The sequence below is a fragment of the Pseudomonas caricapapayae genome, assembly GCF_001400735.1.
Taxonomy (GTDB): Bacteria; Pseudomonadota; Gammaproteobacteria; order Pseudomonadales; family Pseudomonadaceae; genus Aquipseudomonas; species Aquipseudomonas caricapapayae.
On record NZ_LJPW01000156.1, the window covers coordinates 1 to 115,343 of the forward strand.

Annotated in this window: 107 protein-coding genes and 2 tRNA genes (1 of these 109 running past the window's edge); 37 read left to right on the forward strand and 72 right to left on the reverse strand. The window is 58.2% G+C overall.

Annotated features, from left to right (window positions below):
* From tolB to ALO80_RS22995, 12 genes are all read right to left on the reverse strand, one after another.
* Positions 1–1,154, reverse strand: a 1,154-nt coding sequence (gene tolB / locus ALO80_RS22940) for a Tol-Pal system beta propeller repeat protein TolB (protein ID WP_217997882.1), incomplete at its 3' end; no start/stop codon positions are given.
* A gap of 47 nt (positions 1,155–1,201) precedes the next feature.
* Entirely contained in the window at positions 1,202–2,272 is a 1,071-nt protein-coding gene (gene tolA / locus ALO80_RS22945; protein WP_054984756.1) for a cell envelope integrity protein TolA, read from the reverse strand.
* Positions 2,272–2,736: a protein TolR gene (gene tolR, locus ALO80_RS22950; RefSeq protein ID WP_002554654.1), complete on the reverse strand. Its 465-nt coding sequence runs from the start codon at positions 2,734–2,736 to the stop codon at positions 2,272–2,274. The genes tolA and tolR overlap by 1 nt, the downstream gene beginning before the upstream one ends.
* 14 nt (positions 2,737–2,750) lie before the next feature.
* Complete coding sequence (tolQ, locus tag ALO80_RS22955) at positions 2,751–3,446, reverse strand: protein TolQ (protein ID WP_002554655.1); 696 nt, start codon at positions 3,444–3,446, stop codon at positions 2,751–2,753.
* A complete protein-coding gene (gene ybgC, locus ALO80_RS22960; protein ID WP_055006868.1) occupies positions 3,436–3,903 on the reverse strand; it encodes a tol-pal system-associated acyl-CoA thioesterase in 468 nt (155 codons plus the stop codon). Before ybgC ends, tolQ begins: the two co-directional genes overlap by 11 nt.
* Before the next feature lie 133 nt (positions 3,904–4,036).
* Positions 4,037–5,098 (reverse strand): Holliday junction branch migration DNA helicase RuvB, encoded by a 1,062-nt coding sequence (gene ruvB, locus ALO80_RS22965; RefSeq protein ID WP_054984754.1) that lies wholly within the window; start codon positions 5,096–5,098, stop codon positions 4,037–4,039.
* Positions 5,099–5,707, reverse strand: a complete 609-nt coding sequence (gene ruvA, locus ALO80_RS22970) for a Holliday junction branch migration protein RuvA (protein WP_004657901.1) — start codon at positions 5,705–5,707, stop codon at positions 5,099–5,101.
* A gap of 84 nt (positions 5,708–5,791) precedes the next feature.
* Positions 5,792–6,316, reverse strand: coding sequence for a crossover junction endodeoxyribonuclease RuvC (ruvC, locus tag ALO80_RS22975; RefSeq protein ID WP_003364732.1), 525 nt, complete (start codon positions 6,314–6,316; stop codon positions 5,792–5,794).
* 130 nt (positions 6,317–6,446) lie between these two features.
* A complete protein-coding gene (locus ALO80_RS22980; RefSeq protein WP_054984753.1) occupies positions 6,447–7,193 on the reverse strand; it encodes a YebC/PmpR family DNA-binding transcriptional regulator in 747 nt (248 codons plus the stop codon).
* A 115-nt stretch (positions 7,194–7,308) separates the two neighbouring features.
* Positions 7,309–9,084: an aspartate--tRNA ligase gene (aspS, locus tag ALO80_RS22985; protein ID WP_032656435.1), complete on the reverse strand. Its 1,776-nt coding sequence runs from the start codon at positions 9,082–9,084 to the stop codon at positions 7,309–7,311.
* Between the two features lie 296 nt (positions 9,085–9,380).
* Positions 9,381–9,725, reverse strand: a complete 345-nt coding sequence (locus ALO80_RS30005; protein WP_082427589.1) for a ribbon-helix-helix domain-containing protein — start codon at positions 9,723–9,725, stop codon at positions 9,381–9,383.
* Between the two features lie 341 nt (positions 9,726–10,066).
* A complete protein-coding gene (locus ALO80_RS22995) occupies positions 10,067–10,540 on the reverse strand; it encodes a Dps family protein (protein WP_055010659.1) in 474 nt (157 codons plus the stop codon).
* Positions 10,541–10,997: 457 nt separating this feature from the next.
* On the opposite strand from ALO80_RS22995, the gene ALO80_RS32370 reads away from it, so the two are divergent.
* Positions 10,998–11,606: a cold-shock protein gene (locus ALO80_RS32370; protein WP_055006867.1), complete on the forward strand. Its 609-nt coding sequence runs from the start codon at positions 10,998–11,000 to the stop codon at positions 11,604–11,606.
* A gap of 63 nt (positions 11,607–11,669) precedes the next feature.
* On the opposite strand, the gene ALO80_RS23005 is transcribed toward ALO80_RS32370, so the two are convergent.
* Both ALO80_RS23005 and ALO80_RS23010 read right to left on the reverse strand, forming a co-directional pair.
* Complete coding sequence (locus ALO80_RS23005) at positions 11,670–11,876, reverse strand: SlyX family protein (RefSeq protein ID WP_055010660.1); 207 nt, start codon at positions 11,874–11,876, stop codon at positions 11,670–11,672.
* A complete protein-coding gene (locus ALO80_RS23010) occupies positions 11,873–12,304 on the reverse strand; it encodes an HIT family protein (RefSeq protein WP_055010661.1) in 432 nt (143 codons plus the stop codon). The genes ALO80_RS23005 and ALO80_RS23010 overlap by 4 nt, the downstream gene beginning before the upstream one ends.
* 865 nt (positions 12,305–13,169) lie before the next feature.
* On the opposite strand from ALO80_RS23010, the gene ALO80_RS23015 reads away from it, so the two are divergent.
* The 3 genes from ALO80_RS23015 to ALO80_RS23025 all read left to right on the forward strand — a co-directional run bounded on the left by ALO80_RS23015 (position 13,170) and on the right by ALO80_RS23025 (position 17,403).
* Positions 13,170–14,492 carry an OprD family porin gene (locus ALO80_RS23015; RefSeq protein WP_055010662.1) on the forward strand — a complete coding sequence of 441 codons (1,323 nt, stop codon included), beginning with the start codon at positions 13,170–13,172 and terminating at the stop codon, positions 14,490–14,492.
* Between the two features lie 169 nt (positions 14,493–14,661).
* Complete coding sequence (locus ALO80_RS23020; RefSeq protein ID WP_055010663.1) at positions 14,662–16,377, forward strand: proline--tRNA ligase; 1,716 nt, start codon at positions 14,662–14,664, stop codon at positions 16,375–16,377.
* 69 nt (positions 16,378–16,446) lie between these two features.
* Positions 16,447–17,403 carry a hypothetical protein gene (locus tag ALO80_RS23025; RefSeq protein WP_055010664.1) on the forward strand — a complete coding sequence of 319 codons (957 nt, stop codon included), beginning with the start codon at positions 16,447–16,449 and terminating at the stop codon, positions 17,401–17,403.
* Positions 17,404–17,438: 35 nt separating this feature from the next.
* Here the strand turns inward: ALO80_RS23025 and dinB are convergent, their stop codons facing one another.
* Positions 17,439–18,500 (reverse strand): DNA polymerase IV, encoded by a 1,062-nt coding sequence (dinB, locus tag ALO80_RS23030; protein WP_054984766.1) that lies wholly within the window; start codon positions 18,498–18,500, stop codon positions 17,439–17,441.
* 260 nt (positions 18,501–18,760) lie between these two features.
* On the opposite strand from dinB, the gene ALO80_RS23035 reads away from it, so the two are divergent.
* From ALO80_RS23035 to ALO80_RS23050, 4 genes are all read left to right on the forward strand, one after another.
* Positions 18,761–18,837, forward strand: a tRNA-Met gene (locus ALO80_RS23035).
* A gap of 355 nt (positions 18,838–19,192) precedes the next feature.
* A tRNA-Met gene (locus ALO80_RS23040) sits at positions 19,193–19,269 on the forward strand.
* A gap of 350 nt (positions 19,270–19,619) precedes the next feature.
* Positions 19,620–22,262: a bifunctional lysylphosphatidylglycerol flippase/synthetase MprF gene (gene mprF, locus ALO80_RS23045; RefSeq protein WP_055010665.1), complete on the forward strand. Its 2,643-nt coding sequence runs from the start codon at positions 19,620–19,622 to the stop codon at positions 22,260–22,262.
* Entirely contained in the window at positions 22,262–23,596 is a 1,335-nt protein-coding gene (locus ALO80_RS23050) for a virulence factor family protein (RefSeq protein ID WP_055010666.1), read from the forward strand. Before mprF ends, ALO80_RS23050 begins: the two co-directional genes overlap by 1 nt.
* Before the next feature lie 84 nt (positions 23,597–23,680).
* Here the strand turns inward: ALO80_RS23050 and ALO80_RS23055 are convergent, their stop codons facing one another.
* Positions 23,681–25,576: a potassium transporter Kup gene (locus ALO80_RS23055; protein ID WP_055010667.1), complete on the reverse strand. Its 1,896-nt coding sequence runs from the start codon at positions 25,574–25,576 to the stop codon at positions 23,681–23,683.
* A gap of 319 nt (positions 25,577–25,895) precedes the next feature.
* On the opposite strand from ALO80_RS23055, the gene ALO80_RS23060 reads away from it, so the two are divergent.
* The 6 genes from ALO80_RS23060 (at position 25,896) to tsaA (ending at position 31,262) form a co-directional block, all read left to right on the forward strand.
* Positions 25,896–26,987, forward strand: coding sequence for a catalase family protein (locus tag ALO80_RS23060; protein WP_055010668.1), 1,092 nt, complete (start codon positions 25,896–25,898; stop codon positions 26,985–26,987).
* Between the two features lie 340 nt (positions 26,988–27,327).
* On the forward strand, positions 27,328–28,671 hold the full coding sequence (gene rimO, locus ALO80_RS23070; protein WP_055010670.1) for a 30S ribosomal protein S12 methylthiotransferase RimO: 1,344 nt from the start codon (positions 27,328–27,330) through the stop codon (positions 28,669–28,671).
* 102 nt (positions 28,672–28,773) lie between these two features.
* Positions 28,774–29,214, forward strand: coding sequence for a GNAT family N-acetyltransferase (locus ALO80_RS23075; protein ID WP_055010671.1), 441 nt, complete (start codon positions 28,774–28,776; stop codon positions 29,212–29,214).
* A gap of 92 nt (positions 29,215–29,306) precedes the next feature.
* Positions 29,307–30,017 carry an rRNA pseudouridine synthase gene (locus tag ALO80_RS23080; protein WP_054984536.1) on the forward strand — a complete coding sequence of 237 codons (711 nt, stop codon included), beginning with the start codon at positions 29,307–29,309 and terminating at the stop codon, positions 30,015–30,017.
* Positions 30,018–30,095: 78 nt separating this feature from the next.
* Complete coding sequence (locus tag ALO80_RS23085; protein ID WP_003433332.1) at positions 30,096–30,557, forward strand: YehS family protein; 462 nt, start codon at positions 30,096–30,098, stop codon at positions 30,555–30,557.
* Positions 30,558–30,569: 12 nt separating this feature from the next.
* Positions 30,570–31,262 carry a tRNA (N6-threonylcarbamoyladenosine(37)-N6)-methyltransferase TrmO gene (gene tsaA / locus ALO80_RS23090; RefSeq protein ID WP_054984538.1) on the forward strand — a complete coding sequence of 231 codons (693 nt, stop codon included), beginning with the start codon at positions 30,570–30,572 and terminating at the stop codon, positions 31,260–31,262.
* Positions 31,263–31,341: 79 nt separating this feature from the next.
* Here the strand turns inward: tsaA and fpr are convergent, their stop codons facing one another.
* Positions 31,342–32,121 carry a ferredoxin-NADP reductase gene (fpr, locus tag ALO80_RS23095; protein WP_002554680.1) on the reverse strand — a complete coding sequence of 260 codons (780 nt, stop codon included), beginning with the start codon at positions 32,119–32,121 and terminating at the stop codon, positions 31,342–31,344.
* Positions 32,122–32,244: 123 nt separating this feature from the next.
* Here fpr and ALO80_RS23100 point away from each other — a divergent pair, with 123 nt between their 5' ends.
* Positions 32,245–33,171 (forward strand): LysR family transcriptional regulator, encoded by a 927-nt coding sequence (locus ALO80_RS23100; RefSeq protein WP_055010672.1) that lies wholly within the window; start codon positions 32,245–32,247, stop codon positions 33,169–33,171.
* Between the two features lie 6 nt (positions 33,172–33,177).
* Here ALO80_RS23100 and ALO80_RS23105 read toward each other — a convergent pair whose 3' ends face one another.
* From ALO80_RS23105 to ALO80_RS23115, 3 genes are all read right to left on the reverse strand, one after another.
* Positions 33,178–33,543: a diacylglycerol kinase gene (locus ALO80_RS23105; RefSeq protein ID WP_055010673.1), complete on the reverse strand. Its 366-nt coding sequence runs from the start codon at positions 33,541–33,543 to the stop codon at positions 33,178–33,180.
* Positions 33,544–33,626: 83 nt separating this feature from the next.
* Positions 33,627–34,274 (reverse strand): response regulator transcription factor ErdR, encoded by a 648-nt coding sequence (gene erdR / locus ALO80_RS23110; protein WP_054986349.1) that lies wholly within the window; start codon positions 34,272–34,274, stop codon positions 33,627–33,629.
* Between the two features lie 247 nt (positions 34,275–34,521).
* Positions 34,522–35,232, reverse strand: coding sequence for a tRNA-uridine aminocarboxypropyltransferase (locus ALO80_RS23115; RefSeq protein ID WP_055010674.1), 711 nt, complete (start codon positions 35,230–35,232; stop codon positions 34,522–34,524).
* Between the two features lie 278 nt (positions 35,233–35,510).
* Here ALO80_RS23115 and ALO80_RS23120 point away from each other — a divergent pair, with 278 nt between their 5' ends.
* Complete coding sequence (locus ALO80_RS23120) at positions 35,511–35,927, forward strand: quorum-sensing-regulated virulence factor family protein (protein ID WP_002554685.1); 417 nt, start codon at positions 35,511–35,513, stop codon at positions 35,925–35,927.
* Between the two features lie 192 nt (positions 35,928–36,119).
* Positions 36,120–37,241: an LOG family protein gene (locus ALO80_RS23125; RefSeq protein WP_055010675.1), complete on the forward strand. Its 1,122-nt coding sequence runs from the start codon at positions 36,120–36,122 to the stop codon at positions 37,239–37,241.
* Positions 37,242–37,245: 4 nt separating this feature from the next.
* On the opposite strand, the gene recX is transcribed toward ALO80_RS23125, so the two are convergent.
* From recX to ALO80_RS23140, 3 genes are all read right to left on the reverse strand, one after another.
* Positions 37,246–37,713 carry a recombination regulator RecX gene (gene recX, locus ALO80_RS23130; RefSeq protein WP_055010676.1) on the reverse strand — a complete coding sequence of 156 codons (468 nt, stop codon included), beginning with the start codon at positions 37,711–37,713 and terminating at the stop codon, positions 37,246–37,248.
* Positions 37,714–37,718: 5 nt separating this feature from the next.
* Complete coding sequence (gene recA, locus ALO80_RS23135) at positions 37,719–38,783, reverse strand: recombinase RecA (RefSeq protein ID WP_024644417.1); 1,065 nt, start codon at positions 38,781–38,783, stop codon at positions 37,719–37,721.
* 93 nt (positions 38,784–38,876) lie between these two features.
* Positions 38,877–39,377, reverse strand: coding sequence for a CinA family protein (locus tag ALO80_RS23140; RefSeq protein WP_083493388.1), 501 nt, complete (start codon positions 39,375–39,377; stop codon positions 38,877–38,879).
* A gap of 484 nt (positions 39,378–39,861) precedes the next feature.
* Between ALO80_RS23140 and mutS the strand changes: the two genes are divergently transcribed.
* Positions 39,862–42,429 (forward strand): DNA mismatch repair protein MutS, encoded by a 2,568-nt coding sequence (mutS, locus tag ALO80_RS23145; RefSeq protein WP_162838982.1) that lies wholly within the window; start codon positions 39,862–39,864, stop codon positions 42,427–42,429.
* Between the two features lie 249 nt (positions 42,430–42,678).
* Entirely contained in the window at positions 42,679–43,002 is a 324-nt protein-coding gene (gene fdxA, locus ALO80_RS23150) for a ferredoxin FdxA (protein ID WP_004657930.1), read from the forward strand.
* Positions 43,003–43,516: 514 nt separating this feature from the next.
* On the opposite strand, the gene rpoS is transcribed toward fdxA, so the two are convergent.
* From rpoS to ALO80_RS23190, 8 genes are all read right to left on the reverse strand, one after another.
* Positions 43,517–44,524, reverse strand: coding sequence for an RNA polymerase sigma factor RpoS (gene rpoS, locus ALO80_RS23155; protein WP_054986414.1), 1,008 nt, complete (start codon positions 44,522–44,524; stop codon positions 43,517–43,519).
* Between the two features lie 103 nt (positions 44,525–44,627).
* A complete protein-coding gene (locus ALO80_RS30035) occupies positions 44,628–45,494 on the reverse strand; it encodes a peptidoglycan DD-metalloendopeptidase family protein (RefSeq protein ID WP_083493384.1) in 867 nt (288 codons plus the stop codon).
* 208 nt (positions 45,495–45,702) lie between these two features.
* Positions 45,703–46,338 carry a protein-L-isoaspartate(D-aspartate) O-methyltransferase gene (locus ALO80_RS23165; protein ID WP_002554702.1) on the reverse strand — a complete coding sequence of 212 codons (636 nt, stop codon included), beginning with the start codon at positions 46,336–46,338 and terminating at the stop codon, positions 45,703–45,705.
* Positions 46,339–46,379: 41 nt separating this feature from the next.
* Positions 46,380–47,129 carry a 5'/3'-nucleotidase SurE gene (surE, locus tag ALO80_RS23170; protein WP_054986416.1) on the reverse strand — a complete coding sequence of 250 codons (750 nt, stop codon included), beginning with the start codon at positions 47,127–47,129 and terminating at the stop codon, positions 46,380–46,382.
* A complete protein-coding gene (gene truD / locus ALO80_RS23175) occupies positions 47,117–48,175 on the reverse strand; it encodes a tRNA pseudouridine(13) synthase TruD (RefSeq protein ID WP_054986417.1) in 1,059 nt (352 codons plus the stop codon). Before truD ends, surE begins: the two co-directional genes overlap by 13 nt.
* Positions 48,172–48,645 carry a 2-C-methyl-D-erythritol 2,4-cyclodiphosphate synthase gene (ispF, locus tag ALO80_RS23180; RefSeq protein WP_055010679.1) on the reverse strand — a complete coding sequence of 158 codons (474 nt, stop codon included), beginning with the start codon at positions 48,643–48,645 and terminating at the stop codon, positions 48,172–48,174. Before ispF ends, truD begins: the two co-directional genes overlap by 4 nt.
* Positions 48,646–48,698: 53 nt before the next feature.
* Positions 48,699–49,544 carry an S-formylglutathione hydrolase gene (fghA, locus tag ALO80_RS23185; protein WP_055010680.1) on the reverse strand — a complete coding sequence of 282 codons (846 nt, stop codon included), beginning with the start codon at positions 49,542–49,544 and terminating at the stop codon, positions 48,699–48,701.
* An 85-nt stretch (positions 49,545–49,629) separates the two neighbouring features.
* On the reverse strand, positions 49,630–50,742 hold the full coding sequence (locus ALO80_RS23190; protein WP_054986420.1) for an S-(hydroxymethyl)glutathione dehydrogenase/class III alcohol dehydrogenase: 1,113 nt from the start codon (positions 50,740–50,742) through the stop codon (positions 49,630–49,632).
* A gap of 104 nt (positions 50,743–50,846) precedes the next feature.
* Between ALO80_RS23190 and ALO80_RS23195 the strand changes: the two genes are divergently transcribed.
* On the forward strand, positions 50,847–51,743 hold the full coding sequence (locus tag ALO80_RS23195) for a LysR family transcriptional regulator (protein WP_054986421.1): 897 nt from the start codon (positions 50,847–50,849) through the stop codon (positions 51,741–51,743).
* 1 nt (position 51,744) lies between these two features.
* On the opposite strand, the gene ispD is transcribed toward ALO80_RS23195, so the two are convergent.
* The 23 genes from ispD to rpsB form a co-directional block, all read right to left on the reverse strand.
* Positions 51,745–52,455 carry a 2-C-methyl-D-erythritol 4-phosphate cytidylyltransferase gene (gene ispD / locus ALO80_RS23200; RefSeq protein WP_055010681.1) on the reverse strand — a complete coding sequence of 237 codons (711 nt, stop codon included), beginning with the start codon at positions 52,453–52,455 and terminating at the stop codon, positions 51,745–51,747.
* A gap of 13 nt (positions 52,456–52,468) precedes the next feature.
* Positions 52,469–52,747 carry a cell division protein FtsB gene (gene ftsB, locus ALO80_RS23205; RefSeq protein WP_003314315.1) on the reverse strand — a complete coding sequence of 93 codons (279 nt, stop codon included), beginning with the start codon at positions 52,745–52,747 and terminating at the stop codon, positions 52,469–52,471.
* 190 nt (positions 52,748–52,937) lie between these two features.
* Positions 52,938–54,224 carry a phosphopyruvate hydratase gene (gene eno / locus ALO80_RS23210; protein WP_055010682.1) on the reverse strand — a complete coding sequence of 429 codons (1,287 nt, stop codon included), beginning with the start codon at positions 54,222–54,224 and terminating at the stop codon, positions 52,938–52,940.
* A 139-nt stretch (positions 54,225–54,363) separates the two neighbouring features.
* Positions 54,364–55,209, reverse strand: coding sequence for a 3-deoxy-8-phosphooctulonate synthase (gene kdsA, locus ALO80_RS23215; protein ID WP_055010683.1), 846 nt, complete (start codon positions 55,207–55,209; stop codon positions 54,364–54,366).
* Positions 55,210–55,223: 14 nt separating this feature from the next.
* On the reverse strand, positions 55,224–56,855 hold the full coding sequence (locus ALO80_RS23220; protein ID WP_032616036.1) for a CTP synthase: 1,632 nt from the start codon (positions 56,853–56,855) through the stop codon (positions 55,224–55,226).
* 264 nt (positions 56,856–57,119) lie between these two features.
* The gene (gene tilS / locus ALO80_RS23225) at positions 57,120–58,457 is read right to left on the reverse strand and encodes a tRNA lysidine(34) synthetase TilS (protein WP_055010684.1); all 1,338 of its coding nucleotides are present in this window, start codon (positions 58,455–58,457) and stop codon (positions 57,120–57,122) included.
* Between the two features lie 136 nt (positions 58,458–58,593).
* Positions 58,594–59,541 carry an acetyl-CoA carboxylase carboxyl transferase subunit alpha gene (gene accA, locus ALO80_RS23230; protein WP_054986426.1) on the reverse strand — a complete coding sequence of 316 codons (948 nt, stop codon included), beginning with the start codon at positions 59,539–59,541 and terminating at the stop codon, positions 58,594–58,596.
* 128 nt (positions 59,542–59,669) lie between these two features.
* Complete coding sequence (gene dnaE, locus ALO80_RS23235; protein WP_055010685.1) at positions 59,670–63,191, reverse strand: DNA polymerase III subunit alpha; 3,522 nt, start codon at positions 63,189–63,191, stop codon at positions 59,670–59,672.
* A gap of 68 nt (positions 63,192–63,259) precedes the next feature.
* A complete protein-coding gene (rnhB, locus tag ALO80_RS23240; RefSeq protein ID WP_054986428.1) occupies positions 63,260–63,913 on the reverse strand; it encodes a ribonuclease HII in 654 nt (217 codons plus the stop codon).
* An 11-nt stretch (positions 63,914–63,924) separates the two neighbouring features.
* Positions 63,925–65,067, reverse strand: a complete 1,143-nt coding sequence (gene lpxB / locus ALO80_RS23245) for a lipid-A-disaccharide synthase (protein ID WP_055010686.1) — start codon at positions 65,065–65,067, stop codon at positions 63,925–63,927.
* A gap of 2 nt (positions 65,068–65,069) precedes the next feature.
* Positions 65,070–65,846, reverse strand: coding sequence for an acyl-ACP--UDP-N-acetylglucosamine O-acyltransferase (gene lpxA, locus ALO80_RS23250; RefSeq protein WP_054986430.1), 777 nt, complete (start codon positions 65,844–65,846; stop codon positions 65,070–65,072).
* Positions 65,843–66,283, reverse strand: a complete 441-nt coding sequence (gene fabZ, locus ALO80_RS23255; protein ID WP_054986431.1) for a 3-hydroxyacyl-ACP dehydratase FabZ — start codon at positions 66,281–66,283, stop codon at positions 65,843–65,845. The genes lpxA and fabZ overlap by 4 nt, the downstream gene beginning before the upstream one ends.
* Before the next feature lie 109 nt (positions 66,284–66,392).
* Positions 66,393–67,448 (reverse strand): UDP-3-O-(3-hydroxymyristoyl)glucosamine N-acyltransferase, encoded by a 1,056-nt coding sequence (lpxD, locus tag ALO80_RS23260; protein ID WP_054986432.1) that lies wholly within the window; start codon positions 67,446–67,448, stop codon positions 66,393–66,395.
* Positions 67,449–67,450: 2 nt separating this feature from the next.
* Positions 67,451–67,954, reverse strand: a complete 504-nt coding sequence (locus tag ALO80_RS23265) for an OmpH family outer membrane protein (protein ID WP_055010687.1) — start codon at positions 67,952–67,954, stop codon at positions 67,451–67,453.
* 45 nt (positions 67,955–67,999) lie between these two features.
* The gene (gene bamA, locus ALO80_RS23270) at positions 68,000–70,375 is read right to left on the reverse strand and encodes an outer membrane protein assembly factor BamA (RefSeq protein WP_055010688.1); all 2,376 of its coding nucleotides are present in this window, start codon (positions 70,373–70,375) and stop codon (positions 68,000–68,002) included.
* A 74-nt stretch (positions 70,376–70,449) separates the two neighbouring features.
* The gene (rseP, locus tag ALO80_RS23275) at positions 70,450–71,802 is read right to left on the reverse strand and encodes a sigma E protease regulator RseP (RefSeq protein ID WP_055006843.1); all 1,353 of its coding nucleotides are present in this window, start codon (positions 71,800–71,802) and stop codon (positions 70,450–70,452) included.
* A gap of 113 nt (positions 71,803–71,915) precedes the next feature.
* Entirely contained in the window at positions 71,916–73,106 is a 1,191-nt protein-coding gene (ispC, locus tag ALO80_RS23280) for a 1-deoxy-D-xylulose-5-phosphate reductoisomerase (RefSeq protein WP_055010689.1), read from the reverse strand.
* Positions 73,103–73,918, reverse strand: coding sequence for a phosphatidate cytidylyltransferase (locus ALO80_RS23285; RefSeq protein WP_055010690.1), 816 nt, complete (start codon positions 73,916–73,918; stop codon positions 73,103–73,105). The genes ispC and ALO80_RS23285 overlap by 4 nt, the downstream gene beginning before the upstream one ends.
* Positions 73,918–74,673, reverse strand: a complete 756-nt coding sequence (uppS, locus tag ALO80_RS23290) for a polyprenyl diphosphate synthase (RefSeq protein WP_054986437.1) — start codon at positions 74,671–74,673, stop codon at positions 73,918–73,920. The genes ALO80_RS23285 and uppS overlap by 1 nt, the downstream gene beginning before the upstream one ends.
* A gap of 16 nt (positions 74,674–74,689) precedes the next feature.
* Complete coding sequence (gene frr / locus ALO80_RS23295) at positions 74,690–75,247, reverse strand: ribosome recycling factor (RefSeq protein WP_054986438.1); 558 nt, start codon at positions 75,245–75,247, stop codon at positions 74,690–74,692.
* The gene (gene pyrH / locus ALO80_RS23300) at positions 75,244–75,987 is read right to left on the reverse strand and encodes a UMP kinase (protein ID WP_055010691.1); all 744 of its coding nucleotides are present in this window, start codon (positions 75,985–75,987) and stop codon (positions 75,244–75,246) included. Before pyrH ends, frr begins: the two co-directional genes overlap by 4 nt.
* Before the next feature lie 205 nt (positions 75,988–76,192).
* The gene (gene tsf, locus ALO80_RS23305; RefSeq protein ID WP_055010692.1) at positions 76,193–77,056 is read right to left on the reverse strand and encodes a translation elongation factor Ts; all 864 of its coding nucleotides are present in this window, start codon (positions 77,054–77,056) and stop codon (positions 76,193–76,195) included.
* 190 nt (positions 77,057–77,246) lie between these two features.
* Positions 77,247–77,990: a 30S ribosomal protein S2 gene (rpsB, locus tag ALO80_RS23310; protein WP_055010693.1), complete on the reverse strand. Its 744-nt coding sequence runs from the start codon at positions 77,988–77,990 to the stop codon at positions 77,247–77,249.
* Between the two features lie 312 nt (positions 77,991–78,302).
* Here rpsB and map point away from each other — a divergent pair, with 312 nt between their 5' ends.
* The 4 genes from map to ALO80_RS23330 all read left to right on the forward strand — a co-directional run bounded on the left by map (position 78,303) and on the right by ALO80_RS23330 (position 84,069).
* Positions 78,303–79,085, forward strand: coding sequence for a type I methionyl aminopeptidase (gene map, locus ALO80_RS23315; protein WP_054986440.1), 783 nt, complete (start codon positions 78,303–78,305; stop codon positions 79,083–79,085).
* Between the two features lie 62 nt (positions 79,086–79,147).
* A complete protein-coding gene (locus ALO80_RS23320; RefSeq protein WP_055010694.1) occupies positions 79,148–81,844 on the forward strand; it encodes a [protein-PII] uridylyltransferase in 2,697 nt (898 codons plus the stop codon).
* A 51-nt stretch (positions 81,845–81,895) separates the two neighbouring features.
* A complete protein-coding gene (gene dapC, locus ALO80_RS23325) occupies positions 81,896–83,089 on the forward strand; it encodes a succinyldiaminopimelate transaminase (RefSeq protein ID WP_055010695.1) in 1,194 nt (397 codons plus the stop codon).
* 131 nt (positions 83,090–83,220) lie between these two features.
* Positions 83,221–84,069: a matrixin family metalloprotease gene (locus tag ALO80_RS23330; RefSeq protein WP_055010696.1), complete on the forward strand. Its 849-nt coding sequence runs from the start codon at positions 83,221–83,223 to the stop codon at positions 84,067–84,069.
* Between the two features lie 157 nt (positions 84,070–84,226).
* On the opposite strand, the gene ALO80_RS31440 is transcribed toward ALO80_RS23330, so the two are convergent.
* A complete protein-coding gene (locus tag ALO80_RS31440; RefSeq protein WP_054986444.1) occupies positions 84,227–84,457 on the reverse strand; it encodes a hypothetical protein in 231 nt (76 codons plus the stop codon).
* A 233-nt stretch (positions 84,458–84,690) separates the two neighbouring features.
* Between ALO80_RS31440 and ALO80_RS23340 the strand changes: the two genes are divergently transcribed.
* Genes ALO80_RS23340 through ALO80_RS23355 form a run of 4 tightly spaced genes read left to right on the forward strand, consistent with a single transcriptional unit; the run spans position 84,691 to position 87,789 of the window.
* Positions 84,691–85,038, forward strand: a complete 348-nt coding sequence (locus tag ALO80_RS23340) for an ArsC family reductase (RefSeq protein ID WP_055010741.1) — start codon at positions 84,691–84,693, stop codon at positions 85,036–85,038.
* Positions 85,039–85,085: 47 nt separating this feature from the next.
* Positions 85,086–86,120 carry a 2,3,4,5-tetrahydropyridine-2,6-dicarboxylate N-succinyltransferase gene (gene dapD / locus ALO80_RS23345; RefSeq protein ID WP_055010697.1) on the forward strand — a complete coding sequence of 345 codons (1,035 nt, stop codon included), beginning with the start codon at positions 85,086–85,088 and terminating at the stop codon, positions 86,118–86,120.
* Between the two features lie 59 nt (positions 86,121–86,179).
* Positions 86,180–87,385: an aminotransferase class V-fold PLP-dependent enzyme gene (locus tag ALO80_RS23350; RefSeq protein ID WP_055010698.1), complete on the forward strand. Its 1,206-nt coding sequence runs from the start codon at positions 86,180–86,182 to the stop codon at positions 87,383–87,385.
* A complete protein-coding gene (locus ALO80_RS23355) occupies positions 87,382–87,789 on the forward strand; it encodes a SufE family protein (protein WP_055010699.1) in 408 nt (135 codons plus the stop codon). Before ALO80_RS23350 ends, ALO80_RS23355 begins: the two co-directional genes overlap by 4 nt.
* Here ALO80_RS23355 and tcdA read toward each other — a convergent pair.
* Positions 87,780–88,610 (reverse strand): tRNA cyclic N6-threonylcarbamoyladenosine(37) synthase TcdA, encoded by an 831-nt coding sequence (gene tcdA / locus ALO80_RS23360; RefSeq protein WP_055010700.1) that lies wholly within the window; start codon positions 88,608–88,610, stop codon positions 87,780–87,782. The genes ALO80_RS23355 and tcdA overlap by 10 nt on opposite strands.
* A gap of 211 nt (positions 88,611–88,821) precedes the next feature.
* Here tcdA and dapE point away from each other — a divergent pair, with 211 nt between their 5' ends.
* The 6 genes from dapE (at position 88,822) to ALO80_RS23390 (ending at position 95,199) form a co-directional block, all read left to right on the forward strand.
* The gene (dapE, locus tag ALO80_RS23365) at positions 88,822–89,973 is read left to right on the forward strand and encodes a succinyl-diaminopimelate desuccinylase (protein ID WP_055010701.1); all 1,152 of its coding nucleotides are present in this window, start codon (positions 88,822–88,824) and stop codon (positions 89,971–89,973) included.
* On the forward strand, positions 89,973–90,782 hold the full coding sequence (locus tag ALO80_RS23370; RefSeq protein ID WP_055010702.1) for a putative RNA methyltransferase: 810 nt from the start codon (positions 89,973–89,975) through the stop codon (positions 90,780–90,782). The genes dapE and ALO80_RS23370 overlap by 1 nt, the downstream gene beginning before the upstream one ends.
* 19 nt (positions 90,783–90,801) lie before the next feature.
* Positions 90,802–91,179 carry a hypothetical protein gene (locus ALO80_RS23375; RefSeq protein ID WP_054986710.1) on the forward strand — a complete coding sequence of 126 codons (378 nt, stop codon included), beginning with the start codon at positions 90,802–90,804 and terminating at the stop codon, positions 91,177–91,179.
* A 171-nt stretch (positions 91,180–91,350) separates the two neighbouring features.
* Positions 91,351–93,852 carry a glycerol-3-phosphate 1-O-acyltransferase PlsB gene (gene plsB / locus ALO80_RS23380; RefSeq protein ID WP_055010703.1) on the forward strand — a complete coding sequence of 834 codons (2,502 nt, stop codon included), beginning with the start codon at positions 91,351–91,353 and terminating at the stop codon, positions 93,850–93,852.
* 113 nt (positions 93,853–93,965) lie between these two features.
* Positions 93,966–94,316, forward strand: coding sequence for a YbaY family lipoprotein (locus ALO80_RS23385; protein WP_055010704.1), 351 nt, complete (start codon positions 93,966–93,968; stop codon positions 94,314–94,316).
* A gap of 193 nt (positions 94,317–94,509) precedes the next feature.
* The gene (locus ALO80_RS23390; RefSeq protein ID WP_054986707.1) at positions 94,510–95,199 is read left to right on the forward strand and encodes a DUF4197 domain-containing protein; all 690 of its coding nucleotides are present in this window, start codon (positions 94,510–94,512) and stop codon (positions 95,197–95,199) included.
* Between the two features lie 73 nt (positions 95,200–95,272).
* Here the strand turns inward: ALO80_RS23390 and ALO80_RS23395 are convergent, their stop codons facing one another.
* Positions 95,273–96,082, reverse strand: coding sequence for a class I SAM-dependent methyltransferase (locus ALO80_RS23395; RefSeq protein ID WP_055010705.1), 810 nt, complete (start codon positions 96,080–96,082; stop codon positions 95,273–95,275).
* Between the two features lie 96 nt (positions 96,083–96,178).
* Here ALO80_RS23395 and ALO80_RS23400 point away from each other — a divergent pair, with 96 nt between their 5' ends.
* Positions 96,179–96,802, forward strand: coding sequence for a hypothetical protein (locus ALO80_RS23400; RefSeq protein WP_055010706.1), 624 nt, complete (start codon positions 96,179–96,181; stop codon positions 96,800–96,802).
* Positions 96,803–96,853: 51 nt separating this feature from the next.
* Here the strand turns inward: ALO80_RS23400 and ALO80_RS23405 are convergent, their stop codons facing one another.
* The 6 genes from ALO80_RS23405 to ppc form a co-directional block, all read right to left on the reverse strand.
* Positions 96,854–97,543, reverse strand: a complete 690-nt coding sequence (locus ALO80_RS23405) for an extensin-like domain-containing protein (RefSeq protein WP_055010707.1) — start codon at positions 97,541–97,543, stop codon at positions 96,854–96,856.
* A gap of 141 nt (positions 97,544–97,684) precedes the next feature.
* Complete coding sequence (locus tag ALO80_RS23410; RefSeq protein WP_055010708.1) at positions 97,685–98,554, reverse strand: DUF72 domain-containing protein; 870 nt, start codon at positions 98,552–98,554, stop codon at positions 97,685–97,687.
* Complete coding sequence (locus ALO80_RS23415; protein WP_054986703.1) at positions 98,551–98,862, reverse strand: hypothetical protein; 312 nt, start codon at positions 98,860–98,862, stop codon at positions 98,551–98,553. Before ALO80_RS23415 ends, ALO80_RS23410 begins: the two co-directional genes overlap by 4 nt.
* A gap of 234 nt (positions 98,863–99,096) precedes the next feature.
* On the reverse strand, positions 99,097–99,771 hold the full coding sequence (tsaB, locus tag ALO80_RS23420; RefSeq protein ID WP_055010709.1) for a tRNA (adenosine(37)-N6)-threonylcarbamoyltransferase complex dimerization subunit type 1 TsaB: 675 nt from the start codon (positions 99,769–99,771) through the stop codon (positions 99,097–99,099).
* 92 nt (positions 99,772–99,863) lie between these two features.
* Positions 99,864–100,511, reverse strand: a complete 648-nt coding sequence (adk, locus tag ALO80_RS23425) for an adenylate kinase (protein WP_054986701.1) — start codon at positions 100,509–100,511, stop codon at positions 99,864–99,866.
* 282 nt (positions 100,512–100,793) lie between these two features.
* Positions 100,794–103,430: a phosphoenolpyruvate carboxylase gene (gene ppc / locus ALO80_RS23430; protein ID WP_055010710.1), complete on the reverse strand. Its 2,637-nt coding sequence runs from the start codon at positions 103,428–103,430 to the stop codon at positions 100,794–100,796.
* Positions 103,431–103,810: 380 nt separating this feature from the next.
* On the opposite strand from ppc, the gene ALO80_RS23435 reads away from it, so the two are divergent.
* Both ALO80_RS23435 and ALO80_RS23440 read left to right on the forward strand, forming a co-directional pair.
* The gene (locus ALO80_RS23435) at positions 103,811–104,224 is read left to right on the forward strand and encodes a DUF4398 domain-containing protein (protein WP_054986699.1); all 414 of its coding nucleotides are present in this window, start codon (positions 103,811–103,813) and stop codon (positions 104,222–104,224) included.
* Positions 104,225–104,282: 58 nt separating this feature from the next.
* Positions 104,283–105,065, forward strand: a complete 783-nt coding sequence (locus tag ALO80_RS23440; RefSeq protein WP_054986698.1) for an OmpA family protein — start codon at positions 104,283–104,285, stop codon at positions 105,063–105,065.
* Positions 105,066–105,117: 52 nt separating this feature from the next.
* On the opposite strand, the gene ALO80_RS23445 is transcribed toward ALO80_RS23440, so the two are convergent.
* The 9 genes from ALO80_RS23445 to ALO80_RS23485 form a co-directional block, all read right to left on the reverse strand.
* Positions 105,118–105,465 (reverse strand): hypothetical protein, encoded by a 348-nt coding sequence (locus tag ALO80_RS23445; RefSeq protein ID WP_055010711.1) that lies wholly within the window; start codon positions 105,463–105,465, stop codon positions 105,118–105,120.
* A complete protein-coding gene (locus ALO80_RS23450; protein WP_055010712.1) occupies positions 105,462–106,358 on the reverse strand; it encodes an alpha/beta hydrolase in 897 nt (298 codons plus the stop codon). Before ALO80_RS23450 ends, ALO80_RS23445 begins: the two co-directional genes overlap by 4 nt.
* A 309-nt stretch (positions 106,359–106,667) precedes the next feature.
* Positions 106,668–107,945, reverse strand: coding sequence for a flavohemoglobin expression-modulating QEGLA motif protein (locus ALO80_RS23455; RefSeq protein ID WP_054986695.1), 1,278 nt, complete (start codon positions 107,943–107,945; stop codon positions 106,668–106,670).
* A 130-nt stretch (positions 107,946–108,075) separates the two neighbouring features.
* Positions 108,076–108,855 (reverse strand): TetR/AcrR family transcriptional regulator, encoded by a 780-nt coding sequence (locus tag ALO80_RS23460; RefSeq protein WP_054986694.1) that lies wholly within the window; start codon positions 108,853–108,855, stop codon positions 108,076–108,078.
* 24 nt (positions 108,856–108,879) lie between these two features.
* Positions 108,880–110,382, reverse strand: a complete 1,503-nt coding sequence (gene lysS, locus ALO80_RS23465) for a lysine--tRNA ligase (RefSeq protein WP_055010713.1) — start codon at positions 110,380–110,382, stop codon at positions 108,880–108,882.
* 69 nt (positions 110,383–110,451) lie between these two features.
* A protein-coding gene (gene prfB, locus ALO80_RS23470) for a peptide chain release factor 2 (protein ID WP_122239444.1) occupies positions 110,452–111,547 on the reverse strand; the annotation gives its coding sequence in 2 pieces (ribosomal slippage) (positions 110,452–111,474 and positions 111,476–111,547; 1,095 coding nt in all).
* Between the two features lie 126 nt (positions 111,548–111,673).
* Entirely contained in the window at positions 111,674–112,678 is a 1,005-nt protein-coding gene (locus tag ALO80_RS23475) for a response regulator (RefSeq protein WP_055010714.1), read from the reverse strand.
* Between the two features lie 45 nt (positions 112,679–112,723).
* The gene (gene cheB / locus ALO80_RS23480; protein WP_055010715.1) at positions 112,724–113,734 is read right to left on the reverse strand and encodes a chemotaxis response regulator protein-glutamate methylesterase; all 1,011 of its coding nucleotides are present in this window, start codon (positions 113,732–113,734) and stop codon (positions 112,724–112,726) included.
* A protein-coding gene (locus ALO80_RS23485; protein WP_055010716.1) for a hybrid sensor histidine kinase/response regulator crosses the window boundary here: on the reverse strand, positions 113,731–115,343 show its 3' portion. The gene runs 763 nt beyond the window's last position; the window shows 1,613 of its 2,376 coding nt (coding positions 764–2,376); the start codon falls outside the window, past its right edge; the stop codon is at positions 113,731–113,733. The genes cheB and ALO80_RS23485 overlap by 4 nt, the downstream gene beginning before the upstream one ends.

The window sequence follows — 115,343 nt, forward strand, 5'->3', positions numbered from 1 at the left end:
ACTCCCCGGCCCTGCTGGCGGGTGGCGTAGATTACCATGGTGCCGTTGGGCGCAACAGTAGGCGACTCATCAAGGTTGCTATCTGTGAGGATTTTTACGCTACCGCGGGCCAAATCCTGCACTGCTACCTTGAAATTAGTGAAGCCGTCCTGCCGGTGAATCATTACCAGCGTCTTTTCATCGGCTGACAATTTTGGGTTGGCATTGTAGTTACCCACGAACGTTACACGTTCGGCACCGCCGCCATTAATGTTTGTCTTGTAGATCTGTGGCTTGCCGCCACGGTCCGACGTGAAGTATAGCGTAGACCCGTCCTTACCGAAGAAAGGTTCAGTATCAATCGAAGAATCGTTGGTGACGCGACTCAATTGACGCGAGGCCAGATTGATTACATAGATTTCCGGGTTACCGTCCTTGGACAGAACGAATGCCAGCTTGCTGCCATCCGGCGACCAGGCAGGTGCACCGTTCAGGCCTTCGAAGTTGGTGATCTGCTCGCGGCGACCGGTATCGATATGCTGAACGAAAATGCGTGGACGCTTCTGTTCGAACGAGACATAGGCAATGCGCTTACCGTCCGGGGCAAAGCGCGGCGACAGGATTGGCTCACGGGATTGCAACAGGGTTACCGCGCGAGCACCGTCGTAATCCGAGCGCTGCAGGGTGTAACGCGTGTTGTTCTCCGAGAAGCGTTCGGCCGTCACGTAGAGCATACGGGTCGAAAACGCACCCTTGATACCGGTGAGCTTCTCAAACGACTGGTCGGCGATGTAATGCGCCATGTCGCGCAGTTGATCGTTGGTACCCGACACGTTACCGGTCAGAACCTGCTGCTCGGTGGCCACGTTGAACAGCGCGTACTGAATCTGCAGACGCCCTCCGGCAGGCGTAATGTTGCCGACCATGACGTACTGTGCACCCAGCGCCTTCCAGTCACGGAAAATGACTTCGCTGGCCTGGGTCGGCAAGCTGATCATGTTCTGCTTGGGAATCGGCGCGTAATAGCCGGAGTTGCGCAGATCGTTGCTCACGATTTCTGCCATGTCTTCAGGTAGCACGTTACCGCCCTGCCAACCGAATGGCACAACGGCAATCGGTGCTGCGCGGTCACTGCCGCTGGTGACCAGAATGTTCTTTTCTTCTGCCGACACCATTGCGGATGCGAAACAGAGAACGACCAGCAGTCCTCGAAAAAGGTTGATCACAAGGCTAGATCTCCAGGTGTGAATGTCATCTTGAATGAACGATAGGGAGCGAAGTCAGCCGGCTTCAGACCCTGCATTTCTGTCAAACGTCCAATGTTCTTCACCGCAGCAACCGCAGAGCTGTCGAACGGCCCGTCACCACTGGATTTGGCAATCGATACGGAAGCAATCGTACCGTCCGGCAACATCCCGATCTGCAACGTTACCGACATGTTGTTACGTGCCGATGGTGGACGACTCCAGCCTTCGGAAGCCCTGACACGAATCAGGTCATCGAAACTGCCAGCCGTTTCATCGCCCCGCTCGTCAGCCAGAGCCTGTTGCCGTTCCGGTTTATCGGACAGCAAATCGGCCAGTGCTTGCGCCTTCTTGTCTTCGGCGGATTTGCGAGCTGCTTCCTGCGCCTTCTTGGCGGAATCTGCAGCGGCTTTTTTCTTCGCGTCCTCGGCAGCCTTTTTCTTGGCGTCTTCTGCGGCCTTTTTCTTGGCCTCATCAGCCGCCTGTTTCTTGGCTTCCTCGGCAGCAGCTTTCTTGGCGTCTTCTTCGGCTTTTTTCTTCGCCTCGTCTTCAGCCTTCTTCTTGGCTATATCAGCCAGCTGCTTCTCCTCGAGCTTTTTGGCGTCGGCCACCTTCTTCGCTTCATCGGCTTTCTTGGCATCGTCAGCCTTTTTGGCCTCTTCTGCTTTTTGTTCGGCCTTTTTGGCTTCATCGGCAGCTTTTTGCTCTTCGGCTTTTTGAGCCGACTCTTCTTTCTTTTGTTCCGCAGCTTTTACAGCTTCCTGTTTAAGCTGCTCGATCTTCTTCTGCTCCAGCTGCTCGACTTCAGTCTGTCGCGCAGCAGTTTTCTTCGCCTCACCGGCAATCTTCTGGTTGGTCTGGGTAGTGGCCTGGCTCTTGGACTTGAGCTGATAGAGCGTTGCCTGAACGATAGGCTTGGCTTCGGGCAGATCCGGAGTCATGGCAAAGCTGACAAACAGCATGCCGAAAATCAGAATATGCAATGCCACGGCCCAGACACTGGGCCAGAAGTAGCTCTCCGAGGCGGACGGCTCTCGAATCGGCTGCATCAGGGTGCCTCGGTAATCAAGCCAACATTCCCGACCCCAGCCTTCTGCAGCCCGCCCATCGTGCCCATGACCGAGCCGTAATCAACGGTCTTGTCACCACGAATGAACACCTGTGTCTGCTTGCCTGCATCACGACCGGCAGCGACGATCTTGGTCACTGCGGCAGTCAGCTGCGGCAGGGTCATTGCCTTGTCCATCTGCTTGTCGGTATCGACTTCGCTACCAAGGTTCCAGTAATAGGTCTTGTCAGCCTTGATCGAAATGGTCAGGACCTGATTGTTGTTGTCTTGCGGCAAAGCCTCGCTGGAGACCTTGGGCAAGTCGACTTTCACGCCCTGGTTGATCATGGGAGCCGTCACCATGAAAATGACGAGCAACACCAGCATCACGTCGATGTAGGGCACTACGTTCATTTCGGCGACCGGCTTGCGTTTTCTGCGACGATCTCGAGCGATTAAAGCCATGGGGAATTACCTGCTCACTCTTCGCTGGTGTGCACTTTACGGTGCAGGATGGCCTGGAACTCGTCAGCGAACGTGTAGTAACGGCTGATCAAGGTCTCACTGCGCGCGGCGAAACGGTTATAGGCAATAACGGCCGGAATGGCTGCGAACAGGCCGATCGCCGTTGCAATCAGCGCCTCGGCAATACCCGGTGCAACGGTGGCCAGCGTTGCCTGCTGGGCAGTCGCCAGACCGCGGAAGGAGTTCATGATCCCCCAGACCGTACCGAACAGGCCGACATACGGGCTGGTAGATCCCACGGTCGCCAGATACGGCAAACCTGCTTCGAGCTTTTCTTCCTCGCGGGAAATAGCTACCCGCATGGCGCGCGCCACACCTTCCATGACCGCATCAGGATCGACACCGGACTGCTGACGCAGACGGGAAAATTCCTTGAAACCGGCACGAAAGATCTGTTCGACGCCCGAGTCGGGATCGGGATTGCTACCCGCCTGCCGGTACAGCTTGGACAGGTCGATACCCGACCAGAAACGCTCTTCAAAGCTGTCCAGTGCGCGCCGACCTGCGCGCAGCATATTGCTGCGCTGAAAAATCACGATCCACGAAGTGACCGAAGCAGCCACCAGAATCAGCATTACCAACTGAACAACAATGCTGGCATTGCTGACCAAACTCCACATGGAGGAATGGTCGACGACGTTAGCTTCCACGCTTTATCTCCTGCTCTGAATGTATGCCCGCGCCGCTCTGGTCGGCAAGGGCCGCTCGCAGAGCTTCGGGAATGGCCCGGGGTTTAAAACTATCGGCGCGTACACACGCCACCAGGAACTGCCCTTCACAGAGCAGCGTTGCATCCGACGCCCGCCTGATCTGCTGTTGATAGCGCAGGCTGACACGGTTCAATTCGATTACTGCTGCACTGACGAGCAGCTCGTCATCCAGCCGTGCAGGCTTGTGATAACGCGCCTCACTGGAGTGCACGACAAATAAAAGGTTTTCCTGCGCCATTCCGGATTGGGCAAAGCCCAATTCCCGTAGTTGCTCGGTACGAGCCCGCTCCATGAATTTCAGATAATTGACGTAGTAGACGATGCCGCCGGCATCGGTGTCCTCGTAATAAACGCGACAGCGATGTGCGAACGACTGAACCCCGTTTTGCGCGCGCATACTCTAGAGCTTACTCCTCAGGTTGCCAATCGGATCAGGCAACTGTTTTTCAACGTTTTGCCACTTATTACCGGTATCGGCGGCGGGACTGGCAATGTGACCACGCCGACCGCAAATAAATTGCAAACCATTGCTATAAATCCACAGGCTCGTCACCGAAATCGTCCGGCACCGGTATCTCCCCCATCCTCGAAGGGACATTCAACCCGAAATGCAGATACGCATGGCGGGTAACCACACGCCCGCGAGGCGTGCGCATGATATAGCCTTGCTGGATCAAATAGGGCTCAAGCACGTCTTCGATTGTATGACGCTCCTCACTGATGGCCGCCGCAAGGCTGTCGACACCTACCGGACCACCGTCGAACTTCTCGATCATGGTCAGCAGCAGACGCCGGTCCTGATGATCGAAGCCGTGCTCATCGACGTCCAGCAGGTTGAGGGCCTTGTCAGCGGTCTGCCGGGTGATCTGCCCATTACCACGCACCTCGGCGAAATCCCTTACCCGACGCAACAGACGGTTGGCGATACGCGGTGTACCACGGGCGCGTCTGGCGATCTCGAAAGCACCTTGCGGCTCGATGACCAGCCCCAGAATGCCCGCAGAGCGCGACACGATCGTGGATAGATCGGCGATATTATAAAACTCGAGCCGCTGAACAATGCCGAAACGGTCGCGCAGCGGATTGGTCAGCATGCCCGCGCGAGTGGTCGCACCCACCAGTGTAAACGGCGGCAGATCAAGCTTGATCGAACGCGCAGCCGGGCCTTCGCCGATCATGATGTCGAGCTGGAAGTCTTCCATGGCCGGATACAGCACTTCTTCGACAATCGGTGACAGACGATGAATCTCATCGATGAACAGCACATCGTTGGGTTCAAGGTTGGTGAGAATTGCCGCCAGATCACCCGGGCGTTCAAGCACCGGGCCGGAGGTGCTCTTGATCGACACGCCCATTTCCTGAGCGATGATATTGGCAAGCGTGGTCTTGCCCAGACCGGGCGGGCCAAAGATCAATGTGTGATCCAGCGCCTCATTACGACCGCGGGCAGCCTGGATAAACAACTCCATCTGCTCGCGGACTGTCGGCTGGCCGATGTAATCGGCAAGGCTCAGCGGCCGAATTGCACGGTCCATCTGTTCATCACGATCACGGCCGCCAGCGGCGGTTATCAGGCGGTCGGCGTCTATCACTTAACCCATCCCCTTCAACGCGCGGCGAATCAGGTCCGCACTGCTCAAATCTTTTTCCTTGATCGCGGAGACAGCCTTGCTTGCCTCCTGAGGTTTGTAGCCCAGCGAAATCAGTGCACTGACCGCATCGGACTCAGCCGACGCCACAGGCTCGGCCTGATTCGGGCCATTGGAAACCAGTGTAAAAGTGCCTGGCAACGACTCCCAGGCCTTGAAACGATCCTTGAGCTCGACCAGCAGGCGTTCGGCAGTTTTCTTGCCCACGCCCGGAATTCGCGTCAGCGCCGACGTGTCCTGCGCCTGGACACAACGCACCAACTCATCGACCTCCAGACCTGACATCAACGCCAGCGCCAGCTTGGGGCCCACCCCGTTCAGTCGGATCAACTCACGAAACAGCTCGCGCTCGCGCTTTTCGTAGAAGCCATAGAGCAGATGCGCGTCCTCGCGGACCACTAGGTGGGTGTGCAATGTCACCGTCTCGCCGACATGCGGCAGCCGATAAAGTGTCGTCATCGGCACTTCCAGCTCGTAGCCTACACCATTGACATCCAGCACCAGATGCGGAGGCTGTTTTTCGGCAAGAGAGCCGCGTAAACGTCCAATCACGTTTCAGATCCTTTCGTGTTGCCTGTCGCTCGCGCGAAGAAATTGAACACAATCATCGTAAAACCGTACGTACTCATGATGCAGTCACAGGCGCAACCGACCGCCGCGGCTCCGCGCAGTGCCCAACCCGTGGGGGATCAGGCTGGAACGTGTGTGCGCATGGCACAGCGCAATGGCCAGGGCATCAGAGGCATCTATCTGCGGTTTCTGGGTCAGCTTGAGCAGGTGCATGACCATCATCATCACTTGCTCTTTATTGGCACCGCCGGTCCCGGCAACGGCCTGCTTGACCTGAGTTGCAGTGTACTCGGCAATTTCCAGCGCCTCTTCGGCACCCGCAACGATGGCCGCGCCCCTGGCCTGCCCCAGTTTCAGCGCAGAATCGGCGTTACGCGCCATGAAGACCTTTTCGATGCCCATCGTCACGGGCCCGTAGGTCTTTATGACCTCCCGCACACCGCGATAAACGATCTGCAAACGCTCGTGCAATTCGCCGCTGCCGGTACGGATGCACCCGGAAGCGACGTAGACACAACCGCGACCGGTGTCACGTACCACGCCATAGCCGGTAATTCGCGAACCGGGATCGATACCAAGAATAAGAGTCATAACGCCTGCAGCTTGAGGAGGTAACGCAAAGCAATAGGTGCAGCATAAAGGCAGAAGCCGGAGGCCGATAGCTGCGTGATGCTCACAGCGTCGCTCCCCCGGCTTCTGACTCGGTGTTACCTGTCGGCGATCAGCCCAACTGCTCCATGACTTCGTCCGGGATTTCCGCATTTGAATAAACGTTCTGCACGTCATCCAGATCCTCAAGCATGTCGATCAGCTTGAGTACCTTTTCAGCGGTTTCCAGATCAAGCACCGCACTGGTGGTCGGCAACATGACGATTTCCGCATCGGCAGCCTTGAAACCTGCCGCCTCAAGTGCGTTACGCACAGCGTAGAAGCCGGAGAACGACGTAAAGACATCGATCGAACCGTCTTCGTTGGTCACGACATCATCGGCATCCGCGTCCATGGCAGCTTCGATCAGGGAATCCTCATCGACGCCAGTTGCAAAGGAAATCTGGCCCTTGCGATCAAACAGGTAGGCAACAGAGCCGTCGGTGCCCAGGTTGCCGCCGCATTTGGTGAACGCATGGCGCACAGCCGCGGCGGTACGATTACGGTTGTCGGTCATGGTTTCGACCATGATCGCCACGCCGCCCGGGCCGTAGCCCTCGTAACCCAGCTCCTCGACATCGTCACCGTCGGATGCCCCCACGCCCCGCGCGACTGCGCGATCAATGGTGTCACGGGTCATGTTTGCACCAAGCGCCTTGTCCAGCGCCAGACGCAGACGCGGGTTGGAACCTGGATCGCCGCCGCCCTGACGCGCAGCTACGGTCAGTTCACGAATCCACTTGGTGAAAATCTTGCCTTTCTTGGCATCCTGACGCTCTTTGCGGTGCTTGATGTTCGCCCACTTAGAATGACCTGCCATTTTTCGCTCCAGATTCTTTTTGAAACACCTTCACCTTTCGCCCTGAACAATCGGGCAAAAAGCTTCACTCAATAAGGGCAGAAGCAGGGCGTATCGAAATACGCCCTGCCCGGCATCACTCGGCCTTTGGCTGCTCGCGCAGACGGATGTGCAGCTCTCGCAACGCCTTGGCATCGACAACGCCAGGCGCCTGGGTCATGACATCGGCAGCGCTCTGGGTTTTCGGGAAAGCGATTACTTCACGGATCGACTGCGCTCCGGTCATCAGCATGACCAGACGGTCAAGGCCGAACGCCAGACCACCGTGCGGCGGTGCACCGTACTTCAGAGCATCGAGCAGGAAGCCGAATTTTTCCTGCTGCTCGTCTTCGGCGATGCCCAGCAGACGGAAGACCGCCTGTTGCATTTCCTTGCGGTGAATACGAATCGAACCACCGCCCAGCTCGGTACCGTTGAGCACCATATCGTAGGCACGGGACAGCGCCGTTGCCGGGTTGGCTTCCAGCTCTTCAGGCGTGCACTTGGGTGCCGTGAAGGGGTGATGCAGTGCGGTGAAGCTGCCGTCGTCGTTTTCTTCGAACATCGGGAAATCAACGACCCACATCGGAGCCCATTCGCAGGTATGCAGCTTGAGGTCGTTGCCGATCTTGATACGCAGCGCGCCAAGCGCTTCGCTGACGATCTTGAACTTGTCCGCACCAAAGAAAACGATATCGCCATCGACCGCACCCACACGATCGAGGATGACATTCAGGTTGTCTTCCGGGATGAACTTGACGATCGGCGATTGCAAGCCTTCCGGCCCTTTCGCACGCTCATTGACCTTGATGTAGGCCAGGCCTTTGGCACCGTAGATACTGACGAACCTGGTGTAGTCGTCGATCTGGCTGCGCGCCATGCTGGCAGCGCCCGGTACACGCAGTGCGGCAACGCGCCCCTTGGGATCGTTGGCCGGGCCGCTGAACACTTTGAATTCAACGCCGGTGAGCTGATCGGCAACGTCCACCAGTTCCAGCGGGTTGCGCAGGTCTGGCTTGTCGGAGCCGTAGCGACGCATGGCCTCTTCGAAGGTCATGTGCGGGAAGTCACCGAACTCCAGGTCCAGAACTTCCTTGAACAGTTGGCGAACCATCTTCTCGGTCAGACCGATGATGTCCTCTTCATTGAGGAAACTGGTCTCGATGTCGATCTGAGTGAATTCCGGCTGGCGGTCGGCACGCAGGTCTTCGTCGCGGAAGCACTTGGCGATCTGGTAGTAACGGTCGAAGCCAGCCACCATCAGCAGTTGCTTGAACAACTGAGGCGATTGCGGCAGGGCGAAGAAGCTGCCCGGGTGTGTACGGCTTGGAACCAGATAGTCACGAGCACCTTCTGGCGTCGCGCGGGTCAGGATCGGCGTCTCGACATCGAGGAAGCCGTTGTCATCCAGATAGCGACGGATGCTGGTAGTGATGCGCGAACGCAGACGCAGCTTCTCGGCCATTTCCGGACGACGCAGATCGATGAAGCGATAACGCAGACGGGTTTCCTCGCCTACATCGGAGTATTCATTCAGAGGGAACGGCGGAGTCTCGGACTCGTTCAGCACTTCGAGCTCGTAACCCAGCACCTCGATGGCGCCGGACGCCATGTTCGCGTTCACGGCACCCGCCGGACGAGCACGAACCTTGCCCACTACCTTGACCACGTACTCGCTGCGCACGCGGTCAGCGGCGGCGAAACTGTCGGCACGATCGGGGTCGAACACGACTTGAGCCATGCCTTCACGGTCGCGAATATCGAGGAAGATAACGCCTCCGTGGTCACGACGACGGTGGACCCATCCGCAAAGGGTGATTTCCTGGCCTTCCAGACTCTCGTTCAGTTGGCCGCAATAATGGCTGCGCATCATGATGGTGTTTTCACTTCTCGTAATTCGAATTCGGTGGCGCTTTCGCTCCTGGCTTGCGCTCAGTGGTACAAGGCACCGGCACAAGGCTGAATAAAGCCAGCCCTGGCCCACGCAGAGTCACGCCCGCTAGCAAGACGGAGGATTATATAGAGTTAATTGGCACCGTGCAGCCGAACGAACCCGTCACGCCCGGATAAGTTCATGACTCGCCTGCGCAGCCGAGCTGCTCACTCGCGCCGCGCCGGGAAACGCAGGCACGCCGAAGCGGGCCTGCAGGAATGAGGATGAAGGCCATTCTAGACGCGGGAATTTTCCAGGCGATCGCCCTTCAACAGATGCGCAACACACACAACACGAATCAGACCACTGAAATTCTTTACACCCCCGTAGCGTAAGTGAACCTCCCGATCAATGTAGGACAATACCGCATTAACAGAGCACTCATTGGAAGTTGCGATACCTGAAAGAATGTTCCAGTACACGTTCTCCAGACGCAGACAAGTGGCCAGACCATTGAGCCGAACGGATTTGGAGTGAGGCTGTGCCAGCGTCATATTGAAATCCTCGACAAAAGGGTCGTGGCGTATTTCCACCTCCCGATGCAACAACTTAAGCTCTCGCTCAACACCGCGTAACATCATAACTGTCACCTTCGAATCATCGAATTTTAAACACCGAAAGAAATATTCAAAAACAAATAAATGTCCCGATGTATAAAACAGGATTCGAGATCTTATATCCAGCAGGCCCTATACCCCTTAATTGTAGGATACGGCCACAGCCATCAGCGGAATATCGTTTAACCCTGAAGGGACAATGAGAAAGAGCACGAGGAACTGCCGGGCAGCGTGCAGCGCGGCAGGCAATGGCTAAACCTTGAGAGGCCCGAGAGCCGTGACGACCGGGACGATACAGAAAAGGTATAACGAGTAAACAGTCGAGAAGCAGGCGAGCGGCACCGAAGGCCGCTCGCCACGGGTCGTTACTTCGACTCGAGCATCGAACGCAACATCCAGGCAGTTTTCTCATGAACCTGCATACGCTGCGTCAGCAGATCAGCTGTCGGCTCATCGCTCACTTTATCCAGAAGAGGAAAGATACTACGAGCAGTACGGACAACAGCCTCTTGACCCTGAACCAGACTTTTGATCATATCTTCAGCGCCTGGCACGCCTTCTTCTTCCTTGATGGAAGACAGCCGAGCATATGTCGAATAAGTACCGGGTGCCGGAAAGCCTAGTGCACGGATACGTTCGGCGATGGAGTCGACCGCCAGTGCCAGTTCGTTGTACTGTTCTTCAAACATCAAGTGCAGCGTGCGAAACATCGGCCCGCTGACATTCCAGTGAAAGTTGTGAGTCTTGAGGTAAAGCACATAAGTATCCGACAGCAAATGCGACAGACCGTCCACGATCGATTTGCGATCCTCTTCACTGATACCGATATCGATTGCCATGTTTCATGCCCTTTTAGTGAGGATTGAAAAGCAGTAAAGACCACTACTCTATCAAGAGAACCCGACCGGCGCAGCTTTCCGTTGTAGCGATGCAGCGTGCAGGCAGTGATTCACGAGAAAACCGCAACGTTGCACCCCATCGCCGCAGCAGCGCATTCGTACACACCCCGGAGAATCACCGATAAAGCCTGCCTGGATGCTCTGTTTCGGGCCCCGTGGGCATATTGAACGGCGATGCAAGGCCAGAGCCGGGCAGGCCCGACGGGCGTCAGCGATTGCTGATTTGAGTAGGATCAGGCTTTGCTGTTAAATACACCGCGTGCCGCCGACGATTTGCCTTTCAGCGTTGGCGCATAGGCTGGCCCAGCGCTCGTGCATCACGCCTCATCTTGTTCAGAAGCGTACCGGGCGTTACCCGCTATTTCTTGTAATCCTTCTTGCATGTGAGCTTTTTAAAATGTTGAAAATCGTCCACCTGGTAACGGGAGCCGCAGCGCTGTTGCTCTCTTTCATACCCAGCCTGCGTAGTGAAGCAGCATCTCTCTACCTGCAAAATCCTGATGCGATCTGCCTCGCCTTCCTCGGGCTGCTTAACCTGATACTCGCTCCGGTAATTCCTTACTGGAATCGAGGCCCACGTCACAATCTGCAAAATCTGGTCAGCGCCCTGCTTGTCATTGCAGTAATCGTGCAAACGCTGACCTTGCTTGTTCCTCTGCCTGGCATCGCAGGTCAACCCGCCATTCTGGTGAGCCTGGTCATTGCCATCGTCGCTGTCGCCCTGCACCTGGGCGTCAGCTTTTACAGGTCTTACACACCCTCGTCCGCACCTCAAAACCACGACATGGGAAATCGTGATACTGGCACCGTAAAATGGTTCAACACCTCCAAGGGCTTTGGTTTTATCTCTCGGGATTCCGGCGACGATATTTTTGTGCATTTTCGTGCCATTCGCGGTGAGGGTCATCGTGTGCTGGTAGAGGGTCAACGCGTCGAGTTTTCTGTGATGAACCGCGACAAAGGCCTGCAGGCCGAAGACGTCATTGCAGCGCTGCCGCGCCGCTGATTGTCTCAAGCAACAAAAAACCGCGACTTCCAACGAAAGTCGCGGTTTTTTTATGGCCGCAGATCAGTAGTGAGGTGGCGGCGCATCTTCCTCGAAGGTCTCGAACTGGCTGCCCATTTCCTCCTGACGCTGGAGCATCGCCGCCATCTGCAGTTGCAGATGATCCAACTCGCGCCGCTGCTGTACCAGCACGTCATTGAGCGCCTGGATCGTATCGTCCTGAAAGGCCATACGGCTTTCCAGTTCCATGACTCGCTCTTCAAGGCTCATGATTGGTCCTCCTCAAATCGAAAATCATTCGTCAACACAGACTTGAGCTGCCGACAGATTGCCGAAAACTGCTCGCCGGTATAAGCACTGGCAGCATGCTTGCCCCACACGGGCGCAGGCCAGGCAGCATCGTCACGTTTGCGCACGATCACGTGCATATGCAGCTGGCTGACCACATTGCCCAAAGCGGCAATGTTGATTTTATCCGCATCGAACACCTCTTTCAGCACTTTGGCCAAGGTGCTGGTCTCTTGCCATAACTGCGACTGATCTGCAGCGCTCAACTGAAACACTTCAGAGATATCAGCCCGGCGCGGCACCAGAATGAACCACGGATAGTGACTGTCATTGGAGAGCAGCAACCGGCACAGCGGAAAGTCGCCGATGGCCAAGGTGTCTTGTTGAAGACGAGAATCCAGAACGAACACGATAAAAACTCCTGACTGCCAGGTGAATGCACCTGCCCTGTCGGTAGCAGGGTGCTGCGAAACCGGCAGGATACTAGGGTTCGCGTGACGCATCACCTGCACACACGCATGCGCACCAGAATGAGCCCGGCAGGATACTGATCGCACCGATTTGACGCCCGGAAAAGTCGCCAACGGGACAGGATGAGCTCATCCGTCGGGAGGCCGCCTGAGAATGGTGTGCTTCAGGTACATGAAAATGAAACAACCGCGGCCTCACCATGACCACCAGAAAGAGCAACGCTCCAGGTTCAGGCGAACCGTGCACGCACTGCACCAAAAACACACACTGCTGTTGCGACAGCAACACAACGAATTCGTTTTCTACTCAAATGATGATGATCCGGGTAACGTTTTTGTCGGACAATCCCGCATTCACACATGAAAGGTAAAAACTATAGGCATTTTCATAAAATCAAAATATCTATATAAAACAGATAGATAAATCAAAAAAGCGATGCTGATTCTGATTTTTCACAAATTTTTTTCATTTTCAGAAACTTTGTGCACGCTTGTTGCTTTATGACCCATATGATCACGCCACCTCTGGCGGAAAACAGGGGTGACAGAATCAAGGGAAACACGGCTGGCGACCTTGGGGGATGTCTTGAACAGACTCGATAATCATCGATTCTGATCAAGCACAGAATGCCACTACGGACTGATCTGGCACTGCGTCGTAAAGATTCTGAAAGGATAACGCTGTAGCTATAGCAACCAAAGTCAGCGTGATATAGATTCCGCCGACAAAAATAGAAAGAGCCGCCCAGATAAAAAAACAGGTGGGACGGCAGAAAATCTTCTAAAAACCAAAGGAGCAATCACGATGAGAGTGATGAAGTGGAGCGCAATCGCACTGGCCGTTACTGCAGCCAGCGCCCAAATGGCAACCGCGGCACCTTTCGTCAGCGATCAGGCTGATGCCAAGGGCTTCGTTGAAGGCAGCACGCTTGACCTGAAGTTGCGCAATTACTATTACAACCGTGACAAGAAAGCAGGCGCTGATGACGATCGCGACTGGACCCAGGGTATCTGGGCCAACTTCAGCACCGGCTACACCCAAGGCACCATCGGTGTCGGCGTCGAGGCATTCGCCTACGCTGGCGTGAAACTGTGGGGCCCGGACAAGTACTCGGGTTCAGGCAACCTGGTGACTGATTCGGCCGGTAACAACGAAAACACTCAGGCCAAAGCTGGCGGCGCGGTCAAATTCCGCGTATCGAAAACCGAACTGAAAGTGGGCGACATGCAGCCGACCAGTCCGGTCTTCGCAGTAGGCGGCTCCCGCCTGTTACCGCAGACTGCAAGCGGTATCAGCCTGCAGAGCAGTGAGCTCAAGGGTCTGGACGTTGAAGCAGGTCACTTCTACTCCGGCACCAGCCAGGACGACACAAGCCATAGCGGCAGCATCTTTGCAAACTACGCCGGTGTTCGTGCGAACAGCGCTGACTTTGCTGGCGGCAAATATGCCATTACCGACAGCCTGGGCGTTGCATTCTATGCAGCCAAGCTGGAAGACATCTGGGATCAGTACTACGGTAACGTGAACTACGCCCTTCCACTGGGCGGCGATCAGTCTCTGGCATTCGATGCGAACATTTATCGCACCGTTGACGAAGGCAGCGCCAAAGCTGGCTCGATCAGCAACACCGCGTTCTCCGGTTCCGCAGCCTACTCGTTCCTTGCTGCTCATACCGTGACCCTGGCGTTCCAGAAAATCAACGGTGACACTCCGTTCGACTACATCGGTATTGGCGATAACAACCGCGGTGGCGACTCGATCTTCCTGAACAACTCGATCCAGTACTCCGACTTCAACGGTCCGGGTGAAAAATCCTGGCAGGCTCGCTACGACCTGAACATGACGCCATATGGCGTTCCTGGTCTGAGCTTCATGACCCGCTACATCAAGGGTACTGATATCGACGGCACCAAGACACCGGCTGGCAGCGCTTACGCCGGTCTGTACGGTGCTGACGGCGAGCACCACGAAACCAACCTTGAAGCCAAATACGTAGTACAAACCGGTCCGGCCAAGGATCTCTCCTTCCGTGCCCGTCAAGCTTGGCACCGCGCCAACGCCGATCAGGGCGAAGGCGACGTCAACGAGTTCCGCCTGATTGTCGATTACCCGATCTCGATCCTGTAATCACCGCTCAGCACTCGTTAAGAAGAAGCCCGGCTCATGCCGGGCTTTTTCGTTGCGCCCAGAAAGCGCCGTGCCATCCTCTGCAAGCCTGCCCCGCCCTGTACGCGACCGGAACACCGCCGTACAATGCCAGGTCAAATCCAGTCTCAGCAACCGACAACGGCCAACCATGCGCACCAGTCAATTTTTGCTCGCCACACAGAAAGAAACCCCTTCCGATGCGGTCGTGGTCAGCCATCAGCTGATGCTGCGTGCCGGCATGATCCGCAAACTGGCATCCGGCCTCTATACCTGGCTGCCCATGGGCCTGCGCGTACTGCGCAAGGTCGAAGCCATTGTCCGTGAAGAAATGGACGCCGCCGGCGCACTCGAGATTCTGATGCCCGGCATTCAGCCCGCAGAGCTGTGGCAAGAGTCAGGCCGCTGGGAACAATACGGCCCGGAGCTGATGCGCCTGGTTGATCGCCACAACCGTGAGTTCTGCCTGGGCCCTACCCACGAAGAAGTCATTACCGATCTGGCACGCAATGAGCTCAACAGCTATAAACAGCTGCCAATCAACATGTACCAGATCCAGACCAAATTCCGTGACGAAATCCGTCCACGCTTCGGCCTCATGCGTGGGCGCGAGTTTGTCATGAAAGACGCCTATTCGTTCCACGCTGATCACGCATCGCTGCAGATCACCTACGACCGCATGCATCTGGCGTACAGCAACATCTTTAGCCGCCTCGGCCTGAAGTTTCGCCCGGTCGAAGCTGACAACGGCTCGATTGGCGGCGCAGGCTCGCACGAGTTCCACGTGCTGGCCGAATCCGGCGAAGACGATATCGTGTTCAGCGATGGCTCCGATTACGCAGCCAACATCGAAAAAGCCGAAGCGGTGCCTCGCGAGAAGACTCGTCCGGCCGCTACAGAAGAATTGCGCCTGATCGATACGCCAAACGCCAAGACCATTGCCCAACTGGTCGAAGGCTTCGGCTTGCCGATCGAGAAGACCGTCAAGACGCTGGTGGTCCATGCTGCCGAAGAAGGCAAGCTGATTGCACTGATCATCCGTGGCGATCATGAGCTCAACGAAATCAAGGCCAGCCAGCAGGAACAGGTCGCCAGCCCACTGGTGATGGCGTCCGAAACCGAACTGCGTGATGCCATCGGTGCAGGCGCAGGCTCACTGGGCCCTCTGAATCTGCCGCTGCCCTGCATCATCGACCGCTCTGTCGAGCTGATGAGCGACTTCAGCGTCGGTGCCAACATCGATGACAAGCACTATTTCGGCGTCAATTGGGAACGCGACCTGCCGGTTCCGACCGTCGCCGACCTGCGTAATGTGGTGGCCGGCGATCCAAGCCCGGACGGCAAAGGCACGCTGGAAATCAAGCGCGGCATCGAAGTCGGCCACATCTTCCAGCTGGGCACCAAGTACAGCGAAGCGATGAAATGCCAGGTACTGGGTGAGAACGGCAAGCCGGTCAATCTGGCGATGGGCTGCTACGGAATCGGCGTTTCCCGCGTGGTTGCGGCCGCCATCGAACAGAACAGCGACGAAAACGGCATTATCTGGAACGACACTCTGGCGCCTTTCCAGATCGCCCTGATCCCGCTGCGCTACGAGACAGACGCGGTTCGTGAAGCGACCGACAAACTCTACGCCGAGCTGACTGCCGCCGGCTTTGAAGTCCTGCTCGATGACCGCGACAAGAAAACCAGCCCCGGCATCAAGTTCGCTGACATGGAGCTGATCGGTATCCCGCATCGTATCGTAGTCAGTGACCGCGGCCTGGCCGAAGGTAATCTGGAATACAAGAGCCGTACCGAGTCGCAACCGCAACCCATTGCGGTCGCGGATGTGCTGTCGTTCATCCAGGGCAAAGTGAACCGCTGAGTAAAAGGCGCACCTGTTTTGTTTACGGGTGCGCCGCTCGTCACTTGCCCAATCCGCATCAGAGATCTCATGCTCAAACGAAGCACCTTAAGCCTAGGCAGCGCCGTTCTGTGCGGCTCTTTTCTTGTCGGCGGCTGCGCCAACCAGCTATCACAACGCAGCGAGCACGAAGAGCGTGTGGAACGCAAACTGCTTGAACACACGCTGCAAGTCGATATTGGCGAACCCAAAACGCTGGAGTTACCACAACGTCGCGTGCGGATTCACGAGCACAAGTCGTTCGAGGTCACTGATTTTGAAGTCACCCGCCACTATGATCGCTATACCCCCTACCAGCCCTGGCGGGAAATCTACGAGATTCCGCTCGGTGCGGTCGCTGTTGTCGCAGGCGTCGGAGCGAACGTGGTCAACGTGATTGCGCTGGGCCATTTGCCGGACAGCATGACCCGCGACTGGATTCACTACGGTGTAGCAGGTCTGAATCCCTTCATGAATGCCCCGTCCCACGGTCGGGCCCAGCACAATCTGGCGAGCATTGACGAAGTCCAGAAAGACAAGCGGATCGAGAACTCCACGCTACCGTGGAATGAACGCCCGGTGATGGTCAAGGCTGGCAACGAAACCCACGAAATGAGCACCGATCGCAACGGCATTCTGCGCCTGAACCTGCTGGACAGTCCGTTTGCCGAACAGGACCTGAGCCGTATCACACGCATTTATATCAACGTTGAGGACGATCAGGACAGTGCTCACGCCAATGCCAGTTTGCCGATCAGCCATTCCTTGCGCGGCAAGCTGCTCGAAGCCCATGCCCTGATCTACGACGATCTGGAAGATGACGAAGTCAGCCAGTGGGTGCATCGAGTCAAACGCCTTTCCGACCTTGGACTGGAAGAAGAAGCCAGCGAACTTGAACAGAGCCTGATCGAGCTGACACGAAACGATCCGCAGTTGCAGGGTGAGTTTCTCAAATCACTTGCCAGAGATGCTGGCCGTCTGGTCGCCGTTCCCGCCCAGAGCCAGTAATACAGACGGCTGCGGGATGTGCTCGCAGCCGGCCATTATCGCGAGAACAACTCCAATTGCTCGTGGGCTGCACGCAGATCGTGCAGGCGCACACCTATGCCCAGCAGGCGAACCGGCTTGCCGCCACGGGCAAACGCCTGGGCCAGCAACTGCTCGTAACTGCCCAGATCCCTTCCAGCGCCGGATTGCTCAAGCGTCGTCTGAGTGAAGTCGTGGAACTTCACTTTGACGAACGGCTTGCCGGGCCGGTACTGCCCTTCCATTCTCGCCATCCGGTTACCCAGGGTGTCCAGCAGCGCGGGCAGCTTCTCCAGACAGGCAGCCAGATCGGGCAGATCCGTGTCGTACGTATTTTCAACACTGACCGACTGACGCCGACTGTCATTTTGCACGGGACGGTCATCCACTCCGTGCGCCAGGCTCCAGAGGCGCTCACCAAAGCTGCCAAATTCGCGGACCAGCGCCAGCTTGTTCCGGCTTCGCAAGTCAGCACAGTCGATAATACCGAGTCGGCCCAACTTGTCTGCGGTCACTTTGCCGACGCCGTGGAGCTTGGTGACAGGCAGCGAGGCGACGAAATCCTCGACCTGATCCGGAGTGATCACGAACAGCCCGTTGGGCTTTTTCCAGTCGCTGGCGATCTTGGCCAAGAACTTGTTGGGGGCTACGCCCGCCGAAACCGTGATGTGCAATTGATTCGACACCCGGCGACGGATGTCCTGGGCAATGCGCGTGGCGCTTCCGGAAAAGTGCCCGGCATCCGATACGTCCAGGAACGCCTCATCCAGAGACAAAGGCTCTATGAGGTCGGTGTAATCCCGGAAGATCGTATGAATTTCCCGCGATGCTTCTTTATAAGCCTCCATACGCGGCTTGACGATGGTCAGGTCTGGACAGAGCTTGAGCGCATGACGCGATGACATGGCCGAGCGCACCCCGTACGCACGCGCCTCATAATTACAGGTCGCGATGACCCCGCGGCGCTCCGCAGAGCCGCCCACCGCCAGCGGTTTGCCAGCGAGGTCGGGCTCGTCACGCATTTCAATGGCTGCATAAAAGCAGTCGCAGTCGATGTGGATGATTTTGCGCTGCGTCATGACCTGATGGGATTTTGCAATCAATGGCCCAGCAGTATCTCATTGGTATCGACAAGTAACATCCAATGATGCGCCAGACCTCCCTGAAATACTGGCAAAAGCCTTCCGGCCCATGTACGAAACAGCTGCAGCCCACGTCATGCAAGCGCCAAAGCCGAGCAGACGCGCCAGCGGCGTCGCTAAGCATTTGAAGAAAAAGCACTTTTTTAAAACTAACCATTGACACCCCGCCATCTCTCTGTAGAATGCCGCCACACAGACGCGGGATGGAGCAGTCTGGTAGCTCGTCGGGCTCATAACCCGAAGGTCGTCGGTTCAAATCCGGCTCCCGCAACCAAACATCAAGAAAGGCCACTCGAAAGAGTGGCCTTTTTTGTGCGTACCTGAAAAGTGCTTTGCTCAAGCACTGAACCAACCGCTATGCACGTGCTGAGCACTTCAATGCCTCACGTGACGATAACCCCCATCTTCACCAACGCTTCTGAAGACGCTGCACGGCGCAGAGCCATGCCCCAGAACGTCATGAGCGACACTCTCACGTGGCGGCGTGAGGAACGAGGGGCATCAGATGCGCTTATCGCATGCATGCGCTCTGAAGCGTGTGCATCGAGCACAATCTGCTACTCATTTGCCTGCTTTGCGGATTAAGGGTTGACACTTCGTCGTTCGGCTGTAGAATGCCGCCACACAGACGCGGGATGGAGCAGTCTGGTAGCTCGTCGGGCTCATAACCCGAAGGTCGTCGGTTCAAATCCGGCTCCCGCAACCAAACATCAAGAAAGGCTACTCGAAAGAGTGGCCTTTTTTGTTTCCGATGAAAAAACATATCGGGCGATGGCTAACTGTCTGACAAAAAAAGACTATTTCCCAAGCCGTTTGAAACCCTATCATCGCATCTGTAACGTAATGCTTTCATTTACGACAGTTTTTGCGTGCGCTGCCGATAGGTGTTACTAAGCTGAATCACGACTGAACCGCAGCTGAACAGCATCACCCGGCTCGATTCGCTATTCGCTCGTTAGACGTTGACGCGCTAACATCCTGAAATATTTTCTGCGTAGGGATTGGTAACTTGGCTGCATACCTCCATCCTGTCGCGCACGATCCAAGGAGTGATTGATGCGCGACAACATGTCCGATTCCAATGAAACAGTTGATGCAGAACAACCCGGCTGCCTGCCGCGCCAGAACTGGCGGGAACTGCTAAGCAAATACCGGCAGCCTATCGGGCTGGCGGTCATGCTGCTGTTGTTCAGCCTGGCCCTTATTGCCTGCCGCCACATGCTGGTCGAGATGGACTGGTATGCGCTGCACGACTCACTGTTCGCAGTGCCCCTGCCCGCTCTGGGCGGCGCGTTGCTCGCAGCAATAGTCGGTTATGTCATTTTGATGGGCTATGAACTGTCCGCCAGCCGCTACGCCAATGTCGATCTGCCCACCAGAACGCTGATCCTCGGCGGCTTCACCTCATTTGCCATCGGCAATGCGGTCGGCCTGTCGATGCTGTCTGGCGGTTCGGTCCGTTACCGCCTGTACTCGCGCTATGGGGTGGGGGCAATCGAAATCGCCCGCATGACCGTGTTCGCCAGTCTTTCGCTGGGCTGTGCGTTGCCGCCGCTGGCGGCACTGGCCACGCTGAGCAACCTGTCCGGCGCGTCACTGGCACTCAAACTTCCGGTCGACGTGCTGGCCGTCGTTGCCACAGCGGTGCTGCTCGGCAGCGTGCTGCTGGCGATCTTTGTATACCGCCGCCGCCTGCCGGAACAGGATATTCCGCACAATATTCTGGTTCGCCTCGGTCGCCGCACCTTGCGCCTTCCAGACTTGAAGCTGACGCTGATCCAGCTGGTCATCACCGCGCTGGACGTCGCGGCAGCAGCGATGGTGCTTTATCTATTGCTGCCGCACGCGCCACCGCTGGGTGCATTCATTCTGATTTACCTGCTGGCGCTTGCCGCTGGCGTACTCAGCCATGTTCCTGGCGGCGTTGGCGTATTCGAGGCCATTCTGCTTGCAGCCTTTGCCAACGAGCTGGGCGCTGCCCCGCTCGCGGCCGCGCTCCTGCTGTACCGCCTGATCTATGTGGTACTGCCGCTGTTGCTGGCCTGCCTGACGCTGCTGTTTACCGAAGCCCAGCGCCTGCTGCCGACACGGCAAGCCATGCGTGTCGCCTCGGGGCTGGCGGCACCGATTCTGGCTCTACTGGTTTTCTTGTCGGGGGTGGTGCTGCTCTTCTCTGGTGCCACCCCTGAAATCGATACCCGACTGGAAAACGTCGGTTTCATGATTCCCCATCGGCTGATCGACGCGTCGCACTTCGGGGCCAGCCTGGTGGGTGTCCTGTGCCTGTTGCTCGCCCAGGGCTTACGGCGTCGGCTGTCGGCTGCGTGGATGCTGACCTCCATTCTGCTGCTGGTGGGCGCAGTGCTGTCGATGCTCAAAGGTTTCGACTGGGAAGAAGCCAGCATGCTGTTGCTGACTGCATGCCTGCTGCTGACATTCCGCCGTTCGTTCTATCGCCCCAGTCGACTGCTGGAGCTGCCATTCTCGCCGCTCTACCTGATTGCCAGCATTTGTGTTGTCGGTGCCTCGATCTGGCTTCTGCTGTTTGCTTATCAGGACGTGCCCTACAGCCACCAGTTGTGGTGGCAGTTCACCCTCGATGCAGACGCTCCACGCGGCCTGCGTTCGGCACTGGGCAGCGCGGTGCTGCTGGTGGTGGTTTCGCTGACCTGGCTGCTGCGTACCGCCCGACCGGTGATCAAGCTGCCCGATGCGGCTGATCTGGACAAGGCTGCCGAGATCCTCAAGGCATCCAGCCAGCCCGATGGCGGGTTGGTGCTGACCGGCGACAAGGCGATCCTGTTTCACCCGGCCGGCAATGCGTTTCTGATGTACTCGCATCGTGGACGCAGTCTGGTAGCGCTTTATGACCCGATTGGCCCGACCCAGCAGCGTGCCGAGCTCATCTGGCAGTTCCGCGATCTGTGCGACGTGCACCACGCCCGCCCGGTTTTCTACCAGGTACGTGCGGAAAACCTGCCGTTCTACATGGATATCGGCCTCACGGCTATCAAGCTGGGCGAGGAAGCACGCGTTGATCTGCGACGCTTCGACATCGATGCCAAAGGCAAGGAAATGAAAGACCTGCGTTACACCTGGAACCGAGGTGGCCGCGATGGGCTTTCGCTGGAAATCTACGAGCCTGGCCAAGCGCCCATCGACGAGCTGAAAGTGATTTCCGATGCCTGGCTGACCGGCAAGAACGTCCGCGAAAAAGGCTTCTCGCTAGGCCGCTTCAGCCCTGAATACCTGAAGTATTTCCGTATTGCCATCGTGCACTTTCAGGGCAAACCTGTCGCGTTTTCCAACTTGCTGGAAACCACCAGCCCGGAACTGGCCAGCCTGGACCTGATGCGTTCTCACCCGGATGCGCCCAAGCTGACCATGGAATTCATGATGGTCGGCCTGATTCTGCACTACAAGGCCCAGGGCTACGCGCGATTCAGCCTGGGGATGGTGCCCTTGTCGGGCTTGCAGCCAAGACGTGGCGCACCGATTACCCAGCGCCTGGGTTCGATGATCTTCCGTCGCGGCGAACAGCTGTACAACTTCCAGGGGCTGCGCCGCTTCAAGGACAAGTTCCAGCCCGACTGGGAACCTCGTTATATGGCCGTGCCTGCCGGACTCGATCCGCTCGTGGCGCTGGCTGACACCGCTGCCCTGATTGCGGGCGGCCTGACTGGATTGGTGAAACGCTGATGATTCGACGCTCCTGGCGCCTTTTGCTCGCAGCTCTGGTAATTGTTCTTTTAGTCGTAGCGCTGGGAATATGGATCTGGAACCGCCCCGCCCCGCCCGCCTCACTGGAACATGTGAACCTCGACGGTAGCGCCCCACTGACCAGCGTGACCCCGGCCACACGCATCAAGACCCGAATTGCGCTGGCCGTCACCGCCGAAGAAATGCTCACCGACAAGCAGTTGCTGGCGATCAGCAAGGACGCATCGGCACGCATCATTCAGGTCGTGCTGCCCAAGGACGACTGCGTGCTGCAACAGAAAACCTTTCAGGACGCTCTGGCGAAGCTCGACGGCCCCGCACAGGTCGTCGGCGGCATAGGCCCTGGCGCGACACTGGCCTGGCGCTGGCTGGCCGGACAGACCGATGACAAGGCACAGGCCATTTCCGTAGGGTTTGCGCTTGAACACGTGTCGAACCCGCCACCTGTTCTGGAAGAGGACGAGAAACCGCCGCAGATCTGTGACGTGCCACTGCCACAAAAAGCCCCGCACGGGCACTGGCTGGCCGCCTGGAACGACGCGCCGGATGATCCGAGTGCCGCGTTCGTGCGCGATCAAACCAATGCGGACACCAGCATCAGCGACTACGACATCCCGTTGCCTCAGGTGCTCAATACGGAATTGCGTCACCTGCTGCTCGGCGAGAACGACAGCGGTGGCCTGGGTATCCCGGTCGTCGAAGTACCGGCCAGCCAGCCTTCCGATACCGTAACGTTGTTCATGTCCGGTGACGGCGGCTGGCGCGATCTGGACAAGGTCGTGGCGGGCGACATGGCCAAGATGGGCTACCCGGTGGTGGGCATCGACGTGTTGCGTTACTACTGGGAGCACAAGACGCCGGAACAGACCGCTGTCGACCTGACCGACCTGATGAACCACTACCGTCAGAAATGGGGCACCAAACGCTTCATCCTGGCGGGCTACTCGTTTGGCGCAGACGTCATGCCGGCGATCTACAATCGCCTGGCTGCGGACGATCAGAATCGGGTAGACGCGATCATTCTGCTGGCGTTCGCGCGCACCGGCAGTTTCGAGATTCACGTCGACGGCTGGCTCGGTAACGCAGGCAAGGAAGCCACGACCGGACAGGAAATGGCCAGACTGCCTGCCGCGAAGGTGTTCTGTGTCTACGGTGTCGAAGAGAAGAAAGACAGCGGTTGCACCGACACCACAGCAGTCGGCGAAGCTGTTCAGTTGCCAGGGGGTCACCACTTCGATGAGGACTATCCGGCATTGGCCAAACGCCTGATCGACGCCATCAACAAGCGTCAAGGCAAGGCTACCGCGCAGTAAGCATCGTCTGCAGACACAAAAAATCCCGGCACCGTGAGGTCGCCGGGATTTTTTTGTCGACGCTGCCGGAGCCACCGGCGAACCTTACATCTCCACTTGCGTACCCAGTTCGATCACCCGGTTGAACGGCAGCTTGAAGAAGCGCAGATTGCCATTGGCATTCTTGAGCATGAAAGCGAACAACGCCTCACGCCAGCGCGCCATGCCGTCCATCTTCGACGGGATGACCGTTTCGCGGCTGAGGAAATAGGTGGTACGCATCGGACTGAAATCCAGCTCCGGTAGATGACACAAGGCCAGTGCAGCAGGCACATCGGGCTCGTCGATAAAGCCGAAGTGCAGGATCACCCGATAAAAACCTTCGCCATAGGACTCCACCTCAAAGCGCTGAGCGGCAGGTACACGTGGCGAGTCTTCATACACCACCGTCAGCAGAACTACTTGCTCGTGCAGTACCTGGTTATGCAGCATGTTGTGCAGCAGCGCATGGGGGACAGCATCCGATCGTGCCGTCAGGAACACCGCAGTGCCCTGCACGCGATGCGGCGGCTGAACGCGAATACTGCCGATGAAGATCGGCAATGGCAGCCCGCCCTCGTCAATCCGCTCGGCCAGCAATTGTTTGCCACGCTTCCAGGTGGTCATGAGGATAAACAGCACCGCACCCGCCAGCACCGGAAATGCCCCGCCCTGGAAAATCTTCGGTACGTTGGCAGCGAAGAACAGGCCGTCGACCAGCAGCAGACAGATCAACAGCGGTACGGCCAGCAATGGCGGCCACTTCCAGAGCATCAGCATGACTGTCGACACCAGAATCGTGGTGCAGAGCATGGTGCCAGTCACTGCCACGCCGTAAGCAGAAGCCAAGGCACCAGATGATTCAAAACCGATGACCAGCATGATGACACCTGCCATCAGCGCCCAGTTGACAGCACCAATGTAGATCTGGCCCTGCGCATCGCTTGAAGTGTGCTGAATGTGCATGCGCGGGATGTAGCCCAACTGGATAGCCTGCAGCGTCATCGAGAACGCGCCGGAAATCACTGCTTGCGACGCAATGATGGTCGCCATGGTCGACAGGCCGATCAGGGGCAGAAGCGCCCAGCCTGGTGCCAACAGGTAGAACGGGTTGCGAACCGTTTCAGGATTGCCCAACACCAGCGCACCCTGACCGAAATAGTTGAGCAGCAGCGCGGGCAGCACAAGGATGAACCACGCGCGTGAAATGGGCTTGCGGCCAAAATGCCCCATGTCGGCATACAGCGCCTCAGCCCCCGTCAGGGCCAGCACCACAGCGCCCAGAATGGCGACGCCAATGCCCGGATGGATGATGAAGAAGTTCACCCCCCAGGCCGGATTGACCGCTTTCAGCACTTCGGGCGACTGCATGATGCCGTAAATGCCCAGCGCGCCCAATACCAGAAACCAGGTCACCATCACAGGCCCGAACAGCACCCCGATCCGCGCAGTGCCGTGGCGCTGAATCAGAAACAGCCCCACCAGCACAATCAGCGCCATGGGCACGATCCAGTGATCCAGGCCATCGAAAGCCAGTTCCAGACCTTCCATCGCGGAAAGGACCGAGACCGCCGGGGTAATCATGCTGTCGCCGTAAAACAGCGCAGCACCGAACAGCCCGAACACCACCATCATCATTTGCAGTCGGGGATGTTTGGCCGATGCACGTCGTGCCAGTGCCATCAGCGCCATGATGCCGCCCTCGCCCTGATTGTCGGCACGCAGAACAAACGCCATGTACTTGAAAGAAACCACCCAGATCAGTGACCAGAAGATCAGTGAAAGCACCCCGAGGATCGCGTCATGTGTGACTTCCACGCCGTAACCGCCCTGAAACACTTCCTTGAGGGTGTACAACGGGCTGGTGCCAATGTCGCCGTAAACCACACCCACTGCCGCGATCAGCAACCCGATGGGCCTGGCAGTGCTTCCGGCCTCCGCATGACTGTTTGTTTGACTCATCCACTACTCCCGACAACCAGACATGAGGTTCAACACTGAGAACATCACAAGGCGTAACAATTCAGATTCAGCCAGACATTGACATGCCTCGGCGCGATGGCGCGAAGCATAACGCAGCACTCGGCGTAATTCTTGATGAAACGCAGATGACGAGAGTGATCAGGTCCACATGCCCAGCGTTCGAAGCCGTTTTCACTGCACTATTTCTGATTGAACGACGCAAATACCGGCCGGTCATTAATTAAGCCTGCAGCCTCAAGGGTCTTCAAGAACCGCATCGACGCCCGGGCACCCTGAATCCTCTAACCGAGATGCTCTGATGACCACACAGAATCTGACTGTCCAGCCGTTACGCTTTCAGCCCTCATTCGAAGTCGTCCCCGACGATGAAGCGCAGACCAGCAAAGAGCTGGTAGAAGCGATGCACTCCATTCTTGAAACTACTTTCCAGGACACCGGGCACGCCATCCGCAGTGTGCATGCCAAGGCTCATGGGCTACTGCACGGGCAGATTCAGGTTTATGGCGACCTGCCCGAGCCGCTGGCTCAAGGCGCTTTTGAGAAACCCGTCAACCTGCCGGTCGTCATGCGGTTCTCGACCAATCCGGGGGATATTCTTGACGACAAGGTATCTACACCTCGAGGCCTGGCGATCAAACTCGTGGGTGTCGAAGGCGCACGGCTACCGGGCAGCGCCGGTGCATCGACCCAGGATTTTGTCATGCAGAACGCCAAGGCCTTCACCGCCAAGGACCCCAAGGCTTTTTTAAAGACCCTGAAGTTACTGGCCAAAACGACCGACAAGGCACCGGGCATGAAGAAAGCACTGTCCGCAGTGCTTCGTGGCATCGAGTCGGTCATCGAGTCTGCAGGGGGCGAAAGCGGCACACTGAGAAGTCTTGGCGGGCACCCGATGACCCATATTCTGGGCGAAACCTTCAACACCGTCGTACCTTTTCTATATGGGCCTTACTACGCAAAACTGAGCGTGGTCCCCATTTCTGCGGAACTGGTTGCACTGACCGGCAAGGCTGTGGATCTGAACGATAATCCGGACGGCCTGCGTGAAGCGGTCAAAGCGTTCTTCCTTGAAAACGACGCCAGTTGGGAGGTGCGCGTCCAATTGGCTACGGATCTGGAAAAAATGCCGATAGAGGACGCTTCGGCGATCTGGCCGGAAGACCTGAGCCCGTATGTCGCCGTCGCTCGAATCGATGTGCCCCGCCAGTCGTCGTGGTCCGAGCAAAGCATCCAGGAAGTCGATGAAGCCATGTCATTCAGCCCTTGGCACGGTCTTGAGGCGCATCGCCCTCTGGGTGGAGTCATGCGAGTACGCAAGCCTGCCTATGAGCACTCGGCGGGGTTTCGCAGTCAGCACAATGGGTGCCCGATCCACGAGCCGAAGGGCTGATCGACTACGGAGGTAGTTCAGGCCCGCAAACGCGGGCCTGAATGGACTGATCCAGTCATACGGCCGGCCAGAACCACGCAGTAAATACTGCCATCACCCTCGCCGACTCCGCTCACTTTCCTGAATACGCTGTATATAGCTGCCCCCTGTCAGTCGGGATTTGATCGACTCGGTCAGGTCTGCCCCCTCTCGCGTCTCACGTACGTCGTAATTCTTATCCAAACGCTGGTCATCCCGGCCACTCACCGCTAGAATTGCGCACTTTTTGATCAGAGGCGCAGCAAGCGCCCAGTCAGCGCCTGCGCTTTGCGTTCGGGTGCCCTTCACGCCGAGGTTTGCCATGTCCACCGTCACCACGCCGTCCGCCCCCAAGGTTGGATTCGTTTCACTGGGTTGCCCGAAGGCACTCGTTGACTCCGAACGCATCCTGACCCAGCTGCGCATGGAAGGTTACGAAGTCGTCGCGACTTACGAGGACGCTGACGTGGTCGTGGTCAATACCTGCGGCTTCATCGATACGGCCAAGGCCGAGTCGCTGGAAGTGATCGGCGAGGCAATCAAGGAAAACGGCAAGGTCATCGTCACCGGCTGCATGGGCGTCGATGCGAATGTCATTCGCGATGTGCACCCCAGCGTGCTCTCGGTAACCGGCCCGCAGCAGTACGAGCAAGTGGTCAATGCGGTACACGATGTCGTGCCGCCCCGCCAGGATCACAATCCGCTGATCGATCTGGTGCCGCCGCAAGGCGTCAAGCTGACCCCGCGCCACTACGCGTATCTGAAAATTTCCGAAGGCTGCAACCATAGCTGCAGCTTCTGCATCATCCCGTCGATGCGCGGCAAGCTGGTCAGCCGTCCGGTTGGAGATGTGCTGGACGAGGCCAAGCGCCTGGTCAAATCCGGCGTGAAGGAACTGCTGGTCATTTCTCAGGACACCAGTGCCTATGGTGTCGACGTCAAATACCGCACCGGCTTCTGGGACGGCCAGCCGGTCAGGACCCGCATGACCGAACTGTGTCAGGCGCTGGGCTCGATGGGCGTCTGGGTTCGCTTGCACTACGTTTACCCCTACCCGCATGTCGACGAACTGATCCCGCTGATGGCCGCTGGCAAGATCCTGCCGTACCTGGACATCCCGTTCCAGCACGCCAGCCCGAAAATCCTCAAGCTGATGAAGCGGCCAGCCTTCGAAGACAAGACACTGGCACGTATCAAGAACTGGCGCGAGCAGTGTCCTGATCTGATCATCCGCTCGACATTCATCGTCGGCTTTCCCGGTGAAACCGAAGAAGACTTCCAGTATTTGCTGGACTGGCTGACCGAAGCCCAGCTGGACCGTGTTGGCTGCTTCCAGTATTCGCCGGTTGAAGGCGCTCCGGCCAACCTGCTGGACGCCGCCATCGTTGCGGACGACGTCAAGCAAGACCGCTGGGATCGCTTCATGGCCCATCAACAGGCAATCAGCGCCGCGCGCCTGCAGATGAAGATCGGCAAGGAAATCGAAGTGCTGATCGATGAAGTCGATGATCGCGGGGCTGTAGGCCGCTGCTTCTTCGATGCACCGGAAATCGACGGTAATGTGTTTATCGGCCTGGAAGATGGCAGCACCGTTCAGCCCGGCGACAAGATCATGTGCCGCGTTACCGACGCCGATGAATACGACCTGTGGGCTGAGGCGCTGTAAATACGGGCCATTGTCGCAAACGAAAGCCCTGCCCTTGAACCGGCAGGGCTTTTTCGTCTCCGGCCGTTGTCTATGCAGGACTGGCCGAAAGGAGTACGCGAGATGCCGCTATATACCCCGGACACTGACGATTACCCGGAAATGACCGAGGTATGGGAGCGCTCGGTGCGCGCCACCCATGACTTTTTACCGGACGCCTACATCATTAGGCTCAAGGGGCTGCTGACGCAGTATCTGGACAGCGTCACCCTGTTCTGTACCCAGGACGAGCAGTTCAATATCACCGGCTTCGCGGGCGTCAACCGAAACAGGCTGGATATACTGTTCATCGACCCCGATCATCGCGGCAAGAAGCTGGGTACGCAGTTGCTGACCCACGCAATCGAACACTTCGATATTCATGAACTGGACGTCAATGAACAGAACACACAGGCTCTGGGGTTCTACCTCAGGCATGGTTTCGAGGTGGTCGGCCGTTCTGAAGTCGATGGCCTTGGCCAGCCCTATCCCATGCTCAGAATGCGCCTGATCGGCCGTAACTGACGTCGATTGCAGTGCAAATGCAATGTTGCCGCGATTAACCAGCGTCGGGCGGTTACAATGGCACCTTTCTAATCAGCAAACGGCTTTTCTTCATGACAGACCCCATTCGCCTTTCCAAACGCCTTATCGAGCTGGTCGGCTGCTCCCGCCGGGAGGCCGAACTGTTTATCGAAGGTGGCTGGGTCACTGTGGATGGCGTGGTTATCGAAGAGCCGCACTTCAAGGTCAGCACCCAGAAAATCGAACTGAGCCCTGACGCCAAGGCTGACGCGCCGGAGCCCGTCACGATCATTCTGCACAAACCCGCCTCGGCAAGCGCCGAAAGCGCCCTGCAGATGATCACGCCGGGCACTCTCTCGGTAGAGCACAGCTACAGCAAGCGCCCACTCAAAGGCCATTTCATGCGCCTTGAGGCCATTTCAAGCCTGCAAGCCAATGCCAGTGGCCTGATGGTATTCAGCCAGGACTGGAAAATCCTCCGCAAACTTACTGACGACCGCAGCAAGATCGAGCAGGAGTACGTGGTGGAAATTTCCGGCGAAATGGTCGCTCACGGCCTGAACCGGCTGAACCACGGCCTGACCTATAAGGGCAAGGAGCTGCCGGCGGTAAAAGCCAGCTGGCAGAACGAGAACCGTCTGCGCTTCGCAATGAAAAATCCTCAGCCCGGTATCATCGCCCTGCTGTGCGAAGCCGTTGGCCTGAAAGTCGTGGCCATGCGCCGTATCCGCATCGGCGGCGTGTCCATGGGTAAATTGCCCGAAGGCCAGTGGCGCTACATGACGACCAAGGAAAAGTTTTAATCATCGCGGCACCCACCTTATCAACGCGCGCGTGACCACCGTCATGCGCTGCCATACGCTTATCAGGAAACACGCCCCATGATGAACAACGACGTACTGCGCAGCGTGCGCTACATGCTCGATATCAGCGACAGCAAGATCGTCGAAATCACCGCCCTGACCGGTTTTGAAGTATCAAAAAGCGACGTCATTGCGTTCATGAAGAAAGAGGAAGAAGAAGGCTACCTGGATTGCAGCGATGAAATCATGGCGCACTTCCTTGATGGCCTGGTCTACTTCAAGCGTGGCAAGGATGAAAGCCGCCCGCCGCAGCCGATCGATTTGCCAATCACCAATAATATTGTCCTGAAAAAACTGCGCGTGGCGTTCGAACTGAAAGAAGACGACATGCACGCCATCCTCAAATCGGTGGACTTCCCGGTCTCCAAGCCCGAGCTGAGCGCGCTGTTCCGCAAGGTCGGCCACACCAACTACCGTGCCTGTGGCGATCAGCTGCTGCGCAATTTCCTCAAGGGTCTGACCTTGCGCGTGCGTGGGTAAGCGGCCGACCCCATGAGTTACAACGTCTCTCCTGTCGGCTTTGTGCGCTCCTGCTTCAAGGAGAAATTCGCCATCCCGCGTCAGCCGCACCTGGCTCCGGCAGCACGTGGAGTGCTGGAACTGGTGGCACCTTTTGATCAAGGTGAGGCTGTTCAGGGGCTCGAACAGGTCAGTCATGTCTGGCTATTGTTCCTGTTCCATCTCGCGCTGGAAGATACGCCGCGCCTGAAGGTGCGCCCTCCACGCCTGGGCGGCAACCAGTCAATGGGGGTGTTTGCCACACGCGCAACGCACCGCCCGAACGGCATCGGCCAGTCGGTGGTCAAGCTGGACAAAGTCGAAGCAGGTCGACTGTGGCTGTCCGGCATCGACTTGCTGGATGGCACTCCGGTACTGGACATCAAGCCTTACGTGCCCTACGCCGATGCCATCGCCGAGGCAACCAACCCTATAGCCAGTGCTGCGCCAACACTGATACCGGTGCAATGGCAGGACAGCGCCTTGCTACAGGCCCGCGATCACGCGCTACGCCTGAATGAACCGGTGGTCGAACTGATCGAGCAATGCCTGGCGCAAGACCCGCGCCCGGCCTATCAGCGACCCACGCCGGAGCGCCGCTACGGTGCTCAGCTGTGGGATCTGGACGTGCGTTGGCACTACCCGCAGCCTGGGGTGATTTGCGTGCTTGAAGTTCAGCTCGTCTGAAATCATTCCAGTGACAAATCTCGCGCATGAAAAACCCGCCTGATCCCTTCAAGGACGAGGCGGGTCTTGTGAGGCTGACTTACTTTTCGACGAACGCACGCTCGATCAGGTAGTCGCCTGGCTCGCGCATGCGTGGCGAAACGGTTAGGCCAAAGCTGTTGAGCACTTCGCTGGTCTCGTCGAGCATGCTCGGGCTGCCGCACAACATGGCGCGGTCGTCCTGCGGGTTGATCGGCGGCAGGCCGATGTCGCTGAACAGCTTGCCACTGCGCATCAGGTCGGTCAGGCGGCCTTCGTTCTCGAACGGCTCACGCGTAACGGTCGGGTAATAAATCAGCTTGTCACGCAGCGCCTCGCCGAAGAACTCGTTTTGCGGCAGGTGCTCGGTGATGAATTCGCGGTAGGCGACTTCGTTCACGTAGCGTACGCCGTGGCACAGGATGACTTTCTCGAAACGCTCATAGGTTTCAGGATCCTGGATGACACTCATGAACGGCGCAAGGCCTGTACCGGTGCTCAGCAGATAGAGATGCTTGCCCGGCTTGAGGTCGTCCAGCACCAGTGTGCCTGTAGGCTTCTTGCTGATGATGATTTCATCGCCTTCCTTGAGGTGCTGCAACTGCGAAGTCAGCGGGCCATCCGGCACCTTGATGCTGAAGAATTCCAGATGTTCTTCCCAGTTCGGGCTGGCAATCGAGTAGGCACGCATGAGCGGACGACCGTTTGGCTGCTGCAGACCGATCATCACGAACTGACCGTTCTCGAAACGCAAACCAGGATCGCGGGTGCACTTGAAACTGAAGAGGGTGTCGTTCCAATGGTGGACGCTGAGGACACGCTCGTGGTTCATGTTGCTCATGTACGTGAGGACTCCTGAAAAAATAGTGCGCGCAGAAGCACTGCGCTATTGCGCGACATTCTAGTGGCAGACACAATATCTGTTAAATGAATTATCAAGATATAGGTTATCGGTTATATAGATATGCGATTTACTCTCCGCCAGCTTCAGGTTTTCGTCGCGGTCGCGCGACAGGAAAGCGTCTCCAAGGCAGCCGTGCTGCTTTCGCTTTCGCAGTCCGCTGCCAGCACCTCCATCACCGAACTGGAGCGCCAGTCGAGCTGCCAGCTGTTTGATCGTGCCGGCAAGCGGCTCAGCCTCAACGCCACAGGCAGGCAATTGCTGCCGCAAGCCGTTGCGCTGCTGGATCAGGCCAAGGAAATCGAAGACTTGCTCAACGGCAAATCAGGCTTCGGCTCGCTGGCGGTCGGGGCGACGCTGACGATTGGCAATTATCTGGCAACCCTGCTGATCGGCGGGTACATGCAGCGCCATCCGGAAAGCCAGGTCAAGCTTCACGTCCAGAACACCGCGCATATCGTGCAACAGGTTGCTCACTACGAGATAGATCTGGGCCTGATCGAAGGCGATTGCGGCCACCCGGACATCGAAGTTCAGTCCTGGGTCGAGGATGAACTGGTGGTGTTCTGCGCCCCCCAGCATCCACTCGCCAGACGCGCCCATGTAACCCTGGAAGAACTGACCCATGAAGCCTGGATCCTGCGGGAACAGGGCTCGGGCACGCGTTTGACGTTCGATCAAGCCATGCGCCATCATCGTAACGGGCTGAATGTCCGGCTGGAGCTGGAGCACACCGAAGCCATCAAGCGAGCGGTGGAGTCAGGATTGGGCATTGGCTGTATTTCCAGACTGGCACTGCGCGATTCGTTTCGTCGCGGCAATCTTGTGGAACTGGCCACGCCGGAGCTGGATCTGGCGCGTCAGTTCTATTTCATCTGGCATAAACAGAAATATCAGACTTCGGCCATGCGCGAATTTCTCGAACTGTGCCGCGCGTTCACTGCCGGAGTGAAGCGCAGCGACGAGATCGTACTGCCGAGCCTGTACTGAAAAGCCCTAACCCAACAGAACGATGCCCCACACCAGAGCAATGATGCTCAGCGCAATGAGCTGGGCAGCGCTGCCCATGTCCTTGGCGTTCTTGGACAACGGATGCAGGTCCAGAGAGATTCGGTCAATGGCGGCCTCTACCGCAGAGTTGAGCAACTCGACAATCAAGGCCAGCAGACAGACCGCAACCAGCAAGGCATGCTCCGCCTTGCTGACGTGCAGGAAAAACGACAGCGGGATCAATACCACATTGAGCAGTACCAATTGGCGGAAAGCCGCTTCGCCTTTGAAGGCAGCTGACAGACCGTCAAGGGAATAGCCTGCGGCATTGAGGATACGTTTCAGACCGGTTTGGCCTTTGAAGGGCGACATAGAGAGGCTGCTGTGTAAAAAAGATGAGGAAAGCTAAGGCACCAAAGGTCAAAAAAGCGTGAATGCTTGCAACCTGAAAGCCGTTAGCTGGACGAGATGGACTCGAGCTGCTGCAACAACAAAGCAGCCTGAGTGCGCGTGCGCACGCCAAGCTTGCGGAAGATGGCCGTGACATGCGCTTTGATAGTGGCTTCGGAGACGCTGAGTTCTGAGGCAATCTGCTTGTTCAGCAAACCCTCGCAGACCATGGTCAACACTCGAAATTGCTGCGGCGTGAGACTGGCAAGGCCAGCGCTTGCAGCTTTCGCCTCATCGGAGACACTGACCACTTCATTGACCTGCGGCGGCCACCAGACATCGCCATCGAGCACGGTGCGTACCGCCTGCTGAATGACTTCGAGCGAACTGGATTTGGGAATGAACCCGCTGGCACCAAACTCTCTGGAACGCACGACGATCGACGCCTCTTCCTGCGCCGAGACCATCACCACCGGTATCTGTGGGTACTGCCCGCGTAACAGGACCAGCCCGGAGAAGCCATAGGCTCCCGGCATGTTCAGGTCCAGCAGCACCAGATCCCAATCCGCCTTGTCTCCCAGACGAGACTCGAGCTGGGCAATGCTTTCTGCCTCGACCAGCCGCGCTTCAGGCCCCAGACCAATGCTCAGCGCCTGATGCAGCGCGCTGCGAAACAGGGGATGATCATCAGCGATCAGGATGTCGTAGGTCATGTAGTGATCCTGTTTTTATAGTGGATGGCCGACAGAATCAGCCACCCGGCAAGACTGGCGAACGGGCATCACGGCACCCCGCAAAGAGCACCAGTGCCACGCCAGACAAGATGAATCGGCTTCCAGGCGGCGCCAAGCATGCCCAGCAAGACCATGACGGTCAAGCGCGAAGCGCCGATACCCGGGAACATAGGTGGCAATCAGCCCAAACCGGATAGATCAGCAGCATTTCGCTATCGAAAAGCCCTCAAATGAAAGCCTTCAAATGAGTATGCGCTGCATCGTCGGGATCAATCGGCTTCAGGTACTTGGCACCCAGATAATGGGCGCTGAATACGTCCAGGTAAGCATCCAGCACGCCACTGGCAGTGATGTCCCCGGCCAGTTCCAGACAAAGGGCAGCCACTTCCGCGGTGCAGAAGTGATCATCGCGCCTGGATCGACGCAAACGGTAACGCGAGATCTGCTCAGGTTCCAGACTCAATACCGGAAACCTCTCCAGATACGGACTTTTGCGGAACATCTTGCGCGCCTCGGTCCAGGTGGCATCCAGCAGAATAAACAGCGGGCGCTTGCCATCCGCATGCGACACGCGCGTCACTACGCGCTCTTCGGCGACGAACTCACCGGGAAAGACGATATAGGGCTGCCACTGCGGATCGTCCAGCAAAGCGAGCAACTGCTCGTCGACCTCGATCCGCGACCAGCCAAAGGCGTGAGTGTCCTTGATGACATCGGCAATCAGCCAACCGGTATTGGTCGGTTTCAAGGGCTCGGTGTCATACATCAGCAGGCACATACCCGACTTGGCAGTAACAGCAGGTCGCCATGCGCACAGGCAATAACTGGAGATGACCCGACAATCCGGGCAGCGCGGCGCACGGGAGCCGCGAGCGATAAAGGGCCTGGTGCTACGGGCCAGACGCTCGTCGCGCAGGCGGGATACGGCATGGCTCATTACAGGACACGCCTGCGGGAGGAAGACATCGACACCACAAAGACTCGGCAGGATTAAAGTGCGCGCAGTTTATCAGAGCACCGGCCCTTCAACGCGCTTTCGCTCAAGCAGCTGCTGCCGCTTCAGCACGGCCAGGCTGAAACGGCAAAGCCCCTAGGCCCGATGAAGGCTCCTGCTCTATACTGCTGCGCCATTGCAGCCCGCGCTATTGGCGGACTGACCGGAACGCACTTTGAAGTCGCTGGTCCAACGGCCAGCCACTTAATCAGGAGAGTTTGATGCTGCGCCTTATCGTACCCACCCTTACGCTTTTGCTCGTTGCTCCGCTGTGCGCCCAGGCGGCATCGAAACAGGAGTTCGAACTCAGCAAGATGCTGGAAAAAGTCGCTAAGGAAAGCAGTGTCGGCACGCCAAGAGCGATCAACGAAGACATCCTGGACCAGGGTTATACCGTCAGCGGCAACGAACTGATCAATCACCTGAGCGTACGCGAAGGCCAGGCGCAGCAAATGCGGGCCAACCCGGATGTGATGCGCAACCAGCTGGGTAATAGCGTTTGCCACAATAATGGTTTTCGCCAGTTGATGACCAAGGGTGCCGTACTCAAGTATCAGTTCACCGAGTACAAGACCAACCGACCGGTTGCCACCCAGACTTTTCAGGCCTCTGATTGCACTGTTAAGCCAAAGAAATAAGCGCCCCGAACACTTCCCCCCTTCCCGCGCGCCTGCCTCCCAGGCGCGTCAGCTCGATGCAGCTCAAGACATCCTGCAATCAATCCTCACTGCAAATGCACTGGGAATGGGTAGCCTTTCTCCGCAAACCGGGACATCATCGATTCAACACGCCCCAACGGGCCATTGATTCTGCAGGAGGATAAATCCCGAATGCCGTATGTACCTGACGATCTTCTATCCCGACACTTTCAAAGCAACGGGCTCGACCTGACCAGCAAAGTTGAAGAACACATCAACGTTGTCGCGCCGGACAGTAGAAACCTGCCGCTGTACCGCGACATGATTCTCACTGTGCTACGCATGGCGCAGGACGACCGGAATCGTTGGGACGTCAAAATAACACTGCAAACCCTGCGCGAACTGGACAAAGCCTTCCGCGTGCTCGAACGCTTCAAGGGCCGCCGCAAAGTCACCGTATTCGGCTCCGCACGCACACCCGTCGAACACCCTCTCTACGCACAGGCCAGAGAGCTGGGCGAAAAACTGGCCCAGTCAGACATGATGGTCATTACTGGCGCTGGAGGCGGCATCATGGCGGCAGCTCATGCAGGTGCAGGTCTGAAACACAGCCTGGGGTTCAACATTACCCTGCCGTTCGAACAGCACGCGAATCCGACGGTAGAGGGCACGGAAAATCTGCTGCCGTTCCATTTCTTTTTCACGCGCAAGCTGTTTTTCGTCAAGGAGGCCGATGCGCTGGTGCTGTGCCCGGGCGGATTCGGAACCCTGGATGAAGCGCTGGAAGTGCTGACGCTGATACAGACTGGCAAAAGCCCGCTGGTGCCCGTCGTGTTGCTGGATACGCCTGGCGGCAGTTTCTGGCAAGGTGCGCTGGACTTCATCAGGAACCAGTTGCAGGACAATCACTACATTCTGCCAGCCGACATGAAACTGATGAGACTGGTCTACAGCGCCGACGAGGCTGTTGAAGAGATCAACCGGTTTTATGGCAACTTCCACTCCAGCCGCTGGCTGAAGAACAAGTTTGTGATCCGCATGCGCCACGCGCTCAGCGAACAGGCCCTGGAACACATGCAGGAGGCTTTCGCCGATCTGTGCGTCAATGAAAACTTTCATCAGCACGGTTATCAGGGCGAAGAGCACGATGAAGCGCAATTCAGTCACCTGACGCGACTTGCATTTACGTTCACAGGACGTAATCAGGGCAGACTTCGTGAGCTGGTGGACTACATCAATCAGCAGCAGAACTGGGAGGAAGTTTCAGCGACAAGAGAGGCTGCGCAGGGCAACGCGCTACCGAAAGCTCGCTGATACGTCAGTCATCCCCGCCACGGCCGCTTAACATGCGGCCGATCATGTCTAGCGGATAGCCGCGATAACTCAAGAATCTTCCTTGTCTTGCCCGCTCACGCGCATCGGCAGGCAGAACGCCAGCAAACTTTCGCTGCCAGAGTTCGTGAAGCTTCTCCTGCCAGTCCACACCGCATTCCCTCAGCGCCAGCTCAATGTCGGCACGCTGCAAACCACGCTGACTCAGTTCTTCCCGAATACGAACAGGGCCATAGCCCGAGCGCGCCCGATAGGAAACGAAGCTTTCAAGGTAACGGGATTCGGAGAGCAAGCCCTCCTCGACCAGTCGGTCAAGGGCGGCATCGATAAGCTCTGGAGGAGCGCCGCGCTGACGCAGTTTACGCGTCAGCTCGACCCGACCGTGCTCGCGACGTGCGAGCAGGTCCATTGCGGTGCGCCTTACGGCGACGGGTGTATCAAGTACGACAGGCATGGCTATCAGATATCGGCATCTGCTTCGGCCACATCATCGGCAACAACTGCTTCACGAGAACCGACTGCTTTGGTGTCGACACCCGGGGTCAGCAGCTTGTCGCGGATCTGCTTTTCAAGCGCCTTGCAGATTTCCGGATTGTCCGCCAGGAACTTGGCCGAGTTGGCCTTACCCTGGCCGATCTTGCTGCCTTGGTAGCTGTACCAGGCACCGGACTTCTCGACGAAACCATGCAGCACGGCCAGATCAACGATTTCGCCGTTCAGGTAGATGCCCTTGCCATAAAGAATCTGGAACTCGGCCTGACGGAACGGCGGAGCCACCTTGTTCTTGACGACCTTGACGCGGGTTTCGCTGCCGACCACCTCGTCGCCTTCTTTAACAGCACCGGTACGGCGGATGTCCAGACGTACCGAAGCGTAGAACTTCAGCGCGTTACCACCGGTGGTGGTTTCCGGGCTACCGAACATCACGCCGATCTTCATGCGGATCTGGTTGATGAAGATAACCAGACAGTTGGCATTCTTGATGTTACCGGTAATCTTGCGCAACGCCTGGGACATCAGACGCGCCTGCAGACCCACGTGCATGTCGCCCATTTCGCCTTCGATCTCTGCCTTCGGCACCAGCGCAGCAACGGAGTCGACAACGATGACGTCGATGGCATTGGAGCGCACCAGCATGTCGGTGATTTCCAGTGCCTGCTCACCGGTGTCCGGTTGCGAAACCAGCAGGTCGTCGACGTTGACGCCCAGCTTACCGGCGTATTCCGGATCAAGTGCGTGTTCGGCGTCGACAAACGCACAGGTAGCCCCCATTTTCTGGGCCTGCGCGATGACCGACAGGGTCAGCGTCGTTTTACCGGAAGATTCCGGACCGTAGATTTCTACGATTCGGCCTTTCGGCAGGCCGCCGATGCCAAGTGCAATATCCAGCCCCAGCGAACCGGTCGAGATGGCAGGAATGGCCTGGCGATCATGGTCACCCATGCGCATCACGGCACCTTTACCGAACTGACGCTCGATCTGACCCAAGGCCGCAGCCAAGGCTTTCTTCTTGTTGTCGTCCATTGAAGTCCTCACGTAATCAAATTCAATTAGGGCCTTGATGGCCACAACACCTGTATAAGTAGACAGTATTATTCCACAGCGGTGAGCGCGCGCCTACCCCTGTTTTGGCATTTCTCCACGAGCAAGCTGTATGAGCCCTTGCAGAGCGGCTTCGACTGCCTTTCGACGGACCTGATCCCGGTCGCCATCAAACTGGTGACGCCGCGCAACCAGTGCATCATCCTTGCCCCAGCACAGCCATACAGTACCGACCGGCTTGTCCGGCGAACCGCCGCCGGGGCCTGCGACACCGCTGACCGCGACGGCAAAACGCGCACCACTTTCACGCTGCGCGCCCCGCACCATGGCCTCGACGACCGGCTGACTGACCGCCCCGACCTGCGCGAACAAGGCTTCGGGCACGCCTAATTGTCGGGTCTTCTGGGCATTCGAATAAGTCACATAACCCGCTTCAAACCATGCCGAGCTGCCGGCGATGCGTGTAATTGCTTCGGCTATCGCGCCTCCCGTGCAGGATTCGGCGGTGGTCACTTGAGCATTGATAGCGTCGAGGAGCCTGCCAAGCGTATCGGCAAGCCCGGTTATCTCGTCCACGGTGTCTTCGTTCATGCTGGAAGCCTGTAAAAGTCATTGCAGAGGCAGTGCATACACCGCTCAGCGGCTTTGCACGTGCCGATTTGTTCAGTCATTTTTCCTGCGACCAGGCTTTTTGACCGTTTCTACCGTCGTTTCTCTCGGCCTTTTTCTGGCTTCTTCCAAAGGGATGAAGCGCCCGTTGACAGAGTCTCTTGCCCGTTTGTTTTTCATATAAAAGTCCTTTTTTATACAATGCCGCCCGATGATCGGGTGGCAGCGATGAAAGTCTATACGGCAAATCGACGTTCATGGCGGCCGGGAAACGCCCGGTCACCAATAAGCAGTGCCACGCTGCAACTGCACCGCCTGGTCGAGCATGATAACCTTGCGGCCATCGCACATACCGGCAGACGCCCCTTGGTTCAGGGACGGATCACCCGTCATGCCCCAAGGTTGCCTCACCCATCTCAAGAACTTGCCTAAGCCACTGATGAACAAAGCAATTTCCGACCTCTCCTCACATACGCCCATGATGCAGCAGTACTGGAAGCTCAAAAACCAGCACCTGGATCAATTGATGTTCTATCGCATGGGCGATTTCTACGAGATCTTCTACGAAGACGCGAAGAAAGCCGCCAAGCTGCTGGACATCACCCTGACCGCACGCGGCCAGTCGGCAGGTCAGAGCATTCCCATGTGCGGTATTCCTTACCACGCCGCCGAGGGCTATCTGGCCAAGCTGGTGAAACTGGGCGAATCGGTCGTGATCTGCGAGCAGATCGGCGACCCGGCCACGAGCAAGGGGCCGGTGGATCGTCAGGTGGTGCGGATTATCACGCCAGGGACCATCAGCGATGAGGCCTTGCTGGATGAGCGCAGAGACAATCTGATCGCTGCCGTGCTGGGTGATGAGCGCCTGTTCGGCCTCGCCGTACTGGATATCACCAGCGGCAACTTCAGTGTGCTGGAGATCAAGGGCTGGGAGAATCTGCTGGCCGAGCTCGAACGCATCAACCCGGTCGAGCTGTTGATTCCAGACGACTGGCCGCAAGGTCTGCCTGCTGAAAAGCGCCGTGGTGCGCGACGTCGTGCACCGTGGGATTTCGAGCGGGATTCGGCCCATAAAAGTCTGTGTCAGCAGTTTTCGACCCAGGATCTGAAAGGTTTCGGCTGCGAAAGCCTGACCCTGGCCATCGGTGCCGCAGGCTGCCTGCTCAGTTACGCAAAGGAAACCCAGCGTACCGCCCTGCCTCACTTGCGCAGCCTGCGTCACGAGCGTCTCGACGATACTGTAATCCTCGATGCTGCCAGTCGGCGCAATCTGGAGCTGGACACCAATCTTTCCGGTGGCCGCGACAATACCCTGCAATCCGTCATGGACCGCTGCCAGACCGCAATGGGGACGCGTCTGCTGACTCGCTGGCTGAACCGACCGCTGCGCGATCTGACGATTCTTCAGGCACGCCAGACGTCCATTACCTGCTTCCTGGAGCGCTATCGCTTCGAAAACCTGCAACCGCAGCTCAAGGAAATCGGTGACATCGAGCGGATTCTGGCGCGTATCGGCCTGCGCAATGCCCGTCCACGGGACCTCGCTCGTCTGCGCGATGCCCTGAGTGCATTGCCTGAACTGCAACAGGCGATGACCGACCTGGACGCACCGCACCTGCAACAGCTTGCGCTGACTGCCAGTACCTATCCGGAACTGGCCGATCTGCTGCAGCGCGCGATCATCGACAATCCGCCCGCCGTGATTCGCGACGGTGGCGTTCTCAAGACCGGCTACGACGCTGAGCTGGATGATCTGCAATCGCTGAGTGAAAACGCCGGTCAGTTCCTGATCGATCTGGAAGCTCGCGAAAAGGCCCGCACCGGCCTCGCCAACCTTAAAGTCGGCTACAACCGCGTGCATGGCTACTTCATCGAGCTGCCAAGCAAGCAGGCTGAGCAGGCACCGGCCGATTACATACGTCGCCAGACTCTCAAGGGAGCCGAGCGCTTTATCACACCCGAGCTCAAGGAGTTCGAAGACAAGGCGCTTTCGGCGAAAAGCCGCGCTCTGGCACGCGAGAAGATGCTCTACGAAGCGCTGCTTGAGGACCTGATCGGACATCTTGCGCCACTTCAGGATACGGCAGCGGCGCTGGCTGAGCTGGACGTGCTGAGCAACCTCGCAGAGCGCGCGCTGAATCTGGACCTCAATTGCCCTCGGTTTGTCGCCGAACCCTGCATGCGCATCGAGCAAGGCCGGCATCCGGTCGTCGAGCAAGTGCTGAGCACACCGTTCGTTGCCAACGACCTGGCGCTGGACGACAGTACGCGCATGCTGGTCATCACCGGCCCGAACATGGGCGGTAAATCGACCTATATGCGTCAGACGGCGCTGATCGTGCTATTGGCTCACATCGGCAGCTTCGTGCCTGCCGCCAGTTGTGAACTGTCGCTGGTCGACCGGATCTTCACCCGTATCGGCTCCAGCGACGATCTGGCGGGCGGCCGCTCGACATTCATGGTTGAAATGAGCGAAACCGCAAACATCCTGCACAACGCCACCGATAGAAGCCTGGTGTTGATGGACGAGGTCGGACGCGGTACCAGTACCTTCGACGGCCTTTCGCTGGCTTGGGCTGCAGCTGAATGCCTCGCACAATTGCGGGCTTACACACTGTTCGCAACGCACTATTTCGAACTGACGGTTTTGCCGGAAAGCGAACCCTTGGTGACCAATGTGCACCTGAATGCCACTGAACATAACGAGCGAATCGTGTTCCTGCACCGCGTACTGCCAGGGCCGGCGAGCCAGAGCTACGGCCTGGCTGTGGCACAGCTTGCGGGCGTTCCGGGGAAAGTAATCACTCGCGCCAAGGAGCACTTGCAGCGTCTGGAAACCACCAGCCTGCCGCACGAGCAGCCGAAGGCCAAACCCGGCAAACCTGCGGTGCCGCAGCAGAGCGATATGTTCGCAAGCCTGCCTCACCCGGTGCTCGACGAACTGTCGAAGGTCAAAGTCGATGATCTGACACCGCGACAGGCACTGGATTTGCTATACACATTGCAAACTCGCCTGTGACGCGAAGCGTTACATGCTGTTAGAATCCCGCGCGGTTTGGGACGCTCTCGGCTTTTAGCCTGGCCGGGGCGTTTTTCGAGCCGCGTGAAAATGCAGCGAACCTAAGGCAGGTAGCAGGCGACGCAGTTCCACTGCTTCAAGGCTGCCCACCAAAAGCACGTATTTTCATAGGGCCGGGAAACCTCCCGAACCTGGCAACCCTGTCTGGAAGGGCTCTGCCGCAGCAGCCGCCTGAGGAGAAAATTAGAAATGACCTTCGTCGTCACCGACAACTGCATCAAGTGCAAGTACACCGACTGCGTAGAAGTCTGTCCGGTGGACTGCTTTTACGAAGGCCCGAATTTCCTGGTGATCCACCCGGACGAGTGCATCGACTGCGCACTCTGCGAGCCTGAATGCCCTGCCGTGGCCATTTACTCGGAAGACGAGATCCCTGCCGGCATGGAAAACTTCATCGAGCTCAACGCCGAGCTTGCCGAGGTCTGGCCCAATATCACCGAAAAGAAAGACGCGATGCCGGATGCGGCAGAGTGGGATGGCAAACCCGGCAAGATCGCTGATCTGGAACGCTAGATTCCATACAGACAAAAAGGCCCTCAACGGGGCCTTTTTTGTTGAACGCGGTTTTTTCGCAGGCAAAAAAAAGGGGCGGTATGACCCGCCCACATTTTATCCCTGATCCCTGTATTCCCTTGTCATCATCCTGATGAATCGCATCCCGCGATGTCCTTGACCGTCATCCTTGATGGCCTGTGCCTGTCCGTTGGCACAGCTTCGATATTAGAGATTTAGCCCTGCAGAGCAACACCTGAAACGCTCCAGGATATTTCCATCGTGTTGATCGATAAAAACATAATCCCTTCTAAAACAGGTTCTTACCGACCAGAAAAGCCTGGTCTGGCGACAAGCCTCACGTATCTTGCCTGAATGACTTACAGCAAGTGTGCGCAATGACTTACAGGCTTTGAAAGCCGAAAGCCTGAGCGCGCGCACCGGACACCGGTATTGAGATGACGAAAGCCATATAAAAAGGCCGATATATGCACACGGTGCTTATATCGGCCCTGGATTGACGCCAAGAGGGGGATTACTGGAAGAGAGACTCGCTGGACAGACCATTCTTTTCAAGGATCTCACGCAGGCGCTTGAGTCCTTCTACCTGGATCTGCCTTACACGCTCACGTGTCAGACCGATCTCGAGCCCCACATCCTCAAGCGTGCTGCTTTCATGCCCGCGCAGGCCGAAGCGGCGGATGACAACCTCACGCTGCTTCTCGGTCAGTTCAGACAACCATTGATCGATGCTCTGAGAAAGGTCATCGTCCTGCAGCAGTTCGCAGGGGTCTGTCGGCCGGTCGTCAGTCAGCGTATCCAGCAGGGTCTTGTCCGAATCAGGCCCCAGCGAAACATCTACCGAAGAAACACGCTCGTTCAGGCCGAGCATGCGTTTGACCTCACCTACCGGTTTTTCCAGAAGGTTGGCGATCTCTTCAGGAGAGGGTTCGTGGTCCAGCTTCTGAGTCAGCTCTCGGGCCGCGCGCAGATAGACGTTCAGTTCCTTGACGACATGAATCGGTAGCCGGATAGTCCGGGTCTGATTCATGATCGCGCGCTCGATGGTCTGACGAATCCACCAGGTGGCGTAGGTAGAAAAACGAAAGCCGCGTTCCGGGTCGAATTTCTCGACCGCCCGAATCAACCCCAGGTTGCCCTCCTCGATCAGATCAAGCAATGAAAGCCCACGATTGACGTAGCGCCTGGCGATTTTTACGACCAGACGCAGATTGCTTTCAATCATGCGTTTGCGCCCGGCCGGATCTCCACGTTGCGACAGACGCGCAAAGTGAACTTCTTCTTCCGGGGACAGTAGAGGAGAAAAACCGATTTCATTGAGATACAGCTGGGTAGCATCAAGCGCCCGCGTGTAATCAATGTACTTGTGTTGTTTGAGCGATGTTGAATGCTTGGCCTTGGTGCGTCCCGAGGCAGCGGGTTGCTGCTTCTCGTTTGACGCTTCCTTCAGGACAATGCCGGCTTCCATAAGGAGCACTTCATCATCGATGTCAAACTCCGGCGCTTCGTTGCCAAGAGCCATTGTTTTAGTCCTTTGGTGAGTTCGACCTCAAGCTCCAGCGTCGCCTGGTTTCATGGCAACACTTGAGCCTGTTCCTATTACGCCAGGAACAGGCTGGCAACTATCAACGACGTGGCAAAAATCCCAATGGATCTACAGGTTTCCCTTGGCGGCGAATCTCAAAATGCAGTTTCACCCGGTCAGTTCCTGTTGACCCCATTTCGGCAATCGTCTGCCCTGCCTTGACCTGCTGCCCTTCCCGTACCAAAAGCCTGCGGTTATGACCGTAGGCACTGACGTAGGTATCGCTGTGTTTGATGATGATCAATTCGCCGTAGCCCCGTAATCCACTTCCGGCGTAAACAACTGAACCATCAGACGCTGCCAAAACAGGCTGTCCCAAATCACCAGCGATATCAATTCCTTTATTCAAACTACCGTTTGAGGAAAATTTTCCTATCAGAATGCCACTGGAAGGCCAGGTCCAACCCGTCGGAGACTTGCCGGCCGGGCCTGTTGCGGTGGTTGCAGAGGGAGGTATCACTACAGGCACAACCGCAACGGGCTTGGAAATAACCGTTGTCTTGACGGACCCTGAACTGCTGGTACTGGTTGATGTAGACGTCACCGGGCGTCCTGTACCCGAGGTCGACGCTACGTCCTGCGTTGAAGAGGAGCGCCCGTCAAAGCGAATTGTCTGACCTGGCTTGATGGTAAACGGCTCGGGAATCTGATTGCGGGCTGCGAGCGCTTTCCAGTCCCAGCCGTAACGAAACGCAATAGAAAAAAGCGTGTCACCGCGCCTGACCACGTATTGTCCGGTAGTCACCGTCGGACGCTGGGCCACCGCGTTGCCGTTGCGATCGACGACACGAACGCCGCCTGAAGGCGTGCTGGAGCAGCCGACCAAAAGGACACTGAGAGCAATGCCAATCACCAGACGCTGATAACTTCTTGAAGACCTGAGCTGCTGAATGACTGTGAGACTCACCCGCCACTCCCTTTACTGGTGACTGAATTCAAAAAAGATGCCTATTGTGCCGTAATAGCGACGGGCAGCCAGTGATTAACCGCTGAAAAAACGTTGTTATGTATCAATCAGCTAAATGAAATGATGCCATCAGGCCATTCAACATTCCGGGCCGCGCGCTGTAGACCGATGACTGACGCCAGAATTCACTGTTTACTGCAGACAATCTTCAAGCGATCGGTCCATTGAGCAGCGGCACGAAGCGCACAGCCCCCAATACATGACGGGAAAAACCGTTTTCTTCGCGGATAATCAGCATCAATTGCTGAACCTCACCCGAGCCTACCGGTATCACCAGCCGGCCCCCCGGCGCCAGTTGATCAAGCAGCGCCTGCGGCACGTCGGTTGCCACAGCCGTGACGATGATGCCGTTATAGGGCGCAAGAGCCGGCCAGCCCTCCCAGCCGTCACCCCAGCGGAAAACCACATTGCGCAAATTGAGCTCGACCAGGCGCTCTTTGGCGCGATCCTGAAGCACTTTGATGCGTTCCACCGAAAACACGCGCTCCACCAGCTGCGCCAGCACCGCAGTCTGATAGCCGGAACCCGTGCCGATCTCCATGACCTTGTCCAGCGGCCCCGCTGCCAGCAGCAGCTCGCTCATCCGCGCAACCATATAAGGCTGGGAAATCGTCTGGTTGTGGCCGATGGGCAAGGCTGTGTCTTCATAGGCGCGATGCGCCAGTGCTTCATCGACAAACAGGTGCCGAGGCGTCTTGCGGATGACGTCCAGTACCCGTTGATTGGAAATGCCCTCTTCGCAAAGGCGCTGAATCAGACGTTCGCGGGTGCGTTGCGAGGTCATCCCGATCCCGCGACGCAATAGATCATCCTGCTCGCGCGACATCAACGAAGTCCCTCCAGCCAGGTATTCAGACTGCTGAATCCATTCTGATACGTTCGATCCAGCTGCAACGGCGTAATCGATACATAGCCTTGTACGACCGCATGGAAATCGGTGCCGGCACCGCCGTCTTCGACATCCCCGGCAGCGGCGATCCAGTAGCCGGCACGACCACGCGGATCGACGACTTTGACCGGTGCGGCAGCACGGGCACGGTGCCCCAATCGGGTCAGTTGAATGCCGCGGATATGCTCAAGCGGCAGATTCGGAATATTCACGTTCAGTACCGTGCGGGGTGGCAGATCGAGTTGCTCATGAGCCTCGACCAGCAAGCGCGCGTAATGCGCCGCCGTCGCCAGATTATCCGGCTGACGTGACAAAAACGAAAAGGCAAACGACGGACGCTGCAAAAAGCGCCCTTCAAGGGCTGCAGCGACCGTTCCGGAATACAGTACGTCGTCCCCAAGATTGGCACCCAGGTTGATACCTGAAACCACCATATCCGGTGCACGCTCCAATAGCCCATGAATCCCCAGATGTACGCAGTCGGTCGGCGTACCATTGAGACTGATGAAGCCGTTGGCCAGTGTATGCGGGTGCAAGGGCCGGTCAAGTGTCAGGGAACTGCTGGCACCGCTTTTGTCCTGATCAGGGGCGATTACCACGCACTCGGCATAGTCCGCCAGCGCTGCATGCAGCGCGACAAGACCGGGCGCGTTCACCCCGTCATCATTTGATATCAGAATACGCATGAGCTGTCCGTCTGCCCAACCGGCACCAGATCAACGAGTTCGCGAACCAAAACAGTGGCGAAGCATCCGGGCGGAAGGACGAATTCCAGTTGCAGAATGTCAGACTCGGGATAATGCCACGTCAGCCGCCCAATGGGCAGTCGCAGGATGCGACGTTCGTGCTCCATGCCCGCTCTGACCAGCCAGTCACGCAATGCAGCCTCATCATTGGCGATGGCATTTTCCAGCGCTGCCGTCGCGCCTCCAGCTGGCGAAAGGCCTTCGCCCCATTGTGGCCCGGTAGGGTGCAGATCAAGAATCGCCAGACGAGGATCGCTGCACTCGTCGATACCCGCTGGAAAAAAACTGCGGCTGTCAGTGAAAGCCAGCAAATCTCCGACTTGAGCCTTGTGCCAGCTGCCATCGGCAACACGAGCGGCCAGCACTCGATTGAACAGGTAGCTGCGCGCCGTGGACAAGAGCCGCGAGCGCACTGCGCGCTGCTCGGGCAGCGCTTTACGGGCTGCGTAATCACGTGCTTCGCCGAGGTTTCCACCCTGATAGCCGAAACGCTGGGTACCGAAGTAATTGGGGATGCCCTGTCGGGCGATGGTTTCGAGGCGCTCGTTCAACGCGTCCCTGTCGGCATCCAGTTGGGTCAGCCGCAGTGTGAAGCCATTGGCTGCGTGGGCACCGCGTTGCAGCTTACGCTTGTGTCGGCTGCTCTTGAGAATCTGCAGGGTGTCGTCCTGGGCAGCCGACAGATCGGGGTCGGCCTTGCCTGGCAGCTGGATGCTGAACCACTGGCGGGTCAACGCCTGACGGTCCTTGAGACCGGCATAGCTGACCGTACGCAACTGAACGCCTGCCGCTCGGGCCAGCCGGCGTGCAGCTTCCTCGGTATTCAGGCCGCGCTTTTCGACCCACAGCCACAAGTGCTCGCCATCGCCTGAAAGCGGAATGTCCAGCACCTCGTCGACCTGAAAATCTTCGGCAGTCGCCTTGAGGACTGCACGGCCCAATGCGTCGCCGCAGGCCCGAGGCCCAAGCAGTTCAAGCTCATTCATGCGCGCAACAACAACGCAACGGCATGCACCGCGATGCCTTCTTCACGGCCGGTAAAACCGAGTTTTTCCGTTGTCGTCGCTTTAACGTTCACCTGGTCAGGTTCAACCTGCAGATCCTCCGCAATCAAGGCACGCATCGCATCGATGTGCGGTGCCATTTTCGGTGCCTGAGCGACAATGGTGGCGTCGACATTACCGACCTTCCAGCCTTTGCCGTGGATCTGCTTGAGGACATGACGCAGCAGCACGCGGCTGTCGGCACCTTTGAATTGCGGGTCTGTATCGGGAAATTGCTTGCCGATATCGCCCAGCGCCGCAGCTCCCAGAAGCGCATCGCTCAGGGCATGCAGCAGGACATCGCCATCGGAATGGGCCAGCAGCCCGAACCCGTGTGCAATCCGCACGCCGCCCAAGGTAATGAAGTCGCCTTCGGCGAAACGGTGCACATCATAGCCATGGCCAATACGCATAAAAAAACGCCCTGAAAAAAGTCAGGGCGTGATTCTACCTGCTTTGGCGCGCGTTAGCTGTTCAAGGCTTCAGCGTGATGCCTGAGATGGTCTTCGATGAAGCTGGCGATGAAGAAATAGCTATGGTCGTAACCTGGCTGCATCCGCAGAGTCAGCGGATAGTCCGCCGCCTTGGCGGCCTGAACCAGTGCTTCGGGCTTGAGCTGGTTGACCAGAAAATCGTCACGATCCCCTTGATCAACCAATGTCGGCAGTTTTTCAGCAGCCTGCGCAATCAGCACACTGGCATCCCATTCGCGCCAACGTGAGCGATCTTCGCCCAGGTAACGGGAAAACGCCTTTTGCCCCCACGGGCAGTCGATTGGGTTGCTGATGGGCGAGAACGCCGACACCGACCTGTAGCGACCGGGGTTGCGCAATGCGCAGACCAGCGCACCGTGACCGCCCATCGAATGCCCACTGATACTGCGCGCCTGGGACGCCGGGAAGTGGCCTTCGATCAAGGCTGGCAACTCCTTGACCACGTAATCATGCATTTGGTAATGCCGTGCATACGGCTGTTCGGTGGCATTGAGGTAGAAGCCCGCCCCTTGACCGAAGTCCCAGGCACCGTCTGGGTCATCAGCCACATCGGCACCGCGCGGACTGGTGTCAGGTGCCACGACGATGATACCCAGCTCGGCGGCAAGTCGTTGCGCCGCGGCTTTCTGCATGAAGTTTTCGTCGGTGCAGGTCAGACCCGACAACCAGTACAGCACCGGCAGCTTGCCGCCCTGCTCTGCCTGGGGCGGCAGGTAGACGGCAAACACCATGTCGCAACCCAGCACCTGAGAATGATGCTTGTAACGCTTGTGCCAGCCGCCGAAGCTTTTCTGGCAGGAAATATTTTCCAAAGGCATGTCGTTTCCTCAAGCTACACGCTTCGAGCTTCAAGCGGGTGGCAGCTGTTCTTGCCGCTTGAAGCCAGGAGCCTGCAGCTGCTATTCAAAAATGAATGACGGTGCGGATGCTTTTGCCTTCGTGCATCAGGTCGAACGCTTTGTTGATGTCTTCCAGGCCCATGGTGTGGGTAATGAACGTATCCAGCGGGATTTCGCCGGTCTGCGCCATGTCGACGTAGCTGGGCAGTTCGGTGCGGCCACGCACGCCGCCGAATGCGGAACCGCGCCAGACGCGTCCGGTCACCAGCTGGAAAGGACGGGTGGAAATCTCCTGACCGGCTCCGGCCACGCCGATGATGACCGACTCGCCCCAGCCCTTGTGGCAGGATTCAAGCGCTGCACGCATCAGTTGCACATTGCCGATGCACTCAAACGAGAAGTCCACGCCGCCATCGGTCATGTCGACGATGACTTCCTGAATCGGGCGGTCGAAATCCTTCGGGTTGACGCAATCGGTCGCGCCCAGCTGTCTGGCGATCTCGAACTTGGCCGGGTTGATGTCGATGGCGATGATTCGGGCCGCCTTTGCTTTGACCGCGCCGATCACGGCAGACAGACCAATGCCGCCCAGACCGAAGATCGCCACAGTATCGCCCGGCTTGACCTTGGCAGTATTGAGCACTGCGCCGATACCGGTAGTTACGCCGCAGCCCAGCAGGCAGACTTTTTCCAGCGGTGCCTGCTTGTCGATCTTGGCCACCGAGATTTCAGGCAGCACGGTGTATTCAGAAAACGTCGACGTACCCATGTAGTGGAAAATCGGCTCGCCCTTGTAGGAAAAGCGCGTTGTCCCATCGGGCATAAGCCCCTTGCCCTGGGTTGCACGAATCGACTGGCACAGGTTGGTCTTGCCCGAGCGGCAGAACTTGCACTGGCGGCATTCCGGAGTGTAAAGCGGAATGACGTGATCACCGACGACCACCGAAGTCACGCCTTCGCCCACTGCTTCGACAATCGCGCCGCCTTCGTGGCCGAGGATCGACGGGAAAATACCTTCGGGGTCAGCACCGGAAAGTGTGTAGGCATCGGTATGGCAGACGCCGGAGGCCACTACTCTGAGCAGCACTTCTCCGGCCTTGGGCATGGCGACATCGACTTCAACGATCTCCAATGGCTTTTTGGCTTCAAAAGCGACAGCAGCGCGCGACTTGATCATCAATCTTCTCCGACGGGTAAAAACAAGGTTTGCAGTGTAGTACAGTGCCAATTGGCGAGTAATACGGCTAAAAGCAAAACATTAATGCTGTACAGGGATAATCGATGTACACCAATCGCTGGGAAGGTCTGGACGAATTCGTTGCAGTCGCTGAATGTGGTCAGTTCACTGCGGCGGCGCAGCGGCTTGGCGTGTCTTCATCTCATGTCAGCCGGCAGATCGTGCGCCTTGAGGAACGCCTGCAAACCCGTTTGCTGTATCGCAGTACGCGCAAGGTCACGCTGACCGAGGCCGGCCAGACATTTTTGCATCACTGCCAGCGCCTGCAGGACGGCCGGGAAGAGGCCTTGCGCGCCGTGGGCGATCTGGCCAGCGAGCCGAAAGGGCTGTTACGCATGACCTGCGCTGTGGCTTATGGCGAGCGCTTCATCACACCGTTGGTCACGCGTTTCATGGATGTCTACCCGCACCTGCGGGTAGACATCGAACTCAGCAATGACACGCTCGATCTGGTTCATGAAGGCATGGATCTGGCCATTCGCCTGGGCCGGTTGCAAGACTCGCGCCTGGTCGCAACCCGCCTCGCACCTCGGCAAATGTACCTGTGCGCCGCGCCCTCCTATATCGAGCGCTACGGACGACCGCACAGCCTGTCGGAATTGAACCGCCATAACTGCCTGGTCGGGGGCAGCGATACCTGGCAACTGCAGCAGAACGGGCGTGAGTTTTCACAGCGTGTGCAAGGTAACTGGCGTTGCAACAGCGGCCAGGCAGTGCTCGACGCCGCGCTGCACGGCGTTGGCCTGTGTCAGTTGCCGGACTATTACGTGCAGAAACACCTCAACGACGGAACGCTGGTTTCGTTGCTGGAGGCGCATCAACCGCCCAATACGGCCGTCTGGGCGCTCTATCCGCAGCAAAGGCACCTGTCACCCAAGGTGCGCAAGCTGGTGGACTATCTGAAAGAAGGGCTGGCGATGCGCGATGAGTACCGTCAGTAGCCTAGCGGCCAAACTCGGTGCGGCGCTGGCGCAACCACTCCAGGTCCTCGGGGCGAGTGACCTTGATGTTATCGGAACGCCCCTCGATCAAGCGTGGCGACTGCCCTGCCCACTCGATGGCTGATGCCTCATCGGTGATGCTGACATTGGATACCAGGCTGTCAGCCAGCGCGCGATGCAACGCACCAAGACGAAACATCTGCGGCGTGAATGCTTGCCAGATCAGGCTACGGTCTACCGTCTCAAGCACCCGACCATTGCTGTCGGCCCGCTTGAGAGTATCCCGAGCGGGTACGGCCAGCAGGCCACCGACAGGGTCGTCAGCCAGCTCGCCAAGCAGATTATCCAGATCGCTACGCGCCAGATTCGGACGCGCAGCGTCATGAACCAGCACCCAGTCATTGTCACTGGCACCCTGTGCATGCAAATGCAGAAGCGCGTTAAGCACCGAGCCTGAGCGCTCGCTGCCACCGTCCACGCGCTGAATGCGGGTATCGTGCGCACAGGGCAACGCCGCCCAGTACGGGTCATCCACAGCCAGACTGATCACCAGGCCCTTGAGCCGCGGATGATCGAGAAAGCAAAGCAGGCTGTGTTCGAGAATTGTCAGGCCGCCCAGTTGCAGGTACTGCTTGGGACGGTCGGCTGCCATGCGAGCACCGATGCCCGCCGCAGGTATCACTGCCCAGAAGGCAGGAAGAATGTCTTTCATTGCACCAACTTGATTATTGCGCGAGCTGGTAAAGGGTTTCGCCGTCCTTGACCATACCCAGTTCGTGTCGGGCACGCTCTTCGACGGTTTCAAGACCTTTTTTCAATTCCATGACCTCGGCATCAAGCACGCGGTTGCGCTCCAGCAACACCTGATTTTCAGCATGCTGGTCGGCAATCTGCTGAGTCAGGCTGGCCACTTGCGCAAGGCTTCCGTTACCGACCCATAGGCGGTACTGCAAGCCAGCCAGCAACAGAAGCAGGACGAGGAACAACCAGTTAGGACTGCGCATTGAAATATCGGGCACCCAGTAAAAAAGACAGCAGAGCCAACGTAAACAACAAATGACTGAGGGCATTGAGCCTGACATAAGCCAGGCTCAATCACTCCAGATTACCGCGGAGCGTCAGCATCGGAGCTGCACAGGCGAGTCAGCGAACTCGACGCCATGCAGCGCTCTGCGTCTTTTTACCATCTATGGCTTAGCCGCGAAACTCGGCACGCCCACGATACACAGCCTTGGAACCCAATTGCTCTTCGATGCGCAGCAGTTGGTTGTACTTGGAAACGCGATCGGAGCGGCACAGCGAACCGGTTTTGATCTGACCGGCAGACGTGCCCACAGCCAGGTCGGCAATGGTCGAGTCCTCGGTTTCGCCGGAACGGTGAGAGATGATCGCAGTGTAACCGGCAGCTTTGGCCATCTGAATGGCTTCCAGCGTTTCGGTCAGGGAGCCGATTTGATTGAACTTGATCAGAATCGAGTTGGCGATCTTCTTGTCGATGCCTTCTTTCAGGATCTTGGTGTTGGTCACGAACAGGTCGTCACCGACCAGCTGGACTTTCTCGCCGATCTTGTCGGTGAGAACTTTCCAGCCATCCCAATCGGACTCGTCCAGACCGTCTTCAATGGAAATGATCGGGTGCTTGCGCGTCAGCTCGGCAAGGTATTCGGCAAACTCGGCGGAGCTGTACTCGCCCTCTTCGCTGAGTTTGTACTTGCCATTCTTGTAGAACTCGCTCGCCGCGCAGTCCAGCGCCAGGGTCACGTCGGTGCCCAGCGTGTAACCCGCATTGGCGACGGCTTCGGCAATAGCGTCAAGTGCTTCTTTGTTGGACGCCAGGTTAGGCGCGAAACCGCCTTCGTCGCCGACAGCGGTGTTCAGGCCACGCGCCTTGAGCACGGCCTTGAGGTGATGGAAAATTTCGGTGCCCCAGCGCAGGCCTTCAGCGAAGGTCTTGGCGCCGACAGGCTGGATCATGAATTCCTGGATGTCGATGTTGTTGTCGGCATGCTCGCCACCGTTGATGATGTTCATCATCGGAACCGGCATGGAATACACGCCCGGTGTGCCATTGAGGTTGGCGATATGCGCGTACAGCGGCAGGTCCTGATCCTGTGCCGCCGCCTTGGCAGCTGCCAGGGAGACCGCGAGGATTGCGTTTGCGCCCAGACTTGCCTTGTTCTCGGTACCGTCCAGCTCGATCATCGCGTGATCCAGCGCCTTCTGGTCAACCGGGTCCTTGCCCAGAAGCAGATCACGGATGGGGCCATTGATGTTGGCTACAGCCTTCAGAACGCCCTTGCCCATGTAACGGCTCTTGTCGCCATCACGCAGCTCCAGCGCTTCGCGCGAGCCGGTTGAAGCACCGGACGGCGCGCAGGCGCTGCCGATGATGCCGTTATCGAGGAGCACATCTGCTTCCACGGTGGGATTGCCACGGGAGTCGAGAACTTCACGACCTTTGATGTCGACGATTTTTGCCATTGTTGTAAACACTCCAAGATTGACGAAAACGACGCAGCTGGGAAAACAATGCTCGCAGTCAGACGCAGAAAAAGGCAGGTCCGAATGCGACAACCCCGTCACGAATGACGGGGAACGGCACTTTACCGGAGAACCCTGTTCAAGCGGTCTCTACGATCGGAAAACTTTTGACAAGTTCATCCAGTGACTTGAGCTGAGCCAGGAACGGCTCCAGCTTGTCCAGACGCAAGGCACACGGGCCGTCGCATTTGGCGTTGTCGGGGTCCGGATGCGCCTCAAGGAACAGACCGGCCAGATTCTGGCTGATACCGGCTTTGGCCAGATCAAGAACCTGGGCACGACGACCACCGGCAGAATCGGAACGACCGCCCGGCATTTGCAGGGCGTGGGTCACGTCGAACAATATCGGGTACTCGAACTGCTTCATGATGCCGAAGCCGAGCATGTCCACGACCAGGTTGTTGTAACCGAAGCTGGAACCGCGCTCGCAGAGGATCAACTGATCATTACCCGCCTCTTCGCACTTGGTCAGGATGTGTTTCATCTCCTGAGGTGCGAGGAACTGGGCTTTCTTGATGTTGATGACTGCGCCGGTCTTCGCCATCGCAACGACCAGGTCGGTCTGACGCGACAGAAAGGCCGGCAACTGGATGATGTCGCAGACTTCGGCGACCACGGCAGCCTGATGAGGCTCGTGGACATCCGTGATCAGCGGCACATTGAAGGTGCGTTTGATCTCTTCGAAAATACGCATGCCCTCTTCAAGGCCTGGACCACGGTAGGAATTTACCGAAGAGCGGTTGGCTTTGTCGAAGCTGGCCTTGAACACATAAGGGATACCGAGCTTTTCGGTAACCCTCACGTATTCTTCGCAGACCTGCATGGCCATATCCCGGGATTCAAGCACGTTCATGCCGCCGAACAGCACCATTGGCTTGTCGTTGGCGATCTCGATCGAACCTACACGGATGGTTTTCTGAGCCATGTCTGAAGTCCCTGTCAGGAGTTTTTCTGATGTTGTGCCAGTGCCGCCTTGACGAAACCGCTGAACAGCGGGTGACCGTCACGGGGCGTAGAAGTGAACTCGGGGTGGAACTGGCAGGCCACGAACCATGGATGATCCGGCGCTTCGACCACTTCAACCAACGCACCGTCACCGGAGCGACCGGAAATCTTCAGGCCAGCCTCGATCAGTTGCGGCAACAGGTTGTTGTTCACCTCGTAACGATGACGATGGCGCTCGACAATCACATCCTTGCTGTAGCAATCGTGCACCAGCGAGCCGGCTTCAAGCTGGCACTCCTGCGCGCCCAGACGCATGGTGCCGCCCAGATCGGAGCTTTCGGTACGGGTTTCGACTGCGCCAGTGGCATCTTCCCACTCGGTGATCAGACCCACTACGGCGTGTGCGCTGGTACGGTCGAATTCGGTGGAGTTGGCGTCTTTCCAGCCCAGCACGTTACGAGCGAACTCGATGACGGCGACCTGCATGCCCAGGCAGATGCCCAGGTAGGGAACCTTGTTCTCGCGAGCGAACTGAACGGCAGTGATCTTGCCTTCGACGCCACGCAGACCGAAGCCGCCCGGAACCAGGATCGCATCCACGCCTTCAAGCAGGCCGGTGCCCTGGTTTTCGATATCTTCAGAGTCGATGTAACGCAGGTTGACCTTGGTGCGATTGGTGATACCGGCGTGGCTCATGGCTTCGATCAACGACTTGTAGGCGTCGAGCAGTTCCATGTACTTGCCGACCATCGCGATGGTCACTTCGTGCTCCGGGTTGAGCTTGGCGTCGACGACCTTGTCCCATTCGGACAGGTCGGCACCGCCACACTGGAGACCGAAACGCTCGACCACGAAATCGTCCAGACCCTGCGAGTGCAGAATGCCCGGGATCTTGTAGATGGTGTCTGCGTCTTCCAGGGCGATAACCGCACGCTCTTCGACGTTGGTGAACTGAGCGATCTTGCGGCGCGAGGAGACGTCGATCGGATGGTCGGAACGGCAGACCAGCACATCAGGCTGCAGGCCGATGGAGCGCAGTTCCTTTACCGAATGCTGAGTCGGCTTGGTCTTGGTCTCGCCAGCGGTGGCGATGTACGGCACCAGCGTCAGGTGCATCAGCATCGCGCGGCGTGCGCCGACTTCGAAACGCAACTGGCGGATGGCTTCAAGGAAGGGTTGCGACTCGATGTCACCCACCGTACCGCCGATCTCGACCAGCGCCACGTCGGCATCGCCTGCACCCTTGATGATGCGGCGCTTGATTTCGTCGGTAATGTGCGGGATGACCTGAATGGTCGCCCCCAGATAATCACCACGGCGCTCTTTGCGCAGGACGTGTTCGTACACACGGCCGGTGGTGAAGTTGTTGTTCTGGGTCATGGTGGTGCGGATGAACCGCTCGTAGTGACCAAGGTCCAGGTCGGTCTCGGCGCCGTCGTGAGTGACGAACACTTCACCGTGCTGGAACGGGCTCATGGTGCCTGGGTCCACGTTGATGTAGGGATCCAGTTTGAGCATGGTGACCTTGAGTCCCCGCGCCTCCAGGATGGCCGCCAATGAAGCCGAGGCAATGCCTTTCCCCAATGAAGAAACAACACCGCCCGTGACGAAGATGTAGCGCGTCATGAAAAACCCTAGAAGTCTGCGTTAAAGCGGTCAGAGCCGCCGGGGATAGCGAAGGAAGGCCGAAGCCCCCGATTACCGACAAAATTCACGGTGCACTCCCGAAACTGCTGCGTTGAAACCGACCGGCCGAAGCCAGTGTGGTGTGCGCTACATTTTTAAGAATTACCCAGTAAATACTGGTTGGTAACCGGCAACTTGCGTTGTTTCAAAAGAACCAACAGAAGTTGTATCAAGAAGGGAGCGTAGTCTACCTGAAAGGGCCTTTCAGCTCAAACTTTGGTCGCCGGTCGGCGCAACCCAGCGCAAACGCCAGTTTTCATTGGGCGAACCGTCCAGTCCAGGCAGGTTGGCGACGGCCAATAGAACGTTATCGAGGTACAGCAGCGGCAATCTGCCGCGCAGAAACACCGGCACTGCCTGTTCGTTGAGCAGGCGTTTGAGATCGCGATTGCCACGTCCGCTGAGGTACATCGTTTCACCGCCCTGCCGGTAGCGGATTTGCAGGCAGCCCGACGGTGCCTGACCTTCGATGAGCACCCGACCGTTACCCGGCAGGTGCAGCGACACTTGAGGGTCGAACCAGTCTGTTACGTCATCACAGACCGTCCCCCAGCCAGCGGGCACCCACCAGATGCAGTCCTGCGCTCTGTGCAGTTCGCCATCGGCAAGCCGCCACAGTGGACGGGCGTCATGCGTCGCATCGCGCAATGCTTCCCAGCCGGCCCAGTGATCGGTGTCCGGCATCCGCGTCAGGGGCGCAAGCCAGTGGCGCAGAGCATTGCGCTGACGTGCTGCGGACAGTCCGGTCAGCGGCCCCAGGCCCAGCACCGGCAAGTCCAACCAGACAAATGGCGTGGAGACCTGGGCACTGACCAGATCCTGCACCGCAAGCTCGTCCAGCAGTTGCTGTGCTTCACCGAGATGACCTGCCGTCCGCGCCAGACTGGCAGCCGCCTGTGGCCATCTGGAGGTCAACAGTGGCAGCACCTCACTGCGCAGAAAGTTGCGCGAGAACTGCTGATTACTGTTACTGGGATCCTCAACCCACTTCAGGCCGTGCTGATGCGCGTAGCCTTCAAGCTCGGTACGAGACATTGTCAGCAACGGTCGCACCAGATGCCCACGTCCCAGAATTCGCTGCTCGGGCATGGCAGCCAGACCGCGCGCACCTGCGCCTCGCAGCAAACGGAACAACAGGGTCTCGGCCTGATCATCGCGATGCTGCCCGGTCAGCAGGACCTCTCCATCCTCCAACCGCTCGCTGAACGCGAGGTAGCGCGCCTGCCGGGCAGCCTGCTCGACACTCGGGCCGGGCTCGACCTGAACACGAACAGACTCAAATGCCACCCCAAGCGTCTTGCAAACCTGCTGACAATGCTCTGGCCAGGCATCGGCAACGGGCTGCAGACCGTGGTGCACATGGACTGCGTAGAGCGCAGGCAGGGTTTCGCGGCTGGCGAGTTCAGCCAGAAGATGCAAAAGCACGGTCGAGTCGAGGCCGCCGGAGAAACCGATATACCAGGCAGGCGCATCGCGCCATGGGGCCAAGACCTGAAGAAGCCTGGCAGAAAGGTCATGACCGGTGTGTGAGGGGGTGGTCACGGCTGTTTTTCACCGACCTGGCGAGTTCGCACACTGACGGCTTCAGTGATCAAACCAGCCTTTTCGCGAACAGGTTCGCTCCCAGGTCCTTCGGGCGGAAGCCCGCAGGACGTGGAAACAATCGGGGCAGCGAAGCTTAAAGACCGTAGCTCATCAGACGGTCATAGCGACGAGCCAGCAGCGCTTCGTTATCGAGTTCCTTGAGCATCGCCAACTGGCTGCTCAGCTCTTCACGGATCAGAGCGGCGGCGGCAACCGGGTCGCGATGCGCACCGCCCAGCGGCTCAGCGATGACCTTATCGACGATGCCCAGGCCTTTCAGGCGATCGGCAGTGATGCCCATAGCCTCGGCAGCATCAGGTGCCTTCTCGGCGGTTTTCCACAGAATCGACGCGCAGCCTTCTGGAGAAATCACCGCGTACGTCGAGTATTGCAGCATGTTCAACTGGTCGCAGACGCCAATGGCCAGTGCGCCGCCGGAGCCACCCTCACCAATAACAGTGGCGATGATCGGGGTTTTGAGACGAGCCATTACGCGCAGGTTCCAGGCAATCGCTTCGCTCTGGTTGCGCTCTTCCGCGTCGATACCCGGATAGGCACCTGGCGTGTCGATGAAGGTCAGGATCGGCATCTTGAAGCGCTCGGCCATTTCCATCAGACGGCAGGCCTTGCGATAACCCTCCGGGCGCGGCATGCCGAAGTTGCGGCGAACCTTCTCGCGCACTTCACGACCTTTCTGGTGACCGATAACCATGACTGGCTGGCCGTCAAGACGGGCAATGCCGCCGACGATTGCCGCGTCATCGGAGAAGTGGCGATCACCGTGCAGCTCATCGAACTCGGTAAAGATGTTTTCGATGTAGTCCAGCGTGTAGGGACGACGCGGATGGCGTGCCATGCGCGCGATCTGCCAACTGGTCAGGTTGCCAAAGATGCTTTCGGTAAGCGTCTTGCTCTTGTCTTGCAGCCGGGAGATCTCGTCGCCGATGTTCAGCGAGTTGTCGTTACCCACCAAGCGCAGTTCTTCGATTTTGGCCTGCAAGTCAGCGATAGGCTGTTCGAAATCAAGAAAATTCGGGTTCATAGGCATCCGTCTTGGGTCGACGGCCAAGAGGCCGGCCGGTTGATCCGTCTGCGCCTTTCCTGTTCGGAACAGGCGCGGTCAGGTCGAAATTAAAATTCAGGGTTGAGCGCAAGTCGAGCCTGCGGCGTTCAACGATACTGGAGAAAGACGTTCTCACGTCCGAACTGGTCACGCAGAGCTTGAATCAAGCTGTCTGCAGGATCAATCCGCCATGCTTCTCCCAATTGCAGCAAGGCACGGGCATCCTGCCCCGTGTAGTCCACCGTGATCGGGCAGGCACCGCGATGGCGCTTGCACAGATCACCCAGCCAGCGTAGCCGGTCGCCCTTGAGCGCTTCGGCGCGCACCGTCACGCGCAGGCTCTCGGCCAGGTTGGTACGGGCGTCCTCGATGCTCATGACGCGCTTGGCGCGCAATCGCAGCCCTCCGGAGAAGTCGTCATTACTGACTTCGCCCTCGACCACTACCATAGCATCGGTCTGCAGCAGCGACTGAGCCGAATGAAATGCTTCGGCAAACAGAGACGCTTCGATGCGTGCAGAGCGGTCGTCCAGGGTAATGAACCCCATCTTGTCGCCCTTCTTGTTCTTCATCACGCGCAAGGCGATTATCAGCCCGGCCACCGTCTGGGTGTCTCTGGCGGGCTTGAGGTCGATGATCCGCTGACGAGCGAAACGACGAATCTCGCCTTCGTACTCGTCGATAGGGTGACCGGTCAGATAGAGGCCAAGGGTTTCCTTTTCACCGCGCAGACGATCCTTCAGACTCAGCTCGCGGGTCTTGCGATGATTGGCGTAGACATCGGCATCCGCTTCGACGAACAGGCCGCCAAACAGATCGGCGTGCCCACTGTCGTGACTGCGCGCGGTTTGCTCTGCCGCCTGAATGGCCTCCTCCAGTGCCGCAAGCAGTACCGACCGGTTACGGTCGATATTGGCCTGATAGGCCTTGGGCTCCAGCTCGAAATAAGGTCCGAGACGATCCAGTGCGCCACTACGAATCAGGCCATCCAGCGTACGCTTGTTGACCCGCTTGAGATCGACGCGGGCGCAGAAATCGAACAGATCCTTGAACGGCCCGTTCTGACGCGCATCGGTAATCGCCTCGACCGGGCCCTCGCCCACCCCTTTGATGGCACCCAGCCCATAAAGAATCCGGCCGTCATCGCTTACCGTGAACTTGAACTCCGATGTGTTCACGTCCGGCGCATCGAGGCGCAGCTTCATCGTGCGCACTTCTTCGATCAAGGTCACGACCTTGTCGGTGTTGTGCATGTCCGCCGACAACACGGCGGCCATGAACGGCGCCGGGTAGTGGGTCTTCAACCAGGCAGTCTGGTACGACACCAGGCCGTAGGCCGCCGAGTGGGACTTGTTGAAGCCGTACCCGGCAAATTTCTCCACCAGGTCGAAAATGTTACCCGCCAGGTCAGGCTCGATATTGTTGGTCTTGCAACCCTCAATGAAACCGCCGCGCTGCTTGGCCATTTCCTCGGGCTTCTTCTTGCCCATCGCACGACGCAGCATGTCCGCACCGCCGAGGGTGTAACCGGCCATGACCTGGGCAATCTGCATCACCTGTTCCTGATACAGAATGATCCCGTAGGTCGGTGCCAGTACCGGCTTCAGGCCTTCATACTGGTAATCGACGTGCGGGTAGGACAGTTCTGCACGACCGTGCTTACGGTTGATGAAGTCGTCCACCATGCCCGATTGCAGAGGGCCGGGACGGAACAGCGCCACCAGTGCGATCAAGTCTTCCAGGCAGTCGGGCTTGAGCTTTTTGATCAGCTCCTTCATGCCGCGCGACTCGAGCTGGAACACCGCCGTGGTTTCGGCGCGCTGCAACAACTGATAGGTCGGCATGTCATCGAGCGGGATGAACGCAATGTCCAGCGGCGCTTCGTTGACCTTGGCACGGTCGCGGTTGATGGTCTTGAGCGCCCAGTCGATGATGGTCAGAGTGCGCAGACCGAGGAAGTCGAACTTCACCAGCCCCGCCGCCTCGACATCGTCCTTGTCGAACTGGGTCACCAGACCGTCACCGGCTTCGTCGCAATAGATCGGTGCAAAGTCCGTCAGCTTGGTCGGAGCAATAACCACACCACCGGCGTGCTTGCCCACGTTACGCACAATGCCTTCAAGCTTGAGCGCCATCTCCCAGATTTCTGCGGCTTCCTCATCAACCTTGAGGAAGTCGCGAAGAATTTCTTCCTGCTCATAGGCCTTTTCGAGGGTCATGCCGACTTCGAACGGGATCATCTTCGATAGGCGATCAGCCAGCCCGTAAGACTTGCCCTGCACCCGCGCCACGTCACGCACCACCGCCTTGGCCGCCATGGAACCGAACGTGATGATCTGGCTGACCGCATTGCGACCGTATTTCTCGGCCACGTATTCGATCACCCGATCACGGCCGTCCATACAGAAGTCGACGTCGAAGTCGGGCATGGAGACCCGCTCCGGGTTCAGGAAACGTTCGAACAGCAGGTCGTACTCCAGCGGATCGAGGTCGGTGATCTTCTGCACGTAGGCGACCAGCGAGCCGGCACCCGAACCTCGCCCCGGACCTACTGGCACGCCGTTGCTCTTGGCCCACTGGATAAAATCCATAACGATCAGGAAGTAACCGGGAAAGCCCATCTGGATGATGATATCCAGCTCGAAATTCAGTCGGTCGACATACACCTGCCGCCTGGCTTCGTAATCCTCCGTCGTGTCTTTGGGCAAGAGGACGGCGAGACGCTCTTCGAGGCCATCGAACGAGACCTTGCGGAAATACTCATCGATGGTCATGCCATCGGGAATCGGGAAGTTGGGCAGGAAGTGAGTGCCCAGCTTGACGTCGATGTTACAGCGCTTGGCAATTTCGACGGTGTTTTCCAGGGCTTCGGGCAGGTCGCTGAACAGCTCGGCCATTTCTTCCGGGCTTTTCAGGTACTGCTGGTCGCTGTAGTTGTGCGAGCGACGCGGATCGTCCAGTGCCCGGCCTTCGCCGATGCACACACGGGTCTCGTGGGCTTCGAAATCGGTCTGCTTGATGAAACGCACGTCATTGGTCGCTACCAGCGGCGCACCGTGACGCTCGGCCAGGGCAACAGCGGCATGCAGGTGTTCTTCGTCATTATTGCGATTGGTGCGCTGCACCTCGAGGTAGAAACGGTCGGGAAATACCGCCATCCATTCGCGCAGCAGCTCGTCCGCCTCGCCGGGATTGCCACCGAGCAGTGCCATGCCGATTTCGCCTTCCTTGGCCGCGGAAAGCGCAATGACGCCTTCACTGGCCTGTGCGACCCATTGGCGCTGGATGACGATCTGCCCGTTGCGCTGGCCCTCGATGAAGCCACGGGAAATCAGCTCGGTCAGGTTTCGGTAGCCCTGAGCATTCATGGCCAACAGGCTGATACGACTGAGCGCGGCGTCCTCATCCCTGCCCGCCAGCCACAGGTCGACACCACAAATCGGCTTGATACCGGAGCCTTGGGCAGCCTTGTAGAACTTGACCAGCGAACACATGTTGTTCTGGTCGGTTACCGCCACGGCAGGCATGTTCATGCCGGTCAGCGCCTTGATCAACGGTTTGACCCGGACCAGACCGTCAACCAGGGAGTATTCGGTGTGCAGGCGTAGATGAACGAAAGAAGCCGGCATGGTGATCCTATAAAACGCGAAAATACAAAAAACGAAGGGCGGGATTGTAACGGGCCCGGGATGAAACGTCAGTCCTGCAATAAGCCGACCGGAAACGGCATCGCGCCGCCGATCATTATCGATGAACGCGCCTCATGGGCCGCACGCACTGGCGCAAAGGAGCGTCGATGAATGGGCGTAGGTCCGAGTCGGGCCAATGCCTCCAGGTGCACCGGCGTAGGATAACCCTTGTGCCCGCCGATGCCATAACCCGGATAGATGCGTTCAAATGCCGCCATTTCCCGATCCCGGCTCACTTTGGCGAGAATCGATGCGGCTGCGATGGCTGGCACTTTGGAGTCACCCTTTACTACCGGAGCCGAGGGTACGGACAGCTGAGGGCAGCGGTTGCCGTCGATCAGGGCAAGCTTCGGCGTGATGCTCAGCCCTTCAACGGCGCGCTTCATGGCCAGCATCGTGGCGTGCAGGATATTCAACCGATCGATTTCTTCAACTTCAGCCCGGGCGATAAACCAGCACAGGGCCTTTTCCTGAATTTCGACGTACAGCTTCTCGCGCCTGGCTTCGGTCAGTTTTTTCGAATCGTTGAGCCCGAGAATAGGCCGGGCAGGGTCGAGAATGACAGCCGCCGTTACAACCGCGCCGCACAGTGGACCGCGGCCCACTTCATCAACACCCGCTACCAGATCCTCGACGAGGGTGAAATCCAGACCTGACTGCATGATGGGCGACCTCACAACGAAGGCGACTGGCCAAGCAGGCTCAACACCGCATCGGCGGCCTGATTGGACGCATCGCGACGCAGCGTACGGTGAATGGCATCGAAACCAGCGGTTTGCGCACCGCCGTCTTCGATCAGTGGCAACAGCGTCCGGGCCAGCGCTTCGGGGGTGGCATCATCCTGCAGCAACTCTGGCACCAGTAGGCGCTGGGCCAGCAGATTAGGCAGCGACACGTAAGGGCTTTTGACCATTCGTTTGAGTATCCAGAAGGTCAGCGGTGCCAGACGATAGGCGACCACCATCGGTCGTTTGTAAAGCAGGGCTTCCAGAGTGGCGGTACCGGAGGCGATGAGTACCGCATCGCAAGCTGCCAGCGCGACATGTGACTGTCCGTCGAGCAGCGTGACCGGCAAATTGCGGTCTTGCAACAGTTGCTCTACCTGAACCCGTCGCTGCGGGCTGGCGCAAGGCAGTACGAAGCGCAAACCAGGGCGCTGCGCGAGCAAAAGCTCGGCAGCATCGAAAAACAACCCGCCCAGACGCCCTACTTCGCCGCCCCGGCTACCCGGCATCAGGGCGACGACAGGCGCTTCCAGGGCGAGGCCCAGCTCTGCACGCGCAGAGGCACGATCGGATTCCAGAGGGATGGTGTCCGCCAACGGATGACCGACAAAACGCACCGGCACGCCCTTCTCTTCATAGAATCGGGCTTCGAACGGCAACAAGGTCAGCATCAGATCACAGCCTTCACGAATCTTCAGCACACGCTTCTGACGCCAGGCCCAGACTGAAGGGCTGACATAGTGCACGGTCTTGATTCCGGCGCGGCGCAGTTGCAGTTCGATGTTAAGCGTGAAATCGGGGGCATCGATACCGATGAAGACGTCCGGCTTTTCATCGATCAGGGTCTGGACCAGCAACTTGCGTCGCGCCAGCAACTCACGCAACCGACCGAGAACCTCGACCAGTCCCATTACCGACAAGCGCTCCATCGGAAAATAAGACTGCATGCCTTCAGCTTCCATCAGCGGGCCACCTACGCCGATGAAGCGCACATCGGGGTGGCGTAACTTGAGGGCCCGCATCAGACCGGATCCGAGGATATCGCCGGATGCTTCACCAGCGACCAGGGCAATACATAATGGCTTGGTCATGATTAGCGAATGATGCCGCGAGTCGACGTCTGGATGGACTGCAGGAATACGGCTACTTCCGGGAACCGAGCCGCTGGCTCGGCCAGATCGGACAGTGCCTGGGCGATGGTCAGCCCCTGACGATAAACCGTCTTGTAGGCTCTGCGCAGCGCATGAATGGCTTCTTCGGAGAAGCCGCGACGGCGCATGCCTTCGAAGTTCATGCTGCGCGCTTCGGCCGGGTTGCCGAAGACCGTCACGAACGCTGGGACATCCTTGCCGATCGCCGTACCCATGCCGGAGAAGCTGTGAGCACCGATGTGGCAGAACTGATGCACAAGAGTGAAGCCGGACAGGATAGCCCAGTCATCGACATGAACATGACCCGCCAGCGCGGTGTTGTTGACCAGAATCACGTGGTTGCCGATCACGCTGTCATGCCCGATATGAGCGTAGGCCATGATCAGGTTGTGGTCGCCCAGCGTGGTTTCGGCACGGTCCTGAACCGTCCCGCGATGAATGGTCACCCCTTCCCGGATCACGTTGTGATCGCCGATGACAAGGCGGGTTTCCTCGCCCTTGTATTTCAGATCAGGCGTGTCTTCACCTACCGACGAGAACTGGTAGATGCGATTGTGCTTGCCGATCCTGGTTGGCCCCTTGAGGACAACATGGGGACCGACGACTGTACCCTCGCCAATTTCCACACCGGCTCCGACGATCGACCAGGGGCCGACCTCAACGTTGTCGGCCAGAATGGCCGTCGGATCGATGATTGCGCGAGGGTCAATCAAACTCATAGTTTACGTTCCGCACAGATGATCTCGGCAGAGCACACTGCCTTGCCATCAACTGTAGCCTTGCATTCGAACTTCCAGATCTGACGCTTGCAGCTCAGGAACTTCGCTTCAAGAACCAGCTGGTCGCCCGGCAGAACAGGGTGACGGAAGCGCAGCTTGTCCGAACCCACGAAATAATAAAGTGTACCGTCGGATGGTTTCGCATCAAGCATCTTGAACGCAAGAATACCCGCAGCCTGCGCCATCGCTTCGATGATCAGGACGCCCGGCATGATGGGATGCTCGGGGAAATGACCGTTGAAAAAAGGCTCGTTGACGCTGACATTCTTGTAGGCGCGAATGTTCTTGTTCTCGACATCCAGCTCGGTCACACGATCCACCAGCAGGAACGGGTAACGGTGAGGCAGGTATTCGCGAATTTCTTTGATGTCCATCATTTCGAGGGGAAGCCTGTAGTAAAGATTAGGGGTGCGTCGCGACTGCGCAACACCCCTCTACATCAAGGAGGCAGTTTATCGACTGTGCACGCTTGATATTAAAAAGGTATCAGCCATCAGATGAGCGATTATCGGAGCAGGTCACCGTCTCGACAGCCTTTTCGAGCTTTTGCAGACGCCGCGCCATGTCATCGATCTTGCGCAGACGAGCTGCGCTCTTGCGCCACTCGGCGGCTGGCTGCATGGCCGTACCCGACGAGTAGGAACCCGGCTCGGTAATGGAATGCGTCACCATCGTCATGCCGGTGATGAAAACGCCATCGCAAATTTCGATATGCCCCACCAGACCGACACCGCCAGCCAGCATGCAGTGCTTGCCTATCTTGGTGCTTCCGGAAATGCCGACACACGCAGCCATTGCCGTGTGATCGCCAATCTGTACGTTGTGGGCGATCTGGATCTGGTTATCCAGCTTCACACCGTTGCCAATTCGCGTATCAGCCAGCGCACCACGATCAATCGCCGTATTGACGCCGATCTCGACATCATCACCCAGGGTGACGCCGCCGATCTGGGCAATCTTCTGCCAGACACCCTTTTCATTGGCAAAGCCAAAGCCTTCACCGCCCAGTACCGCACCCGACTGAATGACCACGCGCTTGCCAATACGAACATCGTGATAGAGCGTCACACGTGGTGCCAGCCAGCCACCTTCACCGATTTCACAACGAGCGCCGATGAAGCAATGCGCACCAATGGTGACATTGGCCGCAATACGGGCACCGCTCTCGATAACGACGAAAGCGCCAATACTGGCGGCAGGATCGACCAGAGCATCGTCGGCAATCACCGCTGTAGGGTGAACGCCGGCCACGCTCTTGGGCTTAGGGTCGAAAAAGTGCGAAATGCGCGCATAGGCCAGGTAAGGATCCGGGACCAACAGCGCGTCGCCGGTGTAGCTGTCGGCGTCTGCGGGCTTGAGCAACACGGCAGCAGCCTGGGCATCTACCAGAAATTTACGGTACCCGGACTTTGCCAGAAAACTGATCTGACCAGGGCCGGCCTCTTGCAAAGTGGCCAGCCCGGTAATGTCCTTGTCCTTGTCGCCACGAAGCGTGGCGCCAAGGAACTCGGCCAGCTGGCCGAGCTTGATGGTTATGCTCATGGTTACTTCAGCTGATTCATGCGCTCGATGACCTGGCGAGTAACGTCATATTGAGGCTTGACGTCAATCACTGCACCGCGCTCGAAAACCAGGTCAAAGCCGCCTTTCTTGATGACTTCTTCAACAGCCTGGTCCAGCTTAGGCTTGAGCTGCTTGAGCATTTCGCGGTCAGCAACGGCTTTGGATTCGTTCAGTTCTTTGGACTGGAACTGGAAGTCACGCGCTTTTTGCTTGAATTCAAGCTCAAGACGCTCCCGCTCAGGCTGAGCCATTTTGTCACCGCCACTCACCAGACGATCCTGAATACCCTTGGCGCTGCTTTCCAGACTTTTCAGTTTGGTCAGTTGCGGGCCGAATTTCTTCTCGGCATCGACAGCGTATTTCTTGGCAGCGTCAGATTCCAGCAAGGCCATCTGATAGTTCAGTACCGCGATTTTCATGTCGGCGAATGCAGGGCTTGCGACCAGTACGGTTGCCAGCATTACCAATTGAGTCAACTTACGCACAATACAACTCCTACAAAATTCGTTGCGTTATCAAAGATCAGACGCTTAGAACGTCTGACCCAGGGAGAATTGGAAGACCTGCGTTTCGGCTTCGTCGTCCGGCTTCTTGATCGGCATCGCCAGGGCGAAGCTCAGCGGGCCGAGCGCGGTGATCCAGGTGACGCCGATACCCACAGAGCTGGCCATGCCGGAAAGGTCGATGTTGTTGCATTCGACTTTCTTGTCACTGGCTGTCTTCCTGCTGGAATCGCAATTGGTGTCAAATACGTTGCCGACATCCCAGAACACGGAGGTGCGCAGGGAACGCTGATCCTTGACGAATGGCAGCGGGAACATGACTTCTACGCCACCCTGAACCAGGGCGTTACCGCCAAATGGCAGTGGATCCTGATCCGGGTCAGCCAATGTGCCCGGCTTGGAACCATTACTCGGCGTACTGCGCGGGCCGAGCGTACTGTCCTTGAAGCCACGTACCGAGTTGAAACCACCCGCATAGTAGTTCTCGTAGAACGGCAGACCCGAAGTCGAACCGTACCCGTCGCCGTAACCCAGCTCGGTGTGCAGACGCAGGGTGTAGTTGTCGGTGATCGGGTGGAAGTACTGAGCACGGTAATCCAGCTTGAAGAACGACAGGTCGCTGCCAGGCAAGGTGGATTCGAACACCAGGCTTTGCGAATGACCACGGGTCGCCAGTACGCCTTTGTTCAGAGTCGATTCAGACCAGCCAACCGACCCCTTGAAGTTCAGGTACTTGTCGCCTTCTTTCTCGACGAAGTCGAAAATCTCGTCAACGGTATATTTGCCGGTCTTGATCTCGTCCTGCTGCACGGTCAGGCCGTACGTCAGGCGCGAGGTCTCGCTGATCGGGTAGCCAAGGTTGATACCGGCACCCAGACTATCAACCGCATAGCTTGCAACATCGACGTCGAGGTCGTCGTAGTTGGTGGTGCGATAGAACGCGCTGTAACCCAGGCTGACACCGTCCGGCGTGTAGTACGGATCGACATAGCTGAAGTTGTAACGGCTCTGGTATTCACTGCGGGTCAGGCCGATGCTGACCTTGTTACCCGTACCCAGGAAGTTGTTCTGGCTGATCGAACCACCGAGGATCAGACCGGCGCTTTGCGCAAAACCCACGCTGGCGGTGATCGAACCGGACGCCTGCTCTTCAACGGCGTAGTTCACATCGACCTGATCGTCGGTGCCTGGAACAGGTGGCGTTTCGACGTTGACTTCCTTGAAGAAGCCCAGACGGTCCAGACGGGTTTTCGACTGGTCGATCAGGTAGGTCGATGCCCAGCCGCCTTCCATCTGACGCATTTCGCGACGCAGCACTTCGTCTTCCGACTTGGTGTTGCCGCGGTAGTTGATGCGGTTGACGTAAGCACGCTTGCCGGGATCAACCACGAAGGTGATATCGACAGTGTGGTCTTCGTTGTTCGGGGTCGGCACGCCGTTGACGTTGGCGAAGGTATAGCCTTCGTTACCCAGACGACGGGTGATCAACTCGGAGGTCGTGGTCATGACCTTGCGCGAGAAGACTTGCCCTGGCTGCACCAGCAGCAAGGATTTGACCTGATCTTCAGGCACCTTCAGGTCGCCGCTCAGTTTCACCGATTTGACGCTGTACTTCTCGCCTTCGTTGATGTTGACCGTGATGTAGACGTTCTTCTTGTCAGGCGTGATCGAGACCTGAGTCGAGGCGATATCCATATTGATATAGCCGCGATCGAGGTAGTACGAACGCAGACGCTCAAGGTCACCCGACAGCTTTTCACGGGCATATTTGTCGTCATTCTTGAAGAACGACAGCCAGTTGCTGGTCTTGAGCTCGAACAGGTCGGTCAGGTCTTCATCGGAAAAGACCGTATTGCCGACCACGTTGATGTGTTGAATGGAGGCTACAGTGCCTTCATTGATGTTGATTTTCAGCCCTACGCGGTTGCGCGGCTGTGGAACGACCTCGGCATCAACCTCGGCAGAGTAACGGCCCTGGGCAACGTATTGGCGTTGCAGCTCGTTACGCACACCTTCGAGGGTTGCACGCTGGAAAATTTCACCCTCGGCCAGACCGGACTGTTTCAGCCCTTTCATCAGGTCTTCGGTGGAAATGGCCTTGTTGCCCTCGATTTCGATACTTGCGACCGAAGGGCGTTCGACGACGTTGATGACGAGTACGTTGCCATCGCGACCCAGCTGGATATCTTGAAAGAAACCGGTTTTGAACAGCGAACGGGTAGCATCGACCAAACGACCATCGTCCGCCTGCTCGCCCACGTTCAGCGGCAGCGCACCAAAGACACTGCCAGCGGAAACCCGCTGCAGGCCATTGACACGAATATCGGAGATGGTGAAGGACTCGGCGTGAACTTCAGCGATCATCAGTGCGGAAAGAACCGCAGTTAGCAGCAGACGTTTCATGAAGTCCTTTCTTATTCCAACTGGCAATAAACAAACTGCCGCAAAATGCGGCAGATTCGCAACTCGGCAAAGCTTTACAGTCGGCCCAGATCGTTGACCAGCGCGAGCAACATTACGCCCACTACCAGACTGATACCGATCTGCGCCCCCCAACCTTGAACCTTTTCCGAAAGGGGACGACCACGCGCCCACTCGATCAGATAAAACAGCAAATGCCCCCCGTCCAGGACGGGAATGGGCAGCAGATTCAGAACGCCCAGGCTGATACTCAGATAAGCGAGGAAGTTCAGAAAATCTCCGATGCCCGACTGGGCCGAAGCGCCCGCCACTTTAGCAATGGTTATCGGTCCACTCAAGTTTTTTACCGAGAGCTCGCCGAACAACATTTTCTTCAGCGAGTCCAGGGTCAGTACGCTCATGTTCCAGGTACGCTTTATACCCTCGCCCATCGCGGCGAAAGGACCATAGCTGACCTCACGCAGCATTTCCGGTGGCCAGTCGACAGCTTTTACACCGGCGCCCAGGTAACCTGCGGCTGCTTTGCCTTCACCTTTGGCGGCGAGCGTTACCGGCATGTCCATTTGCACGCCATCACGCTCAACGCGCATCGATACTTTCGCGTCGGGACGCTCGCGCACCCGGTCGACAACCTGCTGCCATTCATTGAGCGGCTGACCGTCCATCGAAATCAGGCGGTCGCCGGTTTTAAGCCCGGCACCGTGGGCCGGACCTTTTGGATCGATCTCCGCCAGCACCGGCAACAAGGCCGGACGCCACGGACGAATACCCAGCGACTTGATAGGATCAGGCTCTTCAGCGCCCCTGAGCCAGTCGCTCAGTACCAGCTCATGAGGCGTGTCGACAGAAGCCCCTTGGTCCCTGACTTTCAGCGCGATAGTACCGCTTTCGCCCAGACGGCGGACCAGTTGCAGGTTGACCCCGGCCCAACCCGATGTCGGTTCGCCATCGACTTCGACGATTTCCTGCCCGGCAGCCAGACCGGCCTGCTGTGCGATGCTCCCGGACTCGACCGCGCCGATAACCGGGCGCACCTGCTCGCTGCCCATCATCGCCAGCACCCAGAAAAATGCGATGGCCAGCAGGAAATTGGCGGTAGGGCCCGCGATTACGATCGCGATCCGCTGCCCGACTGTCTTGCGATTGAACGATTGATCGGCCAACTCCGGCGGGACATTGCCTTCACGCTCGTCGAGCATTTTTACATAGCCGCCCAAGGGAATCGCAGCGACGACGTACTCCGTACCGTGACGATCACTCCAGCGCAGAAGCGGCGTGCCGAAGCCTACCGAAAAACGCAGCACCTTGACCCCACACCGACGGGCCACCCAGAAGTGGCCGAATTCGTGGAAGGTCACCAGCACGCCCAGTGCAATCAGGGTGCCGAGAATCATGTATAAAGCGCTCATCAGCCTTCTCCGGGTACCGACTGGTCGGCCAGTGTGTTAATCATCACAGGCTTCCAAGCCCGCCACGCACCACATCGACCCGTTCCTTCATATCCTGACGGGCCGTCAGATCGCTATCGCCCACTTCTTTCAAGCCATTGGCCTGCCAGCAAACGCGCTTTCGCATCTGCAGCAAAAACCGCATCGAGCCCTTCGACCGCAGTCACAGGCTCATGATTCAGAACCTCCTCGATCATACCGGCGATTTCCAGATAACGGATACGCCCATCAAGGAATGCAGCAACGGCTACTTCGTTGGCAGCGTTAAGCATGGCAGGCGCGCTGCCCCCGGCCTCCGCCGCCTGACGCGCCAGCCGCAGACAAGGAAAACGCTCCTCGTCCGGCTTTTGAAAATCCAGCTGTCCAATACGAAACAGATCGAGTGGCGCAACGCCAGAGTCTACACGTGCAGGCCAGGCCAGGGCATTGGCGATAGGCGTACGCATGTCTGGATTGCCCAACTGAGCCAGCACCGAGCCATCGACGTAATCGACCAATGAATGGATCACGCTCTGAGGGTGGATCACCACCTCGACCTGATCCGGGCGCGCGTCGAACAGCCAGCAGGCTTCGATCAACTCGAGCCCCTTGTTCATCATGGTCGCCGAATCAACGGAGATCTTGCGGCCCATCGACCAGACCGGATGGGCACAAGCCTGCTCAGGCGTCACATTCTGCAACTGCTCCAGTGGCGTTTCGCGAAACGGCCCACCCGAGGCTGTCAGCATTATCCGCCTGACGCCGACAGCGCCGAGCCCGCGAGCGAAGTCGCCAGGCAGACACTGGAAAATCGCATTGTGTTCACTGTCGATGGGCAACAGCACTGCACCACTCTGCCGAACAGCCTGCATGAACAGGGCGCCGGACATGACCAGCGCCTCCTTGTTGGCCAGCAACACCTTCTTGCCTGCCTCTACTGCAGCCAGAGTAGGACGCAGACCTGCCGCACCGACAATAGCCGCCATCACTGCATCGACCCGAGGGTGCGCCGCCACTTCGCACAGACCGCCCTCGCCTGCCAGAACCCGGGTATCGAGTCCGGCCACAGCGAGGTCGTCCTGCAACTTGCGGGCGACAGCCTGATCGGGAACCACGGCGTATTGCGGTGTATGCCGGATGCACAGGGCCAGCAATTCATCCAGGCGACTGAAGCCGGTCAGCGCGAACACTTGATAAAGCGCAGGATGGCGTGCAACGACATCCAGAGTGCTCAGGCCGATAGAGCCGGTTGCACCCAGAATGGTGATTTGCTGGGGACCACTCACATGACACCCCAGTCAGCAGCCCAGAGCAGAACGGCGAATACCGGAATGGCTGCCGTAAGGCTGTCGATACGGTCCAGCACTCCGCCGTGCCCAGGCAGCAGATTGCTGCTGTCCTTGACGCCGGACTGGCGCTTGAACATGCTTTCAGTCAGGTCGCCAATCACCGAAATGAACACGATCACTGCGGCACCCAGAAGCCCTGCGATGAACTGAACAACGGTCCAGTCGCGGGAAACGCCCACGGCTGCCGTAATACCCAGACTGACCGCCAGACCACCGTATACCCCTTCCCAGCTCTTGCCAGGACTCACCTTCGGAGCCAGCTTGCGTTTGCCGAAAGCCTTTCCGGAGAAGTAGGCGCCAATGTCGGCAGCCCAGACCAGCACCATTACCGACAAGATAAGCCAGTTACCCAATGGCCACTGCTTGATCAGCACCAACCCCTGCCAGGCAGGCAGCAAGATCAGAAGGCCGATCACCAGCTTGCAGGCGGCGCTTGCCCAATGGCTGCTGGAGTCTGGATAGGTAAGAACCAGAAAGGTCGCTACGCTCCACCAGATAACTGCCGCAACAAGCACCCAGGGCTCAAGCCCCGGCAGCAGATACATGAGAAACAGCAGCACTGCGACCACGGCCGCATAGCCGATGCGCATCGACTGCGCGGCAAACCCTGCAAGCCGCGCCCACTCCCAGGCACCCAGCACAACCACCACCCCGATAAACAGGGCGAAGTACATACCGGTCAGCAGGAAAAACCCACACAGGGCGATCGGCAAAAGAATGAGTGCCGTGATGATCCGTTGTTTCAGCATTAAGCCCGGGCTCCAGCTTCTACCTGTTCGCTGGTTTTACCGAAGCGACGTTGGCGAGAAGCGAAATCTGCCAGCGCGGCGCGCATGGCATCGTGTTTGAAGTCCGGCCAGAACAGGTCGGAGAAGTACAGCTCGGCATACGCCAGCTGCCAGAGCAGGAAATTACTGATGCGGTGCTCGCCTCCCGTGCGGATGCACAGGTCAGGCAGCGGCAGATCACCCGTTGCCAGGCAGGTCTGCAGTAGATCAGGGGTAATGTCTTCCGGTTGCAAGTGCCCCGCCTGAACCTCGCGCGCCAGCCGTTGGGCGGCCTGCGCGATGTCCCACTGCCCACCGTAGTTGGCAGCGATCTGCAGCACAAACCGACTGTTGCCGGACGTGCGCACTTCCGCCTCACGCATTGCGGCCTGAAGCTCAGGATGAAAACGCGAGCGATCGCCAATGATCCGCAGGCTGATGTCGTTCTCGTTCAGGCGTTTGGTTTCACGGCGCAGCGCCGTGAAAAACAACTCCATCAGTGCACCGACCTCTTCGGCCGGTCGCTGCCAGTTTTCACTGGAGAACGCGAACAGTGTCAGCACCTCGACCTTGGCTTCGGCACACACTTCGATCACGGCCCGCACGGCGTCGACACCCGCCTTATGGCCAGCAACGCCCGGTAGCAGACGCTTCTTGGCCCAGCGATTATTACCATCCATGATAATCGCAACATGGCGCGGTACCGATGACGGCACGGCCGGTTTTATCTTTTCCATGAAAGCGTCCGAAACCTTAAACAGCCATCAGATCAGCTTCTTTCTGCTTGACCGCAACTTCGATTTCCGCAACGAACTTGTCGGTCAGCTTTTGCACGTCGTCAGCTGCGCGACGCTCTTCGTCTTCGCTGATTTCCTTTTCCTTGACCAGGTCTTTCAACTGGCCAAGCGCGTCACGACGGATGTTGCGCACCGCCACACGAGCGTCTTCAGCAGCATCGCGCGCCTGCTTGGTGAAGCCCTTGCGGGTTTCCTCGGTCAGTGCCGGCATGGAGATCAACAGCAGCTCACCCAGGTTGGTGGGGTTGAAGCCCAGCCCGGAGCTCTGGATGGCCTTGTCGACAGCCGCGAGCATATTGCGCTCGAACGCCACGACCTGAAGGGTGCGCGAGTCTTTGACGGTCACGTTGGCGACCTGGCTCAGCGGGGTATCGGCACCGTAGTAAGGGACCATGACACCACCCAGAATGCTTGGGTGCGCTTTGCCGGTACGGATTCGGGTAAACGCATGCGTCAGCGACTCCAGACTCTTCTGCATACGGGTCTGAGCATCTTTCTTGATTTCGTTGATCATTGTTGGGCTTCCTCGATCAGGGTTCCTTCAGCGCCACCATGGACGATATTCAGAAGGGCACCCGGCTTGTTCATGTTAAAGACGCGCAATGGCATCTTGTGGTCGCGACACAGGCAGATTGCGGTCAGATCCATTACACCCAGCTTGCGATCCAGCACCTCATCGTAAGTCAGATGATCGAACTTCTCGGCATTTGGGTCCTTGAAAGGATCTGCGGTGTACACGCCGTCCACCTTGGTCGCCTTGAGCACCACATCGGCGTCGATCTCGATCGCGCGCAGGCAGGCAGCCGAATCAGTCGTAAAGAACGGATTACCCGTACCCGCAGCAAAGATCACCACCTCTTTGGCGCTGAGATGGCGCATGGCCTTGCGACGGTCATAATGGTCGGTCACGCCCAGCATGGAAATGGCCGACATCACGATGGCCGTGATATTAGCGCGCTCCAGCGCATCGCGCATTGCCAGGGCGTTCATCACAGTGGCCAGCATGCCCATGTGGTCGCCTGTCACCCGATCCATGCCCGCAGCACTCAAGGCCGCGCCACGGAACAGATTACCGCCGCCGATCACCAGCCCGACATGAACGCCGATACCGACCAGTTGACCGACTTCCAGCGCCATGCGGTCCAGCACTTTGGGGTCAATGCCGAACTCTTCCGAGCCCATGAGGGCTTCACCGCTGAGCTTGAGTAGAATGCGTTTATAGCGAGCCTGATAACCACTGCCCTGCTGAGCCATTGCGAATCTCTCCTGCGGCGTTTTCTGAAAAAAATCTGTGCGGGCTATCTCAAGCCTGCGAATACTTTAGCTTGACGCTTGGCACGCGTCGGGAGAATGCAGCCTTGTGAGCACAATCTCCAAGGAAAATTTCCTTTCCCCTTTCGACAAAGAGGCCGCACGCGCAAGCGGGCAGCCTCTTTGGGGCGACAGTTGAAAAACCGTCTTACTGCTTGGCGGCAGCCAGCTGTGCAGCTACTTCGTCAGCGAAGTTATCAACTGGCTTCTCGATGCCTTCGCCTACCTTGAAGTAGGTGAAGGAAACGATTTCAGCGCCGGCTTTCTTGGCCAGATCACCGACCTTGACTTCCGGGTTCTTGACGAACGCCTGCTCAACAAGGCTGGCTTCAGCCAGGAACTTGGTGATACGGCCGCCAACCATTTTCTCAACGATTTCAGCTGGCTTGCCTTTGATCTTGTCTTCGTTCAATTGCAGGAAGACGTTCTTCTCGCGCTCGATCGCTTCGGCAGAAACTTCCGAAGGGAACAGGAACTCGGGGTTGCTTGCTGCCACGTGCATGGCGATGTCTTTAGCCAGCTCGACATTGCCACCCTTGAGGGTAACAACCACACCGATCTTGTTGCCGTGCAGGTAAGTACCCACAACGTCACCCTCGATGCGCTTCAGGCGGCGGATGTTGACGTTTTCGCCAACCTTGCCGACCAGTACCAGACGCGCAGCTTCCTGAGCTTCGATCAGCGGAGCGACATCAGTCAGCTTGTCAGCAAAGGCTTTTTCAACGCTTTCAGAGACAAAGTTCTTGAAATCGTCCTGCAGGGCCAGGAAGTCGGTCTGCGAGTTGACTTCGATGATGACAGCAGCCTTGCCGTCGTCCTTGATAGCGATTGCGCCTTCAGCAGCAACGTTGCCTGCTTTCTTGGCGGCCTTGATTGCGCCGGAAGCACGCATATCGTCGATTGCTTTTTCGATGTCGCCGCCAGCCTTGGTCAAGGCCTTTTTGCAATCCATCATGCCTTCGCCGGTACGCTCGCGCAGTTCTTTGACCAACGCTGCAGTAATCTCTGCCATTTCAAAATCCTCTTGGATAGGTCTTCAACCATTCCACCCGGCTCGCCGGGCGTGCAATTCTTGAAAAATCAGGGTGGCAGCAACACATGACAGCAAGGTCATGGCTACAGACCGACAAATCATTTCCTAGGTGGCAAAAAGGGGGCTAAGCCCCCTTTTCGCGTACTGAGTAAACGCCAGGCGTTTTTACTCAGCCTTCTACAGCGGCTGCAGCTGGAGCTTCTTCGACGAATACGTCGGTGCCGCCAGCAATATTGTTACGACCACGGATAACAGCATCAGCCATCGAACCCATATACAGCTGGATGGCGCGGATTGCGTCATCGTTGCCCGGGATGATGTAGTCAACGCCCTCAGGGCTGCTGTTGGTATCGACAACGCCGATGACCGGGATACCCAGCTTGTTGGCTTCGGTGATCGCGATGCGCTCGTGATCAACGTCGATAACGAACAGTGCGTCTGGCAGACCGCCCATGTCCTTGATACCACCCAGGCTGCGATCCAGTTTTTCCAGATCACGGGTGCGCATCAGGGCTTCTTTCTTGGTCAGCTTGGCGAAAGTACCGTCTTCGGACTGTACTTCCAGCTCGCGCAGACGCTTGATCGACTGACGGATGGTCTTGAAGTTGGTCAGCATGCCGCCCAACCAGCGATGGTCGACGTACGGCGAACCGCAACGTGCTGCTTCTTCAGCAACGATCTTGCCAGCGGAACGCTTGGTGCCGACGAACAGAATCTTGTTTTTGCCCGACGCCAGGCGCTCAACGAAAGTCAGTGCTTCGTTGAACATTGGCAGGGTTTTTTCAAGGTTGATGATGTGAATCTTGTTACGCGCGCCGAAAATGTACTTACCCATTTTCGGGTTCCAGTAACGGGTTTGGTGACCGAAGTGCACACCGGCCTTCAGCATATCGCGCATATTGACTTGGGACATGATAGTTCCTTGATAAGTCGGGTTAGGCCTCCACGTATCCCAATGACCAACCAGTGGCATCTGCCAAAGGCACCCAGGTCATCGTGTCGACACGTGTGTGGGTTTGTGCTTCAAGGACGGACCTTGGAAAGCGGCGCATTTTATATCACAAAAGGGAAGAGAACGGAACTCCCATCAAGTTCTTGTTTTGCGGTGCTTTTAGCGCCACATCGATTACCTATAGAAGGAAGCGATGATTACCCGGCATCGACGGTCTGATAGAATTGCACCTTTGTGCACCAACCGCGTGCCTGCCACGTCGAGAGATTCTGTATGACCATCACCCTCAAAACCCCGGAAGACATCGAAAAGATGCGCATCGCCGGTCGTCTGGCCGCCGATGTTCTGGAAATGATAGCGCCTCACGTCAAGCCTGGCGTGACCACTGAAGAGCTGGATCGCCTCTGCCACGATTACATCGTCAACGAGCAACAGGCGATTCCTGCCCCGCTGAACTACAAGGGCTTCCCGAAATCGATCTGCACCTCGATCAATCAGGTGGTCTGTCACGGCATCCCGAGCGACAAGAAACTGAAGAACGGCGACTCGCTCAACATCGACGTCACCGTCATAAAGGATGGGTACCACGGCGACACCAGCAGGATGTTCCATGTCGGCACCGTTCCGGTATGGGCCGAGCGCCTGTCGAAGGTGACCCAGGAGTGCCTGTACAAAGCCATCGAAATCGTCAGACCCGGCACCCGCCTGGGCGACATCGGTGCAGTCATTCAGAAGCATGCGGAAAAGAACGGTTTCTCGGTGGTCCGGGAGTTCTGCGGTCACGGCATCGGCAAGGTGTTTCATGAAGAGCCGCAGGTCATGCACTTCGGCGAAGCCGGAACCGGTATCGAACTCAAGGAAGGCATGACCTTCACTATCGAGCCGATGATCAACCAGGGACGCCCCGAAACCAAGATCCTTGGTGATGGCTGGACGGCGATCACCAAGGACCGCAAGCTCTCGGCACAATGGGAGCACACGCTGCTGGTCACCGCCGACGGTTACGAAATCTTCACTTTACGCAGTGACGACACTATTGCACAAAAGGCTCCCTGACCGGAGCCTGCCCGAACACCCGATACATCACTTGCACAGCCCGACGTGAGGAATACTGCTCCATGCCGCAGGTAGATCCAGACTTGTTCGATCGTGGCCAGTTCCAGGCCGAACTGGCCTTGAAAGCCAGCCCCATCGCTGCGTTCAAGAAGGCTATCCGCAAGGCGAGAGACGTCCTTGATGATCGCTTCAGGTCGGGACGCGACATTCGTCGACTGATCGAAGACCGGGCGTGGTTTGTAGATAACATTCTGCAGCAAGCCTGGGACCAGTTCGAATGGAGTGAAGACGCCGATATAGCACTGTTGGCAGTGGGCGGCTACGGGCGTGGCGAGCTGCACCCGTACTCGGACATCGATCTGCTGATCCTGCTGGACAGTGATGACCACGAAGTCTTCCGCGAACCCATCGAGCGGTTTCTGACGCTGCTTTGGGATATCGGCCTGGAGGTCGGGCAGAGCGTGCGCTCCGTCAATGAGTGTGCACAGGAAGGCCGGGCCGACCTGACGGTGATCACCAACCTGATGGAGAGCCGCACCATTGCCGGCCCCGAGCACCTGCGCCAACGCATGCTGGAAGTCACCAGCACACGCCATATGTGGCCGAGCAAGGAGTTCTTCCTCGCAAAACACGCCGAACAGAAAAAGCGCCACCACAAGTACAACGATACCGAATATAACCTGGAGCCCAACGTCAAGGGCTCGCCCGGCGGCCTGCGCGACATCCAGACCATTCTCTGGGTTGCGAGACGCCAGTACGGCACGCTGAATCTGCACGCTCTGGCGGGTGAGGGCTTTCTGCTGGGCAGCGAAAACGCCCTGCTGGCCTCCTCCCAGGAGTTTTTGTGGAAAGTGCGCTACGCGCTGCACATGCTGGCCGGACGATCCGAGGACCGGCTTCTGTTCGATTATCAGGTTCGCATCGCCGGATTGCTGGGCTATGAAGACAATGATGCCAAGCTCGCCATAGAACGCTTCATGCAGAAGTACTACCGGGTGGTCATGAGCATCGCCGAACTCAGCGATCTGATCATCCAGCATTTCGAAGAAGTGATTCTTTCCGACGACAGCGGTACACCACAGCCGATCAATTCACGCTTCCAGCTGCACGACGGCTATATAGAAGCCACCCACCCGAATGTTTTCAAGCGCACCCCGTTTGCCATGCTCGAGATTTTCGTGCTCATGGCCCAGCATCCCGAGATAAAGGGTGTGCGCGCCGACACCATTCGCCTGCTGCGCGAACATCGGCACCTGATCAACGATGACTTCCGCAACGACATTCGCAATACCAGCCTGTTTATCGAGCTGTTCAAGTGCGAGATCGGCATCCATCGCAACCTGCGGCGGATGAACCGTTACGGCATTCTCGGGCTGTACCTGCCGGAGTTCGGCCATATTGTCGGGCAGATGCAGCATGACCTGTTCCACATCTATACCGTCGATGCGCACACGCTGAATCTGATCAAGCACCTGCGCAAGCTGCAATACACCGAAGTGTCGGAAAAATTTCCGCTGGCAAGCAAAATCATGGCGCGCCTGCCGAAGCCGGAGTTGATCTACCTGGCCGGGCTGTATCACGACATCGGCAAGGGCCGTGGCGGCGATCATTCGGAGCTCGGCGCAATAGACGCACAGGCGTTCGGCACACGCCATCATCTGCCTGCCTGGGACAACCGCCTCATTGTCTGGCTGGTGAGCAACCATCTGGTGATGTCGACCACCGCACAGCGCAAGGATCTTTCCGACCCGCAGGCCATTCATGATTTTGCTCAGTTCGTCGGTGACGAAGTGCACTTGGACTATCTGTATGTGCTGACCGTCGCCGACATCAACGCGACCAACCCGACGCTCTGGAACTCATGGCGGGCCAGCCTGCTGCGCCAGTTGTACACCGAGACCAAGCGCGCCTTGCGTCGCGGCCTGGAGAACCCGGTTGATCGCGAGGAGCAGATACGTCGCACCCAGACCGCAGCGCTGGACATTCTGGTCCGCAACGGCACCGACCCTGATGACGTAGAGCAACTCTGGTCGGCGCTGGGCGACGATTATTTCCTGCGGCATACCGCTGGAGACGTGGCGTGGCACAGCGATGCGATTCTGCAGCAGCCAGCCGACGGCGGCCCGCTGGTCCTGATCAAGGAAACTACCCAGCGTGAATTCGAGGGCGGTACGCAGATATTCATTTACGCTCCGGACCAGCATGATTTCTTCGCGGTGACCGTGGCGGCAATGGATCAGCTGAACCTGAACATTCATGACGCACGCATTATTACGTCCAGCAGCAAATTCACACTCGACACCTACATCGTCCTCGACAACGAGGGCGGCTCGATCGGCAACAATCCGGAACGCATTCAGGAAATCCGCGATGGCCTGAGCGACGCCCTGCGCAACCCGGATGATTACCCGACAATCATCAAACGCCGCGTGCCACGCCAACTCAAGCACTTTGCTTTCGCACCGCAAGTCACCATCCACAACGATGCCCAGCGCCCGGTGACCGTGCTGGAACTCCTCGCCCCTGATCGCCCCGGCCTGCTGGCGCGCATCGGCAAGATTTTCCTGGAGTTCGACCTGTCACTGCAGAACGCGAAGATTGCTACCCTGGGCGAACGCGTGGAAGACGTGTTCTTCATCACCGACGCTAACAATCATCCACTGTCCGACCCACAGTTGTGCAGCCAGTTGCAGGACGCAATCGTCAAGCAACTGAGCGTCAACTCAGAGCCCGGAAGCGATTTGCGGATCAGCATATGAAGGCTCGGCCAAACGAATCGACTCAACGCAGCCCATTGAGGAACACGCTCCATGAATAACGCCATGCAACTGCTTCAGCCCTACCCCTTCGAGAAGCTGCGCGCCTTGCTGGCCGGGGTAACCCCCAACCCGGAAAAGCGCCCTGTGGCATTGTCGATTGGCGAACCGAAGCACCGCTCGCCCGATTTCGTCGCCAGAGCGCTGGCAGACAACCTTGATCAGATGGCGGTTTATCCGACCACACTGGGTATCCCGGCGCTGCGCGAGGCCATCGCCGGCTGGTGCAGCCGTCGATTCGACGTACCGCAGGGCTGGATTGATCCGGCGCGCAATGTACTGCCGGTCAATGGCACGCGCGAGGCGCTGTTCGCATTCACTCAGACGGTGGTCAGTCGCAGCGATGACGGCCTGGTAATCAGCCCGAACCCGTTTTATCAGATCTACGAAGGCGCAGCGTTCCTGGCGGGAGCTCAGCCGCACTATCTGCCGTGCCTGAGCGATAACGGTTTCAATCCCGATTTCGATGCAGTCAGCCCGGACATCTGGAAGCGCTGCCAAATCCTCTTCCTGTGCTCGCCGGGCAACCCGACCGGGGCACTGATACCGGTTGAAACACTGAAAAAACTCATTACCCTGGCCGACGAACATGACTTTGTCATCGCTGCGGACGAGTGCTATAGCGAGCTGTACTTCGACGAACAGACCCCGCCGCCAGGCCTGCTCAGCGCCTGTGTGGAACTGGGTCGCCAGGATTTCAAGCGCTGCGTGGTATTCCATAGCCTGTCCAAGCGCTCCAATCTGCCTGGTCTGCGCTCAGGTTTCGTGGCAGGTGACGCGGAAATTCTCAAGGCCTTCCTGCTGTATCGCACCTATCACGGCTGCGCCATGCCGGTCCAGACTCAACTGGCCAGCATCGCTGCCTGGAATGACGAGGAGCACGTACGTGCCAACCGTGACCTGTATCGTGAAAAGTTCGACGCTGTACTCGACATTCTCGCGCCAGTGCTCGACGTTCAACGCCCGGACGGTGGTTTTTACCTGTGGCCGAATGTCGGCACCGATGACGCTGCATTTTGCCGCAATCTGTTCATCGATCAGCATGTAACTGCAGTACCGGGCTCGTATCTGTCCCGCGAGGTCGATGGCGTCAACCCGGGTGCCGGCCGTATTCGCCTGGCGCTTGTGGCACCACTGGCCGAGTGCATCGAAGCCGCCGAACGTATTCGCGCATTCGTGAGCAAATAAGGCGACGCCCCGGCAGAATGCCCCCGTTGCATGCAGTATGCGGCGGGGTAATTAATTACCACCTGCCCTCCCTTGCCGCACCTTACCTTCAACCTTCATTTTTCACGCTTCCTGACAGGAGGCGAACCACCATGAAGGTCACTCCCATGCCTGCACCCACCAGCACCCAAAGCGTCAAGCTGCCTGCATCCTGTGCAATGCGCAGCGCAACTGATTATCAGGCCTCGTATGACGCCGCAATTCGCGAAAACCCTGCCAACGCGGCAATCACTCCCACCTACGAATCAGAAACGGGCTATGGCGTCGAGGCACCAGAACACCAGGCGCGCCTCCTGGTCTCGTTCACCCGTTACTGGGCACGAGGGCGAACCCTGAAGATTCTTTTTCAGAAGAACCCTCCAGCCATCCTTACAGCGCCCATTGTCGAAGCGGCAAAAAAATGGCTGCCTCACGTAAACCTCAAATTCGAGTTCGTGACGGACGGGGCAAGCGATATCCGAATCGGCTTCAACAAGCATTTGAACTGGAGCGCCATCGGGACCGACAGCCTACTGAACGGGCAGAATGAGCCCACCATGGAGTTCAACATCATGGAGCTCTATACCGCGGACCTGAAACCGCTGCCTGAATTGACGCGCATTGTGCTCCATGAGTTCGGACACGCGCTGGGGGCGGTTCACGAACATCAGCATCCCCAGGCCAACATCCCCTGGAACGAACCGCTTATGCGCTCCCTGCTTGCGCAGACCGGATTGAGTGATGACGAGATCAATGCCAATTTTTTCGACAGGTACGAGGCCGCCGACTTCCATTATTCAGCTTACGACCGTGACTCCGTCATGCATCTGGATGTCCCCAACGGCCTGACACTCGGCGACTTCGAGATCATCAACATCGGCAAGACGCTCAGCCCAAAGGACATCGAAGCGATGAGCGCCATCTACCCGGACCGCGAAAACTCGAAATTTGAAGCGCCCTGACAAGACGTTGCATGAGGATCTGCCGATTTTCAGGCAGTGAATGAGAGCGATGCCTGCGGGGCACGGGGTAGCCCAGCCACCCCCGTCAGTAACCGTCTGCGCTCCCGCGATTCATCCGCTTTGCCCGCGCAGCGCGATGATTTTGCAGCAATGACGGTTACTGCCGGGTTCGCAATTTTTCCGCCACCCACCCGACCGCCCAGCTCACCGGGTCATGAGACTGCATGGGCAGCAACGGTTTTCCTTCGCGGGCGGCCAGCCTGCCTTGTGTCTCGGCCTCACCATGAATCCAGAGTGTACTCTGCTTGAATCCCTCGGCACGCTGACGTTCCCTGTAATAACGCTGCCGGACAAGCGCTTCTTGACGCTTCTTCTCTTGTTCAGACATAACGCACCCAGACTTTAAATGGAAACCAATAATTGCCCGCCACGGCCAGCCACTCAAGCGTGAGAGGGTGAAGTTTTCTTAATGGTGGTTAGCGTTATTATCTAGTTTTTGTTCAGTCTTTGTACCAACGCTGTCACAACACTGAATGGCCTGACGTGGCATAATGACCGGCTGGATTGCAAGGAGAGAACGTGGGGAGTATCGAGCATAATCAGCCGCCCCGCCCGAAAACAATGACTTACACTCTATTTGGCATCAAAGCCTGCGATACCATGAAAAAGGCCCGTACCTGGCTCGACGATAACGCCGTGAGCTACGAATTTCATGACTACAAGACACAGGGCATCGACCATGAGCACCTGAAGCAATGGTGTGATGAACACGGATGGCAGGTAGTGCTGAATCGCGCAGGCACTACTTTTCGCAAGCTCGACGACGGACAAAAGGCCGATCTCGACCAGGCGAAAGCCATAGAACTGATGCTCGCGCAACCGTCCATGATCAAGCGCCCGGTGCTTGATCTGGGCAATAAAACCCTGATCGGCTTCAAGCCCGACCTGTATGCAGCGGCTTTACAGTAAGCCCGTGCGCTACTGAAAGCCCCTCGATAAAGCCAAGAGGTATTTACATGTCTACTACCCTGTTCAGCCTGGCCTTCGGCGTCGGCACTCAAAATCGCCAAGGCTCATGGCTTGAAGTATTTTACGCTCAGCCCCTGATCAATCCTTCTGCAGAACTGATCGCTGCCATCGCGCCTGTCCTGGGTTACACAAGCGGCAACCAGGCAATCACATTCAATGTGGATCTGGCGTACAAGCTGGCCGAAGCGGTCAAGTCCGTGGACACTACCCAGGCCGCACTGCTGACCCGTCTGGCTGAAAGCCAGAAGCCGCTGGTCGCGACCCTGCTGGCTGAAGACGCCACACTGACGTCGACCCCTGAGGCTTATCTCAAGCTGCACCTGTTGTCGCATCGACTGGTCAAGCCGCACGGCCTGAACCTGGCAGGTATCTTCCCGCTACTGCCGAACGTAGCCTGGACCAGCCAGGGCGCAGTCGACCTGACCGAACTGGCCGAACGCCAGCTCGAAGCTCGCCTCAAGGGCGAGCTGCTGGAAGTGTTCTCGGTCGACAAATTCCCGAAAATGACCGACTACGTCGTGCCGAGCGGCGTTCGTATCGCTGACAGCGCCCGCGTGCGCCTGGGTGCTTACATCGGTGAAGGCACTACGGTGATGCACGAGGGCTTCGTCAACTTCAATGGCGGCACCGAAGGTCCGGGCATGATCGAAGGCCGCGTTTCTGCAGGTGTATTCGTCGGCAAGGGCTCGGACCTGGGCGGCGGCTGCTCGACAATGGGTACATTGTCCGGCGGTGGCAACATCATCATCAAGGTCGGTGAAGGCTGCCTGATTGGTGCCAACGCGGGCATCGGCATTCCGCTGGGTGATCGCAACACCGTGGAGTCGGGCCTGTACGTGACCGCAGGTACCAAGGTCGCGCTGCTCGACGAAAACAATGAGCTGGTCAAAATCGTCAAGGCCCGCGACCTGGCCGGCCAGAACGACCTGTTGTTCCGTCGCAACTCGCAGACCGGCGCAGTGGAATGCAAAACCCACAAGTCGGCCATCGAACTGAACGAAGCACTGCACGCTCACAACTGATGCTGTGTGCGGGTTCAAGGCTCCCGACCTTGAACCCGCCTCCACATGCTGGACGAACAATGCCCCTCATTTCTCCCTGGAGTGATGATTTTCCTGCCATCGCCGCTCTGCAACGGCAAGGCCAGACCTATCTGGACAACGCTGCTACCACGCAAAAGCCTCAGGCGCTGATCGATGCCCTGACTCATTACTACGTCAACGGTGCCGCCAATGTGCACCGTGCCCAGCATCTGCCCGGCGCACATGCCACTCAGGCGTTCGAGGCCAGCCGTGGCAAAGCGGCCCGCTGGCTGAATGCGGCCGAGAGTGGACAGATCATCTTCACCCACGGTGCCACGTCGGCGCTCAACCTGCTGGCCTACGGACTGGAACACGGTTTCACTGCGGGCGACGAGATCGCCATCAGTGCATTGGAACACCACGCCAACCTGCTGCCGTGGCAGCAACTGGCTCAGCGTCGCGGTCTTAAACTGGTCATTCTGCCGCTTGATCCTGACGGTGTGATCGACTGTGATGCGGCGGCCAGCCTGATCGGCCCACGCACACGACTGCTAGCGGTCAGCCAGCTCTCCAACGTGCTGGGCACCTGGCAACCGGTTGCCAGGCTTATCGCACTGGCCAAGGCACAAGGCGCGCACACCGTGGTGGACGGCTCACAAGGCGTGGTGCATGGACGCCAGAATGTGCAGGCGCTGGGTTGTGACTTCTATGTATTTTCCAGCCACAAGCTTTATGGCCCGGAAGGACTGGGCGTGCTATACGGACGCAACGAAGCACTGCAGAGCCTGATGCACTGGCAGTTCGGCGGCGAGATGGTGCTGACCGCCGAGTATCAACACGCAAAATTTCGACCGGCACCTCTGGGGTTCGAGGCGGGCACCCCGCCCATCGCCAGCGTGATCGGTCTGGGCGCTACGCTGGCCTACCTGGACAGCCTCGATCCTCAGGCGGTCGCAGAACATGAAGCCAGACTGCACCGTCGCTTGCTTGAGGGTTTGCAACAGCGGGACGGCATTCAGGTCCTGGGCTCGCCGGACCTGGCACTGGTCAGCTTCGTCGTCGAAGGCATTCACAATGCCGACCTTGCCCACCTGCTGACCGAGCAGGGCATTGCCGTGCGAGCCGGTCATCACTGCGCGATGCCGCTGTTCAAGACCCTTGGCCTGCCAGGCGCGATCCGGGTGTCTCTGGCGCTGTACAACGACTCGGACGATCTGCTGCATTTCTTCAGCGCACTGGATCAGGCACTGGAGTTGCTTCGATGAACCTGCCCGCATTGGCGCAAACTGCGCTCGACAATTTCACCCGGCTGCAAGGCTGGGAGCAGCGCGCACGCCTGCTGATGCAATGGGGTGATCAACTTGCCCCACTGAGCGACGGAGAAAGGACCGATGACAATCTGGTGCACGGCTGTGAAAGCAAGGTCTGGCTGACTGGCGAAGTCAGCGACAACGCCTGGCTGTTTCGGGCAGCGAGCGACGCCCGTCTGATTCGCGGTCTGGTGGCGCTGCTGCTGGCGCGTGTCAACGGCCTGTCCGACCGAGAGCTGGCAGCCGTGGATTTACCTGACTGGTTCAATCAGTTGGGCCTCGCCCGCCAACTCTCACCCTCGCGCAGCAATGGCCTGAATGCAGTGCTGCAGAAAATGCGTCAGCTGACTCAAGCCTGATCGGGCGCGGTCACCGCTGGCTTGATCCGCTCTGAAGGGCGTCGCGTGCCTGCAACCAGTTTGTCCACTGCACGCGTGGCCGCCACCATGCCGAACGTCGCAGTCACCATCATCACTGCGCCAAAGCCGCCAGCACAGTCAAGTTTTACACCCTCACCGACGAATTTCTTTTCCAGACAAATGCTCCCATCCGGCTTGGGATAACGCAGCTGTTCGCTGGAAAACACACACGGGACACTGTAGTGGCGGTTCGGCGTGCGTGAAAAACCATAGTCCCGACGCAGGGTCGAGCGAACCTTGGAGGCCAGCGGGTCATTGAAGGTACGGTTGAGGTCGGCTATCTGAATCAGGGTCGGATCGATCTGCCCACCGGCGCCCCCGGTGGTGACCATCTGGATCTTGCGCCGCTTGCACCACGAAATCAGCGCAGCCTTGGCGTTGACGCTGTCGATGCAGTCGATCACGAAGTCCATGTCCGGGGTAATGCACTCGGCCATGGTGTCACGGGTCACGAAATCGGCCACAGCGTGCACGATGCAGTCGGGGTTGATCGCACGAATGCGCTCGGCCATCACCTCGACCTTTGATCGACCGACCGTGCCGTCCAGCGCGTGTAACTGGCGGTTGCTGTTGCTGACACACACGTCGTCCATGTCGAACAATGAAATCTCGCCCACGCCACTGCGCGCCATGGCCTCCGCCGCCCAGGAACCCACGCCGCCGATACCGACCACCGCCACATGAGCCGCGCGCAGGCGCGCCAGCCCCTCAATGCCATACAGACGGGCGATGCCGGCAAAACGTGGATCTTCTGCGCTCATGATCAATACCTCAAAAACCGGCGCGCATTATAGGGTTTTGTCGGAGGTAAGACACCCGGCTTGTTCTCTGACAATGCTCAGCGCAACCCGCCCTGCCCCGTCCACTGTCCGACATATCCACAGCGCACAATAAACGACGGCCCCGGGTCGTCGTTTTGCTTTAAGATATCCGCCTTTTCGCGCCCGAAGTCTTGCTACCGGAGTTCTGTACATGACTGCCCCTACCGACCTGTCGCCCACCCTCCAACTTGCCTGCGATCTGATCCGCCGACCTTCAGTGACGCCGGTCGATGCCGATTGCCAGACGGTGATGATGCAACGCCTGGGCGCTGCCGGCTTCAAGCTGGAGCCGATGCGTATCGAAGACGTCGACAACTTCTGGGCCACACATGGCACAGCAGACGGTCCGGTGCTGTGTTTCGCCGGCCATACCGATGTGGTTCCGACCGGTCCGGTGGAAAACTGGCAGAACGATCCGTTCGATGCCTTGATCGACGAGCAGGGCATGCTCTGCGGACGCGGCGCAGCAGACATGAAAGGCAGCCTGGCGGCCATGCTGGTAGCCGCCGAGCATTTTGTTGCCGATCACCCGGATCACAAGGGTTCGGTGGCGTTCCTGATCACCAGCGACGAAGAAGGCCCCGCGCATCACGGCACCAAAGCGGTCGTCGAACGCCTGGCAGCACGCAAGGAGCGTCTGGACTGGTGCATCGTCGGCGAGCCTTCAAGCACCACACTGGTGGGCGACGTGGTCAAGAACGGCCGTCGCGGTTCGCTGGGGGGCACCCTGACCGTACGTGGCAAACAGGGGCATGTGGCTTACCCGCATCTGGCAAAGAATCCGATTCACCTGGCCGTTCCGGCCCTCGCCGAACTGGCCGCAGAGCACTGGGACCACGGCAACGACTTCTTTCCGCCAACCAGCTTCCAGATCTCCAACCTGAACGCAGGCACGGGCGCGACCAATGTCATTCCAGGCGATCTGGTGGCAGTCTTCAACTTCCGCTTTTCAACCGAATCGACAGTCGAAGGCTTGCAGCAGCGCGTCGCCGCCATCCTCGACAAGCACGAACTGGACTGGCACGTGAACTGGGCGTTGTCGGGCCTGCCGTTCTTGACCGAGCCAGGCGCGTTGCTGGACGCTGTTTCGTCCAGCATCAAAAGCGTCACAGGCCGCGATACCAAAGCCTCTACCAGCGGCGGAACCTCTGATGGTCGTTTTATCGCGACCCTCGGCACGCAAGTGGTCGAGCTGGGGCCGGTCAACGCCACGATCCATCAGGTCAACGAGCGAATTCTGGCCAGTGATCTGGACGTGCTGACCGAAATCTACTACCAGACCCTGGTCAAGTTGCTCGCCTGATGCTGACCTGCCCGATCTGCTCAGCGCCACTCAGCACCGCCGATAACGGCGTAGTCTGCCCGGCCAATCACCGCTTCGACCGTGCACGCCAGGGTTATCTGAACCTGTTGCCGGTGCAGCACAAGAACAGCCGCGACCCGGGCGACAATCAGGCCATGGTCGAAGCACGGCGGGACTTCCTCAACGCCGGGCATTATGCGCCGGTGGCCCGACGGCTGGCTGAACTGGCCGCCGAGCGATCTCCTGCTCACTGGCTGGACATCGGCTGCGGCGAAGGTTATTACACCGCGCAAATAGCCCAATCCTTGCCTCACGCCGACGGCTATGCACTGGACATCTCTCGTGAGGCCGTGAAACGCGCCTGCCGCCGTGCCCCCAGGCTGACCTGGATGGTCGCCAGCATGGCTCGCGTTCCTTTGCCGGATGCCAGCTGTCAGTTTCTGGCCAGTGTGTTCAGCCCGCTGGACTGGCTCGAAGCCAGGCGGCTGCTGACTCCGGGCGGCGGACTGATGCGGGTAGGCCCGACCAGCGAGCACCTTATGGAGCTGCGTCAGCAGCTGTACGATGAGGTCCGCGATTATGCCGACGACAAGCATCTGTCGCTGGTGCCACCCGGCATGCAGTTGCAACACAGCGAAACCCTGCGTTATACGCTGAAGCTGATCGATGGCCAGTCCCGCGCCGACTTGCTGGCCATGACGCCCCACGGCTGGCGAGCCAGCGCCGAACGCCGAACGGCTGTCATCGAGCAAACAGGACCTTTCAAGGTTACCGTTTCCATGCGCTACGATTATTTCGTGCTGCAATAAGCATTCAACAGAGGCACCCATGCGCCAACCCGATATCGAGATTTACCTGAAAGACGAAGACGTCGACCACAAGGCCATTGCCCAGTGGCTGAACGTTGCACTGGGCCCTTGCAGCGACTGGAAGCAGAAAGGCCAGACCTGGAAGTGCACGGCCGGCACTGTCGCCGTGACCTGGCTGCCCAAAGCTGTCGGCAAATGGAACAGCCTGCACCTGGACAGTGACCAGACCCCGTGGGAAGACGACATCGCCTGCGCTCGCGCAGCATTCAAGGCGCTGAATGTCGAAGTGCGCTGTGCACCCGGCACCTGGGTTGAAGAAGAAAGCGATGAAACCGCCGACCGCTGGATACGCGTCAGCGCCGATGGCGAAGAAGAGATCACCTGGCGCACGTCGTAAACCGTTCGCCGTGACGGCATGAATGCATGCCGTCGTCGCTGCGCGCAAAGGTCGCCATTCACTCGTTGTCTCTTCCCCGGAAACACCCGCCACTTTTGCCGATCGCGTCGGGATACGTCACACTGACGCCCATCTCGGGCAGCCGCCCGTCCCTCACTCAGCAGAAGCCGTATGACCCGTTCTCCGTTCCGTCGTCTTGTGTTCGGCACCCTGCGCCGGTTGTTGTATCTCTGGGTTCGCTCGGAAACCATCAATCAGTCATCTTTTACGCTCAACCTGGACCGCAGCCGTCCGGTGTTCTATGCCTTGCAGTCGCCGTCGATCAGTGATCTGGCGGTGATCGACACAGAGTGTCGCAAAGCCGGCCTGCCTCGCCCGGTACTGTCGGTCGCGGTCGGCAACCTGATCGAGCCCGCTGCTTTTTTTTATCTGACCCCCGCACCCGACTGGCTCGGCCGCCAGGACAAACGCGGCGCACCGCCGACCCTTGAGCGCCTGGTCGCAGCCGTCAGCCAGAACCCCGGCGAAGATGCGCAGATCATTCCGGTCAGTGTGTTCTGGGGCCAGTCGCCTGACCGCGAGTCCAGCGCCTGGAAGCTGTTGTTTGCCGACAGCTGGGCCGTGACGGGTCGACTGCGCCGTCTGGTCAGCATTCTGATTCTGGGCCGCAAGACCCGCGTACAGTTTTCCGCCCCCATTCACATGCGCGAACTGGTAGGTGAAAACAAAGGTTACGAGCTGACGCTGCGCATGACCCAGCGGCTTTTGCGCGTGCATTTCCGCAACCTGAAAAGTGCCGTGATCGGCCCGGACGTTTCACACCGGCGCACCGTGGTCAAAGGCTTGCTCGACGAGCCACTGGTCAAGCAGGCGATCATCGAAGAAGCCGAGCGGGAAAAGATCACCCAGGAAAAGGCTCGGGAACGGGCGCTGGGTTACGGCAATGAGATCGCTTCGGACTATACCTACTCCGTCATCCGCTTCATGGAAGTGGTTCTCAGCTGGTTCTGGAACAAGATTTACGACGGTATCAAGGTCAGCCACATCGAAGGCGTTCAGGAAGTCGCGCCGGGCCATGAAGTCATTTATGTGCCTTGCCACCGCAGCCATATCGATTATCTTCTGCTGTCCTACCTGCTGTTTCGCAATGGACTCACGCCGCCGCACATCGCTGCCGGTATCAACCTGAACATGCCGGTCGTCGGTAGCCTGCTGCGCCGTGGCGGGGCATTTTTCATGCGCCGTACGTTCAAGGGCAACCCGCTGTACACAGCGGTGTTCACCGAGTACCTGCATACGCTGTTCATCAAGGGTTTTCCGGTCGAATACTTTGTCGAAGGCGGTCGCTCGCGTACCGGGCGCATGTTGCAACCCAAAACAGGCATGCTGGCCATTACCCTGCGCAGTTTCCTGCGCAATTCGCGAATGCCCATTGTGTTCGTTCCGGTGTACATCGGCTATGAACGTGTCCTGGAAGGCCGTACCTATCTGGGCGAGCTGCGCGGAGCCACCAAGAAGAAAGAATCGATCTTCGACATTTTCAAAGTCATCGGTGCACTGAAGCAGCGTTTTGGCCAGGTTTCGGTGAACTTCGGTGCCCCTATCAAGCTGGCCGAGTTCCTCGATGCCGAACAACCGGACTGGCGCGAGCAGGAACTGACACCGCAATACCGCCCTGAATGGCTGAGCGAAACCACACACCGGCTGGGTGAGCGTGTGGCCCAGCACCTGAATGAAGCAGCTGCCGTCAACCCGATGAATCTGGTCGCCGTGGCGTTGTTGTCGACACAACGGCTGGCGCTGGACGATCAGGCCATGGAACGTGTTCTCGACCTCTACCTGACGCTGCTGCGCGCCGTACCGTACTCTCCGCACACCACGCTGCCGGAAGGCGATGGCCGCTCACTGATCGAGCACGTCAAAGGCATGGATCTGCTCGCCGAACAGAAAGATGCGCTGGGCAAGATTCTGTACCTGAACGAACAGAATGCGGTCTTGATGACGTACTACCGCAACAACGTCTTGCACATCTTCGCCCTGCCCTCACTGCTGGCAAGCTTCTTCCAGAGTTCGTCACGTATGAGCCGCGAACAGATCCTGCGCTACACGCGTGCGCTGTATCCGTTTCTGCAATCGGAACTGTTCATTCGCTGGCCGCTGAACGAGCTGGATGAGGTCGTCGATCAATGGCTGGCTGCGTTCGTGGAGCAAGGCTTGCTGCGCTTCAAAAAGGACGTCTACGTGCGCCCGGAGCCAAGCTCTCGCGAGTTCGTGCTGCTGACCCTGTTGTCGAGGGCTATCGCGCAGACCCTACAGCGCTTCTACATGGCAATTGCCTTGTTGCTCAACAGCGGGCAGAACACACTTAGCCCCGAGCAGCTCGAAGACCTGTGCACGGTCATGGCCCAACGCCTTTCTATCCTGCATGGCCTCAATGCGCCCGAGTTCTTCGACAAGAGCCTGTTCCGGCACTTCATCCAGACGCTTCTGGACCTGGGCGTGCTACGCAAGGACAGTGCCGGCAAGCTGAGCTATCACCCGATGCTGGGCGAACTGGCAGAAGGTGCGGCAAAGCGGGTATTGCCTGCCGAAATCCGCCTGTCGATACGGCAAGTGGCGCTGCACAGCAACGAAGAGGAGCTGGACGCAGGAAGCGACCAAGGGATTACGTAGGGCTTTTCCGTAAGTGGCCAGGGATCTTTAGACCAGGGTTTTATGCTCTCTGGCACCTGCTAGGGTGTGGTCTGTACCAACGACTGGTACTCACACTCAATAAGGAAATTGAAATGTCCAGCGAACCCCTAGTACGCCTTCAGGGCGAAGTGTATTACCTGCCACGTATTGCGTTGCCAACGGGCTGCAAACTGATTGTCACCCTGAGTGACATCAGCCTTGCCGACGTACCGGCCACTGTCATTGATGTCAGCGAAACAGAAATTACCCGCCAGGTGCCATTGCCTTTTGAACTGGGCTACGCAATGGATCGCTACCCCGTTCAGGGCCACACTTACGCCTTGTCGGCACGCATCGAGCGCGATGGCAGCCTTGAATGGATCGACGATACTGTGCACCGGATCGAACTGACCAACCAAGACCAGAGCGGCCTGAAGATAAAGGTCATTCAAGTGAACGGTTGATTGCCCGTCAAAGCAAAGGCTTTCGCCAGCGGCGCATTTCAACGCGTCGCTGACGTTACGAAAACATCATCTTCCTCGACGTGAGCGCGCTGTTTCCTTCGGGTTTTGAGTGAGCACCGCAACTTCCTGATACGCTTGATCGTGTACTGCGAAACAGACCCAGATCAGAAACCACTCTCACAAGGACGCTATCATGCCTCGCTTTTCGTTCACTCTCGCTGGCTTGTGTGCCGGTCTTTTGCTGTCTGCCAACGTGTTCGCCCTGTCGCTGAGCGACCTCTCACAGTCTGACGCCACCGGAGGGCTCAAGGATGCCCTGACACAGGGCGCTCAGGTTGCGGTCAAACAGCTCGGTGTGCCCGGCGGTTTCAGCAAGAATGAAGAGGTGCGTATCGAGCTGCCGGGCAAACTGGGGCAGGTCGCGAAAAAGATGAAGATGCTGGGCATGGGCACTCAGGTGGACCAACTGGAAACAAGCATGAACCAGGCCGCCGAGGCTGCCGTTCCTCAAGCCCAGGCGTTGTTGATAGATGCAGTGAAAAAGATGAGCGTAACTGACGCCAAGGCCATTCTCGGCGGGGGCAAGGACTCCGCTACGCAGTACCTCAACAGCACCAGCCGTGAACAGATTCGCGCCAGATTCCTGCCTATCGTCAAGAAGTCCACGGATCAGGTCGGTCTGGCACAGAAGTACAACGCATTCGCAGGCAAGGCAGCAGCGTTTGGCGCACTGGACAGCAAAAGTGCCAATCTTGAAAGCTACGTGACCGAACAGGCGCTGAACGGCCTGTTTGAAATGATCGCAAAACAGGAAGAGAGCATCCGCGCCAACCCGGCAGCAGCGGCTACCGGCCTGGCGAAGAAGGTATTTGGTGCACTCTGAATACAGTTGCTTCCCCCATGTAACGATGTCCGCCGGCTTTGACATCTGGCCAAAGGCGTCGGGGGTATGGCCTCTACACGTCCTTCTCGTCTGAAGCCGCCTTGGGCTTCAGGGCTTTCTTCGGATAGATGTCGTAGCGGCTGGATTTGCCCTCCAGCGCGTAACCCGGCTTGGGACCGTCGATGCAGGGAGCCTTGCGAGGGCGTTTGACCACCACCCGGTGTGTGGCAAGCGCCAGAGCTGCTTCCAGCAATGCCGGTGCGTCCATGTCATCGCCGACCAGTGGCCGAAACAGGCGCATTTCCTTTTTGACCAGTGCGGTTTTTTCCCGATGCGGAAACATCGGGTCGAGGTAAACGACCTGTGGCGGCTCTTCAGCCCAGCTCCGAATGAGCTCGATGGCATTGCCGGTCAGCAGGCGCATCCTGGCGACGATCGAGCCGACATCGCGATCACCTTGTGCCCGAGCAAGACCGTCCTCCAGCAGAGCAGCAATGATCGGCTGACGCTCGATCAGGCTCACCTCGCAGCCTAGGCTCGCCAGCACGAACGCATCCTTGCCCAGACCTGCCGTGGCATCCAGCACAGCGGGGCGAATACCAGGCTGAATACCGACCGCCTTGGCAATCATCTGCCCGGTGCCTCCCCCAAACAGCCGCCGATGAGCAACTGCACCGTCGACAAAATCGACTCGCACTGCGCCGGGCGCGTCATCGCCCAACTGCTGCAATTGCAAACCGCCATCGGTTGATTGGAGAGCAAAATCAGCTTGCGCATCGTGCAGGGGCAGGCCAAGACGCTCTGCCCACTGTGCCGCCAGTTCCTGTCCGCCAACTGCCAGGGCTTCGACCCGGATACGACTGCCTGCTTGCTGCTCAATCATTACGTCTACACACTCAAAAATTGTTAATGATCGGCAAAATCTGCCGATAACCAAGTATCCGGCATTTTGCCAGACCCAAGGCCAGTACCGATCGCTATGTCAGAGATTGTTCAATCAACCATCGGCTATTTGTCGCACTCAGGCGACTTTAGCGTTCGCAACAGCCGCACACTGGGTGGTGTGACGCAGCTGTGGTCGGATGCCTTTGCCCGGGCGATGGCTGATCAGGTCAGCAAAAGCACGCCAGTCCCGGTGCATCCGGCGGCTGTTGAAGTGGATGTCGAAACAGGCGAACCGGTCGCTGGCGCAAAAACCCTGAGCAAGATCGTCGAGCAGCGGACATGCCCGGTCACCGACACTGAGGTCAAGCCACCCGAGCCGCTGTTCCTGCCGATTGCCGAGTTTGACCTTGATTTGCTGCCACCTCCTGCCGAACCGTTCAGCATGGCCGAGCTGATCGAACAACAGCGCGATCTGGAATTCGAAAGCCACTGGGTACGCCCGACCGTTCTCAACCCTTATAACGACAGCGTCAATCCAGGCCCGGGCCCACAGCCTCGTCCATTGAACCTGCCGATTGCCGAATTCGAATGGGAACTCGCCGACAAGCCCGCCTTGCCCCTGGATGAGCAGACCATCGCAGCCCAACAACGTCAGTTCGACTACGAAAACGGCTGGGCACGCCCGCTGATCCTGCAAAACCTTAGAATGGCCGCATAAACGGCAAGCCTGCGCGTTGAGCCGGATGCTTGAAGCGTGCTGCTGATTTGCCTACCGGCACACCTGCCATCTGCCCATGTCCACGTGAAAATGATCACGATGCGCCGCGTTGTATTCAGGCCCGAGCACTGTGCTGAAATGCTTGCAGGCACCATCGCGCACCAGCCTTAGAAAACGCCCTTTGTCTCCCTCATCGCTCCAGTCCTTGAGCACTCCGATGCGCTGGCCGTCAGCCAGACGAAAGCCTGCCATGTCCAGCGCATTGGCCGTCGCATGCTGGCTGAGCCGACTGTTGGCACGGTTGTAGATGTTACGGCAGGCAAAGCTGCCCAAGTGGTCTATCCGCACTACCCGCTGGCCGAAAACCGCTTGAGCAGCAGGCTGCAAGGTGTGGATATCGAACAGCGCATAAGCCACCGCCAGCGGACAACTGGCGAGGAAGCTGCTGCTTGGCGCAACGTCGCCGCCCTGGATGCGCAAGGTGTTCTCCAAAGGGCAACGAGCAGATGGACCGCTGTCGGCCTGGCGACTGAACCGCAGTCCGGACGTACTCAGCGCCTGATCGCACAGCGCGGTGTCGCTCTGCAATCGTGACAGTTTGTAAGGCGTCAAAAAATTCGGTTCGGCCCGCACATCCAGCGGTGCCCACGGATTCCAGCGTGCAGGTACATCGACCCAGCCTCGCCAGACCGCAAACGCGCCAACCACGCAGAGCATCAGAAACACCAGCAACACGCGCATGCTCAACCCAGGTTCCGAGTAAACCCGGCGAACGGGACAGCCGCTGTGAAAGCATTGGTGTGACAATCAAAACAGCGCGGTCGCGAATCCATCTGCATGCCCTTTAAAAGATGAGGCTTATCGGCCCACACCTGAAAGACCTCAGAGCAAGCCCAACTGTTCCACTTGAGGTCCGCGATCCAGTTCGGACAACGCAGGCAGGCCGGGCAATCGCGCCATCAGTTGCCGGTGAAAACGCATGGCTTGCTCGGCAGCCCTTACGTTGTCAGGGGTGTGCAGGAAGACATAAGGCGTGCGTCCTTCTTCGATCCACACGGCGACTTTTTCTACCCACTGCACCAGAAACCGGTCGTTGGCCTCCAGGTCCGGACCGCCGATGAAGCGGACCTGGGGAAACAGCGTCAACGCTGCCGGACGAGGCGGCACCTTGGGCTTTTTCGATTGGGCGTGCAGCACAGCGGGATCGCTCGACACACAGCTGAACAATGCCCGCGAGTCGAGACAGATGCGCTCGACACCTCGATCCAGCAACACACGATTGAGCATGCGCTCTTCGTCGCCCTTCATGAAAAACGCCATATGGCGTACTTCCACTGCCAAGGGCACGGTGAGCTCATCGAGAAACCCGATCAGCTCGGCGAGACGCTGGGGTGTGAAGCTGGCTGGGAGTTGAAGCCAGAATGGCGCGATCCGGCTGCCCAGCGGTTTGAGCAGGCGGATGAATTCCTCGGCTGCACCTACCTGCTGACGGAGGTCACCGCCATGACTGATGTCCTGATGAAACTTAGCGGTGAAACGAAAATCTTCAGGCATTATTTCTGCCCAGCGCTGCACAGTCGTGGCGGCAGGACGAGCATAGAACGTGGTGTTGCCTTCAACAGCGTTGAAGACCTGGGTATAAAGACTCAGAAAGTCGTTGGGGCGGGCATCTTCGGGGTACAACGACTGTCGCCAGGCGTTTTCACTCCATGACGGGCAACCGAGGTAGTACGGCAGGTCAGACCCAATCAAACGTGAAGATCGAGTCCCGATACTTCAAGGTCCCAATCTACAAAGCTGGCAGTGGTCAGGTAGCTGGCCAGTGCGTGGGCGACACGCGAACTCATAGAGCGCGGGAAAATGATGTCTTGCGGACGCGCAGGAACGTTGGCAGTGCTGCCAATCGGTGAATCACCCGCTTCGCGGCGAGCCTGAGCCGCAGGAGCCGGTAACTCGGCGTCAACTGTGACTTCTTCGAAAGAACCTTCTACGGTCGAAGGCGTTTTCTGCGGCTTTCGCTTGATCGGGTAAGAACGTGATGATGTTCCGTCTATGCGCATCGATTATGTACTCGGCGTCGATAGTGGCAATTTAGCGTTACTGCCTTGTAGTTCGCAAATTGCTTAACGATAACTAGACCACATATATTGCAAATTGTTTTCGCCAAATGAGATTAAAGACCATTCAGACGATAAACGGTAGATGGCAAATTGATATTTTACTGTCATCTACTGAACTATGATTGCCTCGATAACCCTGACACCCAGCCGTTCTTCCGTGCCTGAAGCCCGGATTTAACGCGCTTTGGGTGTGGCGACCTTGTCTCGCAGGTAGACTGGCAGCGCATCGTCTGCCGGCAAGGTTTCGCCGCGGTTCCAGGCAAAGGTCGCCAGCGTCAGCAAATCCTGCGCATGTGGCAGCATGCCTGCATCATGCCCTGCCAGACTGACCGGAATACGCTCGGCATAGCCCCACCCCGTACCGGCACCAAACCATTGCCCGCTGGCTTGCACGGGCAATGTTGCCAGTTCCGGAGCCATGACCGCTTCGTTGCCTGACAGACGCATCTCCCCTGCTGTCTCGCGGTAGCAGCCCCAGTACACCTCATCCATGCGTGCATCAATCGCCGACGCCACCTGGGAAACACCCTGTTCGCGATACGCGCGCTGCGCCAATACGGCAAGGTTGGAGACGGGCAATACCGGCCGATCGAGCGCAAAAGCCAGGCCTTGCACGACGCCGATGGCGATACGCACGCCGGTGAACGCACCAGGACCGCGTCCGAAGGCGATGGCATCCAGTGCCGACATCGCAATGCCCGCCTCGGCCAGCAGATCCTTGATCATGGGCAACAGTCGCTGAGCGTGCAGACGCGGGATCACCTCGTAGTGGCTCAGCACTTTGCCGTCATGCAGCAAAGCAACCGAGCAGGCTTCAGTGGCGGTGTCCAGGGCCAGCAAGGTGGTCATCGGTGTTTCCGTCTTGGTTAAAGTCAAAAAGTGCAGCAGTATAAATGACAAATGGCCCGCAAGCGGGCCATTTATTGATCAGCCTGCATGCCTCAGCTCAAGGCTTGCAGTACTTTTGCCGTGATGTCTTCAACCGAGCCGACGCCCGGAATATGGCTGCACTTGGGCTTGCCATTCTTCGCTTCAAGCTTGCTGTAGAACTCGACCAGCGGCTTGGTCTGGGCGTGGTACACCGACAGGCGATGGCGCACGGTCTCTTCGACATCGTCCTTGCGCTGCAGCAGCGGTTCGCCAGTCACATCATCAATACCTTCGACCTTCGGCGGATTGAAGATGGTGTGGTAGATACGCCCGGAACCTTCGTGAACCCGGCGGCCGGACATGCGCTTGACGATTTCTTCGTCATCAACGGCGATTTCCAGCACATGGTCGATTTCCAGACCGGCTTTCAACAAGGCTTCGGCCTGTGGAATGGTGCGCGGGAAGCCATCGAACAGCACGCCGTTCGCGCAGTCCGGCTCGGCCAGGCGGTCCTTGATCAGGCCGATGATCAGGTCATCGGAAACCAGACCGCCTGCATCCATGACGCTTTTGGCTTTCAGACCCAGTTCAGTACCAGCCTTGACCGCAGCGCGCAGCATGTCGCCTGTCGAAACCTGCGGGATGCCGAACTTTTCAGTGATGAATTTTGCCTGAGTACCTTTACCGGCCCCGGGAGCTCCCAGCAGAATCACGCGCATCGTCATGCTCCTCAAATTTTTTATAGTGAAATCATCGGATTCGCCTCGGGGGCCAATCTAAAAAATGAATCAGGCCAACAGGCCGAAAGGCTGATCAAGATACACAGCAGACCGAGGCCGCACAAGCCGCCGAAAGTCGCAGTCAGCGCAGGCTCACCGGCTTGCGCGCCTTGATTATCGAGTGATGTGACCTGTATCAACGTTCAAGCCAGACCGGCACACACGTCTCGCCCCTGCCGCCGCCGAGCCGAAATGGCGCAGCGACGACATTGCCCGGATCGATCAGCCGGTGTTGCGCAGACCAGCAGCGATCCCCGCCACAGACACCAGCAGCGCCAGTTCCAGAGGACTGTCCAGACTGGCCTCGCGGCTGCGTGAGCGGGACAGCAGCTCCGCCTGGAGCAAATGCAACGGGTCGAGATACGTGTTGCGCAGGCTGATGAATTCCAGCGTTTCAGGGCTGTGAGCCAGCAGTTGCGTCTGCCCGGTAAGCCCCAGAACCACATTGCACGCCTGCGACAATAGGTCGCGTAAATGTGCGCCTAAATGTTGCAGCTCAGCGCTGACCAGACGTTCGTCGTAAAGCCGGGCAATATCGGCATCGGCTTTGGCCAGAACCATTTCCAGCATGTCGATGCGGGTTCTGAAAAACGGCCACTGCTCGCGCATCTGGCCCAGCACCTGACCTTCCCCACGTTCCAGGGCCTTGCTCAATGCAGCCTCCCAGCCCAGCCAGGCGGGCAGCATCAAGCGCGTCTGTGTCCAGGCGAAAATCCATGGGATAGCGCGAAGGCTTTCTACCCCACCCTCGCGGCGCTTGGCGGGGCGACTGCCGAGCGGCAGACGGCCCAGCTCCTGCTCGGGCGTCGCCTGACGGAAATACTCGACGAATTCAGGGTTCTCGCGCACCACCGCACGGTAGGCACTGACTCCGTCGCTCGCCATCTGGTCCATCATCGACCGCCATGCCGGTTGCGGAGGCGGCGGTGGCAACAGCGTGGCTTCCAGCACTGCTGCCAGATAAAGATTGAGGTTCTGTTCGGCGATGTCCGGCAGACCGAATTTGAAACGAATCATTTCACCTTGCTCGGTGGTCCGGAAGCGCCCGGCCACAGAGCCCGGCGGTTGCGACAGAATCGCCGCATGCGCGGGGCCGCCGCCACGACCGACCGTACCGCCACGACCGTGAAACAGCAGCAGTTCGACCTGCTGCTCGCGACAGATTTCCACAAGTCGCTCCTGCGCCCGGTACTGCGCCCAGGCTGCCGCCGTAGTGCCTGCGTCCTTCGCTGAATCGGAATAGCCGATCATGACTTCCTGCGGGCCGTGAAGACGAGAGCGATAACCCGGCAAACCGAGCAACGTCTCGATCACCGGCCCGGCGTTATCCAGGTCGGCCAGGGTCTCGAACAGCGGCACCACACGCATAGGCCGTTGCAGCCCGGACTCTTTGAGCAGCAACTGCACGGCCAGCACGTCGGATGCGGAACCTGCCATCGAGATCACATAAGAGCCCAACGAAGCTGCCGGGGCTGCTGCCACCTCTCTGCAGGTTGCCAGGACTTCAGCCGTATCGGCCGCCGGTTTGAAGTAGGACGGCAGCAACGGTCTGCGGTTATTCAGTTCGCGCAACAGGAAGTCGATACGGGTCTGCTCATCCCATTCCTCGTAGCGCCCCAGCCCAAGGTAATCGGTGATCTCGGTCATCGCCGCACAGTGGCGACTGGAATCCTGACGGACGTCCAGTCGTACCAGAAACAGACCGAACGTGACGGCGCGGCGCAGGCAGTCCAGAAGCGGCCCGTCGGCGATCACGCCCATGCCGCATTCGTGCAGCGACTGGAAGCACAACAGCAGCGGGTCCAGCAGCTCGCGATTGTCTCGCAGCACCGCTTCGGGCGCGGGCAAGGTCTCGCTCAGTGAAGCATTGGCCCAGTTACGCGTGGCACGCAGGCGCTCGCGCAGACGCTTGAGCTCCGCCCGGTAAGGCTCGGCACTGTCGCCGACGCTGGCCCGCAAGGCCGCACTGGCCTGTTGCATCGACAGTTCTGCGGCCAGATTGTCCACGTCACGCAAATACAGGTCAGCCGCCATCCAGCGTGCCAGCAATAGCACTTCACGGGTAACCGCAGCCGTGACATTCGGGTTGCCGTCACGATCCCCGCCCATCCAGGAGGCAAACCGGATCGGCGCTGCTTCCAAAGGCAAATGCAGGCCGGTAGCCGCGTGCAGTGCGTGGTCAGCCTTGCGCAGATAGTTAGGAATGGCGTGCCAGAGGGAATGCTCGATGACCGCAAAGCCCCATTTGGCTTCATCAACCGGTGTGGGCCTGATCCGCCGGATCTCTTCGGTATGCCAGGCTTCGGCGATCAGTCGCTGCAGGCGCGAGGTAATCTGTGCGCGCTCGGCGCTATTGAGGTCGCGATGATCGAGCGCGGCCAACTGCGCAGCGATCGCATCGTACTTCTGAATCAGTGTGCGACGTGCTACTTCGGTCGGGTGCGCCGTCAATACCAGTTCGATTTCCAGCTTGCTCAACTGGCGCGCCAGGGCATCAGGCGTATGGCCTTCCGTTTTCAGGCGATCAAGCAGCTCGGGCAGCACCCGTGATTCGAAAGGCAGGGGCTGTCTATCGTCACGCCGATGCATGAGCTGATATTGCTCGGCAATATTGGCCAGGTTGAGGAACTGATTGAAAGCGCGAGCGACAGGCAGCAGCTCGTCATCACCCAACCCGTCAACGCTTGAGCTAAGTTGCTCGGCACCCTCTGCAGAACCGCGCCTGCCAGCTTTGGCACCCTTGCGAATACGCTCGATCTTGTCGAGAAATTCAGCCCCTCGCTGATCACGAATCGTGTTACCCAACAGTTCACCCAGCAGGTGAACGTCTTCGCGCAGACGCGCATCGATATCGGCCATCGTTCCTCTCCCGGTTTTTGTCTGGGCTCAGTTACGTACCCGCCTGGCAGCACGGGCGCACATGAATTCAAATCCGCATTGCCAACAGTGCACCAAAAGCCTGCAATTCGACAATGCTTCAGCGAAAACCTGCGCGTTGAAAGAGTCATCCATTCTGATTCGAGGGCCATTGATATGACAGCCGACATACTGACAGTTGTCTGAAGGAGGCGAAAAATTCCTGACCGCCCGGTAGATATTTATCTGAACTATTCAAAAACCGCGCAGGTCCGAGCCATTAACCATTACAGGAAAGCCCGTAAGGCAGCAGGCGGTTGTACGACCTCATGCCCGGACTTGATGCAACAACTGTCATGGATAACCACGTTCGGAGTCAGACAATGGAGTTGATCACCATGAACACCTTAACTGCCAAAACCAAGTTCAAAGGCCTGCGCGGTCTCAAGTTGGCTGCGCTGGCGCTCGGTAGCACCTTTATCCTCGCCGGTTGTGCAGGTAACCCGCCATCCGAGCAATATGCAGTTTCGCAATCGGCCGTTAACAGCGCCGTCAGCGCTGGCGGTACCGAGTTCGCAGCGGTGGAAATGAAGTCGGCTCAGGACAAGCTGAAAGAAGCTGATCTGGCCATGCAGGATCACAAGTACGATGAAGCTCGCCGTCTGGCTGAACAAGCCGAGTGGGACGCTCGTGTAGCAGAACGCAAATCTCAGGCCGCCAAAGCTGCCAAGGCTGTGCAGGATGCTCGTCAGGGCGTCAACGAACTCCGTGATGAAGGCTTGCGTCAGGTGCAGTGAACGCCCTGAACACCTTCTGCTTTCATGAATTCGTAACTGATTAAAGGACGACCTTATTATGCGTAAACAATTGATGATCCCTGCTCTGCTGGCCATGAGTGTTGCTCTGGCAGCCTGTGCAACCAAGCCCAACCCTAATCTGGAACAGGCACGCAGCAACTTCACCGCGCTGCAGACCAACCCGGAAGCCACCAAAGTTGCCGCCCTTGAAACCAAGGACGCCAGCGAATGGCTGGCCAAGGCAGAACAGGCTTTCCGTAACGATGATGACGTCAAGAAAGTCGATCAGCTTTCTTACCTGACCAACCAGCGCGTCGAACTGGCCAAGCAGACCATCGCTCTGCGCACGTCCGAAGCAGCGCTGCAGAACGCTTCCGCCGACCGCGCCAAGGCGCGCCTTGAAGCGCGTGACGCTCAGATCGCTGCACTGAAAAACAGCCTGAACGCCAAGCAGACCGAACGCGGTACGCTGGTGACCTTCGGTGACGTGCTGTTCGACTACAACAAGGCCGATCTCAAGCCGACCGCCCAAGGCGACATCGGCAAGCTGGCTGCTTTCCTTCAGGAAAATCCTGATCGCAAAGTGATCGTCGAAGGCTACACCGATAGCACCGGTTCGGCGTCCTACAATCAGTCGCTGTCTGAGCGTCGCGCCAATTCGGTTCGCATGGCACTGGTGCGCATGGGTGTAGACCCGGCTCGCGTCGTCACCATGGGCTATGGCAAGGAATATCCTGTTGCTGACAACTCCAGCAACTCGGGCCGCGCCATGAACCGTCGTGTGGAAGTCACTATCTCCAACGACAACCAGCCTGTTGCACCACGCTCTTCGATGAAATAATCGACCGGGCTGCTGCACCGAAGCCCCGCCTGCGCATACAGGCGGGGCTTTTTCATGGGCGAAGGTTTTTAACACTGTCTTTATTGCCTGGGGTTTGCTGGCCGAGGCAACGCACGGCCTGCCTGCGGTCATCAATCAATACGCCCGACAGGCCTTTTCGCGACGTATCGAACAGCACCAGTACGCCATCAACACACTGCGCAACCTCAACGGCCGGCGTGGCAGCGACCTTGTAATCCTCGCCGGGCACGGTTTTGAGCAGGGTGAATTCACCGAGCAGCAGCGCATCCTCAGGTTTCGCGAAATGCAGATAGCCATAGAACCACAGACAGCCCACCGTGCCGATGACCGCGCCAACAGCGCTAAAGATCATGCCGTTGAGATTACGGTCGCGGCTCATTGCGCGGGCGGTGTTGCAGGGGTCGGGTAGTTGGGCACTTCCGCGAGGCGGCGCAGGCCGTTGAAGTGCGTCGGGTCGTCCAGATAACGCAGCATGACCTGACGCCAGAGAGGGTCTGCGAACGTCTGCACATGCTCACCCCGAGTCAATTGCAATACCCGCGGTGGAGGCGCGGCCTTGTACAGTTCGATACCGTTGGCGAGCGGCACCAGCGTGTCGTCCATGCTGTGGAAGATCAGCATCGGTGTGCCGGCCAGTCGTGGCAGGCCATTGACGGCGCTGTCGGCCTCCGGGATCAACCAGGACAAGGGCGTTTTCAATGGCCAGGTCAGCCACGATTTGCTCAGCGAGTTTCGCGCGACACTGCGGTATCTGGCCGGCACGCTGTCCAGCACCAGCGCCTTGAGCCGCGAACGCTCTTGCGGGTGTTCGGACAGGTAATGCACGGCCAGCGCCCCACCAATGCTTTGCCCCAGGACCACAAGGGGTTTGCCTTGCACCTGCGGTGCAGTGTTCAACCAGTCGAAAGCGGCCTGAACGTCCTGATAAACCGCTGGCAGGCTCGGCTCGCCCTGCGACTCGCCATAGCCACGGTAATCCAGCATCAACACCTGATAACCCTGCTCGGGCAGCCACCAGACGCCGCCCAGATGCCACGACAGGTTGCCACCGTTGCCGTGCAGATGCAGCACCGTGCCCTTGACCGGCACCCCTTGCCTGGCAGGCAGCCACCAGCCATGCAGGCGCGTGCCATCGGCGGCGGTGAGGTTTACATCCTGATAGTGCAGACGCGCCTTGTCAGGCGTGAACGGAACACCCTGCTCGGGGTAGAACAACATCGAACTGCAACCGGTAAGCGCGAAAAGCAGGGTGAAGAGGCCGAGCAGTTTCAAATGGAGCTTCCTTGTTGTTTTCATCGTCACATCACTCCCGTGCTAACGCTCCGCGCTGACACGAGACGCAGGTGTATGTCGTTCCCACGCTCCGCGTGGTAATGCATTTCGTGACGCTCTACGTCACATTGCAGACATGGTGCGCCATTCAATCCGGCCCGGGATACAGACAGCACCGACGCCCGGGACTGTTTGCGCTCGATACCGCGCAAGGCTGCAAATTTGTGACGCGGAGCGTCACACAACGCATGCCAACGCAGAGCATTGGCACGATAGTCAGTTCGACTTGTGCAGGGCGACGATCGATGCCTACAAAATATTCGAGTAATCCGCTTCGATTCGGTCCAGGCTCAGGTGATTGAGGAAGTTGGAGAAGCACATCCAGGCCGACAAGGCGTTCATGTCGCGGAACTGCTCAGGCAAGTATTTGGGTGCTACCACCAGCCCTTCATCGACCAGTTGCCGCAGGGTTCGCATGTCTTCCAGCGTGGTCTTGCCGCAAAACAGCAGCGGCACCTGTTCGAGCTTGCCCTTGCGCACGGCCAACTGAATGTAGTTGTAGACCATGATGAAGCCTTTCAGATAGGACAGGTCTTTGGTGAACGGCAGGCCGTTAGGCACCGAGCCGCGGAATACGCGGCTGGCATTGCCGTAGCTTTCCGACATGCCAAAACCTTGCTCGCGGTAGAATTCGAACACTTGCAGAAAATCAGCGCCCTGCTCCGCCATGTGGATGGCGCGCGTACGATTGGTCAGCTTGCGCAGACGACTGGGGTAGGAAGCAAAGGCAATGACTTCCATGAGAATGGCCAGGCCTTCCTGAGTCACCGTCGATGACGGCGGACCTTTGGACAGAAACGTACAGATCGGCTGGTTTTGCCCGTTCAGCGTGGTGCCGACGTGCACCAGTCCCTCGTGAACCTCCAGCGCTCGTACGTCCCGCTCGTTGAACATCGCGTCAGTGCGGATCTTGATGTAATCGGCACCGGCAGCCGCGTCGGCGACGATCCCGTCGGACTCGAACACCCTGATGGTTTCCTCGGCCTCACCGAACACACGGTTCAAACGCGATTGCAGAAGCGAAACCGCATCCTTGGCCGTAAGGGTTTTCGCTTCATCCTTCAGGTCACCGCGCCCGGCGATGTTGTTCAGGTAATCCGAAAGCATCAGGCCAAGATCGGCCAGCGTCGGGTCGCCGGCATGAAAAGCATCGGACGCAGCGCCATACAACTCCTGCGAGATCAGCCCGAAGTCGGGCGTGCCGCGCGCTTCAAGCATACGCACCACCATGCGGTATTCACGGCACATGCGACGCATGATCTGACCCACCGGGTTGAACTGCCCCAACTGGCGCGTGACGTCCCGCTCGATGTTCTGAAACTCTTGCTTCAAGGCTACCGAATCGAAGCCCAGCGGACGGTTTTCGTAATACGCACGGTCCACCGCAGGAAGCGCCTTACCCTTGGCGGCCAGAAACTCCTTGCGAACGGTCTCGTCCCATTTAACCGCATCCAGAATGCGAATCGGCGTCTGTGCAACGACGATCCGATCCGATAAAGCACGAATAGTCTGTTGATACTCGTCCACCGGTACTCCTTGGCTGTCTCGCTACTGCTCGATGGCGAAGGAAAGCGCGCCATCGCTGGAAAATATCGACACTGGCAGGATCGTCAAGCCGTCTGAACGACCGATCCAGGGCACGTCGCAAAAAGTATAGTCACCCTCGAACCGGCTGCGGCGTGCCCAGCACCAGGCGCATCTGCCGGGTCAGGATACACAGCATTTCTTCGTCTGCCTGACGCTGTGGCCCATGCAGCAGACCTTGATACTCCATGCGCCGGATAAGCCCCGTCAATACCTGAGCATCCTGATAGGGCTGCAGCGAGCCAATGACCTGGAAAAACTGACAGCTGCCCTGCAACAGAATTTCCTGATGGGCCATTACCAGCGGCGTCAGGCGCGGGTTGATCAGTGCTTCGTGGTAGAACGCCTGTTCAGCGATCAGATAGTCGCGACGGGTCAGCAACTGATGCCGGATATGCTCCATTACCATCCGCGCAATGTCATCGGCCAGCCGAAAACGGTCGGTCGGGCTGCCTGAACTGCGACTCATCATTTCACGCAGAATGACTTCGGTGTTCTGCCACAGCCGTGCCAGGTAGTCGGCACTGCGCTGTACATACTGGGCGAAGGCATCGGTGAGCAGGTCATCGATATCCTTGAAGTAATAGGTCGTTGCTGACAACGGCACGCTGGCTTCGGCGGCCACCGCCCGATGACGCACGGCGCGTACGCCATCGCGCACCACGATGCGCATGGCCGCGTCGAGAATCACCTGCCTGCGTTGTTCACTGCCTTCGCGTGCAGCCTTGCGACCCTGATACTTGACGCTTTTGGCCACCGCGCTCGCTACGCCGGCGGCCCCTTCTCTGGCAATCGTCACGACAGTTTCCTTTTTGGGATCGTCCCGAAAAACACCTAAAAAAAAGCCGCCCATTGAAGGCGGCTGTTTTTCCACTGGTTACGCTTGCGGGCGCATGTGCGGGAACAGGATCACGTCCCGAATCGACGGTGAGTCGGTGAGCAGCATCACCAGCCGGTCGATACCGATCCCCTCACCCGCCGTGGGCGGCATGCCGTACTCTAGCGCGCGAACAAAGTCGGCGTCGTAGTGCATGGCTTCGTCGTCACCGGCGTCCTTGTCGGCCACCTGAGCCTGGAAGCGTTCGGCCTGATCTTCGGCGTCGTTGAGCTCGGAGTAGGCGTTGGCGATTTCGCGACCGCCGATGAACAGCTCGAAACGGTCGGTGACGCTCGGGTTTTCGTCGTTGCGACGGGCCAGCGGAGACACTTCGAACGGGTACTGAGTGATGAAGTGCGGCTGCTCCAGCTTGTGCTCGACCAGTTCTTCGAAAATCATCACCTGCAATTTACCCAGGCCCTCGAAGCCGAGCACCTTGGCCCCGGCCTTCTTGGCGATGGCACGTGCCTTGTCGATGTCCTGCAGGTCAGCAGCGGTCAGATCAGGGTTGTACTTGAGGATGGAGTCGAACACCGACAGACGCACGAACGGCTCGCCGAAGTGGAACACCTTGTCGCCGTAAGGCACGTCGGTGCTGCCCAGGATCAACTGCGCCAGTTCGCGGAACAGTTCCTCGGTGAGGTCCATGTTGTCTTCGTAATCGGCGTAGGCCTGGTAGAACTCGAGCATGGTGAACTCGGGGTTGTGCCGGGTTGAAACACCCTCGTTACGGAAGTTGCGATTGATCTCGAAGACTTTCTCGAAACCGCCGACCACCAGGCGCTTGAGGTACAGCTCCGGCGCGATGCGCAGGAACATTTCCATGTCCAGCGCGTTGTGGTGGGTTTCGAACGGTTTGGCTGCCGCGCCGCCTGGAATGGTCTGCAGCATCGGCGTTTCGACTTCAAGGAAGTCACGCTTCATCAGAAAGCTGCGAATATGAGCAATGACCTGCGAGCGCACGCGGAAGGTCTCGCGCACGTCCTCGTTGACGATCAGATCGACGTACCGCTGGCGATAGCGCTGCTCGGTGTCGGTCAGACCGTGGTGCTTGTCGGGCAGCGGACGCAGCGATTTGGTCAGCAGGCGAACGCGGGTCATCTCGACATACAGGTCGCCCTTGCCGGAGCGCGCCAGGGTGCCTTCGGCAGCAATAATGTCGCCCAGGTCCCAGGTCTTCACCTCGGCCAGGGTTTCTTCGGGCAGGGTCTTGCGGTTGACATACACCTGGATGCGCCCGGTCATGTCCTGAATCACCATGAACGAGCCACGGTTGAGCATGATGCGACCGGCAACCTTGACCGGAATCGCTGCCTCTGCCAGTTCTTCCTTGGTCTTGTCGACGTACTGTTTCTGCAAGTCGTTGCAGTAGCTGTCGCGGCGGAAGTCGTTGGGGAAGGCCTGACCCTTGGCACGGCCTGCAGCAAGCTTTTCCTTGCGCAGGGCGATCAGGGTGTTTTCTTCCTGTTGCAGGGCTTGCGGGTCGAGTTGTTGGTCGCTCATGTCTTTAAATATTCCATCACAGGTTCGCCCTCGTCCTGCGACGAGGGGCTTGAGGTGTCGGCTGACGGTTTACAGCCCTTGCTTGAGGCTCGCGATCAGGTATTCGTCGATATCGCCATCAAGCACCTTGTCGCAGTCGCTGCGTTCGATGTTGGTCCGCAGGTCCTTGATACGCGAGGCGTCCAGTACATAGGAGCGAATCTGATGACCCCAGCCGATATCGGACTTGGTGTCTTCGAGGGCCTGGGACGCTGCGTTGCGCTTCTGCACTTCCTGCTCATACAAACGGGCCCGCAGCATTTTCATGGCGGTGTCCTTGTTCGCATGCTGGGAACGTTCGTTCTGGCAACTGACCACGGTGTTGGTCGGAACGTGGGTGATACGTACCGCCGAATCGGTGGTGTTTACGTGCTGACCACCGGCACCGGAGGAGCGGTAGGTGTCGATGCGCAGGTCCGACGGATTGATGTCGATTTCGATGTTGTCATCGATTTCCGGCGAAACGAACACCGCAGAGAACGAGGTATGGCGACGGTTGCCAGAGTCGAACGGGCTCTTGCGCACCAGACGGTGAACGCCGATCTCGGTACGCAGCCAGCCAAAGGCGTATTCACCCTTGATGTGCACGGTAGCGCCCTTGATACCGGCGACTTCACCGGCGGACAGCTCCATGATAGTGGCGTCGAAACCGCGCTTGTCAGCCCAGCGCAGGTACATGCGCAGCAGGATGTTCGCCCAGTCCTGCGCTTCGGTTCCGCCGGAACCGGCCTGGATGTCCAGGTAGGCGTTGTTGGGGTCCATGTCGCCACTGAACATGCGGCGGAATTCGAGTTTTTCCAGCGATTCGCGCAGGCGCTCGACTTCGGCAGCCACGTCATCGACGGCAGCCTGGTCTTCTTCTTCGGCGGACATCAGCAGCAGGTCTTTGGCATCGGCCAGACCCGAGGACATTTCGTCCAGGGTTTCCACGATCTGCGCCAGCAGGGAGCGCTCGCGCCCCAGTTCCTGGGCGTAGGCCGGGTTGTTCCAGACGTTTGGATCTTCGAGCTCGCGGTTGACTTCGGTCAGACGATCATGTTTGTGATCGTAGTCAAAGATACCCCCGAATGGTTTCGGAGCGCTCGGACAAATCCTTGATGCTGTTTAGGATCGGGTTGATTTCCATGGTGGGCAGCACTCGCAGGCGAAATTTTCAAAGCCGACGAGTATACCCCAGCCCGGGCCGCTAAGGCAGCCCGTCGGGCAGGCGTTCTGCTGCCTATTTTATCGGCAGCAGGACAGCAGGCTGTCGTCAGCCCGCTGCAACCTGATTGCGGCCGTTGTTCTTGGCCTGATAAAGGCCCTTGTCGGCGTCCAGAATCAGCTGACGGCTGTGCATCCCGACCTGCGGCGTCATGGTCGCAACACCAATGCTCACGGTCAGACTGGAACCGGACGTCGGCGCGATGTGCGGGATATTCATGCCCGACACGCTCTGGCGCAGTTTTTCAGCCAGCAGACGCGCCCCGCCCGGAGAAGTATTGGGCAGAACCATGGCGAACTCCTCGCCACCGTAGCGCGCCGGCAAGTCCGACGGGCGACTGCAACTGTTGCGGATGGCTTTCGCAACCTGACGCAGAGCCTCATCGCCCTCGAGATGCCCGAAGTTATCGTTGTAAGCCTTGAAGTAATCGACATCGATCATCAACAGCGACAACTGCGCCTGATCACGCGTTGCCCGTCGCCACTCCAGCTCCAGGTACTCATCGAAATGGCGACGGTTCGACAGCCCGGTCAGGCCGTCGGAGTTCATCAGGCGTTGCAGCACCAGATTGGTGTCGAGCAATTGTTGCTGGCTGACCCGCAGGGCGCGGTAGGCCTCGTCACGCTGCAAGAGCGTCATGTACGAGCGAGAGTGATAACGAATGCGTGCTACCAGCTCGATGTTGTCCGGCAGTTTGACCAGATAGTCATTGGCCCCTGCCGAGAAGGCAGCGCTCTTGATCAGTGGATCTTCCTTGGTCGACAACACGATGATCGGAATATCGCGAGTCAACGGGTTGCTGCGGTATTCGCGAACCAGCGTCAGACCGTCCAGGCCCGGCATCACCAGATCCTGGAGAATCACCGTCGGCTTGATCTGCACCGCCTGGGCAATTGCCTGATGCGGGTCGGCGCAAAAGTGGAAATCGATCGATTCGTGGCCAGCCAGGCCACGCCGGACTGCCTCGCCAATCATGGCCTGATCATCAACCAGAAGCACCATCGCGGTGTTTTCATCCGGGGTCTTGATCTCGTCCGTCTGCAGGTCATGCATGATGTATCTCCTGATCGCCGACCACCGGTGCGGACACCTGAACAGTCATTGAGTGAATACCTCGATCAAGCGAGGTGCAATGGCGGGCAATGGGCGAATCTCCACGGCAGCATCAATGGCTGCAGCAGCCTTGGGCATGCCATACACGGCAGAACTGGCCTGATCCTGAGCGATGGTCAGAAAACCACGCTCACGCATTGCCTTGAGCCCCTGCGCACCGTCGCGCCCCATGCCGGTCAATAGAACGCCGACTGCCTCACCACTCCAATAACGGGTAACGCTCTCGAAAAACACATCGATCGAGGGCCTGTAAACTTCATTCACCGGCTCTGCGGTATACGCCAGCGTACCGTCCTTGAGCAAACGAATATGATGATTGGTCCCGGCCAGCAGCACCACACCGGGTTCTGGCGTTTCGCGTTCTTTTGCCAATCTTACCGGCAGGCCGGAAGCGGAACTCAGCCACTCGGCCATACCGGCAGCGAAAACCTGATCGACGTGTTGCACAAGGACGATGGCTGCCGGAAAACTCACCGGAAGCCCCTTGAGAAGTATCTCCAGCGCCGCCGGTCCACCCGCAGAGGAGCCGATCGCGACCAGCCTGTCGCGCCTTGAAGACTCCGACCTGGGCGCAGCCACCACGCGCTCACGGCCGACACGCTGACCGATCAGCCAGTCGATGTTGAGTATCTTGCGCAACAGGGGTGCCGCCGCCTCTCTGGGGTTGGGGCCGCCGATGGCAGGCGTGTCCACGACATCCAGTGCACCGTGGCCCATCGCTTCGAACACGCGACGCATGTTCTGCTCGCGGTCTACCGTCACAATGACGACAGCGCAGGGGGTTTCGGCCATGATCCGGCGTGTAGCCTCCACGCCATCCATGACCGGCATGATCAGGTCCATCAGGATAAGATCGGGGGTCTGCTCGACGCAACGCTGCACGGCGTCGGCACCATTGGACGCCACCCATATGATCTGGTGCGCAGGCTCGAAAGCCAGCGCACGGCGCAGGGCCTCGATGGCCATGGGCATGTCGTTGACGATGGCAATCTTCATCCTTGCGCGTCTCCTATCAATTCGACAACAGCGTCGAGCAAGGCATCATCATGGAAACTGGCTTTGGCCAGGTAGTAATCAGCACCGGCGTCCAGGCCGCGACGTCGGTCTTCTTCACGATCCTTGTAGGAAACGACCATCACTGGCAACGACTGCAGACGGGTATCTCGGCGCAACAGCGTCACCAGTTCGATACCGTCCATGCGCGGCATGTCGATGTCCGTGATGAGCAGATCAAAGTCCTCGGCACGCAATGCATTCCAGCCATCCATTCCGTCCACGGCAACCGACACTTCGTAGCCACGACTGACCAGCAGCTTGCGTTCCAGCTCACGAACGGTCAAAGAATCATCGACCACCAGCACTCGCTTGCGCGACACAGCGTCGACCTGACGGTTGCGCCGGTCAATACGCTCGAGGCGTCCGGTGTTCAGGAGCTTCTCCACCGAGCGCAACATGTCTTCCACATCAATGATCAACACGACCGACCCGTCATCGAGCAAGGCCCCTGCCGAAACGTCCTGAACTTTGCCCAGACGCGCATCGAGCGGCATCACCACCAGCGTGCGCTCGCCAATGAAGCGTTCGACGGCTACGCCATAAACGGCGTCACGCTCGCGAATAACCACAACCTTGAGCGACTCGCCGGCATTCTGGGCCGGGGGGCGATTCAACAATTGACTGGCCGAAACCAGCCCCACATGACGGTCTTCGTCCCAGAAGTGCTGACGCCCTTCCAGTTGCAAAATATCATCCGGTTGCAAATCGCGCATGCGCTCGATATGAGCCAGAGGAAAGGCATAGGCTTCCCCGCCTACTTCCACCACCAGGCTGCGCACCACTGAAAGCGTCAGCGGCATTTCAATCCTGAAGCGACTGCCCTCGCCAGCCCATTGCTGCAACTCGACACTGCCATGCATCTGGCGAACCATATGCTGCACCGCATCAAGGCCGACACCACGGCCGGATATCTGCGTGACCTTGTCGCGCATGCTGAAACCCGGCAGGAACAGAAAGCTGAGCAGTTCCTCTTCACTCAACTGCGCGGCGGTTTCGGCAGGCGAAAGCTTGCGGTCGACGATGCTCTGGCGCAGACGCTCCAGATCCACACCGCCGCCGTCATCGCTCAGTTCGACCACCAGCAAGCCAGCCTGATGCGAAGCCTGCAAACGAATCAGACCTTCAGGATCCTTGCCGGACGCCACGCGCTTCTCGGGTGATTCGATGCCGTGATCCACAGCATTGCGCAACAGATGGGTCAATGGCGCATCGAGCTTTTCCAGCACATCGCGATCGACCTGGGTCTTCTCCCCTTCGATCTGCAAGCGGACCTGCTTGCCCAGTTCACGTCCCAGGTCGCGAACCATGCGCGCCTGACCGTTCAGCACATCGGCAAAAGGCCGCATACGGCAGGCCAGCGCCGTGTCATACAGCAACTGCGCACGCTGCGCCGACTGCCAGCCGAACTCATCCAGCTCGGCAGTCTGCTGGACCAGCACGTGCTGCGCCTGGGACAACAGGTTGCGCGCATCTTCAAGGGCTTTCTGCACATCGGCCGGAGGGCCTTCTTCGCCAAAGCTGGCACCCAGCACTTCAAGCGCACGGTCGC

Bases quoted from the DNA above. Each gene is read 5' to 3' on its own strand.
- tolA (WP_054984756.1), bottom strand. From the start codon at position 2,272: ATGCAGCCGATTCGAGAGCCGTCCGCCTCGGAGAGCTACTTCTGGCCC.
- tolR (WP_002554654.1), bottom strand. From the start codon at position 2,736: ATGGCTTTAATCGCTCGAGATCGTCGCAGAAAACGCAAGCCGGTCGCC.
- ybgC (WP_055006868.1), bottom strand. From the start codon at position 3,903: ATGCGCGCGCAAAACGGGGTTCAGTCGTTCGCACATCGCTGTCGCGTT.
- ruvC (WP_003364732.1), bottom strand. From the start codon at position 6,316: ATGACTCTTATTCTTGGTATCGATCCCGGTTCGCGAATTACCGGCTAT.
- ALO80_RS22980 (WP_054984753.1), bottom strand. From the start codon at position 7,193: ATGGCAGGTCATTCTAAGTGGGCGAACATCAAGCACCGCAAAGAGCGT.
- aspS (WP_032656435.1), bottom strand. From the start codon at position 9,084: ATGATGCGCAGCCATTATTGCGGCCAACTGAACGAGAGTCTGGAAGGC.
- ALO80_RS30005 (WP_082427589.1), bottom strand. From the start codon at position 9,725: ATGATGTTACGCGGTGTTGAGCGAGAGCTTAAGTTGTTGCATCGGGAG.
- ALO80_RS22995 (WP_055010659.1), bottom strand. From the start codon at position 10,540: ATGGCAATCGATATCGGTATCAGTGAAGAGGATCGCAAATCGATCGTG.
- ALO80_RS32370 (WP_055006867.1), top strand. From the start codon at position 10,998: ATGTTGAAAATCGTCCACCTGGTAACGGGAGCCGCAGCGCTGTTGCTC.
- ALO80_RS23005 (WP_055010660.1), bottom strand. From the start codon at position 11,876: ATGAGCCTTGAAGAGCGAGTCATGGAACTGGAAAGCCGTATGGCCTTT.
- ALO80_RS23015 (WP_055010662.1), top strand. From the start codon at position 13,170: ATGAGAGTGATGAAGTGGAGCGCAATCGCACTGGCCGTTACTGCAGCC.
- ALO80_RS23020 (WP_055010663.1), top strand. From the start codon at position 14,662: ATGCGCACCAGTCAATTTTTGCTCGCCACACAGAAAGAAACCCCTTCC.
- ALO80_RS23025 (WP_055010664.1), top strand. From the start codon at position 16,447: ATGCTCAAACGAAGCACCTTAAGCCTAGGCAGCGCCGTTCTGTGCGGC.
- dinB (WP_054984766.1), bottom strand. From the start codon at position 18,500: ATGACGCAGCGCAAAATCATCCACATCGACTGCGACTGCTTTTATGCA.
- mprF (WP_055010665.1), top strand. From the start codon at position 19,620: ATGCGCGACAACATGTCCGATTCCAATGAAACAGTTGATGCAGAACAA.
- ALO80_RS23050 (WP_055010666.1), top strand. From the start codon at position 22,262: ATGATTCGACGCTCCTGGCGCCTTTTGCTCGCAGCTCTGGTAATTGTT.
- ALO80_RS23055 (WP_055010667.1), bottom strand. From the start codon at position 25,576: ATGAGTCAAACAAACAGTCATGCGGAGGCCGGAAGCACTGCCAGGCCC.
- ALO80_RS23060 (WP_055010668.1), top strand. From the start codon at position 25,896: ATGACCACACAGAATCTGACTGTCCAGCCGTTACGCTTTCAGCCCTCA.
- rimO (WP_055010670.1), top strand. From the start codon at position 27,328: ATGTCCACCGTCACCACGCCGTCCGCCCCCAAGGTTGGATTCGTTTCA.
- ALO80_RS23075 (WP_055010671.1), top strand. From the start codon at position 28,774: ATGCCGCTATATACCCCGGACACTGACGATTACCCGGAAATGACCGAG.
- ALO80_RS23080 (WP_054984536.1), top strand. From the start codon at position 29,307: ATGACAGACCCCATTCGCCTTTCCAAACGCCTTATCGAGCTGGTCGGC.
- ALO80_RS23085 (WP_003433332.1), top strand. From the start codon at position 30,096: ATGATGAACAACGACGTACTGCGCAGCGTGCGCTACATGCTCGATATC.
- tsaA (WP_054984538.1), top strand. From the start codon at position 30,570: ATGAGTTACAACGTCTCTCCTGTCGGCTTTGTGCGCTCCTGCTTCAAG.
- fpr (WP_002554680.1), bottom strand. From the start codon at position 32,121: ATGAGCAACATGAACCACGAGCGTGTCCTCAGCGTCCACCATTGGAAC.
- ALO80_RS23100 (WP_055010672.1), top strand. From the start codon at position 32,245: ATGCGATTTACTCTCCGCCAGCTTCAGGTTTTCGTCGCGGTCGCGCGA.
- ALO80_RS23105 (WP_055010673.1), bottom strand. From the start codon at position 33,543: ATGTCGCCCTTCAAAGGCCAAACCGGTCTGAAACGTATCCTCAATGCC.
- erdR (WP_054986349.1), bottom strand. From the start codon at position 34,274: ATGACCTACGACATCCTGATCGCTGATGATCATCCCCTGTTTCGCAGC.
- ALO80_RS23115 (WP_055010674.1), bottom strand. From the start codon at position 35,232: ATGAGCCATGCCGTATCCCGCCTGCGCGACGAGCGTCTGGCCCGTAGC.
- ALO80_RS23120 (WP_002554685.1), top strand. From the start codon at position 35,511: ATGCTGCGCCTTATCGTACCCACCCTTACGCTTTTGCTCGTTGCTCCG.
- ALO80_RS23125 (WP_055010675.1), top strand. From the start codon at position 36,120: ATGCCGTATGTACCTGACGATCTTCTATCCCGACACTTTCAAAGCAAC.
- recX (WP_055010676.1), bottom strand. From the start codon at position 37,713: ATGCCTGTCGTACTTGATACACCCGTCGCCGTAAGGCGCACCGCAATG.
- recA (WP_024644417.1), bottom strand. From the start codon at position 38,783: ATGGACGACAACAAGAAGAAAGCCTTGGCTGCGGCCTTGGGTCAGATC.
- fdxA (WP_004657930.1), top strand. From the start codon at position 42,679: ATGACCTTCGTCGTCACCGACAACTGCATCAAGTGCAAGTACACCGAC.
- rpoS (WP_054986414.1), bottom strand. From the start codon at position 44,524: ATGGCTCTTGGCAACGAAGCGCCGGAGTTTGACATCGATGATGAAGTG.
- ALO80_RS23165 (WP_002554702.1), bottom strand. From the start codon at position 46,338: ATGACCTCGCAACGCACCCGCGAACGTCTGATTCAGCGCCTTTGCGAA.
- surE (WP_054986416.1), bottom strand. From the start codon at position 47,129: ATGCGTATTCTGATATCAAATGATGACGGGGTGAACGCGCCCGGTCTT.
- truD (WP_054986417.1), bottom strand. From the start codon at position 48,175: ATGAATGAGCTTGAACTGCTTGGGCCTCGGGCCTGCGGCGACGCATTG.
- ispF (WP_055010679.1), bottom strand. From the start codon at position 48,645: ATGCGTATTGGCCATGGCTATGATGTGCACCGTTTCGCCGAAGGCGAC.
- fghA (WP_055010680.1), bottom strand. From the start codon at position 49,544: ATGCCTTTGGAAAATATTTCCTGCCAGAAAAGCTTCGGCGGCTGGCAC.
- ALO80_RS23190 (WP_054986420.1), bottom strand. From the start codon at position 50,742: ATGATCAAGTCGCGCGCTGCTGTCGCTTTTGAAGCCAAAAAGCCATTG.
- ALO80_RS23195 (WP_054986421.1), top strand. From the start codon at position 50,847: ATGTACACCAATCGCTGGGAAGGTCTGGACGAATTCGTTGCAGTCGCT.
- ispD (WP_055010681.1), bottom strand. From the start codon at position 52,455: ATGAAAGACATTCTTCCTGCCTTCTGGGCAGTGATACCTGCGGCGGGC.
- ftsB (WP_003314315.1), bottom strand. From the start codon at position 52,747: ATGCGCAGTCCTAACTGGTTGTTCCTCGTCCTGCTTCTGTTGCTGGCT.
- eno (WP_055010682.1), bottom strand. From the start codon at position 54,224: ATGGCAAAAATCGTCGACATCAAAGGTCGTGAAGTTCTCGACTCCCGT.
- kdsA (WP_055010683.1), bottom strand. From the start codon at position 55,209: ATGGCTCAGAAAACCATCCGTGTAGGTTCGATCGAGATCGCCAACGAC.
- ALO80_RS23220 (WP_032616036.1), bottom strand. From the start codon at position 56,855: ATGACGCGCTACATCTTCGTCACGGGCGGTGTTGTTTCTTCATTGGGG.
- accA (WP_054986426.1), bottom strand. From the start codon at position 59,541: ATGAACCCGAATTTTCTTGATTTCGAACAGCCTATCGCTGACTTGCAG.
- dnaE (WP_055010685.1), bottom strand. From the start codon at position 63,191: ATGCCGGCTTCTTTCGTTCATCTACGCCTGCACACCGAATACTCCCTG.
- rnhB (WP_054986428.1), bottom strand. From the start codon at position 63,913: ATGCAGTCAGGTCTGGATTTCACCCTCGTCGAGGATCTGGTAGCGGGT.
- lpxB (WP_055010686.1), bottom strand. From the start codon at position 65,067: ATGACCAAGCCATTATGTATTGCCCTGGTCGCTGGTGAAGCATCCGGC.
- lpxA (WP_054986430.1), bottom strand. From the start codon at position 65,846: ATGAGTTTGATTGACCCTCGCGCAATCATCGATCCGACGGCCATTCTG.
- fabZ (WP_054986431.1), bottom strand. From the start codon at position 66,283: ATGATGGACATCAAAGAAATTCGCGAATACCTGCCTCACCGTTACCCG.
- lpxD (WP_054986432.1), bottom strand. From the start codon at position 67,448: ATGAGCATAACCATCAAGCTCGGCCAGCTGGCCGAGTTCCTTGGCGCC.
- bamA (WP_055010688.1), bottom strand. From the start codon at position 70,375: ATGAAACGTCTGCTGCTAACTGCGGTTCTTTCCGCACTGATGATCGCT.
- rseP (WP_055006843.1), bottom strand. From the start codon at position 71,802: ATGAGCGCTTTATACATGATTCTCGGCACCCTGATTGCACTGGGCGTG.
- ALO80_RS23285 (WP_055010690.1), bottom strand. From the start codon at position 73,918: ATGCTGAAACAACGGATCATCACGGCACTCATTCTTTTGCCGATCGCC.
- uppS (WP_054986437.1), bottom strand. From the start codon at position 74,673: ATGGAAAAGATAAAACCGGCCGTGCCGTCATCGGTACCGCGCCATGTT.
- frr (WP_054986438.1), bottom strand. From the start codon at position 75,247: ATGATCAACGAAATCAAGAAAGATGCTCAGACCCGTATGCAGAAGAGT.
- pyrH (WP_055010691.1), bottom strand. From the start codon at position 75,987: ATGGCTCAGCAGGGCAGTGGTTATCAGGCTCGCTATAAACGCATTCTA.
- tsf (WP_055010692.1), bottom strand. From the start codon at position 77,056: ATGGCAGAGATTACTGCAGCGTTGGTCAAAGAACTGCGCGAGCGTACC.
- rpsB (WP_055010693.1), bottom strand. From the start codon at position 77,990: ATGTCCCAAGTCAATATGCGCGATATGCTGAAGGCCGGTGTGCACTTC.
- map (WP_054986440.1), top strand. From the start codon at position 78,303: ATGACCATCACCCTCAAAACCCCGGAAGACATCGAAAAGATGCGCATC.
- ALO80_RS23320 (WP_055010694.1), top strand. From the start codon at position 79,148: ATGCCGCAGGTAGATCCAGACTTGTTCGATCGTGGCCAGTTCCAGGCC.
- dapC (WP_055010695.1), top strand. From the start codon at position 81,896: ATGAATAACGCCATGCAACTGCTTCAGCCCTACCCCTTCGAGAAGCTG.
- ALO80_RS23330 (WP_055010696.1), top strand. From the start codon at position 83,221: ATGAAGGTCACTCCCATGCCTGCACCCACCAGCACCCAAAGCGTCAAG.
- ALO80_RS31440 (WP_054986444.1), bottom strand. From the start codon at position 84,457: ATGTCTGAACAAGAGAAGAAGCGTCAAGAAGCGCTTGTCCGGCAGCGT.
- ALO80_RS23340 (WP_055010741.1), top strand. From the start codon at position 84,691: ATGACTTACACTCTATTTGGCATCAAAGCCTGCGATACCATGAAAAAG.
- dapD (WP_055010697.1), top strand. From the start codon at position 85,086: ATGTCTACTACCCTGTTCAGCCTGGCCTTCGGCGTCGGCACTCAAAAT.
- ALO80_RS23350 (WP_055010698.1), top strand. From the start codon at position 86,180: ATGCCCCTCATTTCTCCCTGGAGTGATGATTTTCCTGCCATCGCCGCT.
- ALO80_RS23355 (WP_055010699.1), top strand. From the start codon at position 87,382: ATGAACCTGCCCGCATTGGCGCAAACTGCGCTCGACAATTTCACCCGG.
- tcdA (WP_055010700.1), bottom strand. From the start codon at position 88,610: ATGAGCGCAGAAGATCCACGTTTTGCCGGCATCGCCCGTCTGTATGGC.
- dapE (WP_055010701.1), top strand. From the start codon at position 88,822: ATGACTGCCCCTACCGACCTGTCGCCCACCCTCCAACTTGCCTGCGAT.
- ALO80_RS23370 (WP_055010702.1), top strand. From the start codon at position 89,973: ATGCTGACCTGCCCGATCTGCTCAGCGCCACTCAGCACCGCCGATAAC.
- ALO80_RS23375 (WP_054986710.1), top strand. From the start codon at position 90,802: ATGCGCCAACCCGATATCGAGATTTACCTGAAAGACGAAGACGTCGAC.
- plsB (WP_055010703.1), top strand. From the start codon at position 91,351: ATGACCCGTTCTCCGTTCCGTCGTCTTGTGTTCGGCACCCTGCGCCGG.
- ALO80_RS23385 (WP_055010704.1), top strand. From the start codon at position 93,966: ATGTCCAGCGAACCCCTAGTACGCCTTCAGGGCGAAGTGTATTACCTG.
- ALO80_RS23390 (WP_054986707.1), top strand. From the start codon at position 94,510: ATGCCTCGCTTTTCGTTCACTCTCGCTGGCTTGTGTGCCGGTCTTTTG.
- ALO80_RS23395 (WP_055010705.1), bottom strand. From the start codon at position 96,082: ATGATTGAGCAGCAAGCAGGCAGTCGTATCCGGGTCGAAGCCCTGGCA.
- ALO80_RS23400 (WP_055010706.1), top strand. From the start codon at position 96,179: ATGTCAGAGATTGTTCAATCAACCATCGGCTATTTGTCGCACTCAGGC.
- ALO80_RS23405 (WP_055010707.1), bottom strand. From the start codon at position 97,543: ATGCGCGTGTTGCTGGTGTTTCTGATGCTCTGCGTGGTTGGCGCGTTT.
- ALO80_RS23415 (WP_054986703.1), bottom strand. From the start codon at position 98,862: ATGCGCATAGACGGAACATCATCACGTTCTTACCCGATCAAGCGAAAG.
- tsaB (WP_055010709.1), bottom strand. From the start codon at position 99,771: ATGACCACCTTGCTGGCCCTGGACACCGCCACTGAAGCCTGCTCGGTT.
- adk (WP_054986701.1), bottom strand. From the start codon at position 100,511: ATGCGCGTGATTCTGCTGGGAGCTCCCGGGGCCGGTAAAGGTACTCAG.
- ppc (WP_055010710.1), bottom strand. From the start codon at position 103,430: ATGGCCGATATCGATGCGCGTCTGCGCGAAGACGTTCACCTGCTGGGT.
- ALO80_RS23435 (WP_054986699.1), top strand. From the start codon at position 103,811: ATGGAGTTGATCACCATGAACACCTTAACTGCCAAAACCAAGTTCAAA.
- ALO80_RS23440 (WP_054986698.1), top strand. From the start codon at position 104,283: ATGCGTAAACAATTGATGATCCCTGCTCTGCTGGCCATGAGTGTTGCT.
- ALO80_RS23445 (WP_055010711.1), bottom strand. From the start codon at position 105,465: ATGAGCCGCGACCGTAATCTCAACGGCATGATCTTTAGCGCTGTTGGC.
- ALO80_RS23460 (WP_054986694.1), bottom strand. From the start codon at position 108,855: ATGGGCGGCTTTTTTTTAGGTGTTTTTCGGGACGATCCCAAAAAGGAA.
- lysS (WP_055010713.1), bottom strand. From the start codon at position 110,382: ATGAGCGACCAACAACTCGACCCGCAAGCCCTGCAACAGGAAGAAAAC.
- ALO80_RS23475 (WP_055010714.1), bottom strand. From the start codon at position 112,678: ATGCATGACCTGCAGACGGACGAGATCAAGACCCCGGATGAAAACACC.
- cheB (WP_055010715.1), bottom strand. From the start codon at position 113,734: ATGAAGATTGCCATCGTCAACGACATGCCCATGGCCATCGAGGCCCTG.